This window comes from Dyella sp. 2RAB6, assembly GCF_052115385.1.
In the GTDB taxonomy this organism is placed as follows: Bacteria; Pseudomonadota; Gammaproteobacteria; order Xanthomonadales; family Rhodanobacteraceae; genus Dyella_D.
Map to the genome: position 1 here is coordinate 57,672 of NZ_JBFRGP010000011.1, position 89,242 is coordinate 146,913.

85 protein-coding genes, 1 tRNA gene and 2 riboswitches (1 of these 88 running past the window's edge) are annotated in these 89,242 nt (G+C 67.8%); of the genes, 14 read left to right on the forward strand and 72 right to left on the reverse strand.

Annotated features, from left to right (window positions below):
- The 3 genes from AB4083_RS15695 to AB4083_RS15705 all read left to right on the forward strand — a co-directional run.
- Positions 1 to 301, forward strand: the 3' portion of a protein-coding gene (locus tag AB4083_RS15695) for a DUF4124 domain-containing protein (protein WP_441609018.1). 149 nt of this gene lie to the left of the window's left edge; the window shows 301 of its 450 coding nt (coding positions 150-450); its start codon lies beyond the left edge, outside the window; the stop codon is at positions 299 to 301.
- A gap of 301 nt (positions 302 to 602) precedes the next feature.
- Positions 603 to 2,300 (forward strand): proline--tRNA ligase, encoded by a 1,698-nt coding sequence (locus tag AB4083_RS15700; protein ID WP_441609019.1) that lies wholly within the window; start codon positions 603 to 605, stop codon positions 2,298 to 2,300.
- Between the two features lie 321 nt (positions 2,301 to 2,621).
- On the forward strand, positions 2,622 to 2,951 hold the full coding sequence (locus AB4083_RS15705; RefSeq protein WP_441609020.1) for an H-NS histone family protein: 330 nt from the start codon (positions 2,622 to 2,624) through the stop codon (positions 2,949 to 2,951).
- 193 nt (positions 2,952 to 3,144) lie between these two features.
- Here AB4083_RS15705 and AB4083_RS15710 read toward each other — a convergent pair whose 3' ends face one another.
- The 7 genes from AB4083_RS15710 to AB4083_RS15740 all read right to left on the reverse strand — a co-directional run bounded on the left by AB4083_RS15710 (position 3,145) and on the right by AB4083_RS15740 (position 11,253).
- Positions 3,145 to 4,458, reverse strand: a complete 1,314-nt coding sequence (locus tag AB4083_RS15710) for a threonine/serine ThrE exporter family protein (RefSeq protein ID WP_441609021.1) — start codon at positions 4,456 to 4,458, stop codon at positions 3,145 to 3,147.
- A 160-nt stretch (positions 4,459 to 4,618) separates the two neighbouring features.
- Positions 4,619 to 5,065: an NfeD family protein gene (locus AB4083_RS15715; RefSeq protein WP_441609022.1), complete on the reverse strand. Its 447-nt coding sequence runs from the start codon at positions 5,063 to 5,065 to the stop codon at positions 4,619 to 4,621.
- A 33-nt stretch (positions 5,066 to 5,098) separates the two neighbouring features.
- Positions 5,099 to 6,049: an SPFH domain-containing protein gene (locus tag AB4083_RS15720; RefSeq protein ID WP_441609023.1), complete on the reverse strand. Its 951-nt coding sequence runs from the start codon at positions 6,047 to 6,049 to the stop codon at positions 5,099 to 5,101.
- Positions 6,050 to 6,144: 95 nt separating this feature from the next.
- On the reverse strand, positions 6,145 to 7,527 hold the full coding sequence (locus tag AB4083_RS15725) for a sensor histidine kinase (protein WP_441609024.1): 1,383 nt from the start codon (positions 7,525 to 7,527) through the stop codon (positions 6,145 to 6,147).
- Positions 7,528 to 7,833 (reverse strand): hypothetical protein, encoded by a 306-nt coding sequence (locus AB4083_RS15730; RefSeq protein ID WP_441609025.1) that lies wholly within the window; start codon positions 7,831 to 7,833, stop codon positions 7,528 to 7,530.
- A 193-nt stretch (positions 7,834 to 8,026) separates the two neighbouring features.
- Positions 8,027 to 9,370, reverse strand: a complete 1,344-nt coding sequence (locus tag AB4083_RS15735) for a sigma-54-dependent transcriptional regulator (RefSeq protein ID WP_441609026.1) — start codon at positions 9,368 to 9,370, stop codon at positions 8,027 to 8,029.
- Positions 9,371 to 9,444: 74 nt separating this feature from the next.
- Entirely contained in the window at positions 9,445 to 11,253 is a 1,809-nt protein-coding gene (locus AB4083_RS15740; protein WP_441609027.1) for a DUF885 domain-containing protein, read from the reverse strand.
- Between the two features lie 272 nt (positions 11,254 to 11,525).
- Between AB4083_RS15740 and AB4083_RS15745 the strand changes: the two genes are divergently transcribed.
- Positions 11,526 to 13,409 (forward strand): transglutaminase domain-containing protein, encoded by a 1,884-nt coding sequence (locus AB4083_RS15745; RefSeq protein ID WP_441609028.1) that lies wholly within the window; start codon positions 11,526 to 11,528, stop codon positions 13,407 to 13,409.
- Between the two features lie 45 nt (positions 13,410 to 13,454).
- Here AB4083_RS15745 and AB4083_RS15750 read toward each other — a convergent pair whose 3' ends face one another.
- The 13 genes from AB4083_RS15750 to AB4083_RS15810 all read right to left on the reverse strand — a co-directional run bounded on the left by AB4083_RS15750 (position 13,455) and on the right by AB4083_RS15810 (position 28,152).
- A complete protein-coding gene (locus AB4083_RS15750; RefSeq protein ID WP_441609029.1) occupies positions 13,455 to 14,669 on the reverse strand; it encodes an ABC transporter permease in 1,215 nt (404 codons plus the stop codon).
- 7 nt (positions 14,670 to 14,676) lie between these two features.
- Positions 14,677 to 15,999 (reverse strand): ABC transporter permease, encoded by a 1,323-nt coding sequence (locus tag AB4083_RS15755; protein ID WP_441609030.1) that lies wholly within the window; start codon positions 15,997 to 15,999, stop codon positions 14,677 to 14,679.
- 19 nt (positions 16,000 to 16,018) lie between these two features.
- Positions 16,019 to 17,242 carry an ABC transporter permease gene (locus tag AB4083_RS15760; RefSeq protein ID WP_441609031.1) on the reverse strand — a complete coding sequence of 408 codons (1,224 nt, stop codon included), beginning with the start codon at positions 17,240 to 17,242 and terminating at the stop codon, positions 16,019 to 16,021.
- Positions 17,243 to 17,251: 9 nt separating this feature from the next.
- On the reverse strand, positions 17,252 to 18,559 hold the full coding sequence (locus tag AB4083_RS15765) for an ABC transporter permease (RefSeq protein ID WP_441609032.1): 1,308 nt from the start codon (positions 18,557 to 18,559) through the stop codon (positions 17,252 to 17,254).
- Between the two features lie 40 nt (positions 18,560 to 18,599).
- Positions 18,600 to 19,829, reverse strand: a complete 1,230-nt coding sequence (locus tag AB4083_RS15770; protein ID WP_441609033.1) for an ABC transporter permease — start codon at positions 19,827 to 19,829, stop codon at positions 18,600 to 18,602.
- 17 nt (positions 19,830 to 19,846) lie between these two features.
- On the reverse strand, positions 19,847 to 21,160 hold the full coding sequence (locus AB4083_RS15775) for an ABC transporter permease (RefSeq protein WP_441609100.1): 1,314 nt from the start codon (positions 21,158 to 21,160) through the stop codon (positions 19,847 to 19,849).
- 47 nt (positions 21,161 to 21,207) lie between these two features.
- Complete coding sequence (locus tag AB4083_RS15780) at positions 21,208 to 22,446, reverse strand: ABC transporter permease (protein WP_441609034.1); 1,239 nt, start codon at positions 22,444 to 22,446, stop codon at positions 21,208 to 21,210.
- A 14-nt stretch (positions 22,447 to 22,460) separates the two neighbouring features.
- Complete coding sequence (locus AB4083_RS15785) at positions 22,461 to 23,774, reverse strand: ABC transporter permease (RefSeq protein ID WP_441609035.1); 1,314 nt, start codon at positions 23,772 to 23,774, stop codon at positions 22,461 to 22,463.
- A 186-nt stretch (positions 23,775 to 23,960) separates the two neighbouring features.
- Positions 23,961 to 24,677, reverse strand: coding sequence for an ABC transporter ATP-binding protein (locus AB4083_RS15790; RefSeq protein WP_441609036.1), 717 nt, complete (start codon positions 24,675 to 24,677; stop codon positions 23,961 to 23,963).
- A 41-nt stretch (positions 24,678 to 24,718) separates the two neighbouring features.
- Positions 24,719 to 25,990 carry an efflux RND transporter periplasmic adaptor subunit gene (locus tag AB4083_RS15795; RefSeq protein WP_441609037.1) on the reverse strand — a complete coding sequence of 424 codons (1,272 nt, stop codon included), beginning with the start codon at positions 25,988 to 25,990 and terminating at the stop codon, positions 24,719 to 24,721.
- A gap of 186 nt (positions 25,991 to 26,176) precedes the next feature.
- On the reverse strand, positions 26,177 to 26,731 hold the full coding sequence (locus AB4083_RS15800; protein ID WP_441609038.1) for a hypothetical protein: 555 nt from the start codon (positions 26,729 to 26,731) through the stop codon (positions 26,177 to 26,179).
- Positions 26,732 to 26,845: 114 nt separating this feature from the next.
- Positions 26,846 to 27,064: a hemin uptake protein HemP gene (gene hemP, locus AB4083_RS15805; RefSeq protein WP_441609039.1), complete on the reverse strand. Its 219-nt coding sequence runs from the start codon at positions 27,062 to 27,064 to the stop codon at positions 26,846 to 26,848.
- A gap of 119 nt (positions 27,065 to 27,183) precedes the next feature.
- Positions 27,184 to 28,152 (reverse strand): potassium channel beta subunit family protein, encoded by a 969-nt coding sequence (locus tag AB4083_RS15810; RefSeq protein WP_441609040.1) that lies wholly within the window; start codon positions 28,150 to 28,152, stop codon positions 27,184 to 27,186.
- A gap of 134 nt (positions 28,153 to 28,286) precedes the next feature.
- On the opposite strand from AB4083_RS15810, the gene AB4083_RS15815 reads away from it, so the two are divergent.
- The gene (locus AB4083_RS15815) at positions 28,287 to 28,691 is read left to right on the forward strand and encodes an SRPBCC family protein (RefSeq protein ID WP_441609041.1); all 405 of its coding nucleotides are present in this window, start codon (positions 28,287 to 28,289) and stop codon (positions 28,689 to 28,691) included.
- A gap of 31 nt (positions 28,692 to 28,722) precedes the next feature.
- Positions 28,723 to 29,193 (forward strand): hotdog fold domain-containing protein, encoded by a 471-nt coding sequence (locus AB4083_RS15820; protein WP_441609042.1) that lies wholly within the window; start codon positions 28,723 to 28,725, stop codon positions 29,191 to 29,193.
- Here AB4083_RS15820 and AB4083_RS15825 read toward each other — a convergent pair.
- Together AB4083_RS15825 and thiL are read right to left on the reverse strand one after the other, a co-directional pair.
- Complete coding sequence (locus AB4083_RS15825; RefSeq protein ID WP_441609043.1) at positions 29,177 to 29,695, reverse strand: phosphatidylglycerophosphatase A family protein; 519 nt, start codon at positions 29,693 to 29,695, stop codon at positions 29,177 to 29,179. The two genes, AB4083_RS15820 and AB4083_RS15825, sit on opposite strands and share 17 nt — an antisense overlap.
- Positions 29,692 to 30,666 (reverse strand): thiamine-phosphate kinase, encoded by a 975-nt coding sequence (gene thiL, locus AB4083_RS15830; protein WP_441609044.1) that lies wholly within the window; start codon positions 30,664 to 30,666, stop codon positions 29,692 to 29,694. Before thiL ends, AB4083_RS15825 begins: the two co-directional genes overlap by 4 nt.
- Positions 30,667 to 30,806: 140 nt before the next feature.
- Between thiL and AB4083_RS15835 the strand changes: the two genes are divergently transcribed.
- Positions 30,807 to 31,274 (forward strand): nuclear transport factor 2 family protein, encoded by a 468-nt coding sequence (locus AB4083_RS15835; RefSeq protein ID WP_441609045.1) that lies wholly within the window; start codon positions 30,807 to 30,809, stop codon positions 31,272 to 31,274.
- 105 nt (positions 31,275 to 31,379) lie between these two features.
- On the opposite strand, the gene AB4083_RS15840 is transcribed toward AB4083_RS15835, so the two are convergent.
- The 7 genes from AB4083_RS15840 to AB4083_RS15870 all read right to left on the reverse strand — a co-directional run bounded on the left by AB4083_RS15840 (position 31,380) and on the right by AB4083_RS15870 (position 37,183).
- On the reverse strand, positions 31,380 to 31,913 hold the full coding sequence (locus AB4083_RS15840) for a GNAT family N-acetyltransferase (protein WP_441609046.1): 534 nt from the start codon (positions 31,911 to 31,913) through the stop codon (positions 31,380 to 31,382).
- Complete coding sequence (gene nusB / locus AB4083_RS15845; RefSeq protein ID WP_441609047.1) at positions 31,913 to 32,359, reverse strand: transcription antitermination factor NusB; 447 nt, start codon at positions 32,357 to 32,359, stop codon at positions 31,913 to 31,915. Before nusB ends, AB4083_RS15840 begins: the two co-directional genes overlap by 1 nt.
- Positions 32,359 to 32,820 (reverse strand): 6,7-dimethyl-8-ribityllumazine synthase, encoded by a 462-nt coding sequence (ribH, locus tag AB4083_RS15850; RefSeq protein WP_026633599.1) that lies wholly within the window; start codon positions 32,818 to 32,820, stop codon positions 32,359 to 32,361. The genes nusB and ribH overlap by 1 nt, the downstream gene beginning before the upstream one ends.
- A gap of 45 nt (positions 32,821 to 32,865) precedes the next feature.
- Positions 32,866 to 33,825, reverse strand: a complete 960-nt coding sequence (ldcA, locus tag AB4083_RS15855) for a muramoyltetrapeptide carboxypeptidase (protein ID WP_441609048.1) — start codon at positions 33,823 to 33,825, stop codon at positions 32,866 to 32,868.
- A gap of 82 nt (positions 33,826 to 33,907) precedes the next feature.
- On the reverse strand, positions 33,908 to 34,999 hold the full coding sequence (gene ribBA, locus AB4083_RS15860) for a bifunctional 3,4-dihydroxy-2-butanone-4-phosphate synthase/GTP cyclohydrolase II (protein WP_441609049.1): 1,092 nt from the start codon (positions 34,997 to 34,999) through the stop codon (positions 33,908 to 33,910).
- A gap of 215 nt (positions 35,000 to 35,214) precedes the next feature.
- Positions 35,215 to 35,856, reverse strand: a complete 642-nt coding sequence (locus AB4083_RS15865; protein ID WP_441609050.1) for a riboflavin synthase — start codon at positions 35,854 to 35,856, stop codon at positions 35,215 to 35,217.
- A gap of 129 nt (positions 35,857 to 35,985) precedes the next feature.
- Positions 35,986 to 36,188: riboswitch (FMN riboswitch) on the reverse strand.
- 92 nt (positions 36,189 to 36,280) lie between these two features.
- The gene (locus tag AB4083_RS15870) at positions 36,281 to 37,183 is read right to left on the reverse strand and encodes a LysR substrate-binding domain-containing protein (RefSeq protein WP_441609051.1); all 903 of its coding nucleotides are present in this window, start codon (positions 37,181 to 37,183) and stop codon (positions 36,281 to 36,283) included.
- A gap of 59 nt (positions 37,184 to 37,242) precedes the next feature.
- Between AB4083_RS15870 and AB4083_RS15875 the strand changes: the two genes are divergently transcribed.
- On the forward strand, positions 37,243 to 38,283 hold the full coding sequence (locus AB4083_RS15875; protein WP_441609052.1) for a zinc-dependent alcohol dehydrogenase family protein: 1,041 nt from the start codon (positions 37,243 to 37,245) through the stop codon (positions 38,281 to 38,283).
- A 115-nt stretch (positions 38,284 to 38,398) separates the two neighbouring features.
- On the opposite strand, the gene AB4083_RS15880 is transcribed toward AB4083_RS15875, so the two are convergent.
- The 6 genes from AB4083_RS15880 to AB4083_RS15905 form a co-directional block, all read right to left on the reverse strand.
- Complete coding sequence (locus tag AB4083_RS15880) at positions 38,399 to 39,421, reverse strand: Gfo/Idh/MocA family protein (protein ID WP_441609053.1); 1,023 nt, start codon at positions 39,419 to 39,421, stop codon at positions 38,399 to 38,401.
- Positions 39,418 to 40,260 (reverse strand): phytanoyl-CoA dioxygenase family protein, encoded by an 843-nt coding sequence (locus AB4083_RS15885; protein WP_441609054.1) that lies wholly within the window; start codon positions 40,258 to 40,260, stop codon positions 39,418 to 39,420. The genes AB4083_RS15880 and AB4083_RS15885 overlap by 4 nt, the downstream gene beginning before the upstream one ends.
- Before the next feature lie 79 nt (positions 40,261 to 40,339).
- Entirely contained in the window at positions 40,340 to 41,398 is a 1,059-nt protein-coding gene (gene ribD / locus AB4083_RS15890) for a bifunctional diaminohydroxyphosphoribosylaminopyrimidine deaminase/5-amino-6-(5-phosphoribosylamino)uracil reductase RibD (protein WP_441609101.1), read from the reverse strand.
- Positions 41,399 to 41,509: 111 nt separating this feature from the next.
- Positions 41,510 to 42,028 (reverse strand): transcriptional regulator NrdR, encoded by a 519-nt coding sequence (gene nrdR / locus AB4083_RS15895; protein WP_441609055.1) that lies wholly within the window; start codon positions 42,026 to 42,028, stop codon positions 41,510 to 41,512.
- A 142-nt stretch (positions 42,029 to 42,170) separates the two neighbouring features.
- Positions 42,171 to 43,424, reverse strand: a complete 1,254-nt coding sequence (gene glyA, locus AB4083_RS15900) for a serine hydroxymethyltransferase (RefSeq protein ID WP_441609056.1) — start codon at positions 43,422 to 43,424, stop codon at positions 42,171 to 42,173.
- Between the two features lie 190 nt (positions 43,425 to 43,614).
- Complete coding sequence (locus tag AB4083_RS15905) at positions 43,615 to 44,469, reverse strand: DUF817 domain-containing protein (protein WP_441609057.1); 855 nt, start codon at positions 44,467 to 44,469, stop codon at positions 43,615 to 43,617.
- Between the two features lie 202 nt (positions 44,470 to 44,671).
- Between AB4083_RS15905 and ettA the strand changes: the two genes are divergently transcribed.
- The 3 genes from ettA (at position 44,672) to AB4083_RS15920 (ending at position 48,327) form a co-directional block, all read left to right on the forward strand.
- Positions 44,672 to 46,333 (forward strand): energy-dependent translational throttle protein EttA, encoded by a 1,662-nt coding sequence (ettA, locus tag AB4083_RS15910; RefSeq protein WP_441609058.1) that lies wholly within the window; start codon positions 44,672 to 44,674, stop codon positions 46,331 to 46,333.
- Between the two features lie 158 nt (positions 46,334 to 46,491).
- The gene (pyrF, locus tag AB4083_RS15915; protein WP_441609059.1) at positions 46,492 to 47,304 is read left to right on the forward strand and encodes an orotidine-5'-phosphate decarboxylase; all 813 of its coding nucleotides are present in this window, start codon (positions 46,492 to 46,494) and stop codon (positions 47,302 to 47,304) included.
- Between the two features lie 63 nt (positions 47,305 to 47,367).
- On the forward strand, positions 47,368 to 48,327 hold the full coding sequence (locus tag AB4083_RS15920; protein WP_441609060.1) for an MBL fold metallo-hydrolase: 960 nt from the start codon (positions 47,368 to 47,370) through the stop codon (positions 48,325 to 48,327).
- Between the two features lies 1 nt (position 48,328).
- Here the strand turns inward: AB4083_RS15920 and AB4083_RS15925 are convergent, their stop codons facing one another.
- From AB4083_RS15925 to AB4083_RS15945, 5 genes are all read right to left on the reverse strand, one after another.
- Positions 48,329 to 49,489 (reverse strand): acyltransferase family protein, encoded by a 1,161-nt coding sequence (locus tag AB4083_RS15925; protein ID WP_441609061.1) that lies wholly within the window; start codon positions 49,487 to 49,489, stop codon positions 48,329 to 48,331.
- Positions 49,461 to 50,615: a threonine aldolase family protein gene (locus tag AB4083_RS15930; protein WP_441609062.1), complete on the reverse strand. Its 1,155-nt coding sequence runs from the start codon at positions 50,613 to 50,615 to the stop codon at positions 49,461 to 49,463. The genes AB4083_RS15925 and AB4083_RS15930 overlap by 29 nt, the downstream gene beginning before the upstream one ends.
- A 173-nt stretch (positions 50,616 to 50,788) precedes the next feature.
- Positions 50,789 to 51,574: an AcvB/VirJ family lysyl-phosphatidylglycerol hydrolase gene (locus tag AB4083_RS15935; RefSeq protein ID WP_441609063.1), complete on the reverse strand. Its 786-nt coding sequence runs from the start codon at positions 51,572 to 51,574 to the stop codon at positions 50,789 to 50,791.
- Positions 51,571 to 54,174: a bifunctional lysylphosphatidylglycerol flippase/synthetase MprF gene (gene mprF, locus AB4083_RS15940; RefSeq protein ID WP_441609064.1), complete on the reverse strand. Its 2,604-nt coding sequence runs from the start codon at positions 54,172 to 54,174 to the stop codon at positions 51,571 to 51,573. Before mprF ends, AB4083_RS15935 begins: the two co-directional genes overlap by 4 nt.
- A gap of 332 nt (positions 54,175 to 54,506) precedes the next feature.
- Positions 54,507 to 56,492 carry an OPT family oligopeptide transporter gene (locus tag AB4083_RS15945; protein ID WP_441609065.1) on the reverse strand — a complete coding sequence of 662 codons (1,986 nt, stop codon included), beginning with the start codon at positions 56,490 to 56,492 and terminating at the stop codon, positions 54,507 to 54,509.
- Between the two features lie 480 nt (positions 56,493 to 56,972).
- Between AB4083_RS15945 and AB4083_RS15950 the strand changes: the two genes are divergently transcribed.
- Positions 56,973 to 57,434 (forward strand): YybH family protein, encoded by a 462-nt coding sequence (locus AB4083_RS15950; RefSeq protein ID WP_441609066.1) that lies wholly within the window; start codon positions 56,973 to 56,975, stop codon positions 57,432 to 57,434.
- Between the two features lie 7 nt (positions 57,435 to 57,441).
- Here the strand turns inward: AB4083_RS15950 and AB4083_RS15955 are convergent, their stop codons facing one another.
- Positions 57,442 to 57,921 (reverse strand): hypothetical protein, encoded by a 480-nt coding sequence (locus AB4083_RS15955; RefSeq protein WP_441609067.1) that lies wholly within the window; start codon positions 57,919 to 57,921, stop codon positions 57,442 to 57,444.
- A gap of 219 nt (positions 57,922 to 58,140) precedes the next feature.
- Here AB4083_RS15955 and AB4083_RS15960 point away from each other — a divergent pair, with 219 nt between their 5' ends.
- Positions 58,141 to 58,512 (forward strand): helix-turn-helix domain-containing protein, encoded by a 372-nt coding sequence (locus tag AB4083_RS15960; RefSeq protein WP_441609068.1) that lies wholly within the window; start codon positions 58,141 to 58,143, stop codon positions 58,510 to 58,512.
- A gap of 72 nt (positions 58,513 to 58,584) precedes the next feature.
- Here AB4083_RS15960 and AB4083_RS15965 read toward each other — a convergent pair whose 3' ends face one another.
- From AB4083_RS15965 to AB4083_RS16060, 20 genes are all read right to left on the reverse strand, one after another.
- Positions 58,585 to 58,959, reverse strand: coding sequence for an RcnB family protein (locus AB4083_RS15965; RefSeq protein ID WP_441609069.1), 375 nt, complete (start codon positions 58,957 to 58,959; stop codon positions 58,585 to 58,587).
- A gap of 183 nt (positions 58,960 to 59,142) precedes the next feature.
- A tRNA-Lys gene (locus AB4083_RS15970) sits at positions 59,143 to 59,218 on the reverse strand.
- A gap of 99 nt (positions 59,219 to 59,317) precedes the next feature.
- Positions 59,318 to 60,013 carry a 7-cyano-7-deazaguanine synthase QueC gene (gene queC, locus AB4083_RS15975; protein WP_441609070.1) on the reverse strand — a complete coding sequence of 232 codons (696 nt, stop codon included), beginning with the start codon at positions 60,011 to 60,013 and terminating at the stop codon, positions 59,318 to 59,320.
- A gap of 108 nt (positions 60,014 to 60,121) precedes the next feature.
- The gene (gene queE, locus AB4083_RS15980; RefSeq protein ID WP_441609071.1) at positions 60,122 to 60,814 is read right to left on the reverse strand and encodes a 7-carboxy-7-deazaguanine synthase QueE; all 693 of its coding nucleotides are present in this window, start codon (positions 60,812 to 60,814) and stop codon (positions 60,122 to 60,124) included.
- 10 nt (positions 60,815 to 60,824) lie between these two features.
- Positions 60,825 to 61,700, reverse strand: a complete 876-nt coding sequence (gene ybgF / locus AB4083_RS15985; protein ID WP_441609072.1) for a tol-pal system protein YbgF — start codon at positions 61,698 to 61,700, stop codon at positions 60,825 to 60,827.
- Positions 61,701 to 61,702: 2 nt separating this feature from the next.
- Positions 61,703 to 62,212: a peptidoglycan-associated lipoprotein Pal gene (gene pal / locus AB4083_RS15990; RefSeq protein WP_441609073.1), complete on the reverse strand. Its 510-nt coding sequence runs from the start codon at positions 62,210 to 62,212 to the stop codon at positions 61,703 to 61,705.
- Between the two features lie 243 nt (positions 62,213 to 62,455).
- Positions 62,456 to 63,775, reverse strand: coding sequence for a Tol-Pal system beta propeller repeat protein TolB (tolB, locus tag AB4083_RS15995; protein ID WP_441609074.1), 1,320 nt, complete (start codon positions 63,773 to 63,775; stop codon positions 62,456 to 62,458).
- Between the two features lie 8 nt (positions 63,776 to 63,783).
- Positions 63,784 to 64,725: a cell envelope integrity protein TolA gene (locus AB4083_RS16000; RefSeq protein ID WP_441609075.1), complete on the reverse strand. Its 942-nt coding sequence runs from the start codon at positions 64,723 to 64,725 to the stop codon at positions 63,784 to 63,786.
- On the reverse strand, positions 64,712 to 65,158 hold the full coding sequence (gene tolR, locus AB4083_RS16005) for a protein TolR (protein ID WP_441609076.1): 447 nt from the start codon (positions 65,156 to 65,158) through the stop codon (positions 64,712 to 64,714). Before tolR ends, AB4083_RS16000 begins: the two co-directional genes overlap by 14 nt.
- 15 nt (positions 65,159 to 65,173) lie before the next feature.
- Positions 65,174 to 65,863, reverse strand: coding sequence for a protein TolQ (gene tolQ / locus AB4083_RS16010; RefSeq protein WP_441609077.1), 690 nt, complete (start codon positions 65,861 to 65,863; stop codon positions 65,174 to 65,176).
- Between the two features lie 24 nt (positions 65,864 to 65,887).
- The gene (gene ybgC / locus AB4083_RS16015; RefSeq protein ID WP_441609078.1) at positions 65,888 to 66,322 is read right to left on the reverse strand and encodes a tol-pal system-associated acyl-CoA thioesterase; all 435 of its coding nucleotides are present in this window, start codon (positions 66,320 to 66,322) and stop codon (positions 65,888 to 65,890) included.
- The gene (gene ruvB / locus AB4083_RS16020; protein WP_441609079.1) at positions 66,315 to 67,361 is read right to left on the reverse strand and encodes a Holliday junction branch migration DNA helicase RuvB; all 1,047 of its coding nucleotides are present in this window, start codon (positions 67,359 to 67,361) and stop codon (positions 66,315 to 66,317) included. Before ruvB ends, ybgC begins: the two co-directional genes overlap by 8 nt.
- A gap of 128 nt (positions 67,362 to 67,489) precedes the next feature.
- Positions 67,490 to 69,391, reverse strand: coding sequence for a potassium transporter Kup (locus AB4083_RS16025; RefSeq protein WP_441609080.1), 1,902 nt, complete (start codon positions 69,389 to 69,391; stop codon positions 67,490 to 67,492).
- A gap of 4 nt (positions 69,392 to 69,395) precedes the next feature.
- The gene (gene ruvA / locus AB4083_RS16030) at positions 69,396 to 69,989 is read right to left on the reverse strand and encodes a Holliday junction branch migration protein RuvA (RefSeq protein WP_441609081.1); all 594 of its coding nucleotides are present in this window, start codon (positions 69,987 to 69,989) and stop codon (positions 69,396 to 69,398) included.
- A complete protein-coding gene (gene ruvC, locus AB4083_RS16035; RefSeq protein ID WP_441609082.1) occupies positions 69,986 to 70,507 on the reverse strand; it encodes a crossover junction endodeoxyribonuclease RuvC in 522 nt (173 codons plus the stop codon). Before ruvC ends, ruvA begins: the two co-directional genes overlap by 4 nt.
- A 48-nt stretch (positions 70,508 to 70,555) precedes the next feature.
- A complete protein-coding gene (locus AB4083_RS16040) occupies positions 70,556 to 71,296 on the reverse strand; it encodes a YebC/PmpR family DNA-binding transcriptional regulator (RefSeq protein WP_441609083.1) in 741 nt (246 codons plus the stop codon).
- Between the two features lie 125 nt (positions 71,297 to 71,421).
- Complete coding sequence (locus AB4083_RS16045; protein ID WP_441609084.1) at positions 71,422 to 72,078, reverse strand: lipase family alpha/beta hydrolase; 657 nt, start codon at positions 72,076 to 72,078, stop codon at positions 71,422 to 71,424.
- Between the two features lie 103 nt (positions 72,079 to 72,181).
- Positions 72,182 to 73,951: an aspartate--tRNA ligase gene (aspS, locus tag AB4083_RS16050; RefSeq protein ID WP_441609085.1), complete on the reverse strand. Its 1,770-nt coding sequence runs from the start codon at positions 73,949 to 73,951 to the stop codon at positions 72,182 to 72,184.
- Positions 73,952 to 74,140: 189 nt separating this feature from the next.
- A complete protein-coding gene (locus AB4083_RS16055; protein WP_441609086.1) occupies positions 74,141 to 74,692 on the reverse strand; it encodes a DUF3011 domain-containing protein in 552 nt (183 codons plus the stop codon).
- A gap of 111 nt (positions 74,693 to 74,803) precedes the next feature.
- Positions 74,804 to 75,100: an FmdB family zinc ribbon protein gene (locus AB4083_RS16060; RefSeq protein ID WP_441609087.1), complete on the reverse strand. Its 297-nt coding sequence runs from the start codon at positions 75,098 to 75,100 to the stop codon at positions 74,804 to 74,806.
- A 249-nt stretch (positions 75,101 to 75,349) separates the two neighbouring features.
- Here AB4083_RS16060 and AB4083_RS16065 point away from each other — a divergent pair, with 249 nt between their 5' ends.
- Positions 75,350 to 77,785: a TonB-dependent receptor plug domain-containing protein gene (locus AB4083_RS16065; protein ID WP_441609088.1), complete on the forward strand. Its 2,436-nt coding sequence runs from the start codon at positions 75,350 to 75,352 to the stop codon at positions 77,783 to 77,785.
- 97 nt (positions 77,786 to 77,882) lie between these two features.
- On the opposite strand, the gene AB4083_RS16070 is transcribed toward AB4083_RS16065, so the two are convergent.
- Genes AB4083_RS16070 through btuB form a run of 11 tightly spaced genes read right to left on the reverse strand, consistent with a single transcriptional unit; the run spans position 77,883 to position 88,470 of the window.
- Positions 77,883 to 78,602: an adenosylcobinamide-GDP ribazoletransferase gene (locus AB4083_RS16070; protein WP_441609089.1), complete on the reverse strand. Its 720-nt coding sequence runs from the start codon at positions 78,600 to 78,602 to the stop codon at positions 77,883 to 77,885.
- Complete coding sequence (locus AB4083_RS16075) at positions 78,599 to 79,150, reverse strand: histidine phosphatase family protein (protein ID WP_441609090.1); 552 nt, start codon at positions 79,148 to 79,150, stop codon at positions 78,599 to 78,601. The genes AB4083_RS16070 and AB4083_RS16075 overlap by 4 nt, the downstream gene beginning before the upstream one ends.
- A complete protein-coding gene (cobT, locus tag AB4083_RS16080; protein ID WP_441609091.1) occupies positions 79,147 to 80,202 on the reverse strand; it encodes a nicotinate-nucleotide--dimethylbenzimidazole phosphoribosyltransferase in 1,056 nt (351 codons plus the stop codon). Before cobT ends, AB4083_RS16075 begins: the two co-directional genes overlap by 4 nt.
- Positions 80,199 to 80,720 (reverse strand): bifunctional adenosylcobinamide kinase/adenosylcobinamide-phosphate guanylyltransferase, encoded by a 522-nt coding sequence (gene cobU, locus AB4083_RS16085; RefSeq protein WP_441609092.1) that lies wholly within the window; start codon positions 80,718 to 80,720, stop codon positions 80,199 to 80,201. The genes cobT and cobU overlap by 4 nt, the downstream gene beginning before the upstream one ends.
- On the reverse strand, positions 80,708 to 82,183 hold the full coding sequence (locus AB4083_RS16090) for a cobyric acid synthase (protein WP_441609093.1): 1,476 nt from the start codon (positions 82,181 to 82,183) through the stop codon (positions 80,708 to 80,710). The genes cobU and AB4083_RS16090 overlap by 13 nt, the downstream gene beginning before the upstream one ends.
- A complete protein-coding gene (gene cobD / locus AB4083_RS16095) occupies positions 82,180 to 83,190 on the reverse strand; it encodes a threonine-phosphate decarboxylase CobD (RefSeq protein WP_441609094.1) in 1,011 nt (336 codons plus the stop codon). Before cobD ends, AB4083_RS16090 begins: the two co-directional genes overlap by 4 nt.
- The gene (gene cbiB / locus AB4083_RS16100; protein ID WP_441609095.1) at positions 83,183 to 84,097 is read right to left on the reverse strand and encodes an adenosylcobinamide-phosphate synthase CbiB; all 915 of its coding nucleotides are present in this window, start codon (positions 84,095 to 84,097) and stop codon (positions 83,183 to 83,185) included. The genes cobD and cbiB overlap by 8 nt, the downstream gene beginning before the upstream one ends.
- Positions 84,094 to 85,389, reverse strand: a complete 1,296-nt coding sequence (locus AB4083_RS16105) for a cobyrinate a,c-diamide synthase (RefSeq protein WP_441609096.1) — start codon at positions 85,387 to 85,389, stop codon at positions 84,094 to 84,096. Before AB4083_RS16105 ends, cbiB begins: the two co-directional genes overlap by 4 nt.
- The gene (gene cobO / locus AB4083_RS16110; protein ID WP_441609097.1) at positions 85,386 to 86,015 is read right to left on the reverse strand and encodes a cob(I)yrinic acid a,c-diamide adenosyltransferase; all 630 of its coding nucleotides are present in this window, start codon (positions 86,013 to 86,015) and stop codon (positions 85,386 to 85,388) included. Before cobO ends, AB4083_RS16105 begins: the two co-directional genes overlap by 4 nt.
- Positions 86,012 to 86,587 carry a hypothetical protein gene (locus tag AB4083_RS16115; RefSeq protein ID WP_441609098.1) on the reverse strand — a complete coding sequence of 192 codons (576 nt, stop codon included), beginning with the start codon at positions 86,585 to 86,587 and terminating at the stop codon, positions 86,012 to 86,014. The genes cobO and AB4083_RS16115 overlap by 4 nt, the downstream gene beginning before the upstream one ends.
- Positions 86,588 to 86,613: 26 nt before the next feature.
- Positions 86,614 to 88,470: a TonB-dependent vitamin B12 receptor gene (gene btuB / locus AB4083_RS16120; RefSeq protein ID WP_441609099.1), complete on the reverse strand. Its 1,857-nt coding sequence runs from the start codon at positions 88,468 to 88,470 to the stop codon at positions 86,614 to 86,616.
- A gap of 115 nt (positions 88,471 to 88,585) precedes the next feature.
- Positions 88,586 to 88,803: riboswitch (cobalamin riboswitch) on the reverse strand.
- Between the last annotated feature and the right edge of the window lie 439 nt (positions 88,804 to 89,242).

Sequence of the window (89,242 nt, forward strand, 5' to 3'; positions counted from 1 at the left end):
GAAGATCACCCTGAGCGGCATCGCGCAGTCCTCCGGTGAGCCGGCCCAGCCGGCCAAGGAAGGCACCGCGCAGGAAAAGACCACCGGCTCCGCCGAGGCACCGGCACAGCCGGTGGCCGACACGCCGGAAAACCGCAAGAAGCTCTGCAGCACGCTCAAGGGCAACCTGGACATCCTGCGCGACAAGAAGCCGGTGGTGGTGCAGGAAGGCAACCAGTCCAAGGTGCTCGACGACGCCCAGCGCAAGCAGCAGCAGTCCACTGCCGAGGGGCAGTACAAGCAGTACTGCCCGAACGAGTAAGCCGCGCATCGATCGCCGCGACGTTGAGCCCCTCTCCCCTTGGGAGAGGGGTTGGGGTGAGGGTACGGGCGGAGCGCAAGAATGATGTGCACCGCTCCGCCCGAACCCTCATCCGCCTGCCGGCACCTTCCTCGCTCCTCAATGCCGGGCACATCCCTGTACCCTCCCCGCGTGCTCCCGGCGGAAGAAGGATTCGCCCTGGAAGGTCGAGGAAATCAGGCACCACCGCAGCCAACCGAAATTCGGCGCCAGTCGGAATCGCTATACTCGACCTTCTTTATCCCGCCGGAATGCCCCCCGCATGCGCCTCAGCCAATACCACCTGGCCACCGTCAAGGAAGTGCCCGCCGACGCCGAGATCGCCAGCCATCAGCTGATGCTGCGCGCCGGCATGATCCGCAAGCTCGCCGCCGGCCTGTACACCTGGGCGCCGCTGGGCCTGCGCGTGATGCGCAAGGTGGAATCCGTGGTGCGCGAGGAAATGGACCGCGCCGGCGCGATCGAGCTGCTGATGCCGACCATCCAGCCGCGCGAGCTGTGGGAAGAAACCGGCCGCTGGCAGAAGTTCGGCGGCCAGCTGCTGAAGATCAAGGACCGCAAGGAGCAGGAGTTCTGCTACGCGCCCACCGCGGAGGAAGTCATCACCGACTTCGCGCGCAACGAGCTGAAGAGCTACAAGCAGCTGCCGCTCAATTTCTACCAGATCCAGACCAAGTTCCGCGACGAGATCCGTCCGCGCTTCGGCGTGATGCGCGCGCGCGAATTCGTGATGAAGGACGCCTACTCCTTCCATCTCACGCAGGAGTCGCTGGGCCAGACCTACCAGGCGATGTACGACGCCTACGCGCGCATCTTCACCCGCCTGGGCCTGAAGTTCCGCGCGGTGCAGGCCGACACCGGCGCGATCGGCGGCAACGCCAGCCACGAGTTCCAGGTGCTGGCCGACACCGGCGAGGATGCCCTGGTGTTCTCGGATGGTTCGGATTACGCCGCGAATATGGAGAAGGCCGAGGCGCTGGCGCCGACCGCGTCGCGCCCCGCGCCCGCCGCCGCACTCACGCGCGTGGACACGCCCACGCAGAAGACCATCGAAGAAGTCGCCGGCTTCCTCAAGGTCGAGCCCAGCCAGTGCGTCAAGACCATCCTGGTGCAGGGCAGCAAGGGCCTGGTCGCGCTCTGCGTGCGCGGCGACCACGAGGTCAACGAGGTAAAGGCCGGCAAGCTGGCCGAGATGCCCGGCGAATCGCTGCTGGCCAGCGAGGCCGAGATCCTGGCCGTCACCGGCACCCGCCCCGGCTTTATCGGCCCGGCCGGCCTGCCCGCGGAGATCCCGGTGATCGTGGACCGTGACGCCGCCGTGCTGGCGGACTTCGTCTGCGGCGGCAACCAGGACGGCACCCACTACACCGGCGCCAACTGGGAGCGCGACGCCCGCGTCACCCGCGTGGAAGACATCCGCAAGGTTCTCGAAGGCGACCCCTCGCCCGACGGCAAGGGCACGCTGCGCATGGGCCGCGGCATCGAGGTCGGCCACGTATTCCAGCTCGGCGGCAAGTACGCCGAAGCGCTGAAGGCCACCGTGGTGGACGAGAGCGGCAAGGCCCAGGTGATGCTGATGGGCTGCTACGGCATCGGCGTCAGCCGCATCGTGGCCGCCGCCATCGAGCAGTGCCACGACGAGGCCGGCATCCTCTGGCCGCAGGCCATGGCGCCCTGGCGCGTGGCCGTGTGCATGATCAATCCGAAGGGCAGCCCCGAGGTGACCCAGGCCGCCGAGGCGCTCTACGCCCAGCTGCAGCAGCGCGGCATCGAAGTGGTGCTGGACGACCGCGGCCTGCGCCCCGGCGCGATGTTCGCCGACATGGAACTGATCGGCATCCCGCACCGCGTGGTGGTCAGCGAGCGCGGCATCGCCGCCGGCACGCTGGAATACCGGGCGCGCCATGAAGCGGAAAGCCGGGCGATTAATACCGAGGAGCTATTCGCCCTGCTTGGCTGATTCCTTGCGGTTGATTCCGATCCAGATGTTGTTCCAGAAGACGGCCGCCATGCGCGGCCGTTCTTTTTTGCGAAACAGTGCACATGCGCGGGCGGCGCGGGCGGCGGCGGCCGATCCTATTGCGGGTTAATCGCTTCTTTCGCATTTAGGAATCCGCTGAATAATGCACCCTAAAGCCATCGAGAGTGCATTACCGGGGAATAACTCGCGTATTTTGCAATTCCCGAACGAATCATCCAGAATCCACCGCGCAATACCTTTTCGATCCATTGCACCCAAAAAAACATAATGCTGTAAATGGCTCATCACCCGGGAGTAGTCATGGCTGTCGATATCAAGAATCTCAATCATAACCAGCTCAATGAACTGATCGTCAAGGCGCAGACGCGCCAGACCGAACTGCGCAAGGACAAGGTCGTCAAGCTGCGCGAAAAGATCCACGCGCTGATCAAGGCCGAAGGTTTCGCCTTCGACGACGTATTCGGCCAGGGCCGCGCTGCCAAGGGTCCGCGCAAGACCGGCGGCATCGTCCCGCCGAAGTACCGCAATCCCGCCGATGCGGAGCAGACCTGGTCCGGCCGCGGCAAGCGCCCGCGCTGGTTCAACGACGCACTGAAGGCGGGCAAGAAGGAAAAGGATCTGGCGATCTGAATCGCCCGGTTCGACCAAAAAGAAAACGCCGGCCCAGTGCCGGCGTTTTCTTTTTCCACGCCGGCACTTCGCGGTGCATCGTTTATGCAACATGGATCATCCGCGACACGCCGCGGCATCCGGCATTAACCCATTCGCTACGCACTGCACGCCGCGTTAATCGCCGAGCTGTCGCCCACTGCCGCCATGGCGGTCAAAGCGAACGCCGCGGCGCCACCAGCAGATCGCCGAACAACAAGCCCGCCACCAGCGAAATCAGCAGCGTCACCAGCAATACGCCGGTATCGAAACCCAGCACCGTATCGCGCTCCAGCAGATACGACACGCTGCGGAAACTCACGCTGCCGGGCACCAGCAGGATAATCCCCGGCTCGCGCACCACCGCGCCCGGCCGATGCGCAAAGCGCGCATACAGGTTGGACAAGGCACCCAGCAGAAAGCCGCCGAGGAACACGCCGAACGGCGCCGCCGGCAGATGTCCCGCGACCAGCCCGCCCCAGCGCGTGGATACATAACCCACCACCACCGCCCCCATCACCACCAGCCAGTCGCGCCGCGCGGCACGGAACGCCATGGCGAACGCGATCGACGCCACCAGCAGCGCGGGCAGTTCGGTCCAGGCCGGCAGCGGCGGCAAGGAGAAGTCGCGCGGATAGATGCCGACCGCCGCGCACAACTGCGCCCCCGCCACGGTGCCGAAGGTGAGCTTGAGCAAGGTAGCCAGCGCTCCGCCCATCCTCGCCATGCCGGCCACCAGATGCTGGCTGGAGATCTCGCGCACGCTGGTGGTCAGCGCCATGCCCGGCATCAGCATGATCAGCCCGGCCAGGATCACCGACTTGATCGCCAGCGGCACCACCAGCGCGCTGACCAGGATCGCGAACACCGTGCCGACCAGCGCGCAGATCGCTTCGCTGGCCACCGCCAGCCGCGGCCGCGTGGCCGACAGCACGCTGATGGTGCCGATCATCAGGCCGATCACCGCGGTGGTCAGCAGGTCGGCCCAGGAGCTGTGCAGCAGCAGCGCCACGATGCTGGCCGCGGCCAGGCCATAACTGGCGATCACCCCGGCCTGGGCGCGGCGCGTATCCGGCCGACCCAGTTCGCGCAGCAGGCGGAAGCCTTCGCGCAGTTCGATCTGGCCGGCGATCACCTGGTCGGCGATCAGGTCGGCCTGGCACAGGCGCGCCAGGTTCACGTCGCCCGGCGGCAGGCGCATCACCTGGGTGACCTGGGCCACGCCGTCGTCGCCCTGCGCCTGGTCGGAAAAGGAAATGATGATCGCGGTCGGACTGGACCACACCTCCGCCGCCAGCCCCAGCCGCAGCGCCGAGCCGGCGATGGCCATCTCCAGCCGCGGCGCCGAGGTGCCGTACTGGTGCAGGCGCCGCGCCAGTTCGACCAGGAAGGCGATGCGCGTGTTCAGCGCCGCGGTGGCGAAGTTGTGCACCGGCGCCGGCTGTGTCGGCGAGGCGAAACCGGTCGGGGAAGAAGGCGGGAAGCTCATGCCCGCATTCTCACCCGGAAGCCGCCGGCTTGAATACGTTTGGCCGTCCGAATGCCATTCTCAAAGCCGCCGTAGGTTGGGGTGAGCCGCAGGCGAACCCCAACATTGCGATACGCATGGCGGTGGTACACGTTGGGGTTCGCCTGCGGCTCACCCCAACCTACGCCGCCGGTTTCACCTGCAGCGTATTGCCTTCCACCGCAACCACCTCGACCGTCGTCCCCACCGGCAGGTCCGGCCCGCTGACCAGCCACAGGCCGTCGCCGACGCGGGCCTTGCCGCGGCCGTTGACGATGGCTTCGGCCAGCACGTACTGCCGGCCGATGTTCTGCTCGCCGCGGCGGTTGAGCCGCGACTCGCTGCGGTCCTGGCGGCGCAGGCGCGGGCGCACCTGGTACCAGTAGATGGCGCAGGACAGGAAGGCCAGCAGCACGAAGGCGGTCGCCTGGCCGAGCACCGGCAGCGGCACCACCCATACCAGCAGGCCGGTGGCGGCCGCGCCCAGGCCGATCCACAGCAGGAAGTAACCCGGCAGCAGCACCTCCGCCCCGATCAGCAGCAGGGCGACGATCCACCACAGGTAATGCGTTGCGACCTCAGCGAACATGGCTTATCCCCTTCAGGAAGACGATGCGCAGCGTCAGACCGGCGGCGGCGTGCGGCGCGTCGTGCTCTTGTCCTGCTGCTGGCTCAGCGACTCCTTGGCCAGTTCGGCGATGCCCGCCAGCGAACCGATGATGCCGGTGGCTTCCATCGGCAGCAGCAGCATCTTCTGGTTCGGCGAATGCGCCATTTCCTTCAGCGCCTCCACGTACTTGTTGGCGACGAAGTAATTCAGCGCGTTGACGTCGCCGCTGGCGATGGCGTCGGAGACCAGCTTGGTCGCCTGCGCCTCGGCCTCGGCCAGGCGGATGCGCGCATCCGCTTCGCGGAACGCCGCTTCCTTCTTGCCGTCCGCGGAGAGGATCATCGACTGCTTCTCGCCTTCGGCCCTGAGGATCGCCGACTGGCGCAGGCCTTCGGCTTCCAGGATCTGCGCGCGCTTCTCGCGCTCGGCCTTCATCTGGCGCGCCATCGAATCGACCAGGTCGCGCGGCGGTGCGATGTCCTTGATCTCGATGCGGTTGACCTTGACGCCCCACGGATGCGTGGCCTCGTCGACCACGCGCAGCAGCTTCGCATTGATCGCATCGCGCTGGCTCAGCGATTCGTCCAGATCCATCGAGCCCAGCACCGTGCGGATATTGGTCATGATCAGCGCCAGCGCGGCCTGTTGCAGGTTGGACACTTCATAGGCGGCCTTGGCCGCGTCCAGCACCTGGTAGAACACTACGCCGTCCACGCGCACCACCGCGTTGTCCTTGGTGATCACGTCCTGCGAAGGCACGTCCAGCACCTGTTCCATCATGTTCACTTTGCGGCCGACGCTGTACACGAGGGGTATCAGGAAATGCAGGCCCGGCGTCAGCGTATGCGTGTACTTGCCGAACTGCTCCACCGTCCATTCGTAGCCCTGCGGCACGATGCGCACCAGCTTTGCGATCATGATGATCGCAACCACCACGACCACCAACGCCAAAAGCGATCCCATGGTCCAACCTCCTGTCCGTGAAGATGGCGCGGAGTATAGGGGAGGTCCGCGCAAGCGGCGGTTACGTTATGACGTCACCCCGAAGCGGCCGTCTGTCAGGAAAACTTCAACGGCAGCAACAGGCTGACGCGCAGGCCGCCCTGTTCGCGGTTGGCCAGCGTGATGCGGCCGCCGTGTGCCTCGGCGATTTCGCGCGCCAGCGCCAGGCCCAGGCCGGTGCCGGAGCGCTTGGTCGAATAGAACGGCAGCAAGGCTTGCGCCAGCACCGTTTCGCTCATGCCGGGGCCGCGATCGGCTACTTCGATGCGCACGTCGCGGCCGATCACCGCCAGCGACAGGCTCACGCCATCTTCAGCGCTGCCGGATTCGTGCGCGTTCTTCACCAGGTTGATCAGCACCTGCTCGATCTGCCCGGCATCGAACCAGCCCTCCTGTTCCGGCAGGTTGCCTTGCACGCGGAACTGGCAATGCAGGGCCAGGCTGTCCAGGAACGGACGCCACGGGATCGACACCGGCTGCGGCGCCGGCAGCTTGGCGAAATTGGCATAGCCGGCGATAAAGCCATGCAGATGCCGCGCGCGCTCGCCGATGGTGGCGAATACGCCGGGCAAGCGCTCGTACTGTCCACGGCGCGCCAGCTCGGCGCCGGAATGCGCCAGCGAGGAGATCGGCGCCAGCGAGTTGTTCAATTCATGGCTGATCACGCGGATCACGCGCTTCCAGGTCGCCACTTCCTGGCGCGACAGTTCGCGCGTCATGCGGCGGAACAACTGCAGCCGATGCGGACGCCCCTGCAGGCGGAAACTGCGCTGCGACAGATGGAAGGTTTCCTCGCTGCCGTCCATCTCCACCGTCAGCAGCGCATCCTCGCCGCCTTCCACCGCGCGGCGCAGCGCCTCGGGCGCATCGGCCAGCAGTTCGAGGAAATCCAGTCCGTGCAGGGTGCGTCCTTCGTTGAACAGGTGGCGCGCGGCGATATTGGCGTAGGTGACGCGGCCGATGGCATCGGTGAGCACCAGCGCCACCGGCGTGTTCTGCACCACCGTGTCCAGCAGCAGTTCGCGCTGCGCCAGATTCTGGCGCTGCTCGCGCAGGGTCTGGCCCAGCGCGTTGTGCATGCGGATCAGCTCGCCAAGTTCGTCATGCCGCCGCGCCGCGATGGAGAAACTGAAGTCGCCGTCGCGGTAACTGGCCACCGCGCCTTCCAGCGCGCGCAGCAGGCGGTTGAGCGGATGCATCACCCGCCCCGCCAGCCAGATCGACAACGGAATCGCCACTCCCGCACTCACCGCCAGCCCGCCCCACACGCCCAGGTGCGAGGGCGGTTGCACGGTGACGCCGAGGTCGTGCTTCATCCATTGCAGCAGTTGCGGCAGCGGCCACTCGGTGATGCCGATATACAGCAGCGCACCCGACACGTAGGCCAGGCTCAGCAGCAGCGCCAGGCGCGTCTGCAGGGTGTCGAGGCGGCGCAGCACTCAGTGGCCCTGGCCGGAGCGCAGCGACCGTTCCTGCTTGCAGGCTGCGTTGGCGGAGTCGCAGATCGTTTGTGGCCCACGGCTGTTGCGCTGCGTCGACCCATCGACCTTGAAGCGCGACTCGCCGGGCTTGTCGTCCTTGAAACGGAAGGCGCCCTGGCCATCGCGCGTGGTGGCCTGGCTGCTGCCGTGGGCCACGCTGGAGGAGGACGCCGGACGCTGCCAGCTATCGCTCGCCTGCGGCGCGGATTGCGCATGGGCCGCGAAGGCCGCCACCATGATGCCCAACATCATCCATCGACGCATGATCGTTCCCCAGCAGGCTTGGATCGCGGCATCTTGATATGCGGCAGGTGAAGTGGGCAACCATCTTTAGGCATGGCCGCAGGCCGCAGGTTGGGGTGAGCCGCAGGCGAACCCCAACATGACCACCTGCGGACGCCTCGCACCGTTGGGGTTCGCCGGCGGCTCACCCCAACCTACGTCGAGCCATGTGCGCTCAGGTTCCCTGTGTCGCCAGCCCGTACCGCTCCATCCGCCGATACAAGGCCTGCCGCGACAAACCCAACGACTGCGCCGCCCGGCTCACCACGCCATCCGCCTTGCCCAGCGCCGCCTCCACCGCCTCGCGGCTGGGTTCGTCCAGGTTGCGGTTGGCGGCGGGCGCGGCCTGCGGCAGGTTCAGCAGTTCGGGCTGGATGCGGCCGTCGGCGGCCAGCAGCGCGGCGCGCTCGATCGCATTCTTCAGCTCGCGCACATTGCCCGGCCACGGATAGCTCAGCAGTGCCTCGCGCGCCGCATCGGTCAGTTCCGCGCGGCTGTCGAGGAAATGCTCGGCCAGCGGCAGGATGTCGTCGACGCGATCGGACAGCGCCGGCAGGTTCACCTCGATCACGTTGAGGCGGTAGTAAAGGTCTTCGCGGAACGTACCCATGCGTATCATCGCCTTCAGGTCCGCATTGGTCGCGCTCAGCACACGCACCTTCACCTGGCGCGTGCGACCCGAGCCCAGGCGCTCGAACTGCCCGGTTTCCAGCACGCGCAGCAGCTTCACCTGGCCCGACAGCGACAGGTTGCCGATCTCGTCCAGGAACAGCGTGCCACCGTCGGCCAGCTCGAAGCGGCCTTCGCGCGCCTTGTTGGCACCGGTGTAGGCGCCGGCTTCGGCGCCGAACAGTTCCGCCTCGATCAGCTCGCCCGGCAGCGCGCCGCAGTTGACCGCGATGAAGCCGCCGCGCTTGGCCGCCGAGTTCGCATGCACGATCGCCGCGATGCGCTCCTTGCCGGCGCCGTTGGGGCCGGTGATCAGCACCGGCACTTCGGAGCGGGCGACCTGGCAGGCCAGTTCCAGCGTGCGCGCCATCGCCTCGGAGGAGAACACCAGGCCGGTCAGGTCGTAGCGGCGTTCCAGGTCCTCGCGGCGGCGGCGGCGCTCGTTGCGGGCCCGGTTCACCTCGCGGGTGGATTCGGACAGCTCCAGCAGGTTCTCCACCGTGGCCAGCAGCTTGGCGTCGTCCCAGGGCTTGGCCAGGTAGTCGGCGGCGCCGGCCTTGACCAGCTCCACCGCGGTCTCCAGGTGGGTCCAGGCGGTCAGCAGGATCACCGGCAGGTCGGTGTGGCGCTGGCGCAGCGCGCGGAACAGCGCGATGCCTTCCTCGCCGGAGGTGGTGTCCGCCGTGAAGTTCATGTCCTGGATGACCACGTCGATGCGTTCGCGCTCGAGCAGCTCCAGGCCCTGCTCCGGCGTCAGCGCGGTCAGCGGGCGGATTTCGTGCAGGGACAGCGCCAGCGAGAGCGCCTCCCCCACGGCGGGGTTGTCGTCGATGATCAGGACAGTACGCATGTGGCTCTTGGGCATGCCGGAACAGATGCATCCTGCCGGCAAAACGTTGTAATGACCATTGGCCTATCCGCCCTTTACGGGGCGGCGACGGGGTGGGCGGGCGCCTGGCCGGACTTCACCGCGGCGATCCAGGCGTCGGTGCGGGTTTCCAGCACATCCAGCGGCAACGCGCCGCCGCCGAGGATCTGATCGTGGAAGGCGCGGATGTCGAAACGCTCGCCCAGCTCCTTCCTGGCGCGTTCGCGCAGCTCCAGGATCTTGAGCTGGCCCATCTTGTAGCCCAGCGCCTGGCCCGGCCAGGTGATGTAGCGGTCGGTCTCGGCCTGAACATCCGGCTCGTCCTGGCTGGAATGGGCGTGGAAGAAGTCGACCATCTGCTGGCGCGTCCAGTGCTTGTAGTGCACGCCGGTATCCAGCACCAGGCGGTCGGCGCGCAGCAGTTCGTCGGACAGGCGGCCGTAGTCCGAGAGCGGGTCCTTGTAGAAACCGATGTCCTTGCCCAGCCGCTCGGCATACAGCGCCCAGCCCTCGACGTAGGCGTTGTAGCCGGCCTGCTGGCGGAACGGCGGCAACTTCGGCAGCGCCTGCGCGATCGAGATCTGCATGTGATGGCCGGGAATCGCCTCGTGATACGCGGTCGATTCGATAGTCAGCGTGGTGCGGTCGGCGAAGTCGCCGGTATTCACGTAGACCTGGCCAGGACGCGAACCGTCCGGCGTGCCCTGGTGGTATTCGGCGCCGGGCGCCTCTTTCTCGCGGTACGCCTCGACCGGCATCACCTGGACCTTAGTTCTCGGCAGCAGGCCGAACAGCTTGGGCAGCTCGGGCTGCATCTGCGCGATAAAGCCGCGGTAGCGGTTGAGGATGTCCTCGCGCGAGCTCGGATGCAGCTTGGCGTCGTGCTTGAGCGCCTCGCGGAAGCTGGCCAGGTCCTTATAGCCCTGCCCCTTGGCGATCACCGTCATCTCGTCCTCGATGCGCTTCACCTCGGCCAGGCCGATCTGGTGAATGCGCTCGGGGCTTTCCTTGGTGGTGGTCATCTGCTCGACGTCGAAGCGATAGATCGCCTCGCCATGGGCAAGCTGCCACACGCCCGGCTCGCTGCGGCCGTGCGGCGCGTAATCCTTGGCGACGAACTCGCCGAGCTTGCGGTAAGCCGGCCGCACTTCGTTGTCGATGGCGGCGACGATGGCGTCATGCAGGCGCTTCTGGTCGGCGGCGGACACTGATTTGGGAAAGCGCTTCAGCGGCTCGGCAAAGGAGTTCTCCGCACCCGCCGGCTTGGCGATGCTGTCGATCTGCCCGACCACTTTCTCCAGCAGATAACGCGGCGGCATCATGCCGTCCTGCAAACCCTGCCGCGCCACTTCGGTGACCTGCTCCAGCGCGCGCGGCACGGCGTGCAGGCGCGCCAGGTAATCCTCGTATTGCCTGGCGTTGTCGAACGGGATCGAGCTGACGAAGCCCGGCAGCTGCAGGTGCATGCCGTTCATCTGGTCCAGCGGCATCTCGTTGAGCTTCAGGTCGTAACTCTGCAGCCCGTCGCGGAGCTGGCGCACCATCAGCTGCAGGTTGAGCTTGTCCTCGTCGGAGAAGCCGCCGGTGTCGATCGCCTCGAAACGCTTGAGGAAATCCGCATTGGCCTTGCGCTCGGCCGCCTGGTGCGCCAGCGAAAGATCGCTCCAGCGATCGTTGTAGCGCAGGTCGCCCAGGATGGTGGCGAACTCCGGCGTGTTCTTCAGCGAGTGCTGCCACTGTTCCGCCAGCAGCTTGTTGAGCGCATCCACCCGCGCGGCGGTGGCGGCGGGAGCGGCGGCCACCGGCCCGGCCACGGTGACCGAGCCGAGCAGGCTCGCGCAGATCATCCAGGACACCAGCTTCATACGAATCTCTCGGGTGGCAAAGCGATCCGCGCACTGTAGCGGGCTTGTGCCTTCCTTGGCAGGTCCGGCGGATGGCGCTGCAGCCATGGCCACGACTGGACATCTGGAAAGTTCCGGTTCTCCGCCACAGGCCCGTTTCATATCGTCCAGGGTCGCAGCGTCGCGGATCGCGCCACCCTGCTCCCCACCTCTTGGCCGGTCCCTCCGTCCCGGCCGTCCCCAGCCCCTATGCACGGCCTTGCACAGACGACAGAACCCAAGGATCTACCCTGATGATCAGCAATAAATCCCTTTCCATGAGCAGGCGAACGGCGTGCATGCTGACGCTGCTGGCGGCCTCGCCCTGCTTTGCGTCGCTGCAGCCCGTGGGCCAGGCGCTGGCTGCGATGAAATACACATCGTCGTGCCGGGTCCATGCCGACCTGAGCGAAGACTGCACCAACACACGGCATTACGACATCCTGACCGCGGCGGGCAGGGACTCACTCTCCCAGGTCAGCCTGTCCGCGTCGGACAACCAGACGGTTTCCGGCATCGAAGCCTATGTCATCAAACGCGATGGCACGCGGACCCTCTTGCCGGACAGCCAGATCGTCAAGAAGTCCGGTACGGGCCCCGATCAGGGCATCGACAACAGCACGAACACGATCCTGCTGTTCCAGGGCCTGGAAGTGGGCGGCTCCATCGAATACCGCACGAAGGAGCACAGCAAAGCAACGAAGGACGTCTCCGCTTTCCATCAGCTCTTGCGTCTCATGCCTTTACCTCTGCGCGTTGACGGCTACCACATCGAGTACATCGCGGACAAACCCATCATCTGGCGTAGCGAAGAGCCGGACGTGTTTGACGTGAAGCCTTCGGATGGCGGAAAGAAGATCACCGTCGACCTGGCCAAGCCATACTATCTAGCCACCGTGAACGAAGACGACTTCACCGTGCGCAAACTTCCGCGCATCGAGCTGGCCTTCAGTGACAAGCTCGACGAGCACTACGGCAAGCTGGTCGGCATCTACAACAAGATCCTGTCCACGCCCTTGCCGCCGCAGGCAGCCAAGGAAGTCGAGCGGCTCAAGCAGCAGCCGCAAAAAGAACAGATCCAATCCTTGATCAAGTTTCTCGCCACGCACTATCGCTACCTGGCCGATTACCGCCTGGATAGCCGCGGCCGCATACCCCTGGATCTTGCCCGGATCGAAAAGAACGGCTATGGCGACTGCAAGGATCTCACCACCTTGCTGACGGCAATGATCCGCGGCCTGGGCATCGACGCGGAACCCGCCTTTGTCGTGCGGGGCGACTATGCGCCGACCCTGCTGATACCGGGTCTGGGCGCCCCCAATCACGCGATCGTGCGCGCGACCGTCGACGGCAATACCTGGTGGATCGATGCCACGAATCCGGTCCTGCTGCCTGGATACACGCCGCAGGATCTGCAGGATCGCTGGGCCATTGTGGTCGGCAAGGACGGCAGGCCACGATTGGACAGCATTCCCTCGGCGGAAGCTGCGCTGGCGGAGGACACGACCCAGGACACGCGATTCCATCCCGATGGAACATCGGACACCGACTCCAGCACCTTGCTTAATGGTGCGAGGCTGCTGTCGCTGTTGCAGCTTGAGCACGACGAAGGCGTGAATGCGACCAATAACGCCCTCTGCGCAGACGACAAAGAATGCAGCGTAACCCGGCCCGCCACGGATCGGATCAAGCCGCCGTACCTTGTGAAGGTCCATTCCCCCGGACAACCTGCGCCCGCCAAGCACGAGGGCAAATACGCAGGCAGCCTGGGCGACTACTTCAAGTTCAACCTGGAGGCGCTGAAAAATTATCGCCGAACAGGTGGAGTCGGCGACCTTAACCTCGGTGTTCCCATGACCCGACAGATGTCGATGAAGATCAGCGGCGCCAAGCTCAGCCGGCCCATGAAGAACTGCCATGTGCAGTCACGCTGGTTCGACTATGACGCCGAGGCTCGCCAGGAACCGAACGGGGTGACGGTCTATCAGCTTCGCTCGGTCGAGAAGGTCGCATGGATCGCCCATGCCGAGCTGGTTAGCGATGAATTCGGCAAGTTCCTGAGCCAGGCCGAGGATTGCTTCGAAGGTCTCACCTATTCCTACACCACCGACGCGGTCGAGCCGCGCACCGGCAAGTAATCGCCCCGAAGAGCCTGCCTTGCGCAGGCTCTTCTCTTTCCCGCCTCAGACCGTGCGCGTCGCCACCACCGGCGGCACCGCCGCCGCGCGCAGGGCCGGGCCCAGCACCGCAAGCTGGCCCAGCAGCCACAGCACCAGCGCGCCGACCGGCAGGTACCGCAGCGGCAGGTGCGGCAGTTCGTAGAACTTCATCAGCGCGAGGTTGAGCGCGAAGGCCATCACCATGCCCAGCGCGATGCCGCCGCTGACGATCAGGAAGTTCTCGGTCTGGAAGTAGCGCAGGATGTCGCCGCGCGTCGCGCCGATCGCGCGGCGGATACCGATCTGCTTGCGCCGCTGCTGCACCCAGAAACTGGCCAGGCCAACGATGCCCAGCGCGGTGACCAGCAACAGGGCGACGATCACACCGACCAGCATGAAGGCCATGATGCGGTCCTGCTGGAAGAATTGGCCGCGCAGGTCGCTGATGGTCTGCGAGCCTTCCTGGTCGAGCACCGCGTCCGGCGCGAGCTTGGCCACCAGCGCGCGCGCATCGCGCAGCACGCGGCCGATGTCCGCGGGCGCGGCCTTGATCAGGTAGCTGCCGGACAGATTCGGCCCTGGCTGCGCCGGCACGAAGGCTGCCCAGCCCGGCGCGCCGCGGCCGGCCCAGCTCGGCGCCGGCGTCACCAGGTGATCGACGATGCCCACCACCCGGTATGACCACTTGTCCACCCAGAAGCTCTTGCCCAGCGGATCGGCGCCCGGCCACAGGTGTTCGGCCAGTTCGCGCGCCATCAGCACCGGCGCGGAGCTGGGAAATACGCCGGTGAACGGCTGGTAGTCGTCCGCCTGCAGGGCACGCCCCGCCACCAGCTTCATGCCCATCGCCTCGGCGCTGCCCGGACCGCCCAGGTACAGCTCGATCACGCCGCTGAACTGCTTGCCTTCCGGATCGGTGGTGATGCCCACCCGGCCGCGCTGCTCGCCGAACGGAATCGAGTTGAGCAGGCTGGCCGACTGCACGCCGGGAATGGTGCGCAGGCCGGCGAGCATGCGCGCATTGACGTCGTTGGCCTGTTTTTCGTCGTAGCCGCTCATCTGCAGAGTGGCCAGCGAAGCTTCGTCGACGCCGCTGTTCACCCGCATCGCGTCCATCCGGTTGGCGATCAGGAAGCAGGCGTTGCACAGCACCGCGCAGGCCAGTGCGATCTCCAGCGCGATCAACAGCGCCGCGAGACGGTGCTTGCGCAGCGCGGCCAGGATGGGTTGGATCTCCATGCGCACCTCAGAGCGTCTTCAATTGGAGGCCAGGCGTCACCCGGCTCGCCCGCAGCGCCGGCACGAAGCCGGCCAGCAGGCTGGTGGCGATCGCCAGCACGAAGGTCAGCGCGAACATGCGCGCGTCCAGATGCACCATGTCGGCGAACGCCACCGGCTGCCGCCGCACCAGGCTCAGGCCCAGCAAGGTCAGCAGCAGGCCGCCGAGACCGCCGATCAGGCCGATCATCCCGGCCTCGACCAGGCACTGGCAGAAGATCGCGCCGCGGCTGGCGCCCAGCGCGCGGCGCACGCCGATCTCGCCGCCGCGGCGCAGGAACTTGGCCAGCAGCAGGCCGATGGTGTTGAACAGGCAGATCGCCAGGAAGCCGAACGCCAGCCACGCCTGCAGGCGCACGTCGCTGGGCACCACGCCCTGGTAATCCAGCCACTGGACCAGATTGCGCAGCCGCGTGTTCTCAGGGCGGGCGACGCGTCCCAGCGTCTTCTGCTGCGCCGCATAGCCGTCGAGAAAGCGCTTGTACGCCGCGGCCTTGGCGGGGCTGTCCAACTGCACCCACAGCGCCAGCCACACGCAGGGCGCGTTCTGCAGGTGCCCCGGCGACGGCGGCAGCTTCCAGCAGCTGTACTGGTAGAAGTTGCCGTCGTTGATCTCCAACGCGCTGCTGAACGGGGTGAGCAGGTCCTGCGGCTTGCCGTAGTAGTCCGCCGTCTTGCCGCCGGAGAAGCGCCCGCCGGCGATGTTGTAGAAGCGCGGTGACGGCCGCCACGGCGCCAGCACGCCGACGATGCGCACATCGGTGTCGCGCAGGCGCAGCGTGCGCCCGACGCTGTTGGCGCCGCCGAACAGCTTGTCGTTGAGGTCGGCGGAGATGATCGCCACCCGCGCACGCGCCGCGTCGTCTTCCGCGCGCCAGGGGCCGCCGTAGCGGAACGGTACGTCGAACATGGCGAAGAAATCCGCGGTGGTCGACAGCATCGGCAGCATCAGCGGCGGCAGGGTGGTGTCGGGCGCGCGCAGTTTCACCGGGCTGTCCACGATGATCGCCTGCCGGTCGGCCTGGTGGGCGCTCCACAGGTCCATCGCCGACTGGTAGGTCATCACGTCCATCGGCTCGTTGTGCTTTTCCGGCAGCGGGTTGTCGTCGACCTGCGCGTAGAACAGCTTGTCGCTGCGTCCCGGCAGCGGATCGCCGGAGAGCAGTTGCATCACCGTCAGCGTGGTCATGCTGGCGCCGATGCCGACGGCGATCGCCAGCACCATCAGCGCAGTCAGCACCTTGTTGCGCTTGAGGCTGCGCAGGGCAAGATCGAGGTAGTAAGCGAACATCCGTTTCTCCTGGAAAAGCTCAGACCGACCGCGTCGCCACCACCGGCGGCACCGCCGCCGCGCGCAGCGCCGGGCCCAGCACCGCGGCCTGTCCGATCAGCCACAGCGCCAGCGCGCCGACCGGGAAATAGATCGCCGGCAGCCGCGGCAATTCGTAATGCACCATCAGGAACAGATTGATGCCATAGGCCAGCACCATGCCCAGCACGATGCCGATCGTGGCGAGCAGGAAGTTCTCGGTCTGGAAGTAGCGCAGGATGTGCCCGCGCGTGGCGCCGAGTGCGCGGCGCACGCCGATCTGGCGCCGGCGCTGCGCCACCCAGAAGCTGCCCAGGCCGACGATGCCCAGCGCGGTGACCACCAGCAGCGCCACGCACACGCCGATCAGCAGCCCGGTCATGGCGCGGTCGCTGTCGAAGAAGCTGCGGCGCGCCTCGTCCCAGGTGCGCTTCTGCCAGAAGATGCGATGCGGATTGTTCTTCTTCAGCGCTTCCAGCGCGGCGGCCAGCACGCGCGTACGCTGCTCCGGTGCGGTGCGGATCAGGTATTGGTTACTCTCCACCTGCATCGGCATCATCATGCTGTACTGCGCTTCGGCATCGTTCCAGATCGACGGGCGCACCAGGTACTTCACCACGCCGACCACCTGCAGCGGCACCTGCGAACCGATCCACAGCGTCTTGCCCAGCGCCGACTCGCCCGGATACAGGCGCTGCGCCATCGCCTCGGTGATCACCGTCACGTGCGGCAGGCCTTCGAACTTGCCTTCCTTGAACGCCTTGGAGGCTTCCTTGACGGTGACGTAGTCGGCCGGCTGCAGCAGGCGGCCGGCGATCAGCTGCACGCCCATGGTCTGGGCGATGTCCTCGCCGAAGTAATTGGTGGCGTTGAGCGTGGTCTTGTTCTGCTTGGGATCGAGCTTGATGCCGTTGTTGCTGGACGAGCGGCCGAACGGTATCTGGTTGACCGAGGACACATGAGTCACGCCGGGGATGGCGCGCAGTGCGGCGAGGTCCGTCAGCGTGCGGGCGTGCTCGTCGGGCTTGGCGCCGATGTCGGCCAGGGCGACCTGGATCAACTCGTGCTCCGCCACGCCGCTGGGCATGTTGATGCGCTCGATGCGCTGGGTCACCAGGAATACCGCGTTGCACACGATGGCGCAGGTCAGCGCGATCTCCAGCACCACCAGCAAGGCGGTGGTCTTGTGCCGGCGCAGGGTCGACAGAATGGGTCGGATGGCCATGGCGTCTCCTTACTGACTCTTCAGTTGCAGGGCAGGCGCGACCTGGCAGGCGCGCAGTGCGGGCAGCAGGCCCGCCGCGACGCTGGAGCCGACCGCGAGCGCGAAGGTGGCGCCGAGCATGGCCAGGTCCAGCCGGGCCAGCGAGGCGTAGTCGGCCGGCTGCTGGCGCACCAGCCACAGGCCGAGGAAGGCCAGCACCAGTCCGCACACGCCGCCGGCCAGGCCGACGACGCCGGCTTCGATCAGCAGCTGCTTGAAGATCTCGCGCTTGGACGCGCCCAGCGCGCGGCGCACGCCCAGCTCGCCGGCGCGGCGCAGGAACTTGGCCAGCATCAGGCCGACCGTGTTGACCAGGCACACGACCAGGAAGCCGATCGCCAGCCAGCTCTGCAGGCGCACGTCGCTGGGCACCACTTTCTCCTGGTCCAGCCATTCCATGACGTTGCGCAGGCGCACGTTCACCGGGCGCTGGAAGCGGCCCAGGGTCTTCTGCTCGCGCGAGTAGTTCTCCAGGAAGGCCTTGTACGCCGGCGCATCGGAGGCACTGGCCAGTTCCACCCAGAACTGCATCCACACGCAGGTGGCATTTTCCATGTGGTCGCCATCGTTGCCGCCGCCGCGGCCCCAGCAGTCAGTGCTGCCGTTGCGCGGCAAGGTGAGATCGCGCGAGGTGGACAGCGGCACGAACACTTCTTCCGACTCGGTGTAGTTGCCCACGTTGAGGTCGTAGAAATGCGGGTTCGGGCGCCAGTCGTCGAGCACGCCGACCACGCGGAACGGCGTGTCCTTCAGGCGCACCACCTGGCCGCGGCTGTCCTTGCCGCCGAACAGTTTCTCGTTGAGCTTGCGCGTGATCACCGCCACGCGCGCCTTGCTGTCGTCGTCGGCCTCGTTCCAGCCCTGGCCGTACAGGAAGGGTGCGTCGAACATGGCAAAGAAATCCGCCGTGGTGTAACGCGAATCGCTGAAGAACGGTTCCACGTCGGCCTGCGCCGGCTGCACCGGCACGGCGCCGCCGGTCATCAGGGCCTGGCGCTTGGCGCGCTTGGCCTTGAGCAGGTTCATGCCGTCGATCCAGGTGAGCTGCTCCGGCGGCTCCTCGCCTTCGCGATAGCCGTCCATGTCCTGCGGATCGAGCTGCGGATAGAACAGCCGCGTGCTCTTGGCCGGAATCGGGTCGCCCGACAGCACGTGCAGCACGGTCAGCGTGGTCATGCAGGCGCCGATGCCCAGCGCGATGGCGACCACCATCAGCGCGGTAAGCACCTTGTTGCGCCGGAGGCTGCGCAGCGCCAGCTCCAGGTAATACGTGAACATGCCCTCTCCCCTCTTCGTCCTTAAGCGAACCCGCGCGCGGTCACACCGAGCGCGTGGCCTCCACCGGCGATACCTTGGACGCGCGGATCGCCGGCGCCAGTACCGCCCCTTGTCCCAGCAACAGCAGCAGCAGCACGCCGCTCAGCACGTAGTCCATCGACAGCCGGTTCATCTCGAAGCGGGTGACCAGCCACAGGTTCATGGCGATCGCCAGCACCACGCCCACGCCCACGCCGCCGACGCTGATCAGCAGGTTCTCGGTCATGAAGTACTGCAGGATGTCCTGCCGGGTGGCGCCGAGCGCGCGCCGCACGCCGATCTGGCGGCGGCGCTGGCCGACCCAGAAGCTGGTCAGGCCGACGATGCCCGCGGCGGTGATCGCCAGCAGCACCAGCGAGATCACGCCCATCAGCACGGCCATGCCGCGGTCGCCTTCGTAGGCGCGTGCACGCACTTCGCTGAAGCTCAGCACGCCGTTCTCCTCGTCCAGCACACGGCGCGGGTTGACCCGGTTCAGCGCTTCCGGCGTGGCGCGCATCGCCGCGTCGAGCTGGCCGGGCCTGGCGCGCACGATGTAGAAGCCACCGCCGGCACTGATCAGGCGCTTGGGCAGGATCACCGCGCGGTGGGCGAACTTCGAGGCCCAACGCGCCACGCTCTGCGCCTGCAGCAGATCCACCACGCCGACGATGGTGGTCTGGTTGCCGGCGACATAGATGCTCTTGCCCACGGCCTGGCCGTCGGGAAACAGCTTCTCGGCCAGCGCGCGCGTCACCATCACCGACGGCGCGGCGAGGCGGTCGCGCACGTCCATGCTGCCGATCTCGTCGCTGCGGAAGTTGCGGCCGGCGATCAGGCGCAGGCCGAGCGTGTCGACGAAGCGGTCGTCGCCGAAATAGATGGTCGAGCCGGTGATATCCGAGCGCTGCTCGGGATGCAGGCGTATCCCGTCATCCCAGCCACCGCCGCGCAGCGGATACGAGTTGCTGGGCGTGACGTCCTGCACGCCGGGAATCTGGCGCAGCGCGGCGACGTCGGCACGGGTGTTGGCGTCGATCTGCTCGATGCTGGCCTTGCCGGCCCATTCGTTGTTGACCACGTAGATGTCGGCTTCATCGATGCCGGTCGGCTCGGACAGGTGCGACACGCGCTGCTGGATGATGAACAGTGCGTTGCACACGATCGCCAACGTGAGCGCGATCTGCATCGCGATCAGCACGGTGCCCGCCTTGTGGCGGCGCAGTGCGGTGAGGATAGGTTTGATTTCCATGGCTCTCCTCCGCGCCGTCAGTTGGACTTGAGCTGCCAGGCCGGCTGCACTTGCGCCGCCCGCCAGGTCGGATAGAACGCCGCCACCACCGTGGCGAATACCGCCACCAGCAGCGACAGCGCCACCAGCGACAGATCCAGGTGCGCCAGGCGCGCGATCTTCGGCTGGAACACCAGCCCCACCCCGAACATGCCGACACCGGTGAGCAGCACGCCCAGCGCGCCGCCGGCCAGGCCGACCATGCCGGCCTCGGCCAGGAACTGCCGGTAGATGTCGCCGCGCGAGGCGCCGAGCGCGCGGCGCACGCCGATCTCGGACGAGCGCCGCATGAACTTGGCCAGCAGCAGGCCGATGGTGTTGACCAGGCAGATGGCGAAGAAACCGATCGCGATCACCAGCGAGATGCGGCTTTCCGGCGGCACCGCATGCTGGAAGTCCAACCAGTCGACGACGTCGCGCAGACGGACATTCGGCGCCCAGTCGAAGCGGCCGGCGCGGCGCATGTCCTCGGCATAGGAGGTGAGGAACTGGCGGTACGCCGCCACGTCGGCCGCGCTGTCCAGCTCCACCCAGGGGCTGATCCACACGCATTCGCCACGCAGCCAGCCCTGGCGGCCAATGCCGCGCTTGCCGTCGCTGCCGCAGTTGTTATTGCCGTAGGTTTCGATGTCGTGCTCCACCGCGTAGTGGAACGGGATGTAGACCTGCGAGGGATCGGCATAGGCATTGCCGCTGAACATGTCGAAGAAGCGCGGCTTCGGGTCCCAATCGTCGGTGACGCCGACGATGCGGTAGGCCTGGTCGTCCAGCACGAGCTCGCGGCCGACGCTGTTGGCGCCGCCGAACAGCTTCTGATTGAGCTTGCGGCCGATCACCACCACCGCGGAACGCGCATCGTCGTCGGCGGTGCTCCACGCGCCGCCGTACTGGAACGGCACGTCGAACATCGGGAAGAAGTCGGTCAGCGTGGCGTAGCCGATCGCCTTGAACGGCAGGTGGTTCTCCTGCTGCGCCATCACCGACAGGCCGACCTGGTACAGCACGGTCTGGTGCTTGGCGCGGTGGGCCTTCATCAGCGCCACCGCGTCGGTGTAGGTGAGCGCGTTCGGCGGCTCGCCCTCGTTGTTGTACTGCGGCCCGCGGTTGTCGAGCAGCGGCACGAACAGGCGCGAGGACTTCTGCGGGATCGGGTCGCCCGACACGGCGCGGAACACCGCGTAGGTGATCATCGACGCCGCCACGCCGAAGCCGATCGCCATCACCATCAGTGCGGTGAGCACCGGGTTCTTGCGCATGCTGCGTGCGCCGAGCCGCAGGTTGTGGGCAAACATTCCGCTCATGACTCTCTCTGCAGGGGAAGCTTCAGGGAACCGCGCGCTCAGACCGAGCGCGTGGCCTCCACCGGGGGCACTTTCGCCGCGCGCATGGCCGGCGCCAGCACGGCCGCCTGGCCGAGCAGGAGCAGCGCCACCACGCCGACCACCACGTAGGCGATGGACAAGCGCGCCATCTCGAACTGCGAGACCATCCACAGGTTCATGCCGATCGCCAGGCCGATGCCGATCACCACGCCGGCCACGCCGATCATCAGGTTCTCGGTGAGGAAGTAGCCCAGGATGTCGCGCTTGGTCGCGCCCAGCGCGCGGCGCACGCCGATCTGCTTGCGCCGCTGGCCGACCCAGAAGCTGGTCAGGCCGACGATGCCGGCGGCGGTGATGGCCAGCAGGATCACGCAGATCACCCCCATCAGGATCGCCATGCCGCGGTCGTTCTTGTAGGCGTCGCCGCGCACCTGCTCGTAGGTGCGCACGGCGCGCTCGCCGGAGATCACGCGCATGCGGTTGGTCTTCAGCAGCGTCGCCGGCGCGCTCTTGACCACATCGGCGAGCTGGCCCGGCTTGGCGCGGATCAGGTAGATCGTGTAGTTGCTGGTCAGCTGCACCGGCAACATCATCGCGTTGTCGTTGAAGTTGTCGGCCCAGGTGCCGTTCCACGGCACCTGCAGCCGCGCGACGATGCCGATGATGGTGCTGGGCGGGACGTCCTTGCCGTTGAGATAGACCTGCTTGCCCAGCGCATCGCCCTTCGGATAGAGCTTGTCGGCCAGCGCCTTGCTCACGATGATCTGCGGCGTGGACTTGATGTCCTTGGGATCGGCGCTGATCACTTCGTCGGGGGTGAAGTTGCGGCCGGCGATCAACTGGGCGCCGTAGACCGGCAGCGCATGATCGTCGACGAAGTACAGCGTGGTCTGCGCCGCTGGCTTGCCTTCGTTCTTCGGCGCCAGGTTGACGCCGGTCGACCAGCCGCCGCCGCGCAGCGGGAACGAGTTGGTGGCGAAGGCGTCCTGCACGCCCGGGATCTGGCGCAGCGCCTGCACGTCGGCCTTGATCAGCGGGGCGGTGTCCTTGCCGTCCACCGAGACCCAGCGGTTCTGGATCGCCAGCACGTTGTTCTCGTCCATGCCGGTGGGCCGCGACAGGCGGTCCACCCGCTGCTGGATGATGAACAGCGCGTTGCACACGATCGCCAGGGTCAGCGCGATCTGCATCGCGATCAGGATGGTGCCGGCCTTGTGGCGCTTGAGGGCGGCGAGAATAGGCTTGATCTGCAGCATGTTCGTCGCCTCGGTTAATTGGACTTGAGCTGCCAGGCGGGCTGTACTTGCGCCGCACGCCAGGTCGGATAGAACGCCGCGATCACTGTGGACAGGATCGCCACCAGCAAGGTCAGCAGCACCAGCGGGATATCGAGCTTGGCCAGGCGCGCTACCTGCGGATCGAAGATCAGCGAGATGCCGTACACGCCGACGCCGGTGAGCAGCAGGCCGAGCAGGCCGCCAGCCAGGCCGACCGCGCCCGCCTCCATCAGGAACTGCGTGTAGATTTCCCGGCGCGAGGCGCCCAGGGCGCGGCGCACGCCGATCTCGGAGGAGCGGCGCAGGAACTTCGCCAGCAGCAGGCCGATGGTGTTGACCAGGCAGATCACCAGGAAGCCCAGCGCGACCAGCAGCGAGATCTTCGCTTCCGGCGGCACCACCTTCTGGTAGTCCAGCCACTCCACCACGTTGCGCAGACGGGTGTTCGGCGCCCACTTGAAGCGGCCGGCGCGCTGCTGCTCGGCGGCGTAGCCGTTGAGATAGCTGCGGTAGGCGTCGGCTTCCGCCTTGGTCGGCAGTTCGGCCATGAAGCCGAGCCAGATGCATTCGGAATGCAGCCAGTTGTCCCAGCCGGTGCCGGGGTCCTTGTTGCAGTTGTTGTTGCCGTTGGTGGCCACCTTCAGCTCGATCATGCGGGTGAACGGCACGAACAGCTGGGTCGGATCGTCGAAGCCGCCGGTGTTCACCGCGTCGAAGAACAGCGGCTGCGGGTCCCAATGCTCCATCACGCCGACGACGCGGTAGCTGCGGCCGTCGAGGTTGATCTCGCGGCCCACGCTGTTCTCGCCACGGAACAGCTTCTCGTTGAGCTGCTGGCCGATCACCGCCACCTGGGCATGGGCCTCGTCGTCGGCCTGGGTCCAGCCGCGGCCGTACTTGAACGGGATGTCGAACATCGGGAACGCATCGGCGTACACGCCGTAGGTGTTTTCGCGGAACGGCAGCTGGCTGGCGTCGGCCGGCACGATCGACAGGCCGGCCGGATACAGCGCGGTCTGGCGCGCGGCCTTGTGGTCGCGCATCAGTCCGATGGCGTCGGTGTAGCTCATCGCACGCGGCGGCTCGCCCTGGTTCTGCTGCGCGTCTTCCGGACCCCAGTTGTCGATCTGCGGCACGAACAGCTGCGAGGACTTCTGCGGGATGGGGTTGTTGGACGTGGCGCGGAACACCGAATAGGTGGTCATCGATGCCGCCACGCCGAAGCCGATCGCCATCACCATCAAGGCGGTGAGCAACGGATTCTTGCGGAGACTGCGCAGGCCGAGCTGGAAGTAATAGGCGAACATCGTGGCGTCCGATGAGTGAATCAGTTTCCGAGTTCCGATCCTTCTCCCCGTTCACAAATTTCGTGCACGGGGAGAAGGTGGCGGCAGCCGGATGAGGGTTCGGGCGGAGTCGTGCACATCACTCTCGCGCTCCGCCCGTACCCTCACCCCAACCCCTCTCCCGGTGGGAGAGGGGCTTCAAAAGCTTTAAGCCGGTGCGCCTGCGCGCGACTGGTGCTGGTGGAAGCGCGGGTCTTCGGCGAGGTCGACCACCTGGCCGTCGATGACGTGCACGTTGCGCTGCGCGCGCGTGGCCAGTTCCGGATCGTGGGTGACCATCACGATGGTGGCGCCCTCGCGATGAATTTCCTCGAGCAGTTCCAGCACGCTGCGGGCCATCTGGGTGTCCAGGTTGCCGGTCGGTTCGTCGGCGAGCAGCAGGCGCGGCGAGCCGGCCAGGGCGCGGGCGATCGCCACGCGCTGCTGCTGGCCGCCGGAGAGTTCCGCCGGATAGTGCTTGGCGCGCGAGGCCAGGCCGACGCGCTCCAGCGCGTCCATGATGCGCTGCTTGCGTTCCGGCGCCTTCATGCCGCGATAGCGCAGCGGCACTTCGACGTTGTCGAACACGTTGAGGTCGGGGATCAGGTTGAAGGCCTGGAAGATGAAGCCGATCTTCTCGTTGCGGATCTTCGAGCGCGCGTTGTCGTTGAGGTTGCTGACCTCCACGCCATCCAGGTGGTACTCACCGCCGGTGAAGGTCTCCAGCAGGCCCGCGATGGTGAGGAAGGTGGTCTTGCCGGAGCCGGACGGGCCGGTCACCGCGACGAACTCGCCTTCCTTCACGTCGATATTGAAGTCGCGCAGCGCGTAGGTCTCCACCACTTCAGTGCGGTAGACCTTGGACAGGTGGGTCATCTTGAGCATGGTTGTTTCGTCCTTCGGTAGTGGAGCAGTAGTGGTGTGGATCAGCGGCTGATGGCGACGCGCGCCGCATTCTTGAAGCTGTCGGTACCGGAGATCACGATGCGGTCGCCTTCCTTCAGACCGTCCAGGATCTCCACCTTGTCGATGCTGCTGGCGCCGACGCGGATCGGGTGCTTCTCGGCGATGCCGTCGTGCACGATGTAGGCATAGGCGCCGCCGGATTCGTCGACGAACGAGCCGCGCTGCACGGCCAGCACGTTGTCGCGGCGGTCCAGCAGGATGCGCACCGACAAGCGCTGGTTCTGGCGCAGCTGCTTGGGCGTGTCGCCGTCGAAGCGCAGGCGGGCGGCCACTTCGCCGTTCACCACTTCGGGCGAGATGGCGCTGACCAGGCCCTTCCAGGTATTGCCGTTGCCGCTGATCTCGCCGCCCATGCCGATGCCCAGATCGCGGGCGAAGCTTTCCGGCACCTTCATTTCCACTTCCAGCCGGCTCAGGTCGATCACGCTGAGCAGCTGCGCGTCCTTGGCCACGGTGGCGCGTTCGGCGATGAACAGCTGGCCGATCTGGCCGTCCACCGGCGACTTCACGTTGAGTTCGTCGACCTGGCGCTGCAGGTCTTTCACCAGCAGCACCTGGCGGTCGTGCGCGAGCTTCTTGGACTTGATGTCGAAGTCGAGGCTGGCGCCGTCATTGCCGAGATCGGCCTTGGCGTGTTCCAGGGTGATGCGCGCCTTCTCGACGTCGTCCTTGGCCTTGTCCACGTTCATGCTGGGCACGGCGCCCTGGGTGAACGCCTTCTGGTAGCGCTGCAGGTCGCGTTGCGCGCTGGTCTGGTCGATCTGCGCGTTGTCGTAGGCCTTCTGCAGCTCGCCGCGCTTCTTCTTGGCGTCGATCTGCGAGCGCAGGAAGTCGACTTCCATCGCGTCGGCCGCGCTCTGCTCCTGCGCCAGCTTGTTGGTCAGCTCGGGGCTGACGATGCTGGCCAGCACCTGGTTCTGCTTTACGACGTCGCCGGCGTGCACTTTCAGCGTGACCGCGCCGCCGGAGGTGGCGTACAAGGTCGGGCTGACCGCGGCGACCACCTTGCCTTCGGCGGCGATGTCGCGCACGAACAGGCCACGGTCGACCGTGCCGAAGGCAAGGCGCGAGCCGCTGACTGAAGCGTCGGCGGAGAACAGGCGGCTGGCCTGCGGCAGCACCAAAGCCAGCAAGGCCACCACGGCCACGCCGGCTCCGATGAAGATGACCCGGCGCTTGCGGCTGGGCTTGACCTCGACCAGGCGGTCTTGAGCGGAGGTATCGCGAATCATGATCGGTCCCTGGCCACGGACATGTGTGGCCCCTGGACCGATGTCAGCAAGCGCTGTGCCAACCGCGATGCCAATCGATTCGGGTTGTTTTTCAGTCAGTTGTCGATGGCGCCCGGGCGGAATGCGTTGTCCGCGGACAGATCGACGGACAGGCGGACAAGTGTCCGGACGCTCCGGACGGGCGCGCTACAGCGCCTCGGCGCGCAGCACTTCCTGCGCGATGTCGTGGCCGAGCGCGGAGAGCTGCGCGGCATCCCTGCCGCCGAGGACATCCATATTGCCCAGCCGCCGCTGGGTGAAATGCAGCAGGCGCGCGCCTGCCGCGCGGAACGGCCGCTGCACGCGGCGGAACGCGGGCGCCTGCGCCGGCGTGGCGGCGGACAGCAGCACGTCCCAGGCCAGGTAGTCGGTGTCCGGCAGCAGGTGCAGGCGGGCGCGCAGGCGGCCGGCGGCGTCCACGCATTCCAGCCATTCGCGCGGGCCGTCCGCGCCGATCACGCAGGAGGCGAGCAGCCATTGCGTATGCAGCAGCGGGGCGAGGTCTTCGCTTTCGGCCAGCCAGCCGCGCGCCGGGTGGTCCGGCGAGGTGTCGCCACGCATCGGCAGATACAGCACGGTGCCGAGCAGCGGCAGGCGCGCGGCGAGCGCAGCCGGGGCCACGCGCAGCCAGCGCGGCTGGCACGACGGTGCATACGAATGCGGACAGACCGCGGCAAGGGTGTGGGCCAGCCAGCCGAACATGGCGCGCTCCTGGAAAGAGGAGACCCGGCTGGCGCGCTGCGGGGAGAGCAACGCGGCGCTGGCGATAGGCCTGAAGAGATGGACCGATACCGGCAGGACGCCGGCCGTGCGGGCTTACTTGGTGAGGATCAGCTTGTCGTTGCGGGTAAGGCGCAGGTGGTACTCGCTGCCCTGGTGGGTGATCACCAGTTCGCGCTCGCCGGCCAGCAGGGCGTGGCTGGCGATGCGGCGCGTGCCGGGCTCCGGCGTGACGGCCTGGGACTTCAGGCGCAGCAGGCCCAGCGGGCGCGACAGCAGTTCGGCGGGGGTGGACAGCAGGGCGGTGGTGGACATGAGCAGACTCCGCATTGGTCAGAGGCGAAGTTGATGATAATCGTTCTCATTTACCTGTCAACGGTCGAAGTGTGAACGCGGCAGGGCGGAACGCCGCGCCCTGCCGCGCCCTGCCCCGCTCAGGCGACCGCCTGTTCGATCCGTGCCAGCACGTCCGGCGTCAGCCGCGGCAACAGGCGCATCACGTCGAGGTTGTGTTCGAGCTGGTCCAGCCGGCTGGCGCCCAGCATCACCGTCGACACATGTGGATTGACCAGGCACCAGCCGATCGCCAGCTGCGCCTGCGTCACCCCCAGCTCGGTGGCGATCGGCGCCAGCCGCCGCACCTTGGCGATGCGTTCGCCGCCCTGTTCCAACACCGCCTTGCGCAGCCACTCGTAGCCGGGCTGGGCCAGGCGCGCGTCGTTCGGCACGCCGTCGTTGTACTTGCCGGTGAGCAGGCCCGAGGCCAGCGGCGACCAGATCGTGGTGCCCATGCCGAAGTCGCGGTACAGCGGCGCGTATTCCTGCTCCACCCGCTCGCGATGCAGCAGGTTGTATTCGGGCTGCTCCATGGTCGGCGCGTACATGTGGTTCTCGCGCGCCACGCGGTGCGCTTCGGCGATCAGCGCCGCCGGCCATTCGCTGGTGCCCCAGTACAGCACCTTGCCCTGGCGCACCAGGGTGTCCATCGCGGCGACGGTTTCCAGCACCGGCGTATCCGGATCGGGGCGATGGCAGAAGTACAGGTCCAGGTGATCCACGCGCAGCCGCTGCAGCGCCTGGTGGCAGGCTTCGAGCACGTGCTTGCGCGACAGGCCGCGCTGGGTCGGCGCCGGATTCGCCCGCGCACCGAAGAACACCTTGCTGGACACGCAATAGCTGTCGCGCGGAAAACGCAGGTCCGCCAGCACGTCGCCCATCAGCGTTTCCGCCACGCCGTGGTTGTACACCTCGGCGTTGTCGAAGAAATTCACGCCATGGTCGTGCGCCATCGCCAGCATGTCGCGCGCCAGCGAGCGCCCCACCTGCTGGCCGAACGTGACCCAGGCGCCGAAGGACAAAGCCGAGAGCTGCAGGCCGCTGTTGCCGAGACGACGGTATTGCATGGGGATCTCCTTCCAGGGAATGCCAACCGCACGAGCATGCCACCGCCCCGCGATGCCTCCAAGCCCACGGCGCGTGATGCCCGTCCAGCATCCGCCATGCGATGATCCGGGCTCGTCCAGGCAAGGAGCACGGCATGTGGCGTCATGAAGCGAGCATCGAGATCGAAGCCGCGCCCGCACGGATCTGGCAGCTGTTCGCCGACGTGCCCGGCTGGAAGCACTGGAACGCCGGGATCGAGTCGATCGAGCTGCACGGCCCGTTCGCGGAAGGCACCAGCTTCAGCATGAAGCCGCCCGGCGTGGATGCCTTCACCAGCACGCTGATCGAAGTGCAGGAGCCTCGCGTATTCACTGACCAGACGGTGGTCGACGAGGTCACCGTGGTGGTCTCGCATCGCATCGAGCCGCTCGCTGCGACGCGTTCGCGGGTCAGCTACGTCTCGGTGGTGACGGGGCCGGATGCGGCGGAGATCGGCGCGGCGGTCACTGCCGACTTCGACGACGTGCTGGCCTCGCTCAAGCGGCTCGCCGAAGCCTGAGCTTCTTCGTTTCCTTCTTCGAGGCCTCCCGATGAGCACTTCCCGCGGCGCACTCGCGATGTGGCAGAAGCTTTCCGCCCGCCCTGGCGGCGCCTGGCTGTTCTCGCGCCTGATCTGCCTGAAGGCGCCGTATTTCGGCAGCATCAAGCCGCGCTTCGAGGAACTGCGGCCCGGGCACTGCCGCATCCGCATCGCCAAGCGGCGCGCGGTGCTCAACCACATCGGCACGGTGCACGCGATCGCCATGTGCAACCTGGCGGAACTGGCCGGCGGCACCATGACCGAGGTGACCATCCCGCCCACGCATCGCTGGATCCCGAAGGGCATGACGGTGGAATACCTGAAGAAGGCGACCACCGGCGTGGTCGGCGTGGCCGAGCCGCTGGCGCCGGAAATCGGCAGCGAGGCGGCCGATTATCCGGTGCGCGTGACGGTGACCGATGCCAGCGGCGAGGCGGTATTCCGCGCGACGATCACCATGTGGGTCAGCCCCAGGCGTTAGCGCCCGGCCACCAGGCCAGTCCCACGCCGAGCACGATGGCGGCGAACACGCCGGCCACCACGTCGTCGACCATCACCCCGAGACCGCCCTTCAAATGGCGGTCCAGCCAGCTGATCGGCCAGGGCTTGGCCACGTCGAACAGGCGGAACAACCCGAAGCCCGCCAGCACCGCCCACCACGGCGCGAACAAGGCCGGCACCAGCGCGATCCACTGCCCGACGAACTCGTCCCACACCAGGCTGCGGTGATCGTCCACGCCGAGCGCGCGCCCGGCGACGTTGCAGGCCCACACGCCCAGCGCGAAGGACAGCACGATCACCAGCGCATACAGCGGCAACGGCAGCTGGCGCAGCAGCAGCCACGGCAGCAGCGCCGCCAGCGAACCGCAGGTGCCCTGCGCCTTGGGCGCGAGGCCGGAGCCGAAACCGCAGGCGATCCAGCCGGCCAGCGACGAGGTCAGCACGCGGCGCTGTGCGGGGGTGAGAATTTTTTTGTCGCTCATGCGGCGAAATGATCCCAGCCTTGGTGTACCGACTCCAGCCATGCGCCATCTTCTGCGCGCACGCGCACGCCCTCGCCTTCCACGATGCGGCCGATGCGCGCAGCGCCGCAGCCCAGGCGCGCGAGATCGGCCTGCACCTCGGCCGCGCGTGCAGCGGGCACGGTGAAGCACAGTTCGTAGTCGTCGCCGCCGCTGAGCGCAAAGTCGCGCGCGGAGGTGTCGTCGAACAGACCGAGCAGCGCGGATGAGCGCGGCAGCAATACGCTTTCGATTTCCGCACCGACGCCGCTGGCGGCGCAGAGATGGCCAAGGTCGGCGACCAGGCCATCCGACACATCGAGGCAGGCGCTGGCTCGTTCGCGCAAAGCGAGGCCCGCGGCGATGCGCGGCGTCGGCCGCTGCAAGCGCTCCACCAGATACGCGGCCTGCGCGCCATCCGCGCCACCACGCTGCAGCAGATGCAGGCCGGCGGCCGCATCGCCGAGCGTGCCGGTGACCATCACCACGTCGCCCGGCCGCGCTCCGGCCCGGCGCAGCGCCTTGCCCGGCGGCACGAAGCCATGCACCGCCACGCTGATCGTCAGTGGACCGCCCGTGGTATCGCCACCCACCAGGGCCAGCCGATGCGGCTGCGCCAGCTGCGCGAAGCCGTCGGCGAACTCGTCGACGAAACGCTGCCGCGCCTCCGCCGCACCGTTGCGCGGCAGGGTCAGTGCGAGCAGGGCCCAGGCCGGCGTGGCGCCCATCGCGGCCAGGTCGGACAGGTTCACCGCCAGGGCCTTCCAGCCCAGGTCCGCCGGCGCCGTATCGCGCAGGAAATGCACGCCTTCGACCATGCTGTCGATCGCCACCGCCAGCTCCTGCCCCTCGGGCACGGCCAGCACGGCAGCGTCGTCGCCGATCCCCAAGCGCACATCGTCGCGCCCCTGCGCGGTGCGCTCGCGGATGCGGTCGATCAGGCGGAATTCCATGGCGATCCTGCGGCGGCAAACAACGGCAAGCAGACCATCCGCACCCGCCGCATGCAAGCGCGGACCGTGCCGGTAGTCATGCGGGCGGCCGCGGAGCGCATCGCTAGAATCGGTCGGACTACAGCCACGGAGGTCCGCCCATGCACGTCCGCCGATTCTCGCTGCCCCTCTCCGCCTGCGCCGCGCTGGCCGTGCTGGCGGCTGCCCCGCTGCATGCTGCAACGCCGGAAGAGAAAGCCGTGCTCGCACCCTTCCAGACCTTGCTCGACGGCATCGGCAAGCGCGACCACGACATGATGCGCTCCGCCCTGCTGCCCGGCGGCATGATCACCCTCACCCGCGCCGACAAGACCCAGCAGCTGCACTACGACGCGTTTATCGAGCACATCCCCGCCACCGGCACGCAGAAGCTGGAAGAGCGCATCCACGATCCGCTGGTGAAGATCGACGACAACATCGCGATCATCTGGACCTCGTACGAATTCCTGGTCGACGGCAAGGTCGATCATTGCGGCACGGATATCGCGCATCTGGTGAAGCAGAACGGGAAATGGCTGATCGCGGGAATCGCGGACAACGGCCGCAAGGAATGCGCACCCGCGAAATAAGCGATACGGCGTAGGTTGGGGTGAGCCGCAGGCGAACCCCAACATCGTCATCTCCAAGCGCATCGCAGCGTTGGGGTTCGCCTGCGGCTCACCCCAACCTACGCCTTACCGCGCGAAGACGATGGTCGGCTCACCGTGATAGATGCTGCGCTTCCATTCGCGGAAGCCCGCCCGCTCCGCCACGCGGATCGACGCCAGATTCCCCGGCGCAATGATGCACACCGAGCGCATATGCGGCAGCTGCTGCGCCGCCCACGCCGTGGCCGCCGCCACCGCCTCGCTCGCATAGCCCTTGCCATGCGCGGCCGGGGCCAGGATCCAGCCGAATTCCAGCATCCCGATCAGCGAGGGATCGAGCTCGCGGCGGAAATCGGCGAAACCGATATCGCCGACATAGCGCCCGCTGTCTTTCTCTTCCACGGCCCAGAAGCCATAACCGAGCATGCTCCACAGACCGCGCCACGACAGCATGCGCCGCCAGACTTCCTCGCTCGAGAACGCACGCCCGCCGAGAAAGCGGGTGACTTCCGCATCGCCCCACACCGCCGCGCAGGCGGCGTGGTCTTCCGGCCGATGCGCGCGCAGCCGCAGCCGCGCGGTCTCCAGCACCGGCACGTCATTCGCCGGCACCGCGCTCATCAGCCTTTCTTCTCCACCGAGCGCAGCTGCACGGCGAGCTTGTCCAGCACGCCGTTGACGTAGCTGTGGCCGTGGTCGGCGCCGAAGCGCTTGGTCACTTCGATGGCCTCGTTGATGACCACGCGGTACGGCACGTCCGGGCGGTACTTCAGCTCGTAGGCGGCCATGCGCAGCGCGGCGCGCTCGATCGGGTCGATCTGCTCGATCTCGCGGTCGACGTAGGGCTTGAGGCTTTCGTCGATGGCGGCGAGGTTGCGCTCCACGCCATGCAGCAGGTCTTCGAAGTAGTCCAGGTCGGCCACTTCCATGTCCTGCTCGTGCTGGAACTGCTCGATCACCGCCTTCATGGCGCTGCCGCCGATCTGCCAGGCGTACAGCGCCTGCAGCGCGCGGCGGCGGGCGCGCGAGCGCGCGGCCAGGTCGATGCCGTCGGGACGCGTGCTCATCACAGCTTCCCGTACAGGTTGACCATTTCCAGCGCGGCGATGGCGGCGTCGGCGCCCTTGTTGCCGGCCTTGGTGCCGGAACGCTCGATCGCCTGCTCGATGCTGTCGGTGGTCAGCACGCCGAACGACACCGGCACGCCCGAACCATAGGCCGCACCGGCCAGGCCCTTGGCGCATTCGCCAGCGACGAAGTCGAAATGCGGGGTGGAACCGCGGATCACCGCGCCCAGCGCGATCACCGCGGCGTACTTGCCGGAGTGCGCCAGCTTGTGGCCGGCCAGCGCGATCTCCCACGCGCCCGGCACGCGGACCAGGTCGATCGCCTCGTCCTGCACGCCGTGGCGCACCAGCGCGTCGCGTGCGCCGGCCACCAGGGCCTCGACCACGAAGCCGTTGAAGCGGCCGGCGACGATGGCAAAGCGGCCCTTGGGCGTGGAGAAATCGCCTTCGATGATGTTCATGGGTATGCGTTTCCTGGGGCGTACGGCCCATCTGGGCCGGTCATTTTACGGGATTTGGGGCAACGTGCCCGGGTCTAGGCGGGACGGGAGCCCGGCCAGGTGCGGATAACCGCCGAACGACAGCACCGCCTCGCCGCCGGCCACGCGCAGGCGGGCCGCGGCGCCGAACGGCAGGGTGAACTTGTCCGGCTCGTGGCCGAACGGCAGCCCGCTAACCACCGGCACCCGCGCCACCCGGCCGATCTGCGCGAACGCGGCGGGGACGTCGTAGCCGTTGTCGTAGGCCGCCGGGCGGCAGTGGGTGAAATGGCCCAGCACCAGGGCGCGCTGGCGGTCCAGCACGCCGGCCAGGTGCAGCTGGTACAGCAGGCGCTCGATCCGGTACGGCGGCTCGCCGACGTCCTCGACGAACAGGATGCCGCCATCGATGCGCGGGAAATACGGCGTGCCCAGCAGGCTGCACAGCACGGCGAGGTTGCCGCCCCACAGCGGGCCTTCCACATCCAGCTCGCCCTCCGCAGGCGTCGCCCAGCTCGCGCTGGACTGCGGCGCGCTGAGCGTGCGCCAGAAGTGCTCCCACATCAGCGGATGCAGCTCCGGCGCGCCGAAGTCCGGCCCCAGCATGGGGCCGCCGAAGCTGGCCAGGCCGCTCCTGGTGTACAGCGCCAGCTGCAGCGCGGTGAAGTCGCTATGCCCGACCAGCAAGGTGGCGGTGCCGGCCAGGCGCTCGCGCAGCGCGTCGTAGTCCAGTTGTTCCAGCAGGCGCGTGGCGCCATAGCCGCCGCGGATGGCCAGCACGATGTCCGGCAACGGGTCCGCACCGGCCAGCGCGTTGAGCTCGCCGACGCGCTGTTCGTCCGATCCGGCATAGCGCAGCTCGGTGCGTTCGAGCGCATCGAGGCCTTGCAAGGTGCAGCCGACGGCCTGCAGCCGCGCCACGCCGCGCTGCATGGCGGCGCGGTCGTGCGGATACCCGGAGGGAGCGATCAAACGGATGGCGGTCATGGCGTAAGCGGTGGTGGCAGAAGCCGGCAGTATGCCGCGCGCGCCCTGGCCGCCCGATGGCGGCACCCGGGCGCGGGCCGGATCACACGTGCTCGACCACCTCCAGCCCGAAGCCGCCCAGGCCGACCAGCTTGCGCGGCGTGCCCAGCACGCGCAGGCGCTGCACGCCCAGGTCGGCCAGCATCTGCGCGCCCAGGCCGAGCTGGCGCCATTCCTGCTGCTGCGCTTCTTCAGGCGCCTGCGCCGAGGGCTGCCGGCTGAGGCGGCGCAGCAGCGCGTCCGGGGTGTCCTCGCCGGACAGCACCAGCAGCACGCCGCGGTCCTCGTCGGCAATGCGGCGCAGCGCGGCGGTGACGGTCAGGCCCAGGTCGTCGCGCTGCAGATGCAGCACGTCGGACAGCGTGTTGCGCACATGCACGCGGGTGAGCACCGGCGCGCCGTCGTTGAGCTTGCCGCGGGTCAACGCGAAATGCAGGCCGTGATGGATCGCGTCGCGGTAGGCCACCAGGCGGAACGGGCCGAACTCGGTGTCGACCTGTTCCTCGTGCACGCGCTTGACCGTCTTCTCGGTTTCCAGGCGGTAGCGGATCAGGTCGGCGATCGAGCCGATCTTCAGGCCATGCTTGTGCGCGAACACCTCCAGCTCCGGCCGGCGCGCCATCGAGCCGTCCTCGTGCAGGATCTCGATCAGCACCGCCGACGGCTCCAGCCCCGCCAGCGCGGCGAGATCGCAACCGGCCTCGGTATGGCCGGCGCGGCTGAGCACGCCGCCCGGCTGCGCGGTGAGCGGAAAGATATGGCCGGGCTGCGACAGGTCCTGCGGCTGGGCGTCCGACTTCACCGCCACCTGGATGGTGCGCGCGCGGTCGTGCGCCGAGATGCCGGTGGTGACGCCCTCGGCCGCCTCGATCGAGACGGTGAAGTTGGTGTGGTACGGCGAGGTGTTGTCGCTGACCATCGGGCGCAAGCCCAACTGCCGCGTGCGCTGCTCGGTCAGGGTCAGGCAGACCAGGCCGCGCGCCTCGCGCACCATGAAGTTGATGTCCTCCGGCCGCACCATCTGCGCAGCCATGATCAGGTCGCCTTCGTTCTCGCGGTCCTCGTCGTCGAGGATCACGACCATGCGGCCGGCGCGGATGTCTTCGAGGATTTCGGGGATGGTGTTGAAAGCCATAAAAAAGGTCTCGGTTAAATTTTGTATTGCCTCAACCTGCAAGGCTGAATCCTTCTCCCCCCCGGGAGCACGCGGGGAGCGCACAGGGATGTGCGCGGCTCTGAGGAGCGAGGAAGGTGGCGGCAGCCGGATGAGGGTACGGGCGAAGTGCAACGCCCCACTCCGCCCGTACCCTCACCCCAACCCCTCTCCCGACGGGAGAGGGGCTTTAAGCCTCAGGCGAAGCCGTGCTTCTTCAGAAAGTCCTCATCGAGCCGCGGCGAACCGCCGCCGCCCATCAGCCTTTCCACATAGCGCGCGACCACATCCACCTCCAGGTTCACCGCGTCGCCCGGGCGGCGCGCGTGGAATACCGTGTGTTCCACCGTATGGGGGATAAGGTTCACGCCGAAACGCAGGCCGTCGACTTCGTTGACGGTGAGGCTGGTGCCTTCGATGCAGATCGAGCCCTTGGCGGCGATATAGCGCGCCAGGTTGGCCGGCACCTCGAAGGTCCAGCGCTGCGAGCGGCCGTCGGGGGTGATCGAGACCACCTTGCCCATGCCGTCGACATGGCCGGAGACCAGGTGTCCGCCCAGGCGGTCGGCCAGGCGCAGCGCCTTTTCCAGGTTTACCGGGTCGCCGGCCTTGAGCTTGCCCAGGGTGGTCAGCGCCAGGGTTTCGTTGGAGACGTCGGCGCCGAAACCGCGCGGCTCCAGCGTCACTGCGGTGAGACACACGCCGGAGACGGCGATGCTGTCGCCCAGCTGCACGTCGGCGAGATCGAGTCCGGCGGTGTCGACATACAGGCGCACATCGCCGCCACGCGGTTCGAGCCGCGCGATGCGGCCTACGGTCTGGATGATTCCGGTGAACATCAGCGCACCTCCTGCACGGAGGCGGCGGTCGAGCTGTCGATGTAGTTCATGAAACGTTTCCCGCGTCAGAAAGTCTGCGAAAAACGCCCCAAGGCGCATGGCAGGCGCACACCGCGAGCGTGTCCGCCGTACCGTCTTCTCTCATCCGGACTTTCCGGAAAGGCCCCCCGCCGAACAGCGTGAGGATTTCCGACCGTCGGCTCCGGCATCGGACCGGATCTGCTGACCTTTCGCTCAGGGAGCGAAAGCGCTCGCGGGCTCGTGTCGGATGCCCTTGCGGGCCTCGTCCACCTACCGCCGGTGGGGAATCGCACCCCGCCCTGAAGACGTCGTAATGGTTGTCGCCGGGTCGCCCCGGCCGCCGGAGTCTAGCACCGGCCAGTGTTTCCCGGGGCGCACGCTGCGTGCGCTTTCAGGCGGCAACCTAAAGCTCTGCGGAGAGGAAATCGATCAATGCGCGCAGCGCCGGCGCCCGGTCCGCGCCCGGCAGCCACACCAGTTGGATCGGCGAAATGCTCAGCTCCCACTCCGGCAGCACCGGCACCAGCTTGCCGCAGGCCACCAGCGGATCGGCCATGTAGTCGCCCTGGATGCCGATGCCCACGCCGGCCAGCAGCGCATCGCGCGTGGCCATCGCATCGTTGCAGCTCAGCACCGGATCGATGCGCACCGAGCGGCACCGCCGCCCCTGGCTGAACTGCCACAGCGTGCCGGTGCGCAGGCCGCTGAAGGCGACGCAGCGATGCGCCTTCAGTTCGGCCGGATCGGTCACCGCCGGCGCGGCGGCGAGATACGACGGCGCCGCGCACAGATAACGCCGCATGCTGCCCACGCGCCGCGCCACCAGCTGCGAATCGGCCAGCCGGCCCACGCGCAGGGCCAGATCGATGCGGCCGGCGACCAGGTCGACGTAAGCGTCGTCGTAGACCGCCTCGATGCGGATCTGCGGATGCTTGGCCATGAAACTCGCCAGCACCGGCGCCACGCACAGCCGCCCATACGAACCCGGCAGATGCACGCACAGCCGCCCGGCCGGCTCGCCGCCCTGCGGCCGCAGTTCCGCCGCCATCGCCAGCATCACCGCGTCCAGCCGCTGGCAATGCGCCAGCAACTGCTCGCCGCGCGGGGTCAAGGTCACCCGCCGCGTGGTGCGCAGGAACAGCTTGCCGCCCACCGCCTGTTCCAGCGCGGCGATGCGCCGGCTCAGCACCGACGGCGTGCAGCCGGCCTCGTGCGCGGCGCGCGAGAAATTCAGCACCCGCGCGGCGATGGCGAAGCCGCGCAGTTCGCGCAGGCGGTTCGGGGTGAGCTCGAAGGATTGATTCATATCACGAACAAAAGATATGTGATGTCGATGGATTATCGCTCAATCGTCCGCAGCCCACCATGGCGCCATCCACCACCCAGGAGCCCGCCATGCGCGCCTACCAGCTCACCCAGTTCGGCCTCGACCACCTGTCCCTGCTCGACCAGCCCGCCCCGCGCCCCGGCCCCGGCCAGGTGCTGGTGAAGATGGAAGCGGCTTCGCTCAACTTCCGCGATCACCTGATGGTCCACGGCCAGCTCTACCGCGACGTGGCGCTGCCGATGACGCCGGTCTCCGATGGCGCCGGCACGGTGCTGGAAGTCGGCGACAGCGTCACCCGCTTCAAGCCCGGCGACCGCGTCAGCACCTTCTACAAGGCGCGCTGGCTGGCCGGCGGCATGCGTCCCGAATGGGAGGGCGCGGACCTCGGCGGTCCGGGGCCGGGCGCGATGCGCGAGCTGGCCTGCTATGACGCTTATGCGCTGGCCCACGCGCCGTCGCATATGAGCGCCGTGCAGGCGGCCACCCTGCCGATTGCCGCACTCACCGCGTGGACGGCGCTGGAGCAGGCCCACGTCACCACCGGCCAGAGCGTGCTGTTGCTCGGCACCGGCGGCGTGTCGCTGTTCGCGCTGCAACTGGCGAAGGCGCGTGGGGCGAAGGTGATCCTGCTGTCGTCCAGCGACGAGAAGCTGGAACGCGCCAAGGCGCTGGGCGCCGATATCGGCATCAACTACGCGAAGCTGCCTGCATGGGGCGCCGCGGTGCGCGAAGCCAATGGCGGGCGCGGCGTGGATGTCGTAGTGGAGACGGTCGGCGCGTCGACCTTCGCGCAATCGGTGGACGCAGTGGCGATGCACGGCTTTATCGGCATCGTCGGTTTCATGGGCGGCAACGAAGCGACGCTGCCGCTGGTGCCGGCCATTCTCAAGCGCGTGCAGCTGCAGGGCATCTCGGTCGCCTCGCTGGAACAGCACGAGCGGATGGTGCGCGCGCTGGAGGCGATCCGGCTGCAGCCGGTGATCGATGCGGTGTACGGGTTTGGCGAGTTGCGCGAGGCGTTCGGGGAGATGGCTGCCGGGAAGCACTTCGGCAAGATCGCGATCGACTTCGCCAGGTAATCCAAAGCCGGCGTAGGTTGGGGTGAGCGAAGCGAACCCCAACATGGGCCACCTTCCGCCGCGCACACGTTGGGGTTCGCTTCGCTCACCCCAACCTACGCCGGCGCGTGGCGCCTCAGGCGCCGATGACCTGCCCCGTCTTGCGCCGATACGCACGCAGCACCTGATCCATCACCCAGTTCGTGCGCGCCCCGCTCTCGGCGGTGGAAGGACACACGCCCTTCTCCCCGCGCAACTCCCGCACGATGGTCTCGATCAACGGCTGCTGGATATGCGCGGGATTGGCCACGCGATACTCGCGCACGCCCTCCTTCGTCTCCACCGCGATCGGCCCGTCGCCAAAGGTGGCAAAGCGCATGCTGCCCCGGTCGCCGATCACCTCGATGCAGTCGTGGTGCTTGTAGCTGTCGAAATTCCACAGCCCGGTACCCAGCACGCCGCTGTCGAAGGCGAACGACATCGCCACCGTATCCTCCGGCGGATACGCGCCGAGCTGATTGCCCGCGCGCCCTTCCGCCGACACGATCGGCCCGAACAGCCAGTCGAGGATATCCAGCGTATGGCAGCCGATATCCATGAACACGCCACCGCCGGAAATTTCCGGCAGCACGTGCCACGGCAGCCTGGCGCTGTCGTGATAGCGCGGATGGTGCGGCTCGTACAGCACCGTGTTGACCGCCCGCGGCGCACCGATCGCCTGCTGCTCGAACAGCAGCTCGCGCACTTTGTGGAAGCGCGGCAGCATGCGGCGGTAATAGGCGACGAACACCGGCACCTTCGCGTCGACACCCGCACGCAGGATCGCCGCGCACTCGGCATGGTCCAGCGCCATCGGCTTTTCCACATACACCGGCTTGCCCGCGGCGATGCACATCAACGCGTACTGCTTGTGCGTCGACGGCGGCGTGGCTACGTAGACCGCATCCACTTCCGCGTCGGCGATCAGCGCGGCCGCATCGTCGTACCAGCGCGGCACGCCGTGGCGCTGCGCATAGTCCTGCGCCTTGGCGCCGTCGCGCCGCATCACCGCCACCAGCGCGGAATGCGGCGCCTGCTGGAAACCGGGGCCGCTCTTCAGCTCGGTGACGTTGCCGCAGCCGATGATGCCCCAACGGATCACGTGCGCTTCCTGGTTCATCGGATCTCGAATTCCTTGCTGATGAATTGCTGGTGCCAGGCGTGGTACTGGTCCACTTCCGGATGGCGCGCGCGTTCGGCGACGTGCGCTTCGAGCGCGGCGCGCACCTCGGGCGCCAGGCTCGCCAGATATTCCGGCGTGTATTCACGATGATCGAGCACGCCGAAGTGGCAGGTCGGCGCATGCGCGCTGGCATGGAAGCCCAGATGGATGGTGATGCGCCGCTGTTCGAGCACGCCCGCATAGCCGCGATGCACGGCGTAGTTGTTGTAGAACACCGCCTGGCCGGGCTTCAGCACCAGCTGGATGCCCTGCGCAAGCTCCGGCTGCGCATCGACCGGCGCGATGCGGGGATCGCTGCCGAAGATGCGCCGCTCCGCGTCGTCGTACGCGCGGCGATGGCTGCCCGGCACGATCCACAAACAGGGGTCGTCTGTCAGCGGGATATTCACCTGCACGTAGTTGTAGCGATAGTCATCGCTGAACCAGCGCGGGTCGATCTGCTCGTCCGGCACCTGCATCAGGTCGCGATGCCAGCCCTGCCGATAGTCCACGCCGGCGTCGGCATAGAACAGCGAGGCGCCATCGATCACGATGCCCTCGCCCAGCAGGTCCGCCGCGATCGCCCGCAGCACGGGATGGCAGATCACCGGCTGGATCGCGCGCACGTCCTTGCCCGGCTGCAGGAACTGCAGGTTCATCATGCGGCCACGCTCGCCGCGTTCGGCGCGCGCCCGTTCCACGCCGTCGACGTAGCGCGCGACCTCGTCCGCGCTCAAGGCGTCGCGGATCACATAACCCTGGGTCCGGAACTGTTCGCGCTCCGCCGCGGTAAGCATGCAGCGCACTCCTCGAAGACTGGCCTGGCGCCGGCGGCGCCGTATTGGCCGGCGATTCTGGGCGCCAGCCCGCGGACGGTCAATCGCGCGCGGGACGCAGGCGCAGGCGCAGGTCCTGGCCCAGCATGCGCTGGTCCAGCACGCGCAGGTTCCAGCGCGCGCCCATGTCTTCCAGCGCGGGCAGGCGCAGCAGCGGACGGGCGGTGTCGCCCAGCAGCAGCGGCGCGATGTAGAGCAGCAGTTCGTCGGCCAGGCCCGCGGCGAGCAACGCGCCGCACAGGGTGGGGCCGGCTTCGACATGCACTTCGTTGCAGCCGCGCGCGGCCAGCAGGGCCAGCACGGCGGACAGGTCGAGGCCGCCGTCCGCTTCCGCGACTGCCGCCAGATCGGCCTGCTGCAGATGCGCCGGCACGGCCGCGCCTTCGGCGTGCAGCAGCAAGGTCGGTGCGCTGCCGTCCAGCACGTGGCTGCCGGCCGGCGTGCGCAGGCTGCGGTCCAGCACCACGCGCAGCGGCGGCGCGCAGGGTTCATCGATGCGTGCGGTCAGCCGCGGATCGTCCGCCAGCACCGTGCCGCTGCCGGCGAGGATCGCCGAGCTGCGCGCACGCCAGCGCTGCACGTCGGCGCGCGCGGCTTCGCCGGTGATCCATTTCGACTCGCCATGCGCCAGCGCGGTACGGCCGTCCAGGCTCATTGCCAGCTTCAGGCGTACCCAGGGGCGGTTGCGCTCGATGCGGCTGAAGAAGCCGACGTTCAATTCGCGCGCGGCTTCGCGCATCAAGCCGATGTCGACCGCGATACCCGCTTCGCGCAGCTTGCCGATGCCGCGGCCTGCCACTTGCGGGAACGGATCCTCGGCCGCCACCACCACCCGCGACACGCCCGCCGCGACCAGCGCATCCGCGCAAGGCGGCGTGCGGCCGTGATGGGCACAGGGTTCCAGCGTGACGTAGGCGGTGGCGCCGCGGGCGCGCGCGCCGGCGGCGCGCAAGGCGAACACTTCGGCATGCGGTTCGCCGGCGCGCGGATGGAAGCCTTCGCCCACCACCTCGTCGCCATGCGCGATCACGCAACCCACGCGCGGATTCGGCTGGGTGGTGAACATGCCGCGCTCGGCCAGGCGCAGGGCCTGCGCCATCAGCACGTGATCGGTGGCAGTAAAGGCGGAGCTGGACATGGCGTCCCGTCAGTTTCGAAGCGCAGGCGCGGGCCGGAGGAGTCTATGCGAAGCCGTGCTGCCGCCGCGCCGTTATTTCTTGCCGCGCCGCGCGCTTGCCTCGCCCAGCAGCGAGAGCTGCAGGCTCTCCAGCCCGGGCAGGTCGCGCTCCAGTTTCTCGATTTCCTCGCGGAACGCCTGCACGTCCTCGAACTTGCGATAGACCGAGGCGAAGCGCACATAGGCGACCTGGTCCAGCTTCTTCAGCTCGCGCATCACCAGCTCGCCGACCTGGCGCGAGGGCACTTCGCGCTCGCCGCTCTTGCGCAGGTCGTTGACGATGGTGCGTACCGCCACGTCCACCGCATCGCTGGCCACCGGCCGCTTCTGCAGGGCGCGTTCGAAGCTCACGCGCAGCTTGCGCTCGTCGAAGGCTTCGCGGCGCTCGCCGCTCTTGACGATGGCGGGAAGCTTGAGTTCGGCCGTTTCGAAGGTGTTGAAGCGCTCGCCGCACTGGGGGCATTCGCGTCGCCGGCGCACCGTGGTGCCGTCGTCGGCCAGACGCGAATCGATCACACGGGTGTCTTCATGCTGACAAAAAGGGCAATGCATGGGGCGCCATTAGACGTTCAGTTGGACCGCCATACAACCCGGCGCCCTCCCGGCGTGGCCTGAAGGGACCGGGTTGGCGGGCGCCGGTGCGACGAGCGGCCCCTTTCCGGCTCGTCGCAAAACGCCCGCTGGCAGCGTTGGCTCAGCCGTAGACCGGGAACCGGTGGCACTGCGCGGTGACCTGCTCGCGCACCTTGGCCAGCACGGCCTCGTCGCCCGGCGCGTCCAGCACATCGCAGATCCAGCCGGCCAGCGCGACCACGTCGGCTTCCAGGTAGCCGCGCGTGGTGACCGCCGGCGTGCCGATACGCAGGCCCGAAGTGACAAACGGCTTGCGCGGATCGTTCGGCACGGCGTTCTTGTTGACGGTGATGTGCGCCTTGCCCAGCGCCTCTTCCGCGTCCTTGCCGGTGACGTCGCGGCCGATCAGGTCGACCAGCATCAGGTGGTTCTCGGTGCCGCCGGAGACGATCTTGTAGCCGCGCTCGATGAAGGTTTTGGCCATCGCCTTGGCGTTCTTCACCACCTGCTGCTGGTAGCTCTTGAACGACGGTTCCAGCGCTTCCTTGAACGCCACCGCCTTGGCCGCGATCACGTGCATCAGCGGGCCGCCCTGGATGCCGGGGAACACGATCGACTGCAGCTTCTTCTCGATCTCTTCGCCGGCGTCCTTTGCCACGATGATGCCGCCGCGCGGGCCGCGCAGGGTCTTGTGGGTGGTCGAGGTGACCACGTGCGCATGCGGCAGCGGGCTGGGATACACGCCGGCGGCGATCAGGCCGGCGACGTGGGCCATGTCCACGAACAGGTAGGCGCCGACCTTGTCGGCGATGGCGCGGAAACGCGCCCAGTCCATCACCTGCGAGTAGGCGCTGAAGCCGGCCACGATCATCTTCGGCTTGTGCTCCAGGGCCAGGCGCTCGACTTCGTCGTAGTCGACCAGGCCTTGCTCGTTCACGCCGTACTGCACGGCGTTGAGGATCTTGCCGGACAGGTTGACCTTGGCGCCGTGGGTAAGGTGGCCGCCGTGGGCCAGGCTCATGCCGAGGATGGTGTCGCCCGGGTTGAGCAGGGCGAAGTACACCGCCTGGTTGGCCTGCGAGCCCGAATGCGGCTGCACGTTGGCGTAGCTGGCGCCGAACAGCTGCTTCAGGCGCTCGATGGCGAGGCGCTCGGCCACGTCCACGTATTCGCAGCCGCCGTAGTAGCGCTTGCCCGGATAGCCTTCCGCATATTTGTTGGTCAGCACGCTGCCCTGGGCCTCGAGCACGCGCGGGCTGGCGTAGTTCTCGGAGGCGATCAGCTCGACGTGGTCTTCCTGGCGGCGCGCCTCGTCGGCCATGGCCTGGGCCAGCTCGTCGTCGAAGCCGGCGATCGTCTCGTTCTTGGCAAACATCCTGACCTCTGCGGGGTGGCTGGCGGGGAGTTGAAGCTGGAAAGTGTAGCGCCCGGGGGGTTGGGGGGCCACCTTAGGAAGGCTCGGAAACCGCATACCGGCGGGTATCCGCGGGGCGTAGGCTGGGGTGAGCCGAAGGCGAACCCCAACAGCCCGCGGCCTCCGCAACATCCGTTGGGGTTCGCTGCGCTCACCCCAACCTACGGCGTTGGGCCACCGCCGACACCATCACGTAGCTGATGATCATCAGCAGCAGCCAGGAACCGAGCTTGCTCAGCGGGACCACGCTCCAGCCGTCCCGCTGCGCCGGATAACGCCACGCGGCGGCGAAGGTGCCCACGTTCTCGGCCAGCCAGATAAACGTGGCCACCAGCACGAAGCCCAACAGCAGCGGCATGCGGCGGTGCTCGCGGCGCACGCGGAAATGCACCCATGTACGCCCGAACAGCAGGGCCACCGCGCCGAACAACAGCCAGCGCGCATCCGGCACGAAGTGGTGGCTGAAGAAGTTGAGGTAGATCGCCAGCGCCAGCCACGCCGTCGCCGCGAACGGGGGATGCCGCACGAAGCGGAACTCGAACAGCCGCCAGGCCCGCGCGATATAGCTGCCGACCGCCGCATACATGAAGCCGGTGAACAGCGGCACGCCGCCGATCCGCAGCAGCGAGGGCTCCGGGTATTCCCACGAGCCCATCGCCGTCTTGAACACTTCCATGGCGGTGCCGGTGAGGTGGAACAGCAGGATGACCGCCGCTTCCTCGCGCGTTTCCAGGCGCAGCGCCAGCAGCAGGCACTGCAGGGCGAACGCGGCCAGCACCAGGAAGTCGTAGCGGGCCAGCCAGGCGCCGCCGGGATAGAACGCCCAGGTCAGCAGCAGCAAGGCCAGCATGCAGCCGCCGAACAGGCAGGCCCAGGCCTGCTTGAGGCCGAAGCAGACGAACTCGTGCAGCACCAGGGCCCAGGCGCCGCGCGGCGCGGCCCAGCCCTGCGCCCAGGCGTCCAGGCGCCACAGGCCGCGGGGTGGCGAGATCGAAAGGGAATCCATGCGGGCGCGCTCCGTGCCAGGTCGTAGCGCGCCAGCCTGGGGGAGCGCCATGGCCCGGCGGCGCCAGGCCATGGCAGAGCCGGGGCGCGGCGCTGGCCGTCACCGGGACGACGCGCCGACCCGCTATAATCTCCGGTTTAACCCAACGCCCTAGCGCCAGCGCCCACCTCGTGGGCCGGCGGCGCACGCCTCCGGAGGCTCCATGCAGTACATCTACACCATGAACGGGGTCAGCAAGATCGTTCCCCCGAAGCGCCAGATCATCAAGGACATCTCGCTGTCGTTCTTCCCCGGCGCCAAGATCGGCCTGCTGGGCGTCAACGGCGCGGGCAAGTCCACGGTGCTGCGCATCATGGCCGGCGTCGACACCGATTTTCAGGGCGAAGCCCGCGCACAGCCCGGCACCAAGGTCGGCTATCTGGCGCAGGAGCCCCAGCTCGATGCCGAGAAGACCGTGCGCGAGGCGGTGGAAGAAGGCGTGTCGGTGATCCTGGACGCGCAGAAGCGCCTGGAAGAGGTCTACGCCGCCTATGGCGAGGAAGGCGCCAACTTCGACAAGCTGGCCGCCGAGCAGCAGGAGCTGGAGAACATCCTGGCGGTGAACGACGCCCATGCGCTGGAGCGCCAGCTCGAAGTGGCCGCCGACGCGCTGCGCCTGCCGCCGTGGGACGCCAAGATCGGCCCGCTGTCCGGCGGCGAGAAGCGCCGCGTGGCGCTGTGCCGCCTGCTGCTGTCCAAGCCCGACATGCTGCTGCTGGACGAGCCCACCAACCATCTGGACGCCGAGTCGGTGGACTGGCTGGAGCAGTTCCTGCAGAACTACCCCGGCACCGTGGTGGCGGTCACCCATGACCGCTACTTCCTGGACAACGCCGCCGAGTGGATCCTCGAGCTGGACCGCGGCCGCGGCATCCCGTGGAAGGGCAACTACACCGAGTGGCTGGAGCAGAAGGACGCGCGCCTGAAGCAGGAAGCCAGCCAGGAGAAGTCGCGCCAGAAGGCGATCGAGAAGGAGCTGGAGTGGGTGCGCTCGGCCGCCAAGGGCCGCCAGTCCAAGGGCAAGGCGCGCCTGAACCGCTTCGAGGAACTGAACTCGGTCGAGTACCAGCACCGCAACGAGACCAACGAGATCTTCATCCCGCCGGGCGAGCGCCTGGGCCAGGAAGTGATCGAGTTCAAGAACGTGACCAAGGCCTTCGGCGACCGCCTGCTGATCGACGACCTGTCGTTCAAGGTGCCGCCGGGTGCGATCGTCGGCGTGATCGGCCCGAACGGCGCCGGCAAGTCGACCCTGATGAAGCTGATCATCGGCAAGGAGCAGCCCGATTCCGGCGAAGTGAAGCTCGGCCACACCGTCAAGCTCGCCTACGTCGACCAGTCGCGCGGCATGCTCGATGCGAAGAACAACGTGTGGCAGGAAGTGTCCGGCGGCCTGGACATCCTCAACATCGGCAACTTCGAGATCCAGTCGCGCGCCTACATCGGCCGCTTCAACTTCAAGGGCACCGACCAGCAGAAGATCGTCGGCAGCCTCTCCGGCGGTGAACGCGGCCGCCTGCACCTGGCCAAGACCCTGCTGCAGGGCGGCAACATGCTCCTGCTCGACGAGCCGTCCAACGACCTGGACGTGGAAACCCTGCGCGCGCTGGAAGACGCGCTGCTGGAATTCCCCGGCTGCGCGATGGTGATCTCGCATGACCGCTGGTTCCTGGACCGCATCGCCACGCACATCCTGGCGTTCGAGGGCGACTCGCACGTCGAGTTCTTCCCCGGCAACTACAACGAGTACGAGGCGGACAAGAAGCGTCGCCTGGGTGACGAGGCGGCGAAGCCGCATCGGGTGAAGTACAAGAAGCTGGCGTAACAGCTTGAGCCCCTCTCCCGTCGGGAGAGGGGTTGGGGTGAGGGTACGGGCGGAGTGGAGCGCACAACTCCGCCCGTACCCTCACCCGCCTGCCGGCACCCTCTCCCGGAGGGAGAGGGACTCCACATCCGGCGCCTTCATTGATCACGGAGACTCCCATGCACTTCATGCAATCCCTGCACGCCGCATGGCAGCGCCACCACTCCCTGGTCTGCGTCGGCCTCGACCCCGAGCTGCCGAAATTCCCCGCCCATCTGCGCGACGACGCCGACGCCGTCTTCAAGTTCTGCGCCGCCATCGTCGATGCCACCGCCGACCTGGCCTGCAGCTTCAAGCCGCAGATCGCGCACTTCGCGGCGTTGCGCGCGGAAGATGCGCTGGAACGGCTGATCGCGCACATCCACACCCAGCACCCCGGCGTGCCGGTGATCCTCGACGCCAAGCGCGGCGATATCGGCAGCACCGCGCAGCACTACGTCAGCGAGGCGTTCGAGCGCTATGGCGCCGATGCGGTGACGCTCAATCCCTATCTGGGCCGCGATTCGATCCAGCCGTTCCTGGACCGCGCCGACAAAGGCGTGATCCTGCTCTGCCATACCTCGAACCCGGGCGCGTCCGACCTGCAGGACCTCGACGTCGGCGGCCGTCCGCTGTACCAGCGCGTGGCCGAGCTGGTCGCGCGCGACTGGAACACGCACGGCAACTGCGCCCTGGTCACCGGCGCCACCTGGCCGGAACAACTGGCCGAAGTGCGCGCACTGGTGGGCGAGGTGCCGCTGCTGGTGCCGGGTATCGGTGCGCAGGGCGGCGATGTGGAAGCAGTGGTCAAGCATGGCCGCACCGCCGATGGCACCGGCCTGATGATCAGTTCTTCGCGCGCCATTCTGTATGCCGGCCAGGGCGAAGACTTCGCCGTCGCCGCGCGCCACGCCGCGCAGGCACTGCGCGACAGCATCAACCGCTACCGCTGAGCGCTTTTCTCGCCGCGCCATGCGCGGCATAGTCGAGGCCTTCCGTCCCGCGAGAAGCCGCGCATGCGCGACCCTGCCTTCGATGCCCACCGCCGCCAGTGGCTGCGCGCCGCCGGCTTCGGCCTGGGCGCTGCCGCCCTCGGCGCCCTGCCCTTCGCCACCCGCGCCGACGCAGCCGCACGCTCGCGCCTGATCCTGCTCGGCACCGCCGGCGGTCCCACGCCGAAACCCGATCGCGCGGCGCCGGCCAGCGCGGTGGTGGTGGATGGCGTGATCTACGTGGTCGACTGCGGCAACGGCGTGGCGCGGCAGATGGTGCAGGCGAAGCTGGATCTCGGCGCAATCCGCCACGTGTTCCTCACCCATCAGCATTCCGACCACAACGCCGACTACGGCAATCTGCTGTGGCTGGCCTGGGCCGCGCGGCTGCACACGCGGGTGGATAGCTGGGGACCGCCGCCGCTGGCCGCGATGACGCGCGACTTCCTGCGCATGAACGACGCCGACATCCAGACCCGCATCAAGGACGAAGGCCGCCCGCCGCTGGCGCCGCTGATCGTGCCGCACGAATTGAGCAAAGGCGGTGTGGTGCTGCAGGACGAACGGGTCAAGGTCAGCGCCGCGCTGGTGGCGCATCCGCCGGTGGTGCCGGCGTTCGCCTATCGCTTCGACTGCCCGGACCGTTCGATCGTGTTCTCCGGCGACACGCGGCCGACCGACACGCTGGTCGCCCTGGCACGCCACGCCGACGTACTGGTGCACGAAGTGATGTACCTGCCGGCGCTGGAAAAATTGATCGCCTCCGAACCGAACGCGGCGCGCCTGCGCGAACACCTGCTGGCCAGCCACACCACCACCGAACAGGTCGGCCGGGTCGCCACCGAAGCCGGCGTAAAGACGCTGGTGCTGAATCACTTCGTGCCGGGCGGCGATCCCACGCTGACCGACGAAGTCTGGCGCGACGCCGTGGCACCGCATTTCAAAGGCCGGCTGGTGGTGGGACGCGACCTGTTGGAGCTGTAAGTCAGTCCACCGCGGCCACGGCGATGCCGACGATCGGCGGCGGACGCTGCAGCCGCGCACGCAGCCAGCGTTCGCAGGGTGCGGACAGATAACGCTCCACCGCCGTACCGAGCAACCCGCACAGCAACAGCGCCGGCAGGTACCACAGCCAGCCGCGCGACATGTCGCCGCCGAGGGCGCGGAACAGGCGCACCGTGCCGTAGACCACGAACATATGGGTCAGGTAGATCTCGTAGCTCAACTGCCCCCAGCGGCGCAGCCAGCCGAAGCCGCGCAGTGGACGCTGTGCTTCGCGCTGACCGCAGGCGACCAGCACGCACAGCGTGGAGAAGGTCAGCAGCAGCATCACCCCGTCGTGCAGCAGCGGCCACCAGAACGGCATGGCGATAAACACCGCGAACAAACCGATCGCACCGGCGACCCCCAAGGCCTGCGTGGCCCAGCGCGGCGCCTTCCAATGCGCCACCGCCAGCGCGCCGAGCACGCCGGTGCCGATGGCGGCCATGCCCGGCAGATAAGCCTTCTCTTTCCAGATCTCGCTCGCGTCGTCGAGCGAAGACAGCAGCCACGGCAGGGTCATGGCGAATGCGCACAGCAGCAGCGCCATCAAGGCATCGCGGCGCAGCAGCAGGCAGGCCAGCGGAAAGCCGAGGTAGAACACTTCCTCGATCGACAGCGACCACAGCACGTCCCAGTTGCCGGGCAGATAGCCGGTCTGTCCTTCGTACCAGTTCAGGTGCAGGCCGAGCGCCGCGAACACCGCGCGCGGCAGCGACTGGCCTTCGCGACCGATCACGTAGTCCGACGCGCCCACCAGGTGCAACACGCTGAGCACGCCGACCAGGGCCAGCAGGCACGGCACGATGCGCGCGAAGCGCCGCGCATAGAAATCGCGCAGGTCGATGCGTTCCAGCGCGCCCCAGCGGCGGATCGCATTGCCCGCGATCAGGAAACCGGAGATCACGAAGAACACGAACACCGCTTCGTAGCCGTTGAAGTTCAGCGCGCTCAGCAACCGCGTCGGCAGCACCTCGGCCAGCGCGGTCTTCTTCAGCGGTATGCGCAGGCCTATGTGGTGCAGCACCACCAGCAGGATGGCGATGCCGCGCAGCAGGTCGATGCCGGGATTGCGTTCAACGGGCGAAGGCTTGGACGATGGCATCGACGGGTTTGCGCAGCAGGGATTCGTTGAACATTAGCATCAGGCGGCCGTTCTCCGGCTCGCCGATCATGATGTCGGCCTTGCCCAGCCGCTCCTGCAAGCCTTGCCGCCGCGCTTGCGCGATTTCCAAGAAATGGATATTGGTGCCGTGCTCCACGCGGTGCACGGTGTAGCCGTCCAGCTTCGCCAGCCCTTCCAGCAGGCGATCGCCGGCGGCACGCACCTTGGCGAAGCGCTCCTCGAAACCCTTCAGCGTTTCCAGCGCCAGCAGCGCCGGCTGCCAACCGTGGAACAGCGTGCCACCGAAGATATGCCGCGTATCGCGCGCCTTGGCGGCCGTCGCCTTGGTGCCGGCGAGGATGGCGCCGAACGGTGCGCCCAGGTATTTGTAAAGCGAGACATAGACCGTATCGAACGGCGCCGCGTACTTCGCTGCGCTGAAGCCGTCGGCGCCGCTGTTCAACAGCAGGCGCGCGCCATCCAGATGCATGGCGATGCCCTTGGCGCGGGCGCGCTCGGCGATCGCCTGCACGATCTCGAACGGCACCATCGCACCGTCGGCGCGGCGCACCGGGCTTTCCAGCGAGATCGCGCCGATCGGCAAGGGATAGGCCGCGTGCTCCGACACGGCGATCGCGGCATTCACTTCCTCCAGCGTCGGCGCCGCGCGCCCGGGCGCCAGCGGCACCAGGTTGATCGCGCTCAGCGTGGTCACCGCATCGCTTTCGTCGCAGTAGACGTGGCTTTCCTGCTGCACCAGCGCGCGCTTCTTGTCGCCGCACAGCAGCCGGATCGCGACATGGTTGGCCAGGGTGCCGGTGGGCATGAAGACGGCGTCTTCCTTGCCGAGCAACTGGGCGAAGTGCTGTTCGAGTTCTTCCACCGCGCCGCGCTTGAGATAGAAATCGCCGGCCTTGTCGCGGGTCTGCAGGATCGCGTCCAGCCGGGCCAGCCCGTCGCGCCCGTAATGCGGCACATCGTCGCCCATCAGGATCACGCTGCGGTTGATGTGCTGGGGGTCCTGCGGGCTTTTCGGCGAAGCCGCGGCCCATGCGGCCGGCGCGGCGCCTAGTGCGGCGAGCGAGCCCGCGGCCAATGACGAACGGAGAAAGTCCCGACGGTCCATGATGCGCGCCCCCACGTGGCTGATGGTCCGGCGAAACGTAGCACTGCAGGCGGGCGCGCTTATCGGCCGAAGGTCATGCCCGGCCCAGGTTGGGGTGAGCGCAGCGAACCCCAACGGCACCTCCAAGCGCAACGTTGGGGTTCGCTGCGCTCACCCCAACCTACGCCAGCGCATTACCGGGCGGTGGCCGCCGGCAGATCGGTAATCATCTGCCGCGCCAGCCCTTCATAGTCGTAATCGAAATGATGGTCGCCGGTCTTCTGGTAAACCTTGATCCACGCCGGCAGCCCCGCCGTGGCGCAGATGGTGTCGTCCTCGTCGTCCTTGCCGTAGTAGCACATCACCGGCGGATGGCCGTCCAGCGCCAGCAGCGGTGCGCGCGCGTCGGAGTGCTTCACCGGGTTCAGCCACTGGAACAAATTTTGCGTCTGCGTCTTGAACCAGCCCTCGACCATATAGCCCTGCATCTCGATCTCGTAGCTGACGTCCTTGCTCGGCGACAGCAGCACCAGCTGGGCGACGCGTGCGCGGTTCTCCGGCTTCAGCCGCTCGATCACCGAAGGCAGCACGTCGGCGCCGAAGGAGAAGCCGATCAGCCACACGCGCTGCTTGCCCAGCCTGGCGGTGGATTGTTCGATCAGCGCATCCAGGTCGGTGGCCGAGGCTTCGGCATTGCTCTGGCGCCAGTAGTACTTCAGCAGGCTCACGCCGATCACCGGCACGCCATGCTTGGCGAGGATGCCGCCGAGCTGCTTGTCCAGGTCGCGCCAGCCGCCATCGCCTGAGTAAAAAATGGCGACCACGTCGCCGCGTCCGGCCAATGGCGTCGCGCCCGCTGCGGCGGGTACTTCGACCAGGGATTCGGCCATGCTGGCGTGATGCCAGGGCTGCCACACGAGCGCGCCGACGGCGGCAGCAGCGAGCACGATGCCGCCGATAAGCTTGGTGATTCGTTTCATCGGCGCACCATACCCGATAGGCCGCCGGAGATCAGGCTGGCGATGTTGGCCAGCACCAGCGGCAAGGCGATACCGGCGGGGACGGCGAGATAGCGCGGCTCCCATTCGGGATCGAACTTGTCCTTGTACTTGTGCAGGCCGCGGAAGTTGTAGAAGCGTTCGCCGCGGCCGAACACCAGCGCGCCCAGGCGGCTCCACAGCGGCGCGTTGCGCCGGTTCTGCAGGCCGGAGAACGGCGCCATGCCGAGGTTGAACCAGGTATAGCCTTCGCCGCGCGCCCACTGCATCAACTCGATGAACATGAAGTCCATCACGCCCGAGCTGCCGTCGGGCAGGTGGCGCATCAAGTCCACTGAAGCCTCTTCCTTGCTGTCGGTGAGGAACAGGTTGGCGAACGCCACCAGTTCCTCGCCTTTCCACACCAGGGCCATCGGCGTGCGCGCCAGATAGGCCGGATCGAAGGTGCCCAGCGAGAAGCCTTTCTCGCGCACGCCCTTGTCGCGCATCCAGGCGTCGGAGATCGGCTTCAGCTGCGGGATCAGCGCACCCACCTGTTCGGCCGGCACGATCTGCAGCCGCATGCCTTCGCGGGTGAGCTTGTTGATGGTGTTGCGCAGCACCTTCTTCGACTTGCCGTCGAGATTGAAGCCGTCCAGCTTCACCCGCGCTTCCTCGCCGATCTTCAGCAGGTTCATGCCCACTTCGAGATACAGGTCCAGGTCCTGCGGCCGCACCTGGTAGAACAGCGGCCAGCCGCCGGCGCGTTCGCATTGCTCGCGGAAGGTCCACACCAGCTCGCGCCGCACGTCTTCGTCCGCGCCGACGGGGTCGCCCATGGCGACCCAGCTGCGGCCTTCCACGTCGTACATGATGAAGGCCTTGCTCTCGCTATCGAACAGCAGGGTCTTGTCGCTCATCAGCGCGAGGTGGGCCTGCGCCGAGGAATAGTGCTTGATCAGCGGCAGCGCGCGCGCCAGTTCTTCCTCGCCGGGCAGGTGCAGATCGGGCCGCGCGGGACGGATCAGGTTGGCCAGCGCGAACAGCATGCCCACCGCCGTGGCGCCGACCAGGGCGCGCAGCGCGCGCGGCGCACCGCCGTGATAGAAGCTGAATTCCCACCACAGGTTGGTGCTGTATTCGACGTGTTTGTAGCTGAAGGACACCAGCCAGCCGGCGCAGCCCAGCACGGCGAGGATGGCGATGATCCAGCCGACCGAGAAGGTGGCGCTGAACAGCGAGGCGCGCCGATAGAACAGCCGATGCGCCGGCGCCAGCCCCAGCGCCAGCAGCGAGAGCAGCGTGGCTTCCTCGTAGTCGATGCCCTTGAGCAGCGACAGCACCGCGCCGAGCAAGAGCAGCACCAGCGTCAGCACGTAGGCCGCATCCAGCCGCCGCTGCAGGCCGCGCGCGAGGATCAGCAGCAGCATGCCGACCATGCTGGCCAGGAAGTGCGAGAACTCCAGCACCGGCAGCGGCAGCACGTGGCGCAGGATCTCCATGCGTCCGGGCAGCGCCGAGGTGGCGCCGGAGAACAGCAGCACCGCGCCGGAAACCAGGGTCAGGCCGGCGAAGAACGGTGGCAGCAGCCCGGTGAACCACGGCGCCAGCGGCACCTTGCCGGCCACGCCGCGCGCTTCGCGCGCCAGCACCACCACGGTGGCGGCACACAGCGGCAGGAAGTAGTAGATCAGGCGATACGCGGCCAGCGCGCCGAGGATCGGCGCCTCCAGCCCTTCGTTGCCGGTGGCGCCGAAGCCGGCCAGCATCACCGCTTCGAACACGCCCAGGCCGCCGGGGACGTGGCTGACCAGGCCGGCGATCTGGGCCAGCACGAAGATCGCCATGAAATGGCCGAAGCCGGTGTCCATCGCGTTGGGCATCAGCAGGTACAGCACCCACGCGGCCAGGCCCCAGTCCACCGCACCGGTAACGATCTGCCGCGTCGCCGTGGCGGTCGACGGCCAGCTCAGCCGCCAGCGCCACAGCCGCAGCGGCTCGCGCAGCACGCGGCTGCCGGCCAGCCACAGCACCGGGATCAAGGTGAGCACGATCGCCGCCGGAATGCGCAGGCTGGCCATCGGCACCGTCGGCGGCACCGGCACCAGCAGCAAGGTGACGCCGGTGAGCGCGAACAGGCCGAGCCAGAAACTGGCGGTGCAATAGAGCACCACCTTGGCCACCTCGGCGGTGGACAGGCCGGCCTGGATATAGAAGCGGTAGCGGATCGAGCCGGAGATCAGCAAGGCCATGCCCAGCGCATTGCTGAAGGCATAGCTGATGAAGGAGATCAGGGTGACCTGCGCGCGCGGCAGCTTGCGGCCGATGGAGGCCAGGCCGAACCAGTCGTACAAGGTCATCACCGCGTAGCTGGCCGCGGTGAGCAGCATGGCCAGCACGATGCGGTGGTTTTCCAGGCCGTGCACGTAGCGCGCCACTTCGCGGTAGCTGACCTGGCTGGCCAACGAACGCAACGCCCACAGCGCCAGGCAGAGCATGCCGACCGAAAGCAGCGGGCCGGCGAGCCGGCGCAGCCACGCCCCGCGAGGGCGCGTCAGGGCTTCTGCCGATTCCGGAGCGTCCGCCCCTCTCTGCTCCACCACTCGACCCAAGGCCTCCGCGAATGATTCAAGGCATGCTTATGCACGCCGGGTGTTCCGCAACCGATCCGCGCGCCATGCGCCTGGCGGTCGCGAGCACGAAGCCTCGTCCGCCACGGTCAGCAAGCATAGCGTGTCGAACCTGTCTGCGGCCCGTCGTTCCCCGGTTGTCCCCTGCCCGCCGCACGGGCGCAGGCATGGAGGACATGCGGGTGCGCAGCCGCGGGAGCGGTCGCGCCAGTGTAAGACGAACAAGGGAGTGGAAAATGACAACGGCCGGACATGCCGGCCGCTGTCTCCGCGACCGCCGGTTCATCGGCGGTATGGGCAAGGATTTACGCGTTGGCGCGTGCCAGGCGGGCGATCCAGCGGTACAGCACCACCACCATGGTGGCGAAGGCCAGGCCGCCGAGGATCTCCGCGGTATTGGCGAACGAGGCTGGCACCAGGGCCAGCGGCGCACCCTTGCCGGAGAACGCCACGACCGCGGCGATCACCACGCCGATGATGCTTTCGCCGACGATCAGGCCGGAAGCGAGCAGCACGCCAAGTTGCCTGGTGGCCTCGGGCTTCGGGCTGCGATCCGCGCGGCGGTCGAAGAACCAGCCGACCACCGAGCCGACCACGATCATCAGGGTGCTGGCCGTAGGCAGATAGATGCCCAGGCCCACCGCCAGCGCCGGGATGCGCATCTTGGTGGTGCGCGCCAGGATCGCGTCCACCACGATTACCGCGACGCCGATGCCGACGCCGGTGAGGATCAGGCCCCAGTCGATATTGTTGGTGATCACGCCCTGCGCCAGCGCCGAGATCAGGCCGGCCTGCGGCGCGGGCAGCGCGGCAGGACCGGCACCCGGCACGCCGGCGAAGCCATAGGCCTTGTTGAGCAGGTCCAGCACCGGCGGGATCACCGCGGCGCCGGCGACCACGCCGATCACCAGCGCCACCTGCTGGCGCCACGGCGTGGCGTCGACCAGCTGGCCGGTCTTGAGGTCCTGCAGGTTGTTGTTGGCGATGGCGGCGACGGTGAAGATCACCGAGGTGGTGAACAGCGCGAACGCCACCAGCGCCTTGCCGGCCTCGGCCGGCACATACGGCTTCACACCCGCCACCAGCAGCAGCGCCGCGCCGATCACCACCAGGATGCCCACGCCCGACAGCGGGCTGTTGGACGAACCGATCAGGCCGGCCATGTAGCCGCACACGGTGGACACGAAGAAGCCCATCAGCACCACGTAGGTGACGCCGCCCACGGCCAGCACGGCGAGGTGGTCGCCCAGGCCGCTGGTGTTGGCGAAGTAGCCGAGCAGCCAGGCGATCGGCACGAAGCAGACCAGGGTGATCAGGCCGACGATGCCGATCGGAATGTCCTGCTCGGTGCGCGGCAGCGTGTCGGCCTTGCCGGCCTTGCGCACGCGCGAGGCGGCGATCGCCGAGGTGAGGCCGCTGATCACCGGCTTGACCAGCTTGGCCAGGGTCCAGATGGCGGAGACGCCGATGGCGCCGGCGCCGACATAGCGCACCTTGTGGCTCCAGGTGGCCTGGGCCAGCTCGGCCACGCCGCCGGCAACGTGCTCGAACGGCGAGTAGAACGGCACGCCCCAGCCCCAGCCGATCAGCGCGCCGACCAGCATGGCGATGCCGACCGACAGGCCGACCAGATGGCCGATCGCGAACAGCGCGAAGGAAAGATTGAAATCGAAGCCGCTGACCGAGCCCTTGTCGCCGACGCGGAAATAGCTGATCACGTCCGAGGCGAACACCTGGGTCGCCACCACCACGGCGAACACCGCCGAGGTGACCGAGCCCCACAGCACCGCCAGCAGGCCGGCCTTGCCCTCTTCCACGCTGCCGCCGGCTTCATGCTCGCTGCTGCCGACCTTCAGCACTTCGGCGCAGGCGATGCCTTCCGGATACGGCAGGTCGGAGTTGGTGACCAGGGCGCGGCGCAGCGGGATCGAATACATCACGCCCAGGATGCCGCCCAGTGCGCACACCGCGAACGAGATCCAGAACGGGAAGCCGGTCCACCAGCCGATCATGATCATGCCGGGCAGCACGAAGATGATCGAGGACAAGGTGCCCGCCGCCGAGGCGATGGTCTGCACCACGTTGTTTTCCTGGATGGTCGAGCCGCGCATCGCGCGCAGGATCGCCATCGAGATCACCGCCGCCGGAATCGAAGTGGCGAAGGTGAGGCCGGCCTTGAGGCCGAAGAACACGTTGGCGGCGGTGAATACCAGCGTGAGCAGTACGCCCAGGATCACGCCGCGTACGGTCAATTCCTTGCGCACGTCGGCGACAGCCGGCAGGGCGCTCACAGGTGCTTTCCTTTCATGCTGGATATCTCCCCAGTTAGGTAGTTCGGTTTCATCGGCGGCATTGGAATGAGACGGCGGCCGCTCGCCGATCGTTGTCCTGAATCGTCCTAGATTTGCCACATTTTCGGCTTGGAGCAAAGAGCGTGTGCGGCAATGGCGGGGTTTCGAGGCGTGGCGAACCGTCGCGAGGTGAGCCCCTCTCCCTCCGGGAGAGGGGTTGGGGTGAGGGTTCGGGCGGAGTGAAACACTCCACTTCGCCCGAACCCTCATCCGGCTGCCGCCACCTTCCTCGCTCCTCAGAGCCGCGCACATCCCTATGCGCTCCCCGCGTGCTCCCGAAGGGAGAAGGATCCCAACTTGGAAATCAGATGAATCCTCCGACCATCCCGCATTTTCGGAAGCTGCCTACCAGAAAACTTGATACTCCCTTGCCGGGTACCGCCCCATACTCGCGGCTCCCCACGGACCCGAGGTATCCCCATGCCCGCCCCGCACCCCGCCGCCATCGACGGTCTCGACACGCACTTCGCGCCGGAGCATCCGCTGGCCGCGCTGAGCGGCTTCTACCGCGCCTTCAACCAGCGCGACCTGGAGGCGATGGCGCGCAACTGGTCGCATGACGAAGAGGCGTCGATGAGCAATCCGCTGGGCGGCATCGAGCGCGGATGGTCGCGGATCCGCGCGGTGTACGAGCGCATCTTCCTGGGCGAGGCACGGGTGCGGGTGGTGTTCCACGATTACACGCTGCACGAGTTCGGCGACGCCTTCCTCGCGGTGGGACGCGAGCGCGGCGTGCTGGAACGGGGCAACACCAAGCTGGAACTGGCCATCCGCACCACGCGCCTGTACCGGCGCGTGGACGGGCAATGGCGCCAGTTCCATCACCATGGTTCGTTCGAGGATCCGGCGCTGCTGGAGGCCTATCACGAGGCGGTGCGCTGAGCCGGCCTCAGCGCGAACTCGCACCCGCCAGCGGGCTGGCCACGGTGACCCGCCCCGGATACTCGCCGCTGATCCGGCTCTGGTCGAACCAGTTGCGCGCATGCAGCCTGGCCAGCTGCGGATGCGCGAGGTAGCGCCCCGCGTATTCCGCCAGCTGGCGCCAGCGCTGTGCGTCCTGGCGCAGCTGCGCCAGGTGGCTGCGCAGCTGGCCGCCGTCGGGCGTGCCCAGCCAGCCCTCGCTGGCCCACTCCCGCACGAACCGGCGCAGCGCCACCGCCGCGGTCCACGCCGCGGCCGCCTGTGCCAGGGCGTCGGCGCGGATCGTCTGCAGGCGCTCGGGAACCAAACGGGCCAATCCTTCGTCTTCCAGCATCAGCAGGGTGTTGCCCTGCAGGTCGTTGAGCAGGCGATCGAGCTGGGTATCGGGATAGATCCAGGTGGGATTCGCCTCTGGACTGCTCTGTACTCCTAAAAATGCCGTCTCCATCTTGCTTTCCTCGTGTTTTGTCGCTAGCGAATAAACTCAACAAATACAAGGAAATACCACCATAAGTTGACAATCTAAACAATTAGAAATTGCCTAATCAGCGGGTCAGATCATCAACAATGGCAACTCGTCTCGGTGCTCGACCACTGTTGCTTTCGACCCCGCGGATCGCGCCGTCCCGGCCAGCCTCCGCACCGCGAGAAGGAGTCTCTTTTGGCAATGAACGGGTTTTCCCAGCGCCTGCATCTGGCCATGGATCTGATCGGCATGAGCAAGGGCCGTGGCCGCACGACCCGGCTGGCCGACATGTTTGGCGTGTCGCGCGAAACCGCACGCAAATGGCTCAATGACATGGCCCGGCCGGAAACCAAGCGCCTGACCGAGATCGCCGGACGCTTCGGCGTCAGTTTCGAATGGCTGGCCACCGGCCGCGGCGAGCCGAAAGGCTTCATGAAGGTGCAGGACGCGGCGGCGCCGTACCGGGTGGACCATCGCGAGCAGGCACGCCTGTTCGGGCTGATCGGCCGCCTTACGCGGGATCAGCGGCGCGCCCTGCTGGTGATCCTGGAGCAGATGGTGAAGAAGGAATAAGAGCTTTCCCCATGCATGAAAAAAGCCCGCTCGGTCGAGCGGGCTTTTTCGTTTCCAACGCGGCGCGGGACGTCAGTGGGCGTTGACCACGATGTCCACGATCAGGCCGGTGGCGACCGCGGTGAGGAAGATCTGACCATCGTCGTCGCGGACGTAGCGATAACCGCGGTCGGGATGGCGCAGGTGGTAACGCTCGTAGTCGGTCACGTAGTAGGTGCGCTCGTAGTAGCGATCCGGCAGGCGCTCGCCGCGGCGGTAGGCATGCTTCTCCCAGCCGCGGTGCTGGCCGTTGTCGTGGCGCCCTTCGTCCTTGGGATTGTGGCCGTGGCCCTGGCCGTTGCCCCGGTCGTGGTCATGATCCCAGTCGTGATCCTGCGGCGCGGCCCAGGCAGCGGCGCTGGTGGCGAGCAGTGCGATGGTGACGGTCAGACCCAGTAGGCGTTTCATGGCGGCTCCGTACCCCGAAGGGGGCGTTGATGGCATGCGGCTGCCGCATGGACAGCCAGGAGCGATGCTAGCGCCGGCAAGCTGAATTTCGCGGCGGAAAGCGGCCGCTGCGCGCAATGGCGCCTGAACCGGGTGAGCTGAGCGGCAAAAAATAAGGACCCGCGTCGCCGCGGGTCCTTCGATTGGTGGGCCGTGACAGATTCGAACTGTCGACCAACGGATTAAAAGTCCGCTGCTCTACCGGCTGAGCTAACGGCCCATGCTATTCAGGCGTGCTATTCAAGCGTGTCGTGCAGGCAAGGCTTAAAGCCAAGCAGACGATTTTAAGGTCAGCGCGGCTGGGGCACAAGCAAACCGCTCAGGCGTAGCGCGTGGGATCGGGCAGGCCGGCGTCGCGGAAGCCCTGTGCGCGCAGGCGGCAGGCATCGCAATGGCCACAGGCGCGGCCCTGCGCATCGGCCTGGTAGCAGCTCACCGTTTCCGCAAAATCCACGCCCAGGCGCGCACCTTCGCGCGCGATATCGGCCTTGCTCATGCGCATCAGCGGCGCACGCACGCGGATACCCGCGCCTTCCACGCCGGCCTTGGTGGCCAGGTTGGCGAGCTGCTCGAAGGCTTCGATAAAGGCCGGGCGGCAATCCGGGTAGCCGGAATAATCGACCGCGTTGACGCCGCACCAGATCTCGCTGGAACCGAGCACTTCGGCCCAGCCCAGCGCGATCGACAACATGATGGTGTTGCGCGCCGGCACATAGGTGACGGGGATGCCGCCGGCGTCGCCGTGCAGGTCGGCGTCGAGCGGCACGTCGATGTCGGCGGTGAGCGCGGAGCCGCCGATCGAGCGCAGGTCGACCTGCACCACCTTGTGCTCCACCGCGCCGAGCAGGCCCGACACGCGCGCCGAGGCTTCCAGTTCGGAACTGTGGCGCTGGCCGTAGGCCACGCTCAGCGCGTGCACCTGGTAGCCCTGTTCGCGCGCGATGGCGATGGTGACGGCGGAGTCCATGCCGCCGGAAACGAGCACGACGGCCTTGCGCAGAGAACTTTCAGACATGACGACATCCACTTCAGAGTCAGGCCGGTCACCGGCCGGAGAGCGCCACCGGCGACACAGGCCGGCGCGCGGAAACTGCTTTGCCGCCCGCGCGAAATGCGCGAACGATCAGTGCCCCGCCGCGTCGTTCCACAGCAGCTTGTGCAACTGCAGCTGGAAGCGCACCGGCAGCTTGTCCTCGATGATCCACTCGGCGAGCTCGCGCGGATTCACCTTGCCGTGCACCGGCGAGAACAGCACCATGCAGCGCCGGTCGAGCGCATGCGTGGCGACCGCCTCGCGAGCCCATTCGTAGTCGCCGCGGCTGGCCACGACGATCTTGACCTGGTCGTGCGGCAGCAGGTGTTCCAGGTTGGACCACAGGTTGCGCGCGCTCTCGCCGGAATCCGGTGCCTTCAGGTCCATCACCTTGCGTACGCGCGGATCGACCGCGGCCACATCGAGCGCGCCGGAGGTTTCCAGCGACACCTCGTAGCCGGCAGCGCACAGGCGCTGCAGCAGGATCAGGCAACGCTTCTGCGCCAGCGGCTCGCCGCCGGTGACGCAGACATGCCGCGCGCCATGCGAGGCCACCTCGGTGAGGATGCCGTCGATATCGCGCCAGTCGCCGCCGTAGAACGAGTATTCGGTATCGCACCACACGCAGCGCAGCGGGCAGCCGGTAAGGCGCACGAACACCGTGCGCCAGCCGATCGCATCGGCCTCGCCCTGGATCGAATGGAAGATCTCGGTGATGCGCAGCCGCTCGGCCGTGGCCGGCGTCGACGTGGTGGCCGCCACGTTCGCGTTGCCTTCGCTCACCGCCGGAACCTCAGTTCGCCGGCTGCTGCTGCAGGCGGCGCAGCCGCTCCTGGGCCAGGCTGGCAGCCTTGGAACCCGGATACTTGGTGGTCACCGATTTCAGCGTGGCCTTGCCCTGCTCCGCCTGCTTGAGCTCCAGCTGGCTGTAGCCCAGCTTGAGCAACGCATCGGGCGCCTTGTCGCTCTGCGCGTACTGCGAGAGCAGGCGCTGGAACGTCTCGGCGGCGAGCGGATAGTTCATGGTCCCGTAGTAGGACTCGCCCAGCCAGTAGAACGCATTGGGCATCAGCGGGCTGTCGGGATACTGCTGGATGAAGCTGCGGAAGCCGCGCGAGGCCTGCACGAAGTCGCCGTTGCGCAGCGACTTGAAGGCCGTGTCGTAGGCGGCCTGTGCCCCGGCCTGGTCGGCCGGCGCGGCGGCCGGGGCCTTGGCGTCGCCGCCCTTGCCCTTGGCGTCGGTTGCAGCAGCAGCGGCCGCCACGGGCGCGGCATGCGCGCTGCCGGCAGAGGCCGGCGCGGTGTTCGCGTCGCTGCCATTGGCGGCGGCATGGTTGCCGGCGCCGCTTTCGAGGCGGCCGATACGCGAATCGAGATCCGTGTACTGCGCCTTGTTGGAATCCTTGAGGACCTGCAGCTCGTGCTGCAGTTCTTCGATCTGGCCCTGCATCTGCCGCATCTGCGACTGCAGTGCCTGCATCTGGTTGACCATGCCGACGCCGCCCTGGTCCTGGTTCTGCGCCTGCTGCTCGAGCCGCGCGACGCGGTCGGCAAGGCTGAGGCGGGAATCCTGCGCCAGTACGGGAACGGCAAAAAGCATGGCGGACGCAAATGCGCCCGCCATGCCGAGCCGCCTGGCCGTAAAGCTGTTAGCCAGTCGCTGCTTCATGCTTACTTCGCCGTGTAGACGATCTCGACGCGACGGTTCTTGCCCCAGCAATCCTCGTTGTGCTCACGGCACACCGGCTTTTCCTTGCCGTAGCTGATCACGTTCAGCTGGCTGGCCGAGCCGCCGGCGGCGGTCAGGCCGCTGGAGACAGCGTTGCCGCGGCGCTCGCCGAGGCCCAGGTTGTACTCGCGGGTACCGCGCTCGTCGGTGTTGCCTTCCAGGCGGATCTGGGCAGTCGGGCGATCCTGCAGGTACTTGGCGTGGCACGCCATGATCTGCTGGAACTCCGGCTTGATCTCGTCCTTGTCGAAATCGAAGTACACGACGCGCTGACGCAGGCACGCGTCACGGTCGAGATCTTCCGGGGTGTACTTGCCCGAGGTCGGCTGCTGGCTGGTCGTCACCGGATTGGTGTCGGCCGGGGTCTGCGGCTTGACTTCCTGCTTCTTCGAGCATGCGGCCGCGCCAACGCAGAGCAGGGCGACCAGAGCGACGCGAACGGTCTTATTCATGGTGGACGTTCCTTCAAACGGGTTTGAGTTCCGACAGTCAATAGCGATTGCGGTTACAGGACAGTGATCGCCGGTGGCCGGCTGTTATTTTGACACCTTGGTACCGGCGCCGCGGCTGGCCGCTGCGCCGGCCACCCGCCAGGCCCAGGGCCCGATGGGCGACCGGGCCGGCGGCAGGATCTGTGCCCCGCCGCCGCCCCTGATCTTCCGCGCCGCCACACCCTCGGGTGCGCGGCCGCTCATTCAACGCTGCCGGTACGGTCCCCAGGACGGTTCGCGCACGTCGCCATCGGCAAGCACGAGGCGCTGGCGAACCTGACCATCGGCCGAAACGGCATAAAGCACGCCGCGCCGTCCTTCGGTAGCGGCATACAGCAGCATGCTGGCGTTGGGCGCGAAGCTCGGGGACTCATCGATCGGGCCCGGCGAGAGCGGACGCACCTGCCCACCCAGACTGCGGTCCATGACCGCAATACGATACACGTTCCCGTTGCCCTGCACCATGGCGACCTGCTTGCCGTCGTAGCTGACGTCGGCGCTCAGGTTGTTCTGGCCCTGGAAGCTGATGCGGTTGGCCGCGCCGCCCGAGGCGGGCATCTGGTAGATCTGCGGCCGGCCCGAGCGGTCCGAGGTGAAATAGATGCTCTGGCCGTCCGGCGACCAGACCGGCTCGGTGTTGATGGCCAGGCTCTTGGTCAGGCGGGTTTCCTGGCGGCTGGCCACGTCCATCACGTAGATCTCGGGGTTGCCCGAATAGGACAGGGACACCGCCAGCTTGCTGCCGTCCGGCGACCAGGCCGGGGCGCTGTTGATGCCGCGCGGGCGGGCCGAGACCAGCTGGCGCTGGCCGGTGGTGATGTCCTGCACGTAGATCGCCGAGTTGCCGCTCTCGAAGGAGACATAGGCGATCTTCTTGCCGTCCGGCGACCAGTGCGGCGACAGCAGGGACTCGCGCGAGCGCGCCACCACCTGCGGATTGAAGCCGTCCGAATCGGCCACGATCAGCGCATACGTGGTGTTGTTGCCCAGGCCCACGGCGGTGATGTAGGCGATGCGGGTCCAGAACGCGCCGCGCACGCCGGTGATCTTTTCGTAGATCTGGTCGGCGATCTGGTGGGCCACCCCGCGCAGGTCGCCGGCCGGGGCGGTAAAGGCCTGGGCCAGCAGGCTCTGCTGCTTGTTGACGTCCCACAGCTCGTATTCGACGCGCAGCATGCCGCCGCCGGCGTCGCTGATGCGGCCGATGGTGAGGAAGTCCTGCTTGAGCAGGCGCCAGGTCGGGAACTTGATGTCCGCGCCCTTGGACGGCGTCTCCACGATCTCGCTCTTGGCCAGCGAGCGGAACTTGCCCGAGCGGTTGAAATCGTTGCGGATCACGTCGGCCACGTCGGTGGGCAGCGGGGCGCCGCCGGCCTGGGCGAACGGCACCACGGCGATCGGCGTGGCGGTCTTGATGCCCTGCACGATATCGACGTTGAGCGATTGCTGGGCTGCGGCCGAACCGGCGAACAACGCCGCCACGGACAGCAGGGCGGATGCGAAGGTGATACTCAATTTGCGCATAGGGCTGGTCACTGCTGCGGCCTGAAGGTAAAGGTTAGGTTGCGCTGGAACACGGACTCGAAGCCCTGGTAGGGCAAGGGCTGCGCTCGCAGCACGGCGTTCTCGACCGAGCGCTTGCCGGCGTCGTCGTACGGGCAGCTGGGGTCGACCTTGGCGCTCATGACGTTTCCGCCTGGCAGCTGCACGATGTGCACGACACAAGGAACGTTCGGCATGTTATCGGGGCGCAGCCAATTCTGCGTGACCGCGTTCTGAACTGCCGCCAGGTACTGGCCCAGCAGGCCGCTGTCCGGCCCGTTGTTGCCGGTCTGGCGCTGGTCGGCCTTGGGCACGTCGGCCAGGCCGTCGTCCTTGGCGTCCTTGATGTCCTCGAGCTGCTTCTTGGCCTGGATGGCCTTGTTTTCCAGGTTCTTGCGCGCCTCGTCGGCCTTGTCCATCTTGGCGAACAGCTCGTCCAGCTTCTTCTTTTCTTCCTTCTGCTTGGCCGCCTGGGCGTCCAGCTCGGACTGCCGCTGGCGCTGGCGCTCTTCCTGCTCGCGCTTGGCGTCCTCGGCCTTCTGCAGGGCATCGGCGACCACTTTTTCCTGGTCCTTGACGTCCGGATGCTCGGGCGGCGGCGGCAGGGTCTTCACCACCGGGGCCTGTTCCTGCGGTGTCGGCGGCGTCACCGCGGGCGGCGGCGGCGTGGTGTCCGGCACCGGCTTGGCCTTGATCGCCTTCGGCGGCGGCGCGCCGGTGGGGCCGACCAGGGTGGCTTCGATGATCTGGCCCGGCAGGTCGATGGGCTTGGCGCAGGCGATCGGATTCCAGCCCGGCGGCAGGTGCAGGGTCTCGAACATGCTTTCGTAGAACGAGCAGGGCACGATCGCCAGGGCCAGGAAGCCCACGATGCCCACGTGCAGGATGGCGGAAAGAATGACCGCCTTGGGCGTGCCTTTACGGTCGTCCATGCTTCCCGCCGGACTCGGGCTGGCTCATCAGGCCGATCTTGGACACGCCCGCTTCCTGCAGCACCGGCAGGATCAGATAGACCTTGCCGTAGTTGGCGCGCTCGTCGCCGGCCACCAGCACCTGCAGCTCGGGATTGGCCTTCTGGAACGCGGTGATCTTGGCCTTGAAGTCCTCGGCGCTGACCGGCTCGCGCTTGGAGCCCTGGCTGCTGAGGTAGATCTGGCCGTTCTCGTCGACCGAGACCACCACCGGGTCTTTCTTGTCCTGCAGCGACTTGGCCTGGGTCTGCGGCAGCTGGATGTCGACGCCGAGATTCATCATCGGCGCGGTGACCATGAAGATGATCAGCAGCACCAGCATCACGTCGATATACGGCACGACGTTGATCTCGGACTTGAGCTTGAGGCGCTTGTGGCGCGCGGAACTACGCATGAGGAAGCCCTCCGCTCAGGCTGCGTCGTCGGTCTGGATCTGGCGCTGCAGGACGGAGGAGAACTCCTCCTGGAACACCTCGTAGCGCGAAGCCACGCGATCGACCTTATTGGCGTAGCGGTTGTAGGCCCACACCGCCGGGATCGCGGCGAACAGGCCCATGGCGGTGGCGATCAGCGCCTCGGAGATGTGCGGCGCCACCACGGCGATGGTCACGTCCTTCATCTCGCCCAGGCCCTGGAACGCGCCCATGATGCCGATCACGGTGCCGAACAGGCCGACGTAGGGGCTGATCGAGCCGACGTTGGCGAGGAATTCCAGGTTGCGCTCCAGGCGGCCGATCTCGCGGGTGCCGGTGACGCGCATGGCGCGCTCGGTGCCCTCGATCACGATGCGCAGGTCGTGGGTGCGGCGCTGGCGCTGGCGCGCGAACTCGCGGAAGCCCGACTCGAACACCATCTCCAGGCCGCCGTTGCTGCCGGCGCCGCGGCCGCTGACCTCGCGGAACAGCTGGGCCAGGTCGGCGCCGGACCAGAAGCGCTCCTCGAAGCTCTCCGCCTCGTCCATCGCGGACTTCAGCTGCTGGTGCTTGCGGATGATGATCACCCACGACATGAAGGAGAACACCAGCAGCACCAGCATCACCAGCTGCACCAGGATGCTCGCTTCCGCGACGAGCTTGAAAATGTTCAATCCACCGTTCATTGCTTGAGCGTTCTCCGCCGCGGGTTACTTGATTGGGGGTAGGCCGGGGATCAGGCCGGCGGGGATCTGGGCCGGGCGCATGCGCTCGAGGTCCACGCAGGCCACGCGCACCTGCGCGCGGATCAGCGTGGTGCCGTCTGCCCGGCTGATCGTCTGGCCGAAGAGGATACTGGCAGCGCGCCGTTCTTTGACTTCAACCGTTACTTGCAGTTCATCGTCCAGCACGGCGGCCTTGAGGAATTCGATGTGCAGGTCGCGCACCAGGAAGGCCAGGCCGGTGGCCGCCCGCACCGCCGACTGGTCCACGCCCTGCCCGCGCAGCCATTCGGTGCGGGCGCGCTCCATGAAGCGCAGGTAGCTGGCGTGGTAGACCACCCCGCCCGCGTCGGTGTCTTCCCAATACACGCGGACCGGCCAGCGGTAGCTGTCCGGGGCGGCCGCTGGCCTGGCATCAGACATCGGGATCGCCCGTAAACAGGTCGGCCGGCTGCGCCTGGCGCGGCGGCGGGGTCAGGCCCAGGTGGCGCCAGCCCTTGGCGCTGGCCATGCGGCCGCGCGCGGTGCGCACCAGGAAGCCCTGCTGGATCAGGTATGGCTCGACCACGTCCTCGAGGGTGCCGCGGTCCTCGCTGAGCGCGGCGGCCAGGGATTCCACCCCGACCGGGCCGCCGTCGAAGTTCTCGATGATGATGCTCAGCAGGCGCCGGTCCAGCTCATCGAAACCCTCGGCGTCCACCTTGAGCATATCCATCGCGGCCTGGGCCGCGGCGTAGGTGATCTCGCCGCCCGCGCGCACTTCGGCGTAGTCGCGCACGCGGCGCAGCAGGCGGTTGGCGATGCGCGGGGTGCCGCGCGAACGGCGGGCGATTTCCTGCGCCCCTTCCAGCTCGCAGGGGATGCCCATGATGCGCGCCGAGCGGCGCACGATCGCGGTCAGCTCGTCCGCCGAATAGAACTCCAGGCGCTGCACGATGCCGAAGCGGTCGCGCAGCGGCGCGGTCAGCAGGCCGGCGCGGGTGGTGGCGCCGATCAGGGTGAACGGCGGCAGGTCCAGCTTGATCGAGCGGGCCGCGGGGCCTTCGCCGATCATGATGTCGATCTGGAAGTCTTCCATCGCCGGATACAGCACTTCCTCCACCACGGGGGAGAGGCGATGGATCTCGTCGACGAACAGCACGTCGTGCGGTTCGAGATTGGTCAGCAGCGCGGCCAGGTCGCCCGCGCGCTCCAGCACCGGGCCGGAGGTGGAGCGCAGGTTGACCCCCAGCTCGTTGGCGATCACGTGCGACAAGGTGGTCTTGCCCAGGCCCGGCGGGCCGAAGATCAGCACGTGGTCCAGCGCGCCGCCGCGCTTGCGGGCCGCTTCGATGTAGATCGAGAGCTGTTCGCGCACCGCCTGCTGGCCGAGGTATTCCGCCAGCCGCTTGGGGCGGATCGAAGCCTCCAGGGCCTCGTCGTCCAGCTGGGCGGCGGACGTGATGATGCGGTGATCGGCCATGGGCTGGGATGGGGTCCGGAAATAGGCGGAGCGCGAGATCGCCCGCCATTCTACCGGACCCGTAGGTTGGGGTGAGCGCAGCGAACCCCAACAGGACGGCCACCGGGTGAGCTCCGCCGAGGCGAGGCTCAGATCTCGACCTGCGCCCCCAGCTCGATCAGCCGGTTGCCCGGGATCTGGAAGAACGCGGTGGCCGGCAGCGCGTTGCGCGCCATGAAGGCGAACAGCTTGTCGCGCCACAGCGCCATGCCCGGGCGGCGCGCGTCGGCGATGATGGTTTCGCGCGACAGGAAGAAGGTGGTGTCCATCATGTCGAACGGCAGGCCCGCCTTCGAGCAGCGCATCAGGGCCTGCGGGATGTTCGGGTCCTCGGCGAAGCCGAAGCGCAGCGCCAGGCCGTAGAAATTGCCGCCGATCGGGGTGATCTGGATGCGCTCGTCGGCGTCGGCCACCGGCGTCTCCAGCATCTCCACCGTCAGCAGCACGTTGCGCTCGTGCAGCACCTTGTTGTGCTTGAGGTTGTGCAGCAGCGCATGCGGCACCGCGTGCTGGTTGGCGGTAAGGAAGACCGCGGTGCCGGGCACGCGCAGCGGCGGATGCTCGCCGACGTTCTCGATGAACGGTTCCAGCGCCAGGCCGGACTGCTTGATCTCGCGCACCACCAGCTCGCGACCGCGGCGCCAGGTGGTCATCACCACGAACACCGCCACGCCGAGCACCAGCGGGAACCAGCCGCCGTATTCGATCTTGATCACGTTGGCGCTGAGGAACGACAGGTCGATGGTGAGCAGCAGCACACCGGCGAAGATCACCGTCGGGCGGCTCCAATGCCATTGGTAGCGCGCCACCACCAGGGCCAGGATGGTGGTCACCGTCATGGTGCCGGTCACCGCGATGCCGTAGGCCGCGCTGAGGTTCTCCGAGCTGCGGAAGCCCAGCACCGCGATCAGCACCATCACCAGCAGGAAGGTATTCACCCAGGGCACGAAGATCTGGCCGGACATCTCGCGCGAGGTATGCACGATCGGCATGCGCATCGAATAGCCCAGCGACATCGCCTCGCGGGTCATCGAGAACGCGCCGGAAATCACCGCCTGCGAAGCGATCACCGTGGCGATGGTGGCCAGGCCGATCATCGGGTACAGCATGATCTTGGGCACCAGCTTGAAGAACGGATTGTCGATCGCTTCCGGATGATTGAGCAGCAGCGCACCCTGGCCGAAGTAGTTCAGCACCAGCGCCGGCAGCACGAAGCTGAACCAGGCGAGGCGGATCGGCTTCTTGCCGAAGTGGCCCATGTCGGCGTACAGCGCCTCGGCGCCGGTCAGCGCCAGCACCACGCCGCCCAGCGCGATGAACGCCTGCATGCCGTGGCTCATGAAGAACCGCACCCCGTACATCGGGTTCAGCGCCAGCAGCACGTGCGGATTGAGCGCGATCATCTGCACGCCCAGCCCGGCGATCACGATGAACCAGATCACCATCACCGGCCCGAACAGCCGGCCCACGCGTTCGGTGCCATGCCGCTGCAAGGCGAACAGGAAGAACAGGATCACCACCGAGGTCACCGGCACCACCCAGTGCGGCAGGTCCGGCACGGCCACCTTCATGCCTTCCACCGCCGACAGCACCGAGATCGCCGGGGTGATCACGCCGTCGCCGTAGAACAGCGCCGCGCCGAAGATGCCGAGGATGGCCAGGATCCAGCGCATCCGCGCATCGCCGCGCGAACTGCGCAGGGCCAGCGCGAGCAAGGCCATGATGCCGCCCTCGCCCTTGTTGTCCGCGCGCATGATGAAGACCACGTACTTGAGCGAGACCACGATGATCTGCGCCCAGAAGATCAGCGACAGCACGCCGAAGATGCTCTCCGGCGTGGGCTTCAAGCCGTCGTGGCTGAGCGTGGTCTGCAGCGTGTACAGCGGGCTGGTGCCGATGTCGCCGTACACCACGCCGATCGCGCCGAGCGAGAGCGCGGCCAGGCGCCGCTTGGTCTCGGCATCGGTGCCGTGCAGGTTGTCCTGGCTCACGGGCTCAAGCTCCTAATGCGGCGCGCAGCGCCTTGCGGATGATGGCTTCGGCGTTGTCGCCGTCGGCGGCGACTTTCTGCACCAGCCGGGTGACTTCGGCGGGTTTGTAACCGAGCTGCTGCAAGGCCACGGTGGCTTCGCCGGCCGGGTCCAGCGGCGCGCCCTTGCCGGCGCCGCCGGGCAGGCTCACCGCGAGGCCGTCCACGCGGTCGCGCAGCTCCACCACCATGCGTTCGGCGGTCTTCTTGCCGATGCCGGGGATCTTGGTCAGCGCGACCACGTCGCCGGCCTGGACCAGGCGCGCGAAGTCGTTGGTCGACACACCGGACAGCACCGACAGCGCGATCTTCGCGCCGATCCCGCTGACCTTCTGCAGATTGCGGAACAGCGCCCGCTCGGACTCGTGCAGGAAGCCGTACAGCGCGACGCTGTCTTCCTTCACGGCGTGGTGGGTGAGCAGGGTCACTTCCTTGCCGGTGGACGGCAGGTCGTAGATGGTCGACATCGGCGCCTCGAGCTCGTAGCCGACGCCGCCGACTTCCACCAGCAGCCACGGCGGCTGCTTGGAGACCAGTATCCCGCGCAGGCGGCCGATCATCGGCCACGCCTCCAGGCGGTGCGCGGAATACCCACGCGGGCAAGGCTGGCGCGCGTATGCGCATGGGTCACGGCGATCGCCAGCGCATCCGCGGCATCCGCCTGCAAGGGGCCTTTGAGGCCCAGCAATATGCCGATCATGTGTTGCACCTGGGTCTTGTCGCCGCGGCCGCTGCCGACCACCGACTGCTTCACTTCCGTCGCCGCATATTCGTGCACCGCGATTCCCCGGCTGACCACCGCGCAGATCGCGGCACCCCTCGCCTGCCCAAGCTTCAGCGCCGAATCGGCGTTGCGTGCCATGAATACCCGCTCGATGCCGCATTCGTCCGGCCGATGCTCGCCGATGATGTCACACAGCTCGTCAAAGATGCGTTTCAGACGAAGCGGAAACGTGGCTTCGCCGGCAACCGCCAGCGCGCCATGAAAGACATGCGTCAACTTGCCGGCCGCATCCACGTCGATGATGCCCACGCCGGTGCGCTGGCTGCCGGGGTCGATGCCGATGATGCGCGTCATGACCGCAGCGTGACCGATGGCGTGAATGCGCAAAGTCCGTCGCGGACCTTACGCATCCTCGGCCGGCAGCACGGCGTTGTGATAGACCTCGTCGACGTCGTCCAGGCCGTTGAGCCGCTCCAGCAGCTTCTCGAACTGCTCCAGCGCCTCGCCGGACGGGGTGACCAGCGGGCCGTTCGGGCGCATCACCACGTCGGAGCTGTCCACCGCGAAGCCGGCGCCGGCCAGGGCCTTGCGCATCGCTTCGACGGCGACGGGATCGGCGGCCAGCAGCACGATGCCCACGCCGTTGTCGATCGCGATGTCCTCGGCGTTGTTCTCGATCGCCGATTCTTCCAGCTTCGCTTCCACCGCAGCGTCGCCGCCGGTGTGCACCACGACCTGGCCCACGCGGGTGAACTGGAACGCCACCGAATTGGTGGTGCCCATGTTGCCGCCGTTCTTGTTGAGCGCGGCGCGCACGTCGGCCACGGTACGGGTCTGGTTGTCGGTGACGCAGTCGACGATCAGCGCGGTGCCGGCGGGGCCGTAGCCCTCGTAGCGGACCTCGTGCATGTCCGCGCCGCCTTCGGCACCGGAGCCGCGCTTGATCGCGCGCTCGATGGTGTCCTTGGTCATGTTCGCCGCCAGCGCCTTGTCGACCGCCGCGCGCAGGCGCGGATTACCCGCCGGGTCGGGCGCGCCGCCGCGCGTGGCGATGGTGATTTCGCGGATCAGCTTGGTGAACACCTTGGCGCGCTTGGCGTCTTCGGCGTTCTTGCGACCTTCGATGGACGGGCCTCTACCCATGACGTATCCCTGGATGCTGCGAGCGGAAAGTGGCGAATTTTATCCCTTCCGCATGGCGGACTGGCAAGGCGGCCGGTCCGGAGGCCCGCTCCGACCCCGCGCAAAGCGCGCCGTGGCGCGGCTTCTCAGGCCTGCGCGCGATCCGGCAACAGCTGACCGAAACGTCCCTGCCGCAGGAAACCGGCGACCAGGCGGCCGGTCTCCACCGAGAACAGCAGGCCCGTATGGTTGGCTTCCACCACGCAATGGTCGGCGATGCCCGGCAGCCGCGTTTCGTCCACCGCCACACTGCCGTCATGTTCGCCGTCGAACTGGCCGAGCACATGGCCCAGCCCGAACGGGATGCGGCCGGCGATCACGCCCACTTCGCGCCGGCCGGTCCACTGGTCGAAGCCGTATTCGAGCAAGGCGCGGTTATGCCCCAGCAAGGCCCCGCCGCCGCGCCCGCCCAGGTTGGCAAAGGCACGCGCGGCCGCGCTGCCCTTGAGCGGCGAACCCAGGCACACGATGCGCCCCTCGGGCAGGCCGCGATCGTCCAGGCAGGCGCGCAGCGCCAGCAGGCCGCCCAGGCTGTGGCCGACCAGGTGCACCGCGCCGCCTTCCGGCGCCGCCTCGTGCATGCGCGCATGCAGGCGGCCGACGGTCTGCTCCTGCGTCGCCGCTACGCTCATGTAGTCGAAGCGATGCACGCGAAAACCCGCTTCCATCAGCCGTCGATGCAGCATCAGCAGCGCGAAACCGCGCATCCACAGGCCGTGCAGCAGGATTACGTGATCGGTCATCGGCGACAGCAGGAGTCCGGAACAAAGCAAGAAACCATAGAGCGGATCAGCGCACGCGCGCTGACCCGTCCATCACACATCCACCGTTGGACCGCGCGAACGCTCAGCCGTTCGACGGCTCCACCGCCACCTTCACGTGCAGCTCCTTGAGCTGCGCGTCCGGCACCAGCGACGGCGCGTCGGTCATCAGGTCCTGCGCGCTGGTGGTCTTGGGGAAGGCGATCACGTCGCGGATCGACTCGGTGCCGGCCATCAGCGCCGCGATGCGGTCGATGCCGAAGGCCAGGCCACCGTGCGGCGGCGCGCCGAACTTCAGCGCCTTCAGCAGGAAGCCGAACTTCGCCTCGGCCTCGGCCGCGCCGATGCCGAGCAGTTCGAACACCGCGCTCTGCATCTCCGGGCGATGGATACGGATCGAGCCGCCGCCGATCTCAGCGCCGTTCAACACCATGTCGTAGCCGCGGCTCACTGCGTTCGCCGCATTGGCGCGCAGGTCGGCGATATCGTCGACCTTCGGCGCGGTGAAGGGGTGATGCAGCGCGACGAAGCGCTGCGCTTCGTCGTCGTACTCGAACATCGGGAAGTCGGTGACCCACAGCGGCCGCCAGCTGTTTTCCACCAGGCCGCGGTCCTTGCCCAGCTTCAGGCGCAGCGCGCCCATGAAGTCGGTGACGGTCTTCCACTTGCCGGCGCCGACGAACACGATGTCGCCGCTCTGCGCACCGGTCGCCTTGAGCAGCGCAGCGAGAGCAGCGTCGTCGAGGAACTTCGCCACCGGCGAATTGACGCCTTCGCGGCCCTTGGCCAGGTCGTCCACCTTGAGCCAGGCCAGGCCCTTGGCGCCGTACCGGGCGACGTACTCGGTGAGCAGGTCGATGTCCTTGCGGCTCAGGCTGGCGCCGTCCGGCAGGCGCAGCGCGGCGACGCGGCCGGCCGGGTCGTTGGCCGGCTCGGCAAACACCTTGAATTCGACGTGCTTGAGCGCATCGGCCACGTCGACCAGCTCCAGCGCGATGCGCAGGTCCGGCTTGTCCGAACCGAAGCGGCGCATGGCTTCGGCCCAGGTCATGCGCGGGAAGCTGGCGTCGAGTTCGACGCCCTGCACGTCCTTGAACACGTGGCGGATCAGCTCCTCCACGAAGTCCTGCACGTCCTGTTCTTCGACGAAGGCGAATTCCAGGTCGAGCTGGGTGAATTCCGGCTGGCGGTCGGCGCGCAGGTCTTCGTCGCGGAAGCAGCGGGCGATCTGATAGTAGCGATCGAAGCCGGCCATCATCAGGATCTGCTTGAACAGCTGCGGCGACTGCGGCAGCGCGTAGAACTGGCCCGCATGCACGCGGCTGGGCACCAGGTAGTCGCGCGCGCCTTCCGGCGTGGCCTTGGTCAAGATCGGCGTCTCGATGTCCTGGAAACCGCGCGCGTCCAGGTAACGGCGCAGCGCCTGCACCAGCTTGATGCGGGTGCGCATCATGCGCTGCATTTCCGGGCGGCGCAGGTCGAGGTAGCGGTAGGTCATCCGCATGTCCTCGTTGGGATTCTCATGCAGCGCGAACGGCAGGTCCTTCGCGGCGTTGAGGATCTCCACCCGCTCGGCCAGCAGCTCGACCGTGCCGGTCTTGAGCTTGTCGTTGGCGGCCAGGCGCTTGCGGATGCTGCCGGTGACGCGCACGCAATACTCGTAGCCGATCTCGCCGGCCACCGCGAACGCATCGGCATTGTCCCTGTCCACCACCACCTGGGCGATGCCCTCGTGATCGCGCAGATCGACGAAGGCGACGTGGCTCTGCAGGCGGATGGTGTTGACCCAGCCGCACAGGGTGACGGTCTGGCCGACCAGGGCCTCGTCGATGAGGCCGCAGTAATGCGTGCGCATGCGCTTGGAACTCCGGGCCGCAGTGGCGGCGTGAGACGTAGGGAAGACCCGGAATGGTAGCAGCCCCTCAGCGAGGGGCGTAGGTTGGGGTGAGCGCAGCGAACCCCGACGGGTGCTGTGGCATACCGGATGCCTGTTGGGGTTCGCCTCCAGCTCACCCCAACCTGTGCCCGTTCTTACATGGACGCCTTACCAGCGGCGATCGACCTGGAAGATCCCGCGGCAACCGTCGTCGACCCACACGCCGCGGCGGTCCCAACCCCAGCTGTCGCCTTCGCGGCAGGGCGAGTCGGACAGGCGGCGCACCAGCCGGACCCGGCCGCCGCGGCCCAAATTCACCGGGCAGTATTGGCGGCGGTTGCCGTTGCTGTCGCAGCGCACCTGGGCCGAATCGTCGCCCCAGCCCGGGCGGTCATCGCCCCAGCCGGGCCGGTCGCCACCCCAGCCGCCGCCCCAGCCGCCACCGCGGGCCGGCTCGAAGATCGCGCGGCAGCCGCGGTCGACCCAAACGCTGCCGCGATCATTGCCCCAGGTCTGGCCATACACGCAGCGGGTGTCGGAGAGCTGCCTGGCCAGCTGCGAGGCCGGCCACGGCGTGCCGCAGCGGACGAAGCGCCCGTCGTTGCTGGAACAGCTGATCGAGCCCTGGTCCCACTGGGCATGCGCGGTCGGCGCCGCCATGGAAGCCATTCCAGCGACCAGTACCACCGCCGCCCACATCCCCTTGCCGATCGCGCTCATCTTGATGTCCACCCAGTGTCGAAGGTGGCGCCACGCTACCGCAGGCAAGGCAACCGCACTTGAATATTTTGCGATCCGATCGCCAGAAATTTCGAGTAAGGCAGCGACGGTTCAGTCGCTGCTGGCGGGCGGCGCTGCCGGTGCGGGTGCGGGTGCGGGAGCCGCCGCGGGCGCCGGAGCGGCAGCCGCGCCGTCGCCGGCCAGGTTGCGCTTCTTGTCGCCGTCCTTCTTGAAGTCGGTCTCGTACCAGCCGCCGCCGGCCAGGCGGAACTGGGGGGCGCTCAGGCGGCGGTGGACCGAGCCGTCCACCGCGCACTGCGGGCAGGCGCTGGGGTCGGCATCGGACATCTTCTGCAGGCGGTCGAAACGATGGCCGCAGCCGCCGCATTCGAATTCATAGATAGGCATAGGGGCTCCGTGTTCCAGGCCGGCGCGGGCGCCGGCAGCTCGCCATTATCGAGTCGGATCGCGGGATTTCAATGTCCCGCCGGCGCGGGCATGCTGGCCGGCAAGGGGGAGGCGACGGCCTCTTGCCGCCGGCCCACACCAGGGGAACGCGGACAGATGGACGTCTAGACGGCTATTGACGGCGCGTCCACGCGGGGTCTAGCCTGCGTTGACGCACCGCAACAAACAACATCGAAGAGGGGAGTTCAGATGCACCAGCGATACAGCACGCTCGCGTCCGCCCTGCTGCTGGCCCTGTCCGCCGGCGCCGCCGCCCAGGACGCGGGACAGAGCGCCACGCCCGCGCTGGCCACCGACAAGGCCAAGAATCTCAGCACGGTGATCGTCACCGGCACCCGCGCCGACAACCGCACCGAAAGCAGTTCGCTGACGCCGATCGACGTGGTCTCGGCCAAGGTGCTGCAGCAGACCGGCACCACCGAGCTGTCGACCGCGCTGTCGCGCATCATCCCCTCGCTCACCTTCCCGCGCCCGGCCGCCGCCGACACCGCCGACTCGCAGCGCCCCGCCCAGTTGCGCGGCCTTTCGCCGGACCAGGTACTGGTGCTGGTGAACGGCAAGCGCTGGCATCCCGGCGCGATCCTGCTCACCAACGGCGTGCTGGGCCGCGGCGCGCAGGCGGTGGATCTCAACACCATCCCGATGGCGGCGATCGACCATATCGAAGTGCTGCGCGACGGCGCATCCGCGCAATACGGCTCCGACGCCATCGCCGGCGTGATCAATATCGTGCTCAAGGGCGGCGCCGACGGCGGCGCGGTGGAACTGAGCGGCGGCCAGTATTCGGCCGGCGACGGCCGGCAGTGGAAAGGCTCGGCCAGCTTCGGCCTGCCGCTCAACAACGACCAGGGCTGGCTGCGCTTCACCCTGCAGGACGGCCATCAGGACTACAGCAACCGCGCCGGCCCCAACCGCACCCGCGCGTGGGAAGGCACCACCCAGCGCTACGGCGACCCGGAAGTGGGCGACCACAATCTGTTCCTCAACGGCCAGTACAAACTTGGCGCCTCGGCCGAGCTGTATGCGTTCGGCCATATCGGCAAGCGCGACAGCACCTCGCCGGCGTTCTTCCGCAACCGCGCCAACAGCAATTCGGTGCCCTCGCTCTATCCCAACGGCTACCTGCCGCTGGAGAACGCCGACTCGCTGGACCAGTCGCTGGTGCTCGGCGTGCGCGGCAAGACCCCCGGCGGCTGGCGCTGGGACGTCAGCGCCAACTACGGCGGCAACCGCGTCTCCTACGCCACCAACAACAGCGTCAACCGCGCCTTCCTGCACGACTTCGGCAGCAGCCCGACCAGCTTCCACGACGGCATCCTGTCGGCCGCGCAGCAGGCCTTCGACGTGGACCTGGCCAAGGAGTTCTCCACCGGCTGGCTGCCCAATCCGGTGACCCTGGCCTTCGGCGCCGAATACCTGCGCCAGAGCTACAAGATCGATGCGGGCGACCTGGCCTCGTACTACACCGGCAGCTCCGGCACGTCCGGCGGCGCGCAGGGCTTCGGCGGTTTCCAGCCGGCCAATGCCGGCTCGCATGCGCGCCATGACGTGGCCGAGTACGTGAGCCTGGAAACCAACCTTACCGACAAGCTCGGCAGCTCGCTGGCGGTGCGCCACGAGCATTACAGCGACTTCGGCAACACCACCTCCGGCGCGCTGGCGCTGCGCTACGACTTCACCGACCGGTTCGCCCTGCGCGGCAGCGCTTCCACCGGCTTCCGCGCACCGTCGCTGGCGCAGCAGAACTACTCGTACGTCTCCTCGCTGTTCTTCGGCGCCGGCAATTCGCTGGGCCTGCCGCAGGGCATCTACAACACCGGCATCGTGCCCTCCACCAGCAAGGTGGCAACCTTGCTGGGCGGCGAGCCGCTGAAGCCGGAGAAGTCGCGCAACTTCACCGCGGGTGCGGTGTGGAACCCGATCGATCCGCTCAACCTCAGCATCGACGTGTACCAGATCAAGATCGACAACCGCATCGCGCTGTCCAGCAACCTGGCCACCAACTCGGCGGCGGTGCACAACTACCTGGTCGCCAACGGCGTCACCGAACTCAATTACAGCGGCATCGCCTATTTCACCAATGCGGTGAACACGCGCACCCGCGGCGTGGACCTGGTGGCCAGCTATCTTTTCGACTTCGGCAACGCCGGCACGCTGCAGACTACGCTCAGCTACAACTACAACAAGAACAAGGTCACCGACCTCAAGCCCAATCCCGCCGCGCTCAACGCGCTGGGCCTGAACCTCAAGCGCATCGACCGCCGCGACCAGTACGGCCTGCTGGCCGACACCACGCCGCGCAGCAAGCTGATACTCAGCAGCCTGTACAGCGTGGACCGCTGGAGCGTGAGCGGCACGCTGACCCGCTACGGCAGCTTCGTCTCCTACAACTCGACCACCGCCACGCTGGACCAGAAGTTCGACAGCAAATGGCTGCTCGACCTGGCGCTGAACTACAACCTCGACCGCTGGAGCTTCACCCTCGGCGCGGACAATGTGTTCAACACCTATCCGAACCGGGTGATCCCCGCCAACGACAACAACGGCACCCTGCCCTACTCGGTGTTCTCGCCGTTCGGTTTCAACGGGGCGTATGTGTACGGGAAGCTCGCGTACCGGTGGTGACCAGCTCCTGCAGGTCGGGGGGAGCCGCAGGCGAACCCCGACAGCGCGATGCGCCTGGAGGTGGTCATGTTGGGGTTCGCCTGCGGCTCACCCCAACCTACGCCGTTGCCGCGGCAATCAGCACCGCAGCTTCGGTGAGTTCGGTCAGCGCGCCGCAGGTGTCGCCGGTCATGCCGTCGAGGCGGCGCAGGCAGGCGTGCCGCCACAGCGCGAACAACAAGCTCGCGACGATCAGCGACACCACACCGCGTAGACCCGCGAAGAGACATCCCACCGCGACCAGCACCAGCACACCGGCCTTGATCGCACGCGACGATGCGGCCAGCCCCTCGCCCAGGCCACCGGCACGCACATACGGCACGAACAGGAACGCCGCCACCAGCGCGGCGCGCGCCAACAGCGGTGCAAGCAACAAACCGGGCCATGCAGGTGCGCTCGCCAGCGCGGCGAACTTCAGCAGCAAGGTCAGCACCAGGGCGACCACGCCCATCGGGCCGCAGTTCGGGTCCTTCATGATCGCCAAGGTGCGCGCGCGATCGCCGATCCCGCCCACCCAGGCGTCGGCGCTGTCAGCCAGGCCGTCCAGATGCAACGCGCCGGTCAAGGCCACCCACGCCGCCAGAATCACCGCAGCCGACAACAGCGGCGGCCAGCCATGCGTCGCCCAGGCCAGCGCGTAGAGCAAGGCGCCGATCAACAAGCCCACCAGCGGGTACCAGGGCAGCGAACGGGCGCGCGCATCCGCGTCGTCGAACACCGTCACGGGTACCGGAATGCGCGTGAGAAAACCGATGGCGACCAGCAGGCCGCGCATCACACGCCAACCTTCGCCGGCCAAGCCAATCGACGCAGCGACGCATGCGGCACCTCGATGTTCGCCATATCGCCGTAGCCGCGCCCTTCCACCTCGCAGCGCAGCAGGCGAATCGCACCGCCGTGCGTCACCACCAGCACGTCGCGACCCTGCGCCTCCGCGGCGACATCATCCAGCGCGGCACCGAGCCGCGCCTGGAACTGCGCGAACGTCTCCGCCCCCGGTGGCGGATGCGCCACCGGATCGGCCCAGAACTTCGCCAGGGCGTCGCCCTGCGTCTGCGCCAGGGTTTCAATCGGCACACCCTGCCACGCGCCGAAGTGATATTCGGCCAGGCGCGGATCGATCCGCAGCGGCAGCTCGCGCGCCGCGGCCAGCTCGCGCGCGAAATCCGCGCAGCGCCGCAGCGACGAGGACACCACCAGCGCCCAGTCGTGCCCGGCCACCGCCGCGCGCAGCTGGGTCCAGCCCAGCTCGCTCAGCGGATCGTCGAGCTGGCCGCGATAACTGCGCTGCCCGGTATCGCCATGGCGCAGCAGGTCGATGCTCATGCTTGCGCCACTCCCGCCTCGGCGAAGGTCGCCATGCCCGCATGCAGCGCGCAGGCCAGGCGCAACAAAGGCACCGCGACCGCCGCGCCGCTGGCTTCGCCCAGGCGCAGTTGCAGGTCGAGCAGCGGCTCGGCATCCAGCGCTTCGAGCAGGCGCGCGTGGCCGCGCTCGTGCGAACGGTGCGAGAACAGCATCCAGGGGCGGCATGCCGGCTGCAGCCGCGCCGCCATCAAGGCGGCTGCGCTGGCAATGAAGCCATCCACCAGCACGGGCATGCCGCGCTGTGCCGCCGCCACGTAGGCGCCCGCGAGCGCGGCGAGTTCGAAGCCGCCGACGCAACGCAACCACACAAGCGGCGTCGCTGCTTCGCGGTGCAAATCAAGCGCGCGCTGAACCACGGCTGCCTTGCGTGCGACGCCCGCGTCATCGAGGCCGGTGCCCGCGCCCGCCAACATGCCAGGCGCTACGCCCAGCAGCGCACACGCCAGCGCCGTGGCCGCGGTGGTGTTGCCGATGCCCATCTCGCCGCCGATGAAAAGCTGCGCACCCGCCTCGTCCGCCAGACGCACGCTCTCCGCGCCGGCCTGCAAAGCCAAGCCAAGCTGCGCTGGCGACATCGCCTCGCCGCGCGCAAAGTTCGCCGTCTGCCCGGCGATCCACGCGCGCCGCACGCCGGGCAGTTCGCCCGGATCGTTGACGGTGCCGAGATTCACCACTTCCAGCGAAGCGCCAAGCTCGCGCGCCAGCACGCTGATCGCCGCGCCGCCATGCGCGAAGTTCGCCACCATCGCGCCGGTCACCGCCTGCGGGAAGGCCGAGACGCCTTCCTCGGCCACGCCATGATCGGCGGCGAATACGCTGATCCAGATTCGTTCCAGCGACGGTTTCACCGCACCTTGCAGAGCAGCCAGCCGCACCGCCGCCGTTTCGAGCGCACCCAGCGAACCGGGCGGCTTGGTCAGTTGCGCCTGCCGTTCCAATGCCGCGACAGCGGCGACCGCATCCAGCACACGGCAAGGCCGATCGAGCCATCCGATGGTTTCCACATTCATGTAAGGCTTCCTTTGAGAGCCAGCGGCAAGCCTGCCGCAACGAACAGCACCCGCCCGCACACCGCGGCCAATGCTTGATGCAGGCGGCCGGCTTCGTCGACGAAGCGCCGGCTCAGCTCGCCCATCGGCACGATGCCGAGGCCGACTTCGTTGCTGACCAGCAGGATCGTGCCGGGCAGGTCGGGCAGCACGTCAAGCAAGGCCTGGCGCTCGCGCGCAAAACGCTCACCGTCGGCGTCGCCGAGCAGATTGCTCAGCCACAGCGTGAGGCAATCCACCAGCACGCAGCGGTCGGTGCGCGCATGGGCGCGCAAGGCATCGGCCAGCGCCAGCGGCTCTTCGACGTCATGCCAATGCGCCGGCCGTTGCGCGCGGTGGTGCGCGATGCGCGCCGCCATCTCCGCATCCAGCGCCCGCGCCGTGGCGATATAGACGACCTCCAGCCCGCTCTCCGCCGCCATCCGCTCGGCCAGCGCGCTCTTGCCCGAACGGGCACCACCAAGGATCAGGCTGCGCATAGGTCATTCACTCCCAGCAGCGCGGCAAGGCGCGCGGTATCCAGGTGCGCTTCGACCGCATCGGCCAGCCGTTCCAGGCTCGCTTCGCGCAAGGCGCGCACGTCGATGGCAACCGGCGCGTGCAGCCCGGCCCAGCGCAGCAGCGCTGCCAATGCCGCGGGTTCGTCGAACAGGCCGTGCAGATAGGTGCCGAGCACTTGCCCGTCGGCGGATAGCGCGCCGTCCGCGCGACCGTCGTCCAGCCGGCACACCGGCGTGTCGAGCCCCGGACCGCTGCTGCGTCCGCAGTGAATCTCGTAGCCGGCCACTTCCGCTTCGTCCAGCGCCAGCCGGCCACGCACGCGGCGCAGCTGCTTGTCCGGCTCCAGCACGGTCTCCATCGCCAACCAGCCCAGGCCCGCACTGGACCCCGGCGCGCCTTCGATCCCATGCGGGTCGTGCACCGCCTGCCCCAGCATCTGAAACCCGCCACAGATGCCGATCAGCTTGCCGCCGTAACGCAGATGCCGCGCGATCGCCTCCGCCCAACCCTGCTCGCGCAGCCAGGCCAGGTCGGCGCGCGTGGCCTTCGAACCCGGCAGCACGATCAGATCGCACGGCGGCGGCGCCTCGCCCGGACCCACCAGGCGCACGTCCAGTTGCGGATGCGCGCGCAGCGCGTCGAAGTCGGTGTGGTTGCTGATGCGCGGCAGGGCCGGTACGGCAACGCGCAGCAGCGCGTCCTCGCGGCGACCTTGGTCACGCGGCAACGCGTCCTCGGCTTCCAGATGCAGCCCGTGCAGATACGGCAGCACGCCGAACACCGGCTTGCCGGTTTCGCGTTCCAGCCAGTCGAGGCCCGACTGCAGCAGCGCCATGTCGCCGCGAAAGCGATTGATCACGAAGCCGGCCACGCGCGCCTGCTCGCTCGGCGACAGCAAGGCCAGGGTGCCGACCAGATGCGCGAACACGCCGCCGCGATCGATATCGGCCACCAGCAACACCGGGCAATCCACCGCTTCGGCATAACCCATATTGGCGATATCGCGATCGCGCAGATTGATCTCGGCCGGACTGCCCGCCCCCTCCACCACCAGCGCCGCGTAGCGCTCGACCAGGCGTGCGTGCGAAGCGAGCACCGCTTCCATCGCCACCTTCTTGTAGGTGTGATAGTCGCGCGCATCCATATTTCCTACCGCGCGGCCATGCACGATCACCTGCGCACCGATATCGCTCTGCGGCTTCAGCAGCACCGGATTGAAATCCGTATGCGGCGGCACGCCGGCCGCCTGCGCCTGCACCGCCTGGGCGCGGCCGATCTCGCCACCGTCCTCGGTCACGGCGGAATTGAGCGCCATGTTCTGCGGCTTGAACGGCGCCACCGCCACGCCGCGTCGGCGCAGCCAGCGGCATAGCGCGGCGACCACGGTGCTCTTGCCGGCATCGGAGGTGCAGCCCTGGACCATCAGTACCCGTGCGCTCATGGCGCCAGCTCCCGCTTCGTTTCGACCATGCGCCAGCTTGCCAGCGCCGCATCGAGCCGCGCGAATGCCGCGGCGTCGCCGGGCAGGCCGAAGCGCAGGCTGTGCGGCTGCTCGAAACGGCGCACCAGCACGCCCTGCCGCGCCAGTGCGCGTTGCAGCGCGCTCGCGCGTTCGTCGCGGCGCCATTGGAAGAACGCGCAACCGGCGTCCGGCGCCAGCCCGTGCCGCGTGAGCAGGGCGGACAGGCGTGCGCTCGTCGCCTGCAAGCGTTCGCGCTGCGCCGCCTGCCAGTCGGTATCGGCCAGCGCCAGCTTCAGTACGTGGCGCGTCGGCCCGCTCAAGGTCCACGGCCCCAGGCGTTCGCGCAGCGCCACCAGCAGCGCGGGCTCGGCGCAGACGAAGCCGGCACGCGCACCGGCCAGGCCGAAGAACTTGCCGACCGAGCGCAGCACGATCAGGCCGGGCAGCGCCTGCGCCGCGCACAGGCTGCTCTCGGGTGTGGCATCGATAAAAGCTTCGTCCACCACCAGCCAGCCGCCGCGGCGGGCCAGCGTGGCATGCAGTGCGCGCAGCGCATCGGGTTCGAAGCGTTCGCCGCCGGGGTTGTTGGGGTGGATCAGCACGACCACGTCGTAACGCGCCGCGCGGGCGAACAGCGCCTCGGCCGATGCGCGCTCCACCGTGTGCCCTGCGCGCTGCCAGGCATGCGCATGCTCGGCATAGCCCGGATCGAGCACACCCACGCGCGAACGATCGCGCAAGGCGGGCAAGGCCTGGATCGCGGCCTGCGAACCGGCCACCGGCAGCAGCGACGCCTGCCCGTAATAGGCGCGCGCCGCCTCGATCAAGCCATCGTCGTCCTCCGGCAGTCGATGCCAGGCGGAAGCCGGCAGCGGCGGCACCGGCCAGGCGAATGGGCTGACGCCGGTGGAGAGATCGAGCCAATCCGCGGCAGGAATGCCGTACTCGTGCGCGGCGCGCAGCAGGCGTCCACCGTGTTCAAGCATGACGGCCTCCCGCGACCAGCGTCGCCAACCCGATCGCCAGCCACCACCACAGCACGCCCCGGCGCACCAGGCGCAGCGCTCGCCGGATCGCCTGCGCATCCGGCGCAGCGCCCTCGCCGAGCACGGGACGTTCCTCCCACACGCCTTCATAAGGCGCGGCGCCACCGAGCCGCACACCGAGCGCGCCTGCACCGGCGGCCATCACCGGGCCCGCATTCGGGCTGTCCCAGGCGGGCGCCTGTCCGCGCCAGCAACGCCATGCGCGGCGGGCATCGCCGAGCAGCGCGTACGTCACGGCCGTCAGCCGCGCGGGTACGAAATTCAACACGTCGTCGATACGCGCCGCCGCCCAGCCGTAGCGCTCATAGCGCGCATTGCGATAACCCCACATCGCATCCAGCGTATTGGCCAGCCGATACAGCACCGCACCCGGCGCACCGAGCAGCAGGAACCAGAACAGCGCGCCGAACACCGCGTCGCTGCCGTTCTCCAGTACCGATTCGGTCGCGGCCGCTGCCACCTGCTGCTCGTCCAGCAGCGCGGTATCGCGGCTCACCATGCGCCCCACCGCCGTGCGCGCAGCGACGAGATCGCCAGCATCCAGCGCATCCGCCACCGGCAAGGCGTGCTCGCCCAGGCTGCGCAGGCCCACGGCGAGATAGAGCATCGCCGCGGCGAAGACGACGACGCCCCACGCTGGCAACCACCACGCCAGCAGCCAGCTCAGCAGCACCGGCGGCAACACCGCCACACACCACGCGACGACGCCCGACCCACGCGCGTCGCGATACAGCCGCGCCTCGATCGCCCGCGCCCACCCACCGAACGCCACCAGCGGATGCGCCCTGCGCGCTTCGCCCAGCAGCACATCCAGCAACAGCGCCAGGGTGAGCGCCAGCGCCGTCATGGCAGGAACAGACGCAGGGCCGCTTCCGCTGCGGAGGGGAAATACATATGCACGAAGCTGGCAGTAAGCCGCGCGCGCCGGTAGACCGCTTCCTTGGCGGACCCACCATCGGGGTTGGTCGCATGCACCAGTGCGGGATGCGTGATCTCCGCATGCGCATAGTGGAAAGTGTGGCCGCGCAGCGTGCCCTCGGGCAGTTCGACCGACTGCATGCCGAGGCCGGCCAGCCGCTCGCGCACCACCGCCCAGCCAGGCAGCAGCCCCGCCATCGTATGCGCGTCGCTCTCGCGGGTGGCCAGGGCATCGAGCAGGCTGAGCATGCCGCCGCATTCGGCCAGCAAGGGCTTGCCCGCGTCGACATGCGCGCGCAATGCGGCATGCAGATCGGTGCGCTCGGCCAGCCGCGCCAGATGCAGTTCGGGATAGCCGCCCGGCAACCAGGCCGCGTCGCAATCCGGCAAGGCATCGCCGGCCAGCGGCGAGAACCAGCACAGTTCCGCGCCCGCCTGGCGCAACACGTCGAGGTTCGCCGGATACAGGAAACAGAACGCGGCGTCGCGCGCGATGGCGATGCGCCGGCCTTGCAGCAGGCGCGGCACCGCCGTCGCCTCCACCGCGGTGAATGCCACCGGCGGCGGCAAGCTCAGCTCGGCATGTTTCTCGATGGCATCGGCCAAGGCATCCAGCCGCGCATCCAGATCCGCCAACTCACCGGCGGCGACCAGGCCGAGATGCCGCTCGGGCAAGGCCAGCGCCGGATCGCGCGGCAACGCGCCGAACCAATGCAGATCGGCCGGCAAGCTCTCCGCCAGCAGCTTCGCGTGATACGCGCTGCCGATCCGATTCGCCGCCACGCCATGCACCTGCAGCCCGTCGCGATAGCGGGCCAGGCCGGTCGCCACCGCGCCGAAGGTCTGCGCCATCGCCGAGCCGTCGATCACCGCCAGCACCGGCAGGCCGAAGCGCTGCGCCAGGTCGGCGCTCGATGTCCCGCCATCGAACAGGCCCATCACCCCTTCGACCAGGATCAGGTCAGCCTCGCCCGCCGCTTCGTACAGCCGCGCGCGCACATCCGCCTCGCCGCACATCCACAGATCGAGCTGGTACACCGGCGCGCCACTGGCGCGCGCCAGCACCATCGGATCGAGAAAATCCGGCCCGGTCTTGAACACCCGCACCCGCCCTCCGCGCCGCGTGTGCGCACGCGCCAGCGCCGCGGTGAACGAGGTCTTGCCCTGGCCCGAGGCAGGCGCCGACACCAGGAGCGCAGGTGCATGCCGCACCGTGCTCACAGTTCGATCCCCAGCTGCGCGCGGATGCCCGCCTCGAACGCATGCTTGACCACGCGCATCTCGGTCACCGTGTCGGCCAGCGCCACCAGCGCATCGGGTGCGCCGCGGCCCGTCACCACCACGTGCTGGCCAGCAGGGCGTGCCGCCAGCGCGGGCAGCACCTGTTCCAGCGTCACGTATTGCTTGACCAGGGCGATGTTCAACTCGTCCAGCAGCACCAGCCGATAGCGTTCGTCCGTCAGCATCCGCGCCGCGATCTGCCAGGCGGCTTGCGCGGCGGCGATATCGCGCGCCTTGTCCTGGGTCTCCCAGGTGAAGCCCTCGCCCATCACGTGGTAGTCGACCTGCTCCGGAAAGCGGCGGAAGAACGCTTCCTCGCCGGTGGAGAAACTGCCCTTGATGAACTGCACCACGCCGCAGTGGAAATCATGACCGAGCGAGCGCGCCAGCATGCCGAAGCCCGACGAACTCTTGCCCTTGCCGTTGCCGGTGTTCACCACCAGCACGCCGCGGTCGATGGTGGCGCGGGCGATCTTGCGGTCGACCAGCTCCTTCTTGCGCTGCATGCGCTCGCGGTGCCGCTCTTCCAAGGATGCCGCTTCGGGGTTGGGGGTTGCTTCGCTCATGCCTGCGCTCCTGCGCCGCGTGCGGCGGTCACCCGCGCCAGCGCCCAGTAGGCCGCCAGCGCCACGATCACGTAGGTCAGCGTGGTGCGCACGAACAGCGGGCCCCACTGCCACAAGCGCGCAACGTACTCGCCCAGGTGCGGGTTCGCATAGCGTCCGCCCAGCCAGTAGAAGGCGCCGTTGGAGATGGCGAAGGACAGCGATGCCGCCACCAGCGCCAGGCCGAACGCACCGGCGAGCGCAAGCGGCGCCGGCGCCATCCGCGCCGACCATGATCGCCCCGCGTACCACAGCACCGCATAGGCAGGCAGCAGGAACGAGTACGCCGGCGTCACGCAGAAATCGCTGACACCAGCGTACGACACCGACACCCAGTCCAGCACCACCGCCAGCGCCATGAACGCGGCGAAGGCCAGATGCCGCCGCAGCCACAGGCCGCCGAGGAAGAACAACGCCATCGATGCATCGGGCAGATGCAGCGCGGTGCCGAAGTGATGGAAGCGCGTGGCGATCATCAGCGCGGCGAACACGATGGCGAGCGGCGCGGAGAAACGTGGCGTGGCGGCGGACATGGTGCGGTCCTCTGAAGGGAAGGGATTCACTGCGCGGGCCGGTAGCTCACGCTCAGCATCGCGGTGCGGCCGGGCTGGTTGTAATAGGCCGCGGTCTCGTAGTGCTTGTCGAAGGCGTTGCGCACGCTCAGCTGCACCTTCCAGTCGCGGTCCAGCGCATAGGCCAGGCGCAGGTCGGTCAGCGCATAGCCGCCGAGGCGGTAGTTGTTGGCCAGGTCGTCATAGCGATGGCCGGCGGCGTACACGCTGGCGCCGACGCTGAAATCGCCGAAGCTGCGGTCCGCATCGATGCGCGCGCTGCGCGGGGCACGCCGCGGCAGCAGCTTGTCGCGATAGGTGTCGCTGCGGTTGCGCGGGTCCAGCCAGGTAGCCGTGCCGCGCAAAGTCCAGCCGGCCAGCATGGTCGAGGCCACCGCTTCGGCGCCGCGGATGCGCGCGCGATCGACGTTGCCGGGCAGGCCGACGGAAGCGTCATAGGCGATCAGGTCGCGGATGCGGTTCTCGAACGCATTGAGCGACCACAGCCCCCAGCCCGGCGTGCCGCGCAGGCCCAGCTCGTAGCTGCGCGAGCTTTCCGGACGCAGCGCGGTATTGCCGTAGCCGGGGTAGTACAGCTCGTTGAAGGTCGGTGCCTTGTAGGCGGAACCGGCGCTGGCGGTAAGCCGCATGGCCGGCGCGAAATCCCAGCCCCATAGCACGCTGCCGGTGGTCTTGCCGCCGAACTGCTGGTTGTCGTCGTGGCGCACGCTGGCCTGCAGCGACTGCGTGCCGAAGCTCTGCTGCCATTGCGCGAACACGCCGCGGTTGAGGCGCTGGTCGCGCGCATAAATGGTGTTGCTGTTGACGCGGTCGCGCTGCCAGTCGTAGCCCAGGCTCCACAGGCCGCCGCCGAACGCCAGGTCGCCCTGCAGCGAGCCCAGGTCGCGGTGGGTGTCGAAGGTGCTGGTGTAGCGGCCGTTGAGATAGTTGTCGCTGAGGTCCGCGCTTTGTCCGGCGCTCGCGGTCAGGGTGAAGTCGCGGCTCGGCCGCCAATGCGCGCGTGCGCCGAACACCTGCTGCACCACGTCGGACTGGTTGCTGGTCGAACCGTCATAGGCGTTGTAGCCCCAGCTGCGCAGCCACTGCGCGTCGGCGTCCCAGGCTTCGTTGAAGCGATAACCGCCCTTGAGCGAGACCGAGCTGTCGCGGAAACCGTCGCGGTCCGGCTCGTTGACGAAGCAGCCCGCCCCGCGCGGCGACGGCTTGCCGCGGCAGGCGTTGATGCCGTCGGTGTCCTCGTGCGTGGCCTGCACGGCGTACCAGCCCTCGCCCACCTTGCCGGCCAGGCCCGCGGCGCCGCGGAAGCTGTCGTTGCTTCCGTAGCCGAGCTCCAGGTTCGGCTCGAACGCGCCGCTCGGGCGGCGGGTGAAAATCTGGATCACGCCGCCCAGCGCCTCCGAACCGTACAAGCTGGAGAACGGGCCGCGCACGATCTCGATGCGCTCGATCTGCTCGACCGGGATGTTCTGGATCGACGGCTGGCCCAAGGTGGCCGAGCCGATCTTGACCCCATCCACCAGCACCAGCACATGGTCGGCTTCAGTGCCGCGCAGGAACAGCGAGGTGGACTTGCCCGGGCCACCGTTATTGGCCATCGACAGGCCCGGCGTGCCCTGCAGCAGATCCGTCACGGACTGCGGCTGCAGGCGCTCGATATCGGCGCGGTCGATCACGGTGACCGCAGCGAGCGTGCTGGACTCGCTCTGCTCGGTGCGGGTGGCGGTGACCACCACGCCCTTGAGGTCCTGCGAAGGCTCGTCGGCCAGCGCGGCGGTGGAGCACGAAACAAGGGAAAACGCGGCCGCAAACGCGGTCCGGCGCAAGGACGGGACATGCAATGACACTGGTAGCTCCTGGACCGCGCCTGCCCGCGCGGAATCGCTTCGGTTGCAGGACAGGCGGCAAGGAGCTCCGGACGGACGCATCGAAGGCGCGCTCGTCAGGAGCACGCCCACCGCATGTCCGGTTCACCTCGAGGCCGGTCTCCGGGCTCGCGAGCGAAGGCTTGCAGCCTTCCCGACCGGCGCCTTCCCATGCCCGTAAGCACAGTGGCTTTCGCTGATCGTGTCTCGCCTACCGTTGCGGGGGCAGCTCCGGAATAGCCGCGAAAGCGGCGCACCGGATTCCCGTTTCAACCACCAGCCAAGCCGGCGGTCACCTCAGGCCGGGGCATCTTAGCAGCAGGCCGCAACACCCCATAACCAGAGGCCCTCCCGATAAGCGAAGAGCACGCGGCACAGCCGCAGCGTTCCGCTTGCGCGCTTTCGCCGTTGCTCTTGGCTCATGGCTTTTGGCTCTTGATCTTCCGGGTCCCCTTGGCGCCGGCGGTGAGGGCTGGACGAAAAGGCCCCCGCAGGGGGGCGGGGACAGGACGTCCCCGCCTTTTTGATCAGGGCATGGATGCCCTGTCAAAAAGCCCGRCCAGCCCTCACGGACCCTCCGATGGCWTTGCCATCGGAGGGCGCCAAGCAGGGTGCCCTTCTCTTTGCTTAGCTTTCTCTCTAGGCCCCCTCGGGGGGTGGGCAAGCAAGAGAAAGTAAGTCGCCCCGCGGCAGCGGGGCGAAACACTCGCCGAAGGCGAGACCCAGATGCGACAGCACAACATCGAGCGCCACC

Coding starts and splice junctions, on each gene's coding strand:
- AB4083_RS15935 (WP_441609063.1), bottom strand. CDS start 51,574: ATGAAACGAATCACCAAGCTTATCGGCGGCATCGTGCTCGCTGCTGCC.
- glyA (WP_441609056.1), bottom strand. CDS start 43,424: ATGTTTGCCAAGAACGAGACGATCGCCGGCTTCGACGACGAGCTGGCC.
- AB4083_RS15865 (WP_441609050.1), bottom strand. CDS start 35,856: ATGTTCACCGGAATCATCCAGACCGTAGGCCGCATCGCGCGGCTCGAA.
- AB4083_RS15835 (WP_441609045.1), top strand. CDS start 30,807: ATGCACGTCCGCCGATTCTCGCTGCCCCTCTCCGCCTGCGCCGCGCTG.
- AB4083_RS15815 (WP_441609041.1), top strand. CDS start 28,287: ATGTGGCGTCATGAAGCGAGCATCGAGATCGAAGCCGCGCCCGCACGG.
- nusB (WP_441609047.1), bottom strand. CDS start 32,359: ATGAGCACGCGTCCCGACGGCATCGACCTGGCCGCGCGCTCGCGCGCC.
- nrdR (WP_441609055.1), bottom strand. CDS start 42,028: ATGCATTGCCCTTTTTGTCAGCATGAAGACACCCGTGTGATCGATTCG.
- cobU (WP_441609092.1), bottom strand. CDS start 80,720: ATGCGCAGCCTGATCCTTGGTGGTGCCCGTTCGGGCAAGAGCGCGCTG.
- thiL (WP_441609044.1), bottom strand. CDS start 30,666: ATGGAATTCCGCCTGATCGACCGCATCCGCGAGCGCACCGCGCAGGGG.
- ybgF (WP_441609072.1), bottom strand. CDS start 61,700: ATGAAGCAGCGACTGGCTAACAGCTTTACGGCCAGGCGGCTCGGCATG.
- ldcA (WP_441609048.1), bottom strand. CDS start 33,825: ATGACCGCCATCCGTTTGATCGCTCCCTCCGGGTATCCGCACGACCGC.
- cobO (WP_441609097.1), bottom strand. CDS start 86,015: ATGAGCGAAGCAACCCCCAACCCCGAAGCGGCATCCTTGGAAGAGCGG.
- AB4083_RS15885 (WP_441609054.1), bottom strand. CDS start 40,260: ATGCTTACCGCGGCGGAGCGCGAACAGTTCCGGACCCAGGGTTATGTG.
- ybgC (WP_441609078.1), bottom strand. CDS start 66,322: ATGTCTGATGCCAGGCCAGCGGCCGCCCCGGACAGCTACCGCTGGCCG.
- AB4083_RS15700 (WP_441609019.1), top strand. CDS start 603: ATGCGCCTCAGCCAATACCACCTGGCCACCGTCAAGGAAGTGCCCGCC.
- AB4083_RS15920 (WP_441609060.1), top strand. CDS start 47,368: ATGCGCGACCCTGCCTTCGATGCCCACCGCCGCCAGTGGCTGCGCGCC.
- AB4083_RS15775 (WP_441609100.1), bottom strand. CDS start 21,160: ATGTTTGCCCACAACCTGCGGCTCGGCGCACGCAGCATGCGCAAGAAC.
- AB4083_RS15875 (WP_441609052.1), top strand. CDS start 37,243: ATGGCGCCATCCACCACCCAGGAGCCCGCCATGCGCGCCTACCAGCTC.
- AB4083_RS15760 (WP_441609031.1), bottom strand. CDS start 17,242: ATGGCCATCCGACCCATTCTGTCGACCCTGCGCCGGCACAAGACCACC.
- AB4083_RS15800 (WP_441609038.1), bottom strand. CDS start 26,731: ATGTTCGGCTGGCTGGCCCACACCCTTGCCGCGGTCTGTCCGCATTCG.
- AB4083_RS15735 (WP_441609026.1), bottom strand. CDS start 9,370: ATGCGTACTGTCCTGATCATCGACGACAACCCCGCCGTGGGGGAGGCG.
- AB4083_RS15795 (WP_441609037.1), bottom strand. CDS start 25,990: ATGATTCGCGATACCTCCGCTCAAGACCGCCTGGTCGAGGTCAAGCCC.
- pyrF (WP_441609059.1), top strand. CDS start 46,492: ATGCACTTCATGCAATCCCTGCACGCCGCATGGCAGCGCCACCACTCC.
- hemP (WP_441609039.1), bottom strand. CDS start 27,064: ATGTCCACCACCGCCCTGCTGTCCACCCCCGCCGAACTGCTGTCGCGC.
- aspS (WP_441609085.1), bottom strand. CDS start 73,951: ATGCGCACGCATTACTGCGGCCTCATCGACGAGGCCCTGGTCGGCCAG.
- pal (WP_441609073.1), bottom strand. CDS start 62,212: ATGAATAAGACCGTTCGCGTCGCTCTGGTCGCCCTGCTCTGCGTTGGC.
- AB4083_RS15770 (WP_441609033.1), bottom strand. CDS start 19,829: ATGGAAATCAAACCTATCCTCACCGCACTGCGCCGCCACAAGGCGGGC.
- AB4083_RS16055 (WP_441609086.1), bottom strand. CDS start 74,692: ATGAGCGCGATCGGCAAGGGGATGTGGGCGGCGGTGGTACTGGTCGCT.
- AB4083_RS15955 (WP_441609067.1), bottom strand. CDS start 57,921: ATGGAGACGGCATTTTTAGGAGTACAGAGCAGTCCAGAGGCGAATCCC.
- AB4083_RS16065 (WP_441609088.1), top strand. CDS start 75,350: ATGCACCAGCGATACAGCACGCTCGCGTCCGCCCTGCTGCTGGCCCTG.
- ruvA (WP_441609081.1), bottom strand. CDS start 69,989: ATGATCGGCCGCCTGCGCGGGATACTGGTCTCCAAGCAGCCGCCGTGG.
- AB4083_RS15785 (WP_441609035.1), bottom strand. CDS start 23,774: ATGTTCGCCTATTACTTCCAGCTCGGCCTGCGCAGTCTCCGCAAGAAT.
- tolR (WP_441609076.1), bottom strand. CDS start 65,158: ATGCGTAGTTCCGCGCGCCACAAGCGCCTCAAGCTCAAGTCCGAGATC.
- AB4083_RS15780 (WP_441609034.1), bottom strand. CDS start 22,446: ATGCTGCAGATCAAGCCTATTCTCGCCGCCCTCAAGCGCCACAAGGCC.
- cbiB (WP_441609095.1), bottom strand. CDS start 84,097: ATGACGGCGCTGGCGCTCACCCTGGCGCTGTTGCTGGATGTGCTGCTG.
- AB4083_RS15965 (WP_441609069.1), bottom strand. CDS start 58,959: ATGAAACGCCTACTGGGTCTGACCGTCACCATCGCACTGCTCGCCACC.
- AB4083_RS15740 (WP_441609027.1), bottom strand. CDS start 11,253: ATGAAGCTGGTGTCCTGGATGATCTGCGCGAGCCTGCTCGGCTCGGTC.
- queC (WP_441609070.1), bottom strand. CDS start 60,013: ATGTCTGAAAGTTCTCTGCGCAAGGCCGTCGTGCTCGTTTCCGGCGGC.
- AB4083_RS15745 (WP_441609028.1), top strand. CDS start 11,526: ATGATCAGCAATAAATCCCTTTCCATGAGCAGGCGAACGGCGTGCATG.
- AB4083_RS15925 (WP_441609061.1), bottom strand. CDS start 49,489: ATGCCATCGTCCAAGCCTTCGCCCGTTGAACGCAATCCCGGCATCGAC.
- AB4083_RS15905 (WP_441609057.1), bottom strand. CDS start 44,469: ATGGATTCCCTTTCGATCTCGCCACCCCGCGGCCTGTGGCGCCTGGAC.
- AB4083_RS15870 (WP_441609051.1), bottom strand. CDS start 37,183: ATGAATCAATCCTTCGAGCTCACCCCGAACCGCCTGCGCGAACTGCGC.
- ruvB (WP_441609079.1), bottom strand. CDS start 67,361: ATGGCCGATCACCGCATCATCACGTCCGCCGCCCAGCTGGACGACGAG.
- AB4083_RS15880 (WP_441609053.1), bottom strand. CDS start 39,421: ATGAACCAGGAAGCGCACGTGATCCGTTGGGGCATCATCGGCTGCGGC.
- ettA (WP_441609058.1), top strand. CDS start 44,672: ATGCAGTACATCTACACCATGAACGGGGTCAGCAAGATCGTTCCCCCG.
- ribBA (WP_441609049.1), bottom strand. CDS start 34,999: ATGGCTTTCAACACCATCCCCGAAATCCTCGAAGACATCCGCGCCGGC.
- AB4083_RS15790 (WP_441609036.1), bottom strand. CDS start 24,677: ATGCTCAAGATGACCCACCTGTCCAAGGTCTACCGCACTGAAGTGGTG.
- AB4083_RS16060 (WP_441609087.1), bottom strand. CDS start 75,100: ATGCCTATCTATGAATTCGAATGCGGCGGCTGCGGCCATCGTTTCGAC.
- AB4083_RS15825 (WP_441609043.1), bottom strand. CDS start 29,695: ATGAGCGACAAAAAAATTCTCACCCCCGCACAGCGCCGCGTGCTGACC.
- AB4083_RS16115 (WP_441609098.1), bottom strand. CDS start 86,587: ATGTCCGCCGCCACGCCACGTTTCTCCGCGCCGCTCGCCATCGTGTTC.
- AB4083_RS16040 (WP_441609083.1), bottom strand. CDS start 71,296: ATGGGTAGAGGCCCGTCCATCGAAGGTCGCAAGAACGCCGAAGACGCC.
- ribD (WP_441609101.1), bottom strand. CDS start 41,398: ATGGCGCAGGCCCTGCGCCTGGCCGAGCGCGGCATGTTCACCACCCAG.
- AB4083_RS15705 (WP_441609020.1), top strand. CDS start 2,622: ATGGCTGTCGATATCAAGAATCTCAATCATAACCAGCTCAATGAACTG.
- tolB (WP_441609074.1), bottom strand. CDS start 63,775: ATGCGCAAATTGAGTATCACCTTCGCATCCGCCCTGCTGTCCGTGGCG.
- AB4083_RS15930 (WP_441609062.1), bottom strand. CDS start 50,615: ATGGACCGTCGGGACTTTCTCCGTTCGTCATTGGCCGCGGGCTCGCTC.
- AB4083_RS15820 (WP_441609042.1), top strand. CDS start 28,723: ATGAGCACTTCCCGCGGCGCACTCGCGATGTGGCAGAAGCTTTCCGCC.
- AB4083_RS15840 (WP_441609046.1), bottom strand. CDS start 31,913: ATGAGCGCGGTGCCGGCGAATGACGTGCCGGTGCTGGAGACCGCGCGG.
- ribH (WP_026633599.1), bottom strand. CDS start 32,820: ATGAACATCATCGAAGGCGATTTCTCCACGCCCAAGGGCCGCTTTGCC.
- AB4083_RS15720 (WP_441609023.1), bottom strand. CDS start 6,049: ATGGGATCGCTTTTGGCGTTGGTGGTCGTGGTGGTTGCGATCATCATG.
- tolQ (WP_441609077.1), bottom strand. CDS start 65,863: ATGAACGGTGGATTGAACATTTTCAAGCTCGTCGCGGAAGCGAGCATC.
- AB4083_RS15710 (WP_441609021.1), bottom strand. CDS start 4,458: ATGAGCTTCCCGCCTTCTTCCCCGACCGGTTTCGCCTCGCCGACACAG.
- AB4083_RS15960 (WP_441609068.1), top strand. CDS start 58,141: ATGAACGGGTTTTCCCAGCGCCTGCATCTGGCCATGGATCTGATCGGC.
- AB4083_RS15715 (WP_441609022.1), bottom strand. CDS start 5,065: ATGTTCGCTGAGGTCGCAACGCATTACCTGTGGTGGATCGTCGCCCTG.
- AB4083_RS15755 (WP_441609030.1), bottom strand. CDS start 15,999: ATGTTCGCTTACTACCTCGATCTTGCCCTGCGCAGCCTCAAGCGCAAC.
- AB4083_RS15765 (WP_441609032.1), bottom strand. CDS start 18,559: ATGTTCACGTATTACCTGGAGCTGGCGCTGCGCAGCCTCCGGCGCAAC.
- cobD (WP_441609094.1), bottom strand. CDS start 83,190: ATGCTTGAACACGGTGGACGCCTGCTGCGCGCCGCGCACGAGTACGGC.
- AB4083_RS16090 (WP_441609093.1), bottom strand. CDS start 82,183: ATGAGCGCACGGGTACTGATGGTCCAGGGCTGCACCTCCGATGCCGGC.
- AB4083_RS16000 (WP_441609075.1), bottom strand. CDS start 64,725: ATGGACGACCGTAAAGGCACGCCCAAGGCGGTCATTCTTTCCGCCATC.
- AB4083_RS15810 (WP_441609040.1), bottom strand. CDS start 28,152: ATGCAATACCGTCGTCTCGGCAACAGCGGCCTGCAGCTCTCGGCTTTG.
- ruvC (WP_441609082.1), bottom strand. CDS start 70,507: ATGACGCGCATCATCGGCATCGACCCCGGCAGCCAGCGCACCGGCGTG.
- AB4083_RS15950 (WP_441609066.1), top strand. CDS start 56,973: ATGCCCGCCCCGCACCCCGCCGCCATCGACGGTCTCGACACGCACTTC.
- AB4083_RS15750 (WP_441609029.1), bottom strand. CDS start 14,669: ATGGAGATCCAACCCATCCTGGCCGCGCTGCGCAAGCACCGTCTCGCG.
- AB4083_RS15730 (WP_441609025.1), bottom strand. CDS start 7,833: ATGCGTCGATGGATGATGTTGGGCATCATGGTGGCGGCCTTCGCGGCC.
- cobT (WP_441609091.1), bottom strand. CDS start 80,202: ATGAATGTGGAAACCATCGGATGGCTCGATCGGCCTTGCCGTGTGCTG.
- AB4083_RS16075 (WP_441609090.1), bottom strand. CDS start 79,150: ATGAGCATCGACCTGCTGCGCCATGGCGATACCGGGCAGCGCAGTTAT.
- AB4083_RS16045 (WP_441609084.1), bottom strand. CDS start 72,078: ATGACCGATCACGTAATCCTGCTGCACGGCCTGTGGATGCGCGGTTTC.